The following is a 113,530-nucleotide window of genomic DNA, read 5'->3' on the forward strand; positions in this document are numbered from 1 at the left end:
CGTCGATCAAGGACTTGTGGTGCCCCGCAAAAGGTGTGTATGGCCAGTAGTTGCCCACCACAACTCCATGATCGACTTTGCGGAGGGGTGGCGGGGTGCGTCGCGGGGTGCCCCAGCCCTGCCTCGGCGGCGTCGATCAAGGACTTGTGGTGCCCCGCAAAAGGTGTGTATGGCCAGTAGTTGCCCACCACAACTCCATGATCGACTCTGCGGAGGGGTGGCGGGGGCGGCGGAGCGGCGGGGTGCGGCGTGGCGGGGTGCGGTGCGGCGTGGCCGGGTGCAGCGTGGCGTGGCCGGGTGTGGCGGGACGCCCGACGTCTCATATCCGCCCCCACCCCCACCGCCCAACCCTTCCCACTCCCACCGCGCCGCCCGCGCCCCCTCCCCGCGCCGATCTTGCACTTTCGGTCGGTGTAATGCGCCTTGAGCCCGTTTTGTCGGCACAGAAAGTGCAAGATCGGCGCGGGTGAGCGGGGTGAGCGGGGTGAGCCGGGTGAGCGGGGTGAGCGGGGTGAGGCCAGCTGAGGGCCTGTTCCGGCCCGGCCGGGCACGGCCTGTTCCGGCCCGGTGGGGTGGGCGGGGTGAGGGGGCGGGGCGGGTGGGTTAGCGGGGGGAGATTGAGCGGTAGTGGGTCTTGTCGGTGTTGGCGAGGCTGTAGGTCTGGGAGCGGGACGGGGTGGGGACGACCACCAGGCCGGGGCGCTCGACCAGCAGGGGAGTGCCCGGCGGAACGGACAGGGAGCTGTCCCGGGTGGCCCGCCAGCTCAGCACCACCAGCGGCTGACCGGGCACCGGCAGTTGGTACGCCTGCAACGGGGTGGCCCGGTCGGCGGGTGAGACGACGGGCGCGCTCCCGTCGGCCGGTCGATAGATCACCGCCGTCATCGCGCCGGCGTCGGTGTCCCAGCTGAGCTGCTGCAACTCGGCCGGCTCGCCGCCGCCGAGGGCCACTTCGCCGAGCGAGCGTACGGTGAGTTTCGCCATCGGCCAGGACGTCGGCACCGAGCGTGGGGCGTCCCGGTCCCCGATCCGGCGCGGGATGCTGCCGAAGGGGCCCCGGTCGCCGGACAGCACGCAGGTGTCCAGACCGGTGAGCGCACGCCGGCCCGTGCCGGACTCGTCGCGGACCAACGGGTAGCGCGGGTCGACGGTGCCGGTGCCCAGGTCGAGCAGCCGGTCGGCGGCCCGACCGCGGGGGAGCGACTCCGTGGTTCGCAGGGTCGCGGTCACGCCGACAGCCGTGCAGGACGGCACGTCGACCGGTGCGCTGAGACCGTCTGCGATGGTCAACGTCCGGTCCTTGGGCCCGAGGAGGCTCTGCACCCGGGCCGAGACCAGGTAACGCCGGCCGCTGGCCGTCTGCACCGGCAGCACGTCGGAGTAGACGAGGTAACCCGGATCGGTGTATTCGGTGGCGCGGGTCACCGTGTACCGGTCGCCCTCGCGAGTCAGTTGCAGAAGCCAGGACGCGCTTTCGCCGGGCACGTCGGCGGCCACCAGCGCCACCGGAGCGCCGTCGACCCGACCGGAGAAGAGGATGCCCGACGAGGGCAGGTGCGCGCGGTCGTCGGCCGGCGACCGCCAGCTCCGGACCGCCGCGGTGACCGCCGACGTCGCCGTGGCGTCGCTGGAGAGGTCGCCCCGGGGCGGCCACACGGCGAGGGTGCCGTCCAGGCTGTCGTACCCGACCCGGAGGTCCTGCGGCTTCCGCTCGGCTACCGGACCGCAGGCGGTGCCGGCCAGCAGCGCGCTCAGCAGGACGGGAAGCGCCCTGCCGTACCGACGGCCTGGAGTCACCTGGCCCGCCCCCGATCGCCTCGCCGTCGCTGTCGGAAAGCGCCATAGTACGAGATGTCCGATGCGGCGCCTCAGTTGGCCGGCACCCGAAGCACCACAATGGACACCACCGGGGGTTTAGGGCGTTTTGGTTGCTCCGGTAGACTCCGCCGACTGTGACGCCTGCCGAGTCCCGCGCCCTGCCCGCGCCGCACCCGGAGGCGGTAGCCGACTCCGCCGAGCTGGTGAGCTACCGCACACCGGCCGGCCTCTTCGCCGGCCCGCCCGCGCTGACCGCCCCCACCACAGCGCCGGCCGACCCCGAAGCGCCGGCCGACCCGGCCACAGCGCCAGCCGATCCCGGAGCGCCGGCCGCCCCAGGAGCGCCCGCCGAACCCGGAGCGCCGGCCGAGAGCGCGGTGCCGACGCGAGCGCGGTGGCGGCGGTGGACCCGGCGGCGGCAGCATCTGGCGGTGGGCGGGCTGTTCCTGCTCGCCGCACTCTGGGTGACCAGCCGGATCTGGTTGGACCCCTCCGGTCGGGTGGCCTCGCTCTACACCGGTGACCCGGCGCAGGTGCAGTTCTTCCTCGCACACTCGGTACGCGTGGTGCTGCACGGCGAGTACCCGTTCTACACCGAGCAGTTCAACTACCCCGACGGCGTCAACCTGATGGCCAACACTGCCGTGTTGGCGCTGGGCATTCCGATGGTCCCGGTGACGCTGCTCTTCGGGCCGGCGGTCTCCTTCGTGGTGCTGGTCACGCTCGGTCTCGCCGGCACCGCGATGGCCTGGTACCTGATGCTCTCCCGCCACCTGGTGCGTACCCCGCTCGCGGCGGCGGTCGGCGGCTGGTTCTGCGGGTTCTCGCCCGCGATGCTCTCGCACGCCAGTTGGCACCCGAACATCATCAGCCAGTTCCTGCTGCCGTTCATCGTGTGGCGGGTGCTGGTGCTCACCCGCTCCGTGAAGCCGGTTCGGGACGGGGCGCTGCTCGCCCTGCTGGTCACCGCGCAGGCGTTCATCAACGAGGAGATCCTGCTCTTCACGGCGCTGGCCTGCGGCGTCTTCCTGCTGGCGGTGCTGGCTCAGGAGCCGGCCCGGTGGCGAGCGGCCTGGCGGCCTCTGGGCGTCGGCGTGGTGACCTGCGCGCTGCTGGCGGGGGCGCTGCTGGCGTACCCGCTCTACGTGCAGTTCGCCGGGCCGATGGCCTACCACGGGCTCAGCGACGCGGTGAAGGACTACGGCAACGACATCGCCGCCTTCTTCGCCCCCGGCTCGCCCACCCTCGGCGGCAACCAGCGAGCCAACATCAACCTGGCGCCGAACTACTCCGAGGAGAACGCCTTCTTCGGCTGGAGCCTGTCGATGCTGGCCATCGGCATCGTGGTCTGGCTGCGCCGGGAGTTGATCGTTCGGGCGCTCGCGGCGACCGGCGTGTTCTTCGCCGTGCTGTCCCTTGGCGAGCGGGTGTCCTGGTGGGACCGCGAGCTGATCACCGGACCGTGGCAGTGGTTGGTCCACCTGCCGCTGCTGGACGCGGTGGTGCCGACCCGGTTCGGGCTCATCACCAGCGTGGTGATCGGCCTGCTGCTGGCGCTCGCCGTCGAGCGGGCCTGGGCGCTACGCCCGGCCGACCGCCGTACCGTCCGGGTGCTGACCGCCGCGGGCCTGGCCTTCGCGTTGCTGCCGATCGCACCGATGCCGCTGCGGATGGTCTCCCGGCCGCCGGTGCCGGACTTCATCACGGCGGACCGGTGGCGGGCGTACGTCGGGCCGGACCAGACGCTGGTGCCGATCCCGGTGCCTAGCATGGGCAACACGCACGGCATGCGCTGGGCGGCGGCCACCAACCTCGACTTCAAGATCCCAGGCGGTTACTTCCTCGCGCCCCGCAACGGCAACACCGGTGACGCGGGCCGGTTCGGCGGTCGTCCCAGCGGCGTGGGTCAGATGTTGGAGGAGGTGGCGACCACCGGGCGTACGCCCAAGCTTGACGACCGGCAGCGTCGGCGCTTCGCCGACGAGCTGCGGCACTGGCGGGCGGCGATCCTGGTGCTGCCGGTGCGGCAGCAGAACGTCGAGCCACTGCGTCGTACTGTCGAGGAGCTTGTCGGTCCGGGCCGCCAGGAGTTGGACGTCTGGGTCTGGGACGTCCGGACGCTCACCGACCGTTCGGTCTGATGACCACCGGGACGACGTCCCCGAACATCTCGCCCCCGGCGACGGTCGGCGCGTCCCGCTCGGCCTGGCTGCGGGACGCACTGGTGGTGGCCGGCTATCTGGGCCTCGCGGTGCTGGTGACCAGCGGGCAGTGGGGTCACCCGTGGCGGCTGTTCCACCAGGCGGGTGACCAGATCCTCTTCGAGTGGATGCTTGCTCACGCCGCCCATGCGGTGGTCGAGGGGGAGAACCCGCTCGTCAGCACCGCGTTGAACGCGCCCGACGGGGTCAACCTGATGGCGAACACGTCGGTGCTCGGTCTGGGTGTCCCGCTCACTCCGGTCACAGTGCTCTTCGGCTCGCAGGTGGCGTTCTGCGTGGCGGTCGTCTGCTGCCTCGCCGGGACCGCCGTCGCCTGGTACGTGCTGCTGCGCCGCCGGCTGGTCGGCACCCGGGCCCCTGCCGCGGTGGGTGGGCTGATCTGTGGCTTCGCCCCGGGCATGATCGCCCAGGCGGGGGCCCACCTGCACATCGCCGCCCAGTTCCTGGTGCCCGCGATCCTCGCCCTGGTGTTCCGGCCGGCCTCGAAGACGACACGAGACGGCGTGTGGCGGCCCGGCGTCGGCCTGGGGCTGCTGCTCGTCTGGCAGGTCTTCATCGGCGAGGAGGTGCTGGTCTTCCTGGTGCTCGCGGCCGGCGTCTTCGCGTTGGGTTACGCGCTCGCCGACCGGGTGGCCGCACGGCGGCTGGCGCCGGCCCTTTTCGGTCGGCTCGCGGTGGCCGGCGGCGTGGCGGGGGTGCCGCTGGCGTACCCGTTGTGGTTCCAGTTCTACGGCCCGCAGCACTACTCCGGGATGGCGTTCGCCACGCAGGGCTTCCAACTGGACGTCGCCTCGTTCACCGCGTCGGCCCGGCAGACAGTGCTGGGTGACGACTGGCTGCCAGGGCTGCTCTCGCCGAATCCGACCGAGGAGAACTCGTTCTTCGGCCCGGGCCTGCTGGTGCTCGCCGTGGTGATCGTGATCTGGCAGTGGCGACGACCGCTGGTCCGGGCACTGGCCGCCTGCGGCGTGGTCTTCGCCCTGCTCTCGCTCGGCGACGAGTTGCGGGTGGACGGTGCGGCCACCGGCATTCCGGGGCTGTACCGGCTGGTCGGCGGGCTGCCGTTGCTCGATCTCGCGGTGCCGGCCCGGTTCGCGCTGGTCTGCGTACCGGTGCTGGGGGTGCTGGTGGCGCTGTCAGTGGACCGGGTCCGGGCCGCGCGGGGGCCGAACGTGGCACCGGGCCTACCGGTGCGGCTGCTGTGGGCCGGCGCGGTCGCCGCCGCGTTGCTGCCACTGTTTCCGACGCCGATCCGCGTGGTGCCGGTCGCGCCGGTGCCGGAGTTCCTCGCCGCCGGTGGCTGGCGTCCGCTGGTGCCGCCCGGTCGGACGGTGGTCGCGGTGCCCCCGGTCACCGGTGCCGGGCGCAGCCCGGTGATGCTCTGGTCCGCCCGTACCGGTTTGGAGTTCGCCGCGCCGGGCGGTTACTTCATCGGCCCCAGCGCCCCGGACGACCCAGCGGCCCGCTGGGGCGCGCCGGACCGGCTCACGTCGGTGCTGCTACGGCAGGTGGCCGAGACCGGCGTGGTGCCGGCGCTCGACGACGCCGCCCGCCGCCAGGCGGTCGAGGACCTGCGGCACTGGCGTGCCGCCGTGGTCGTACTCGGGCACCTGGAGCACGGTGACCCGGTCCGCCGAACCGTCGACGATCTGCTCGGCCCGGGCCGACCGGTCGACGGCGGATGGTTGTGGGACGTCCGGGACCGGGTCGGCTGACTAACCCACCAGGGCGCGCACGTCCCAGACCCAGACGTCGTCCACCCGCTGCGGTGGCCCGATCAGGGCGGTGACCAGCTCACGGAGCACCGCCTCGCGGGGGTGCGCCCCGAGCACCACCACCGACGCCCGCCAGAACCGTAGGTCCTCGACGGCCTGTCGGCGGTTCTCGTCGGTCAGCGCCGGAACCGTGCCACTGTCCATTGTCGAGTAGATGAGGGTGCTGGTCGGTCGGTTCGGCGCGCCGAAGACCCCCTCACCCAGCTCGTTCGGGCCGATGAAGTAGCCGCCCGGAACGGGGAACTCCTGCCCGGTCAGCGCACTCCACCGCAGCGTCGGCAGACCGTGCACGTTGCTCGGGATCGGCACCGGCACCAGGGTGCGACCCGCCGGCACGTACGGCCGCCAGCCGCCCGCGGTGATGAAGTGCGGCGGCGGGTCGATCTGCTGAGCGGGCAGCGGGCGGGGGAAGAGCGGCAGCACGGCGAGGGCGACCGCCGCGTACCCCACCGGGCGCAGCCACCGGCGGCGGGAGGCGGCCGGCGCGGCCGGCGCGTCGTCGGTCGTCGCCGGAGTCGCGTCGTCGACGCGCTGGGCCGGCACCCGCGGCCGGTCGGCCACCGCGCGCCCCTGGCGGTGCGCGGCGTCCCAGGTCAACGCGAGCAGTACGCCCACCGCGGCCGCGACCACCAGCGTCAACCGGGTCGGCATCATCATCTCGACCAGCGGCAGGTCGTCCGACACGTACGACCACGGGCCGCGCACGCCGGTCTCCACACCGTTGAAGCGCACGAACGGCCCGATCGCGGCCACGCTGAACACCACGATGAGCACTGCGGCGATCCGGGCGGCCAGCGAGCGGCGTACGAGCAGCACCAGAGCCACCACCGAGAGCAGCACCAGCGGCCAACCGAACCAGGTGTTCTGCTCGGTCAGACCGATCGTCTTCTCCACTGCCGGGTCACCGGCCCAGGTGTCCCTGGCGAACGTGACGAAGGCGACCAGGTCCTCGCCCCAGTTGTGGAACACGCCACCCTGCAGGCCCCGGTAGGACTGCGGGCCGTTGAACTGGAACCAGATCGGGTACGCGGTGAGCACCAGCGCCAGCCCGCCGGCGACGCCGAGTCCGGCCAGGAAGGTGCCGGCGGCGGCCCGGGTGGCCCGTGGCCGCTGCACGGCGTACGCCAGCACGATGACCAGGCAGGCCAGCGCGGTGAGCAGCAGCATCTCCTCGTTGATGAAGATCTGGTACGCCACCAGCGCACCGAGCACGAGGCCGTTGCGTCGCCACCGGCCCGGCTCACCCAGGGTCAGCACCCGCACCACGATCAGCGGGAGCAGGAAGTTGGAGACGAAGTTCGGTTGGCCGTTGGCGTGGTGGATGATTCCCGGCGCGAAGCCGAGGAAGGCGCCGCCGACGAACGCCGCCGCCCGGGAGCGCACCAGGTGGCGGGAGAGCATCCAGTACCCGGTGCCGGCGGTGGCCGCCAGCGCCGCGCCCAGGTAGACGGCGTACATCACCTGGGGGCCGAGCAGCATGGTCAGCGGGGCCAGCGGCAGGGTCACCCCGAGCAGCGAGGTGTTGGCCATCATGTTCACCCCGTCCGGGGCGTTCTGACGGGCCGTGAACAGCGGGTTCTCCAGGTGCCGCACCGAGTACTCGCCGTGCGCGAACAGCCACTCGAACCAACTGTGGTCGGTGGGCAGGTGCGAGGAGACCCGGCCGTTGACGTCACCCCAGTAGTTGAGGCAGACGAAGACGCCGAGCAGCACATAGGCTCCGAGGGCCAACAGGTCGGCTCGGGCCGGACGGCGTCGAGGCCGCCGTGTCGACTCGGCCTCGACCGGGTCGGCGTCGGTCACGGGAATCAGCGAAGGGTCTACCACCGGCACAGCCACGACGCGCCATCGTACAGGCGGGGTTCCGTCACTTTTGCCGGGCCGGTGCGCTGACGGTCGGTTTGCCGGACGGTGACTCGTCGGCCAGCCTTACCTGGTGACGGAAGGACGGTCGTTGTCGATCATCGAGCTGGGCGAGATCAGCGACGAGCCCACGTCGGCACCTCCGGTTCGCCGCCCGCGCGCCGTCGGTCGCCCGCTGCGCAGCGCGACTGTATTGCTTCTCAGCCTGGTGATGCTGGCCGGTGCCGCGCCGCCGACGCAGCGCACGGTGAGCGTGGTGCCGGGGTCGCGGATGGCCACCGCGTATCTGGCCGGGGACGGGGTCTACGTGGTCGATCCGCCGGCACCCGACGGGGAGCGGTACCTGACCGCGTACGCCCAGCCGGCACCGACCGGCGTCGGGGTGCGGCGGCGGTGGCAGGCGCCGCTGGCCCGCACGGCCAACTACCTCGAGGTCCGGGTCGAACGGGGTCTGGTGCTGGCGCTGGCGGTCACCGCCCCGAACCGGCGGTTCCAGACCACCGCCTTCGACAGCGCGACGGGCCAGCAACGCTGGCAGCATCCCGGTGCTCCCCAGCCGACCCCTCGCGGTGGCCTGCTGGTGACCAATGGCCGAGAGGACGGGTCGGGCGCGATGAGCGGGGTCGAGCCCGACACCGGCCTGGTGCTCTGGTCGGTGCCGCTCCCGCCGGCCGCCAGCCCCACCTACCACCTCACGTCCGAGGGGCAGGTCGACCGGTTCGTGCTCCTGCAACCGACCGGCGAGGTGCAGGTGCACGACGCCGACACCGGCCAGCTGCTGCGCAGCATCGATACGCTGCCCGGTGACCGGTCGGCGTACCAGCGGGTGCAGATCGTCGACGACCTGCTGCTGCTCGTTCCGCCGGGCAGCACCCGGCTGGTGAGCTTCGGGCTGGCCGAGTTGGAGCCACGGTGGACGGCGGAGGTGACGTTGGTGTCGCATGCGCTCGAATGCGGCGGTCTGCTCTGCGCGGTGCCGCAGACCGGCGGCCTTCAGGTGCTCGACCCGGCCACCGGCTCGGTGCGGTGGTCGGAACCGGGCCAGGACGTCCTGGCCGACGTCCGCTACGGTCGGCTGCTGATGGCCAGGCCCGGCCAGGGGTACGCGGTGCGGGACGCGGCCACCGGGCAGGTACGAACCGAACTGGGCGTGTGGAGTCTGATGCCGGTGCTGGGACCGGACGATCCGTTGGTCGGTGTGCGGCGAAGTGACGACGGTCGGATGGTCGTCGCCGAACTGGACCTGGTGGCCGGTCGGACGCGGATCGTCGACGTGCTGCCGGGCATCGCCGGCAGCTGCCAGGCGTCCCTGCCGGTTCTGCTCTGCCAGCGCCTCGACGGCACCACCGCGCTGTGGCGGTTGACGCGATGACCGGGCCGGTGATCGACCTCGGTGAGCTGCGGCACGACCCGGACCCGGACCCGGTGCCCCGCCCGCCTCGCGCTCATGGTCGTCCGCTGCGCGTGGCGCTGGTCGTGGTGCTCGCGCTCGTCACGCTCGCCGGCTCTGTCGTCACACCATCCCGGCCGGCCCCGGTGACGCTGCCGGTCCGGTCCGGGTCCGACGTCATGGTCGACGGTGACCTCCTCCTGGTCCTGGAGCCGACCAACACCACGACCCGACGGGCGCGGGTGTCCGCCTACCGGTTACCCGGCGGCGAGCCGGTCTGGCAGGCGCCGCTGTCGGCGGAGGCCAGGTACTGGGGGATGACTCCACTGGCCGGGATGCTGCTGGCCACCGGCTACGAGATCGGCTCGGAGGGTCGGGACACGATCACCGTCGCGCTGGACCGGGCGACCGGGGCGTACCGGTGGCAGCAGCCAGGCACCGTCTCCAAGCTGACCGACGGCAACGTGCTGCTGCGTAGCGGCGGCGAGACCTCACCGTCCACTCTGCGCGCGGTCGACCCGTGCTGCGGCACCGTGCGTTGGCAGCTCTCCGGCGCCAGCGCCGAGACGACTGTGCGGGGCACCGAGCGCGGGGTGGACCGGGTGGTGCTCAGCGAGGCGGACGGGCCGGTCGAGGTACGCGACGCGATCACCGGCGCGGTGCTGGCCCGCGCCGACCTGCGCCCGCCCGACGGTGGTCGGATCGGCCTGGACCTGACGAAGGACCTGCTTCTGGCCATCGACAGAGGCTCGGGCACTGTCACCGCGTACGGGCTGGACCAGCTTGAGGCCCGCTGGACCCGCGCCCGGCTCCACATCGACTTCGCGCTGGACTGCGGCCCCGTCCTGTGTGTGCGTACCGGCAACAACGAGCTACAGGCGCTCGACCCGGCAACCGGCGAGGTGCGCTGGAGCAGCACCCAGTGGGGGTGGGCCTGGCCGACCGGCGGCCGGCTGATGGCCAACATCAGCGGAATCGGTCCGCTGGAGCAGTACATCGTGCTCGATGCGCTGACCGGCCAGCAGGTGGCCGACCTGGGCCGGTGGGAGCTGTACCAACTCGGCCCCGGCGGCCGGTTGGTCGGCATACGGCGGCACCCCGACGCAGGGGTGCTCGTCGGTGAGTTGGACGTCGGCGCCGGCGAGGTGCGCATCGTGGACGTGCTGCCCGACGCCACCGGGGAGTGTCAGGCGATCACCGGCTACCTGGTGTGCAGTGCGGCCGGCGGGTACCAGCTCTGGAAACTGACCGACTGATCACCAGTTGGCCTGGGCGGGTGGCGGGGGCAGCGGTACCGACGCGGGTCGCAACACGTACGCCACCCCACCGCTGCCCCGTTGCCAGACCGCCTCGAACGCCTGCCGGGGCACTGTGCGACGGACCGCGTCGTCGTCCGGGGCGTACGGATCGTTGAGCACCGGGTCGCCGTCGGCGCTGAACCCGACCAGGACCATCAGGTGCCCACCGGTGTCGTACCCGAGCCCCGGCACCTCATGGGCCCGGAACGCGGCGGAGACGATCAGGGGGATGCCGGCGGCGACGAACTCCTCCGCCTCGACCAGCGACCGCAGCCGGGTGACGAACGCGTCCACCCCGTGCAGACCGGCGTACGCGGTGTTGAACGGCCAGTTGCCGGCCCCGGCGTACGCGTGGTCGTAGCAGTGCCGGGCGGCGTGGACCACCACCGGACGCGGGCCGGACGGCTCCACCCAGGCGTAGCGGTCCGGCGTCGGCTCGGCGCCCCAGTAGGCGAGCACCATCGAGGTGCAGGTGGGGCTGCACCAGGAGTCCCCGCCACCACCCCACTGCGGGTACTGGCCGGCGTGCAGCCGCTGCGAGTAGCGGGGCACGTCCAGCACCCGGCCCCAGGCGGCGGACGAGACGGGTTCCTTCGCGTATCCCTGGTCGACCGTCGCGGGGCCGGTGGCGACAGCGCCGATGCTGCGCAGCACCGGCCCGGTCGGGTTGCCGGCGGGCCGGCACAAGGTCACCCGCGTCTGCCAACCGGTGACCGTCGCTCCGGTCACGATCAGGGTGTCGGTGTCGACCCGGGCGGCAGTGTCGCGCTGTCCGGGCAGCGAGGTGCGCCGTACGGTGTCGTCGCCGGCGGCCCAGCGGGCCAGCCGGTACCAGTCGGTGCTGGGCGCGTCGTCGTGCCAGCCGCGCAGGTCGACCTCGATCCAGCAGCCGTCGGGGGTGTCCGCCGTCCAGGACGGCACCACCTCGGCGACGGCGAAGCCGACCGGTACCGGCGGTGACGTCCAGGTGCCCCGTTCGGCGACGCCGTCGAGGACGAGCCCTCGACCGTCGGCGAGCAGGCCGTCGCCGCTGCCGCTGGTCAGGTCGGCCGGCAGGTGGAAACCCCGGTAGGCGATGTCCCGCCGGGTGGGTGGTGCCGCAGTGGTCATGCCAGTCCGTCCGTCGCTCGATACCGCCGGCCAGCATCGCGTACGCCGCGGTGGCCCGCAACGCCGGCCGGCGCGGACGGCGAGGGACGATGGTTGCCCGCCGGCACTAGGTTGTCGGTGGTCAGCAGCGAGGAGGCCGGGATGCGGGTACTGGTGGTCGAGGACGAGCGCAACCTCGCCGACGCGATCGCGCGGGGGTTGCGCAAGCGGGGCATGGCTGTCGACGTGGCGTACGACGGCGACGCCGGCCACGAGGCGGCGTTCGTCACCCGGTACGACGTGGTGGTGCTCGACCGCGACCTGCCGGGTGTGCACGGCGACCAGATCTGCGCCGACCTGGCGTCCTCCGGAGCGTTGACCCGGGTGCTGATGCTCACCGCCAGCGGCACGGTGGCCGACCGGGTGGAGGGCTTGCAGCTCGGCGCTGACGACTACCTGCCCAAACCGTTCGCCTTCGACGAGCTGGTCGCTCGGGTGCAGGCGCTGGGTCGGCGGGCCACCCCGGCCGCGCCTCCGGTGCTCGAACTGGCCGACCTGGTGCTCGACCCGGCCCGTCGGGTGGCCACGCGCGCCGGGGTGCCGGTGGACCTCACCAACAAGGAGTTCGGGGTGCTCAGCGAACTTCTCAGGGCGCGTGGCGCGGTGGTCTCCAGCGAGGAACTGCTGGAACGGGTCTGGGACGCGAACACCGACCCGTTCACCACCATCGTCCGGGTCACCGTGATGACGCTACGCAAGAAGCTCGGCGACCCGCCGTTGATCGAGACGGTGGTCGGTGCGGGCTACCGCACCGCCGAGGTGAGCGCGTGAGCCGCCGGCTGCGACCCACTCTGCGGTTGCGGCTGACCCTGCTCAACGGGGTGCTGCTGGTCGGGGCCGGAGCGATCCTGGTGTTGCTGGCCTGGCTGCTGGTCCGCGACGCGTTGCGACCCACCGACGAGTTGGTGCCCGGCACGATCGTGCTGCTCTCCGACGGCCGGCGGATGGACGCCGCCGAGTGGCAGCGGCAGTTGGTCGATGCCGCCTCCGGGGAGCTGCTGGCCAAGGGCCTGGTCGCGCTGCTGGCGATCAGCGTGGTCGGGGTGGCCGGCGCGTACGCGGTGGCCGGTCGGGCGCTGCGCCCACTGCACCAGGTCACGGCGACCGCCCAGCGGCTGGGTGAGGCGACCCTGGACCAGCGGATCGGCTACTCGGGCGCCGACGACGAGGTGGCCGAGCTGGCCAAGACGTTCGACGCCATGCTGGACCGGATCGCGTCCGCCTTCGAGGCCCAGAAGCGTTTCGTGGCGAACGCCTCGCACGAGCTACGTACCCCGCTCGCGGTGATGCGCACGGAGATCGACGTTACGCTCAGCGACGACGACGCGGATGCCGCCGAGTATCGACGGATGGCGACGGTGGTCCGCGACGCCTCCGAGCGGGCCAACGGCCTGGTGGACGCGCTGCTGGTGCTGGCCCGCAGCGAGGCGCAGGCCGGGCGGCAGCTCGGCCGGCGTACCGAGTGTGACCTCGCCGCGGGCACCGCCAACGCGCTGTCGGCGATGCGCCGCGAGGTGGAACGGATCGGCCTGCGGGTGCAGACGTCGCTGGAGTCCGCGCCGGTCGTCGGCGATCCGGGGCTGCTCGACCGGTTGGCCGGGAACCTGATCGAGAACGCGGTCCGCTACAACCACCTGCACGGTCGGCTCTGGGTGCGTACCGGCACCGACGGTGACCGGTCCTGGCTGGTGGTGGGGAACACCGGTTTCGAGGTGGACCAGGCCGACGTGCCGGGGCTGTTCGAGCCGTTCCGCCGTGGTGGTCGGGAACGCACCGGTGCCCGTGGCTCCGGCCTGGGGCTGTCCATCGTCCGGGCGGTCTGCACCGCGCACGGCGGCACCGTACGGGTGGTCGCGCAGCCCGGCGGTGGCCTGGAGGTCACTGTCACCCTGCCGTCGTCGGACGCCCCGACGGCGTCCGCGACGGTGTCCGCCGCCAGCTGACCGGGGTTGCGCACCTCGCTCGGCCGATGGCAAGATCACGTCGTCAGCTCGACAGGGAAGGGGGTGCGTCGATGTCCACCAGTCTCGGCTCCGCGCCCCGGGTCAGCGTCGGCTGACGTCCCGGAGGCGGAGCGCCCCCGCACGGGTCGGGCGCTGATCGCCCACTCGAAGGGGAACCAGTTCCTGCGTGCTGCGCCGGGTACACGGGGCCGCACCACGTCACCATCGTGGAGGACCACTGTGAGTTCGACGATCCACAACATCAGCATCGACTGTCACGACACGTACGCCCTCGCCGGCTTCTGGTCGCAGGTCTTCGACTGCCCCCGGCAGCCCGACGACTTCCCGGGCGACCCGGAGGCGATGCTTCTGCCCCCGGGTGGCCCGGAGGTGCTGTTCATCGCGGTGCCCGAGGGCAAGACGGTGAAGAACCGGCTGCACCTGGACCTGCAACCCGCCGACCGGACCCGGGCCGAGGAGGTCGAGCGACTGCTCGGCATCGGCGCGACGCTGGTCGCCGACCACGTCAGCCCGACCGGTGGAGGTTGGGTGGTGCTCGCCGACCCTGAGGGCAACGAGTTCTGCGTGCTCGGAAACGCCGACGAGCGGGCGGCAGCGGCGGCGGCGCGGGCAGCGGCGGCGGCGCTCGCCACGTCGGAGGTTGCCGAACCGGCCTGATGGTCGACGTACGGCACCGGGGCACCGGCCACCTTCGCGTGGCCGGTGCCCCGGTTTCCCGCTGTCGGGGCGGGGCCTGATCGCGAGATTCAGGCGGTGGCCGGGCCGTGTCTAGACGAAGGCCGTCGCGCCTTCGTACTGCGCCGTCGGGGCGGCGCCGACATGCTCGTACTCGAGCAGGAGCAAGCCCTTCGCCGTCGCTTCGTGGTGAACCAGTCGGAGGCCGACGGGTGCGTTCGGGTGGTCGAGCAGCCGTCGCCCGGAGCCGGCCACGGTGGGGGCCACGACGAGTCGGAGTGTGTCGACGAGGCCGGCTGACAACAGAGCCTTGCCAAGTCGTGCGCTTCCGTGAATCTGGAGCTCCCGTCCTGGCTGCGCCCTGAGCTCCCCGACGCTGTGGATCGGGTCGCCGTGGAGCACTGTCGTCGGGCGCCAACCACCCTCCGCCAGGGTGTTGGTCACGACGTACTTCGGTAGTGAGTTCATCATTTCGGTGAACGGATCGTTCGGGTCGGTGATCTGCGGCCAGTCGCGAGCGAACGCCTCGTAGGTCCGCCGTCCGAGCAGCAGACCGTCGGCGAGACCCAACCACTCCGAGGTACGGCGGACGAAGACCTCGTCCAGGTAGGGCACGAGCCAGCCGCCCAGGGTGAAGCCGCCGCTCGTGTCCTCGGTCGGCGAGCCGGGCCCCTGGCTGACGCCGTCGAGAGTGACGAACTCGGTAAGGACGATCTTCACAGCGCCTCCTGGCTCTCGGCGAGCCCGGCGAGTTGTTCGGTGACCGAGCCCCAGCCGTCCGCGAAGCCGATCTTCTCGTGAAGGTCACGAGCGGCGGGATCACCGTGGCGGACGATGATCCGGTAGTCGGTGCCGTCCGGATGGTCCTTCATGGTGATCTCCGCCGTCATCGGGACCGGGGTGGGGTTCGCGGGCCGCCAAGCGCTGTCGATCACGTTGGTGAAGACGATCCGTTCGAGGTCGTCGACGACGAGGAAGCACGCGTCGAGGTGCGGGACGAACTCCACCCCGTCCTCGCTCAGTCGGGTCACGAGTGCGCCACCGGGCCGGACCTCCAAGCGGTCGACGCGGCACAGGGCCGGCGCCGGTATCCACCACTTCTCGAAGCGGGACGGGTCGGTCCAGGCGGCCCACACTGTGGCGCGAGGGGCGCGGATGACCCGCGTCATGGTCAGGTCCAGGTCGGGATTCATTGTTGGTTCTCCTGCTGATCGGTGACGAGGCGTTCCAGGCGATCCGTGCGCTCCTCCCAGACCCTGCGCTGCTCCGCGAGCCAGTCGTCGACGACAGCGAGGCGCTCGCGGTTGAGCACGCAGGTGCGCACCCGGCCGGACTTGGTCGTGTGGATCAGCCCGTTCGACTCGAGCGTCCGCACGTGCTTCATGAACGAGGGAAGGGTCATCGGAAGCTCGCGGGCGAGGTCGCCGACGCTCGTCGGACCGTGGCCGAGGCGTCGGATGACCCAGCGCCGGGTCGGGTCAGCGAGGGCGACGAACACGCCGTCGAGCTGCGCCGAATACTGTGCCATGCGGCTAAGTATTTCGGGAGATGATACTTAGCGCAAGGGCAAAGTATTGGCGGCCGCAGGGAGTGCGCTGACGTGCCGCCGCCGGTCGGTTGGCGTGCCTCAGGAGAAGCAATCGGGGCCCCGGCCACCCGAAGGTGGCCGGGGCCCCGGTCGCGTACGGATCAGGACTGCTGCTCGACCTGGCCCCGGATCGCGGTGAACTCGGCCTTCGCCTGGTCGGCGGACTTGAAGTACATCACCACCATGCCCAGGCTGCCCCGGTCGGCCCAGACGCAGATGCCCAGCGGCACGGTCTCGGCCTTGCCGTCGCCGCAACGCGCCTCACCGCCGAGCGGGCCGGCGTCGACGGCCGTCATCGTGTCCACCGTCAGCTGCTTGGACAGGCCGTCCACATAGGCGTCCAGCTCCTTCTTCGGGTCCGACAGCAGCCCGGACACGCCCGCGATCATGACGAGGTCCTGCTTGGTCGGGTCGCCGTAGAAGGCGGCGACCGTGCTCGTCTCGTTCCCCGCCGCCGTCTTCATCCCGGCGACCGCCTGCTCGGCGGCCGTCAGGAGCTCCGGGTTGGTGAGCTTCGGCCGGCCGGCGAGGGTGGTCGGCGCGACGACCCGGGTCTTGCTGGCGTCCAGCGCTTCGTTCACCGGCCCCTTGGCGACGGCCCAGATGATCGCCGCGCCGCCGACGCACAGCACCAGCACCACTGCCAACACGATCAGCACGATCTTGCCGACGTTCGACTTCTTCGCCGGGGGAGGACCGCCGGCCAGGTTCGGGTCACCGTACGGCTGGCCAGGCTGGGCCTGTGGGAAGCCAGGCTGGGCCGGCGGGAAACCGGGCTGCGTGGGCGGGAAGCCCTGCTGCGCGTACGGCTGACCCGGCTGCGCGGGCGGGAAACCACCGGGCTGCTGCGGCTGTCCCTGCTGCGGCGGCGGCCACCCGCCAGGCTGCTGGCCCGGCTGCTGCGACGGGTCGGGGGAATCGTGCGGCGGGCCGTAGGGATTGGCCGGCGGCTGAGACATCAGTCAGCTCCAAGATGGGGTTGCAAAACGCGTGATCCTAACCCGGCGCGATGCCCGCCGCCGTCCCCGCGAAAACCCGCATCCCGCGGCCGTCTGATCACAAACGGTCGCGGTGGCCGGTCCGTCCGATAGGGACGGTCCGACCACCGCGACGGTGGTGCTGCGATCTGTCAGGCGGGCAGGCTCGCCGCGCCGGGCGGCAGGAACCGCTGGCCGGTGACCCGCTCGGAGGTGCCGGTCCGGTCCAGGTACGGCGTGACACCGCCCAGGTGGAACGGCCAGCCGGCGCCCAGGATCATGCACAGGTCGATGTCCTGCGCCTCGGCGACCACGCCCTCGTCCAGCATCAGCCGGATCTCCTGCGCGAGCGCGTCGAGGGCGTTCTGGCGCACCTGCTCGGCGGTCAACGGCTGATCACCCACCACGAGCAGCTTGGCGACCTCCTCGTTGACCTCGTCGTCGACCACGATCGGCTGACCGGAGTCGGCGATCCGCTTGAGGTTCTCGCTGACCCCGAACCGGTCCGGGTACGCGGCGTGCAGGGTGCCGCCCACGTGGTACGCGACGGCCGGCCCGACCAACTGGAGCAGAGCGAGCGGACGCATCGGCAGGCCCAGCGGGTCCAGTGCGCTGTTCGCCACGTCCAGCGGGGTGCCAGCGTCGACGGCGGCGAAGACGGTGCCCAGGAAGCGGGTGAGCAGCCGGTTCACCACGAACGCCGGAGCGTCCTTGACCAGCACGCTCGACTTCTTGAGTTGCTTACCCACGGCGAACGCGGTGGCCAGGGTGACGTCGTCGGTGCGCTCGCCCCGGACGATCTCCAGCAGCGGCAGCACCGCCACCGGGTTGAAGAAGTGGAAGCCGACCACCCGCTCCGGGTGCTCCAACTCGGCGGCCATCTCGGTGATCGACAGCGAGCTGGTGTTGGTGGCGAGCACCGCCTCCGGAGAGACGACCTTCTCCAACTCGGCCCAGACCTGCTTCTTGACGCCCAGGTCCTCGAAGACGGCCTCAATGACGAAGTCGGCGTCGGCGAACGCGCTCTTGTCGACAGTGCCGCTGACCAAGCCGTACAGCTTGGCGGCGGTGTTCTTGTCCATCCGGCCCTTGGTGACGGCCTTCTCGATCTGGGTGTGCACGTAACCGACGCCCTTGTCCACCCGGGACTGGTCGAGGTCGGTCATCACCACCGGCACCTGGAGGCGGCGCGCGAACAGCAGCGCCAGCTGGCTGGCCATCAGACCCGCGCCGACGATGCCGACCTTGGTGATCGTGCGAGCCAGGCCCTTGTCCGGTGCGCCGGCCGGGCGCTTGGCCCGCCGCTGCACCAGGTCGAACGCGTACAGGCCGCTGCGCAGCTCCTCGGAGAAGACCAGGTCCGCGAGGGCCTCGTCCTCGGCGGCGGTGCCGGCGGCGAAGTCGCCGTCCTTCGCCGTCTCCAGCAGGTCGAGCGCCTTGTACGCGGCCGGGACCGCGCCGTGCAGCCGCTGGTTCAGCGTCTCCCGGGCGAAGTAGAGCACGCCCGCCCACATGTCCTTGTCGACCTCGGGTCGGGTCACTGTGACCTGACCCCGGACCACGCCGGCAGCCCACTCCAGGGACCGCTCCAGGAAGTCCGCCGGCTCCAACAGGACGTCCGCGATGCCCAGCTCGGCGGCCTGCTTGGGCTTGAGCATCTTGTTCTGCATCAGCGGGTTCTGGATGATCACCTGGGTCGCGGCGGGGATGCCGATCAGGTTCGGCAGCAGCTGGGTGCCGCCCCAGCCCGGCACCAGACCGAGGGACACCTCGGGCAGCGCGAGGGCCGCCGCGCCTCCGGAGAGCGTCCGGTAGTGGCAGTGCAGCGCCAGCTCCAGGCCACCGCCCATCGCCGCGCCGTTGACGAACGCGAAGGTGGGAACGGTGCTGTCCTTGAGCCGGGCGAAGACCCGGTGGCCGAGCCGGCCGATCTCCAGCGCCTGCGCGCGGTCGGCGAGCTGCGGCAGGCCGACGATGTCCGCGCCCACGCAGAAGATGTACGGCTTGCCGGTGACCGCGATGAACGCCGGGTCGGCGACGATCGCGGCGGTGATCGCCTCGTCCAGGCTGGCCAACCCACCCGGGCCGAAGGTGTTCGGCTTGGTGTGGTCGAAGCCGTTGTCCAGCGTGATCAGGGCGGCGGGCCGGTCCAGCCCCGGCACGTTCACCTGGCGCAGCAGCGCCTTGGTGACGACCTCGTTCGGTGCGGCGAGCGCGCTCACTTGTTGCCCTCCGTCCAGTGCGGGTTCTCCCAGATGACCGTGCCGCCCATGCCGATGCCGATGCACATCGCCGTGAGGCCGTAGCGGACCTCCGGGTGCTCGGCGAACTGGCGGGCCAGCTGCGTCATCAGCCGTACGCCGGAGGACGCGAGGGGGTGACCGATGGCGATCGCACCGCCCCACGGGTTGACCCGCGCGTCGTCGTCGGCGATGCCGAAGTGGTCGAGGAAGGCGAGCACCTGCACGGCGAAGGCCTCGTTCAGCTCGAACAGGCCGATGTCGTCGATGCTGAGCCCGGCGAGGCGCAGCGCCTTCTCCGTCGACGGGATCGGGCCGACGCCCATCACCTCCGGCTCGACACCGACGAAGCCGAACGACACCAGCCGCATGGCGACCGGCAGACCCAGCTCGCGGGCGGTGGCCTCGTCGGCCAGCAGACTCGCGGTGGCGCCGTCGTTCAGGCCGGCCGCGTTGCCCGCGGTGACCTTGCCGTGCGGGCGGAACGGGGTCTTCAGGGTGGCCAACTTCTCCAGCGAGGTGTCCCGCGGGGCCTCGTCCACGGTGGCCAGGCCCCAGCCGCCCTCCGCGTCGCGGATCGACATCGGCACCAGGTCGTCCTGGAGCTTGCCGTTGGCGTACGCCTTGGCGGTCTTCTGCTGCGAGGCGAGCGCGAACGCGTCGGTGCGTGCCTTGGTGATGTGGGGGACCAGGTCGTGGAGGTTCTCCGCGGTGGAGCCCATCACCAGCGCGGACGGGTCGACCAGCTTCTCCGCGATGATGCGCGGGTTGGGGTCGACGCCCTCACCCATCGGGTGGCGGCCCATGTGCTCGACGCCACCGGCGATGGCGATGTCGTACGCGCCCATGGCGATGCCGCTGGCCACTGTGGTGACCGCTGTCATCGCCCCCGCGCACATCCGGTCGATGGCGAAGCCGGGAACGGTCTTGGGCAGCCCGGCCAGCAGGGCGGCGGTGCGGCCGATGGTGAGGCCCTGGTCGCCGATCTGGGTGGTGGCCGCGATGGCGACCTCCTCGACCCGCTCCGGGGGCAGCTGCGGGTTGCGACGCAGCAGTTCCCGGATGCAGCGGATCACCAGGTCGTCGGCGCGGGTGTTGGCGTACATGCCACCCGCCTTGCCGAACGGGGTACGGACGCCGTCGACGAAGACGACATCGCGAACTTCACGGGGCACTTGAGCCTCCTAGCCGAGGGGCACGTTGCCCCGAATGCTACTCGTCAGTAACCAACCCCGTCCCCCACCCCCCGCTGTGGCCCACCCCACACCGGCGCGCGCCAACGCCCCGTTGATCATGAAGTTGTTGCCATCGGCATCGGCGTGTCCTGGCAATAACTTCATGATCAACGGGCGGGCGGGGCCGGGCGGGCGGGCGGGGCCGGGCGGGCGGGGCCGGGCGGGCGGGCGGGCCGGGCGGGTGGGGTGGGTTAGGGGATTGGGGTTTTTGGGGCCAGGGCTTCGGTCAGGTCGGGGACGAGGAGGCCGATCTGCCACTCGCGGGCGTTGAGGCCGCGCAGGGTCTCCGCCACCGACTCCTCGGTGATCTCCTCCGGCGGGGTCCAGGCCAGCCGGCGGACCGAATCCGGAGTGATCAGGTTTTCCGGCGGAAGGTTGTGCTCGCCGGCGATGCGGATCACCACCTCCCGGCAGCGGGCCAGCCGACCGGCCGCCACCGGGTCCCGCTCGGCCCATCGGTGCGGCGGGGGTGGGCCCTCCACGGCCGGCGAGACCGGCAGGGAATCCTCCGGTAGCTGCCGGGCGTCGTCGAGCGCGGCGAGCCAGGTGCGGGCCAGTCGACGGACCGACCGACCGCCGAAGCCGGGCAGGGTCAGCAGGGTCTTCTCGTCCTTCGGGTCCAGCTCGGCCGCGGCGATGATCGCCGAGTCGGGCAGCACCCGACCGGGAGCGGCGTCGCGCCGGGACGCGATCTGGTCCCGGGCGTACCACATCGAGCGGACCCGGGCCTGCGCCCGCGCCCCCCGCAGCCGGTGGATGCCCGAGGTGCGCCGCCACGGCTCCGCCCGAACCCGGGGCGGGCGTGCCCCGGTGCGGACCAGCGCGGCGAACTCCTCCGCGGCCCAGGCCGACTTGCCCTGCCGGGTCAACTCGGCGTCCAGCGCGTCGCGCAGGTCGGTGAGCAGCTCCACGTCGAGGGCGGCGTACGTCAACCACGACTCGGGCAGCGGTCGGCTCGACCAGTCGGCTGCCGAGTGGTGCTTCTCCAGGGTGAACCCGAGCAGCTGTTCGGTGAGCGCGGCCAGCCCGACGCGTTCGAACCCGGCCAGCCGAGCCGCCAGCTCGGTGTCGAACAGTCGGCGTGGACGCAACCCCACCTCGGCCAGGCAGGGCAGATCCTGGCTGGCCGCGTGGAGGACCCACTCGGCCTCACCGATCACGGCGTCCAGTGCGCTGAGGTCGGGCAGTGGCAGCGGGTCGATCAGCGCCGTGCCCGCACCGGCCCGGCGAAGTTGCACGAGGTAGGCCCGTTGGCTGTAGCGGTAGCCGGAAGCCCGTTCGGCGTCCAGCGCGACCGGGCCGGTGCCCGCCGCGAAGCGGGCCACGACCTCGGCAAGCTCGGCCGGGGCGGCCACCGGATCGGGGGTGCCGTCACGCGGGGCGATCAGCGGAACGGGCCCACCGTCGGCCGGGTCAGCCCCCACGCCCGCCGGCTGCGGCTGGGCCGACGGCGGGTGCTGGGGTGCGTTTCCCGGAAGGTCTTCGGTGGGCCGACGGCGCAGGGGTGGTTCGTCGGTCACCTGCCAACCCTAGTGCGCGCGGAGATCCGGCGGGTGCAGCCGGTCCGGCGTGTGTCGATCAGGTGTCCGCAAGATGTCCTCCCGAGGGCCGAACGTCAGGCTGCGCCAGCCGGGCGGCGGTCGGCGAGGGCGGTGACGCCCGGTGGGGGGAGACCGGCGGTGGAGGCGAGCAGGGCGCACCAGCCGAGCAGGTGCGGTGTCAGGTCGTCGTCGACCGGCGTCCAGGACGCGCGGATCTCGATGTCGCCGATGGTCGGTGGCCCGGCGAGATCGCCGAACCGGGTCGACATGGTCTGCGTCACCGTTCCACCGATCGCCCGGTGGCCGGCGTCCTGGGCGTCCAACGCGTCGGTCAGCCACGTCCAGCCGACCCCGGGCAGCAGCGGGTCGGCGGCCAGATCGACCTCCAACTCGGCTGTCACGTAGGTGACCAGCCGCAGGGTGCCCTGCCACGCCTCGTGCCCGACCGGGTTGTGCAACAGGATCAGCCGACCGGTCGCCACCTCGTCGTCGTCGCGCAGCACTGTCGCGGCGAGCGCGAACGCGTACGGGGCCAGTCGCTGGGGGGCACCGACCTCCTCCAGGGTGATCTCCGGCCGGGGGGCGGCCGACCGCAGCCCGGCGACCGCGCGGGCGAACGTCTCCGGGAGCGCGATCGGGGGGGCCATGTCGGCAGCCTATGCCGCCGTCCGTCGCCCGCTTCGACGGCGCGCCGACGCTCGGAAGGGCGCCGGGCGTAAGGAACGGTGCCCTTCCTCTCACCCCCACCCGGTTTCCGGTGGTGGGCGTGGCACGATTGCGGCGATGACCACGGACACCACGGGCACTGTCGCCCGAGACGGAGAATCCCGCCCCGGCGGACCGGCCGACTCGCCCTTCATTCGGGCCTGCCGACGTCGGCCCGTCCCGCACACCCCGGTCTGGTTCATGCGCCAGGCCGGCCGCTCCCTCCCGGAGTACCGGGAGATCCGGGCGAGCGTGCCGATGCTGGAGTCCTGCCGGCGCCCGGAGCTGGTCACCGAGATCACCCTCCAGCCGGTGCGCCGCCACGGCGTGGACGCGGCGATCCTGTTCAGCGACATCGTGGTGCCCGTCGCCGCCGCCGGGATCGACCTGGACATCGTGCCGGGCACCGGCCCGGTGGTCGCCGAGCCGATCCGCACCGCCGCCGACGTGGAGCGCATCCGCCGGATCACCCGCGACGACGTCTCGTACGTCGACGAGGCCGTCCGGCAGTTGGTGGTCGAGCTCGGCGACACCCCGCTGATCGGTTTCGCCGGTGCGCCGTTCACGCTGGCCAGCTATCTGGTCGAGGGCGGGCCGTCGCGCACCCACGCGAAGACCAAAGCCCTGATGTACGGCGATGAGGAGCTGTGGCACGCGCTGTGCGCCCGGCTGGCCGACGTGACGCTTGCCTTCCTGCGGGTGCAGATCGAGGCCGGCGTCTCCGCCGTGCAGCTGTTCGACTCGTGGGCCGGCGCGCTCTCCGAGGCCGACTACCGCCGTTTCGTGCTGCCGCACTCGACCACCGTGCTGAGCGGGCTCGTTGACGCCGGGGTGCCCCGGATTCACTTCGGGGTGGGCACCGCCGAGCTGCTCGGCGCGATGGGCGAGGCCGGGGCCGACGTGGTCGGCGTCGACTGGCGTACACCGCTGGACGTGGCCACCGGCCGGATCGGCGCGGACAAGGCGGTGCAGGGCAACCTGGACCCGTGCGTGCTGCTCGCGCCGTGGCCGGTCGTGGAGGCCGAGGTGCGCCGCATCCTGGAGCAGGGCCGGGCGGCCCCCGGGCACGTGTTCAACCTCGGCCACGGGGTCATGCCGGAGACCGACCCGGAGGTGCTGACCCGGGTGGTCGCGCTGGTGCACGAGCTGTCCAGCCGCCGAGCCGACCAGGGCTGACCGGAATGCGGCGGCCCTGGCGGGTGGCGGTGGTCGGCGGCGGGATCGCCGGGCTGGCCGCCGCGGTCCGCCTGCGCGACCGCGCACCCGCCGGCACCGAGATCACTGTGTACGAGCAGTCCGGCGCGCTGGGCGGGAAGCTGCGCACCGGGGAGCTGGCCGGTCAGCCGGTGGAGTTCGGCGCGGAGTCTTTCCTGATGCGCGACCCGACCGGCGCCGATAGCGCGGCGGTGGCCCTCGCCCGCCGGCTCGGGCTGGCCGAGAAGATCGTGCACCCCACTGTGGGGCAGGCCGCGCTGGTCATCGACGGAGGGCTGCGCCCCATCCCGGGCGGCACCCTGGTGGGCGTACCCGGGGATCTGGATCGGGTGGCCACTGTCGCCCGCCCGGCCGCGGACGCCGACACCGACGGCGGTCGGCCGCTGGTCGGGCCGGACGCTGACGTCTCGGTGGGCGCGCTGGTCCGGTCCCGTTTCGGCGACGAGGTGGTCGAGCGGCTGGTCGACCCGATGCTGGGCGGCGTGTACGCGGGCCGCGCCGACGATCTTTCCCTGGTCACGACGATGCCGGCGCTGGCCCGCACGGCCCGGGTGGAGCACACCCTGGTCGGTGCGGTCCGGGCCGCGCAGGCCGCCGCGCCGCGTGCGCCCGGTGCCCCGGTCTTCGGCACCCTCGCCGGTGGGCTCAGCACCCTGGTCGAGGCCGCCGTGACGGCCAGCGGCGCGACGGTACGGCGGGACGCGGCCGTGCGCGAGCTGACAGCGACCGACACGGGTTGGCGGCTCACCGTCGGCCCGACCCGCGGCCCTGACGACGGCTCCAGGTCGCGGCGCGGCGGCAGACGCGCCGAGCTGGAGTCGTCGATGGTCGACGTGGACGCGGTGGTGCTGGCCGTGCCGGCGCGACCGGCGGCGCGGCTGCTCGCCGGCCCCGCGCCGGCGGTGGCGGCGGGCGTCGGCGCGCTGGACTACGCGAGCGTCGCGCTGGTCACCATGGCGCTGCCGCAGCCGCGCCTGCCCGAGCTGTCCGGCTTCCTGGTGCCGAGCACCGAGGGCCTGCTGATCAAGGCGGCGACCTTCTTCACCACCAAGTGGGGGCACCTGCGCCAGCCGGACGGGTTGGCACTGGTGCGCGCCTCGGTGGGCCGGTACGGCGAGGAGGCGCACCTGCAGCGCCCCGACGCGGACCTGGCGGCCACCGTGCACCGGGAGTTGTCGGCGGTGCTCGGCACCTCGCTGCCCGCCCCGGTCGACGGGCACGTGCAGCGGTGGGGCGGTGCGCTGCCGCAGTACGCGCCGGGGCACGCCGACCGGCTCGGGGCCGCGCGGGCGGCGCTGCGGGCCGCGCACCCCACACTGGTTCTCGCCGGCGCCGGCTACGACGGCGTCGGCATCCCGGTCTGCGTCCGCTCCGGCGAGACGGCGGCCGAAGAGATCATCACAGCACTGGGAGGATCGGCGAGATGACCGAGCAGACCAACGCGGCCCGGTTGCGGGAGCTGAACGACAGCATCCGCTACACCATGTGGTCGGTGTTCCGGGCCAGCTCCCCGCTGCCGTCGCTGCGGGACAACGTCACCGGCGAGGTGGTGTCCCTCTTCGACGAGCTGGCCGGTAAGGACGTGGTGGTCCGGGGCGTGTACGACGTCTCCGGGCTGCGCGCCGACGCGGACGTGATGATCTGGTGGCACTCCGCGTCCCCCGACGCGCTCCAGGACGCCTACCTGCGGTTCCGCCGCACCACGCTGGGCCGGGCGCTGACCCCGGTGTGGTCGCAGATGGCGCTGCACCGGCCGGCGGAGTTCAACAAGAGCCACATCCCGGCGTTCCTGGCCGGTGAGGAGGCTCGCCCCTACATCTGCGTGTACCCGTTCGTCCGCTCCTACGAGTGGTACCTGCTGCCCGACGCCGAGCGGCGCGAGATGCTGGCCGAGCACGGCAAGATGGCCCGCGGCTACCCGGACGTGCGGGCCAACACCGTCGCCTCGTTCGCGCTCGGCGACTACGAGTGGATGCTCGCCTTCGAGGCCGACGAACTGCACCGGATCGTCGACCTGATGCGGGACCTGCGCGCCTCCGGCGCCCGCCGGCACGTCCGCGAAGAGGTCCCGTTCTACACCGGCCGCCGCCGCTCAGTAGCCGAAATCGTCAACTGCCTGGTCTGACGGGCCCGCCCCCCGCGCCCCCGCCCCCGCCCCCGCCCTCGCCCCCGCCCCCGCCCTCGCGATCTTGCACTTTCTGTCCCAGCGAAAGGGGCGTAAGCCGCGATCTGGCAACCGAAAGTGCAAGATCGGCGCACCGGCTGCCCCGACCTGGCCGATCATGGAGTTGTGGTGCCTGGTTTGGGAACCCGCGGGTGCTTTGTCGACCACCACAACTCCTTGATCGACGAGGGGCACGGGGGTTGGGCGAGCCGGGACGGGGTTGGCTCGGCGGCATGGAGGGTGACGGGGCGTCTCGCTCAGCGTGACGGGGTGAGGTGTGCTGGTCGGAGGGGGCGGAGCATGATCTGTTCTGGGCGTACGCCGTCGGGCATGAGGTCGCCTGGCTCGTCGGTCAGGCGGAAGCCGGCGCGGTGGTAGAGGGCCTTCGCGTGCGCGTTGTCCGTCCTGACGGAGAGCCTTAGCCGTTCGGCGCCGCGCTCCTGGGCCCAGCGCGCCACCTCGTCCACCAGGCGGTCGCCGACACCGCTGCCGCGAGCGTCGGGGTGCACCCACATCGAGATCAGGTCCATCGTCAGCGGGTCCGGCGTGGGTACGCCGCTCGACATCGCGACCGGACGCCCGTCCAGGACGGCCACCAGGTTGTGTGAGCCGGGGATGCTCAGCCGGTCGCGCCAGCGCTGTTCGCGGTCGCCGTCGTCCTGCCAGTCGGCGAGCCGTGAGCCGAACGCTCCCGGTGCCTCGGTGAGGGCGGCCAGCCGCAGTTTGCGCCAGGTCTGCCAGTCGTCGGGGGTGAGCACCCTGATCTCGATCATGCGGGGATGGTGCCCGGACGGATCGCCGGGCACCACCGCATTTCCCGCCGGCCGGCGCCGCACCCCCGCCCGGGTGCGGCGCCGGACGGGGATCAACTGGTCGTCGTACAGGAGACCAGCGGAACCGGGTTGCTGCCGTTCCACGAGCCGAGGAATCCGAACGTGGTGCTCGCGCCGGCGGCGAGGGTGCCGTTGTGGTTGGCGTTACGTGCGGTGACCAGCGTGCCGCTGGTGCTGACCGTCGCGTTCCACGACGAGGTGACCTGCTGGCCGTTGCCGTAGTTCCAGCTCACCGACCAGCCCCGGGTCGGTGAACCGCCCGCGGTCACCTTCACGTCGGCCTGGAAGCCACCGGACCACTGGCCGGTGACCTGGTACGTCGCCGTGCAGGCACCGGCCGGCGGCGGGGTGCTCGGCGGGGGCGTGGTGGGCGGCGGGGTGGTGGGCGGCGGTGTCGTCGGCGGGGGCGTGGTGGGCGGCGGGGTGGTCGACCCGCCGCCGAAGTCGACGTCGCTGCACAGGTAGTACGACTGGTCCAGGTGGCTGGCCTGCCAGACGGTGTAGACGATGTGCCGTCCGGTGCGTCCCGGTGCGTTTACCGGGATCTGGATCGAGACCCCGCCGGTGTCCTTGTCCCACTGGGAGGCCGGGGTGTTACCGATCTGGCCGGCCAACTCCAGGTTGCCCCAGCCGAGCGGTTGGGTGGCGGAGTTGAAGCCCTGCTTGGTCACGTACACCCGGATGTAGTCGGCGCCGTGACTGGCCTGGTCGAAGAAGCGGAGCCGGAAGTTGTTCGACACCGACGTGGTCTTCCAGGCGCCGACGGTGTCCAGCGCGTTGTAGCGGGGGCTCTGGGTGCGTCCGCCGCTGCACAGTTGGCCGTCGGGTACGGCGGCCTGGTGGTTACCGCCCACGCCCTCGCGGAACAGGCCGTTCCAGTTCCACATGGCGGCCGGGTCGGACTGCCAGGCCTGCCAGCACATCGGGTCCTCGGTGGCCATCCGAGGGTTCTGGAAGTCGGCGCCCCAACGCTGCCAACAGCTGTAGTTGCGCGACGCCGGGTCGACCACCGAACCGTGCGCCGAGGCGGGCTTGGTCAGGATGGTGGTCAGTGCGGTCGTCAACAGGAGCGCGGTGGTCGCCACGATGGCGAACAGCCAGAGCACGCGTCGTGATCGGGTGAGTGTGGACATGGAGCCCCCGGGGGGATGAGGTGGGACGTCGACACCCGGATCGCCGGGAGTTGCCCACTCCCGTGCCTGTCGCTGGCTCCCGCGACGGCTCTACCCGGCACCATGCCAGCTCGATAGTCAGCCGTCAATGGCATCGCGCCGCATCGGGGTGTGCGGGATGCCGTCCTCGACGTACTCGGGGCCGCTGACCGTGAAGCCGTGCCGGCTGTAGAACGCGACCAGGTGCGACTGGGCTTCCAGCACGCAGGTCCGGTTGCCCACCACCTCCAGCGCCGCCGTCATCAGCCGGCCGGCGTGTCCGCCGCCGCGCGCCGCCGGGGCCACCACGACCCGACCGATCCGGGCGACACCGTCCGGGTCGGCCAGAATCCGCAGGTACGCCAGCGGCGCGCCGCCGTCGGTGAGCCAGACGTGCCGGGTGCCCGGCTCGACGTCCCGCCCGTCCAGCTCCGGGTACGGGCAGTTCTGCTCCACCACGAACACGTCGATGCGCAGTTTGAGCAGGTCGTGGAGGGTGCGGGCGTTCAGGTCGGCGAAGGAGGCCGTCCGTAGTTCGGTGGTCTGCTGGGGCATCCACCGATGGTAGGTCGGGCGGGTTCACCTGAGATCCGCCCGGTCGGGTGCGAGGTAGGTGGCGGCCACGGCGGTGAGCAGCAGGACACCGCCGACGATCACCGGCAGGGGGAGCGGTTCGCGCAGCAGCGCCACTGCCAGCGCCGCCGCGGTGAGCGGCTCGAGCAGGGTCAGCACGGCCGCGACGCTGCCCGTTGTGGTGCGCAGCCCGGGCGTAGAACAACGCGTACGCGACCGCCGTGGTGATCACGCCGAGGTGCAGCAGCAGCGCCAGGGTGTCGAGGCGTACCGGCACGCTGACCCCGGCGACCAGGGCGAACGGCGCCAGGGTCAGCGCGCCGACCGTGGTGGAGATGGTGGTCAGCGTCATGGGCGCGGTGCGCTGCGACACCCGACGGCTGACCAGGGTGGTCACCGCGTACCCGAGGCCGGAGCCGGCCGCCGCGAGCAGGCCGAGCAGCGGGGCGGGCGCCGCCGCGCCGGGGTGCTCGGTGGCGGCGGTGATCAGGACGAGGCCGGCCAGAGCCGCGACCAGCGTGCCGAGTCGCAGCGAGCCGGGGAGCCGGCGGGCGTGCGCCGACTCCCAGGCCGCGGCGAGCACCGGTGCGAGGCCCAGGCTGACGATGGTGGCCACGCTGACTCCGGCCCAGGCCACGGCGGCGAAGTAGAGCGCCTGGTAGAGGCCGAGGCCGACGCCGGTGAGCAGCAGCGGTACGGGTGCGGCGCGCACTGTGGTCACGATCGTGCGGAGCTGGCCGGCGGTGCACGCCAACAGCACGAGCGCGGCGATGGCGAGGCGGTGGAAGCCGATGCTCACCGGGCTGAGCCCGGTGCTCTCGCGCAGGAGTTGCACCGCCACACCGGTGGTGCCCCACAGCACCCCGGTGACGGTGATCTGGATCAGGCCGCTGCGGGCGGCGTGGCTGGCGGCCGAGGCGGCCGGCAGCGCGGTGCGGGTCGTGGACACGGGAGCGCTCCGAAGGGTGAGCCGTTGACGGGGACGACGTCGACGGAGCGCGTACGACAGGGTGGCCGAGCGGGGTCAGGTCACCCGGTCGGTGAGAGGCGCGGCGCTCCGCTCAGGAGCGCGGCGGGGGCAGGACGCCCAGGAACGGCCGCATGGCGACGACCGTACCCCAGCGTGGTGGTCCGGTTGGCCCGCGGCCGGGCGGGCGCGGTCAGGCCGGGCGGGCGCCGACGGCGTCGCGGATCTCCGCGCCCACCGCTCCCTCGACGGCGCGGGCGCAGTGTGCGCAGCAGAAGAAGCGGCCGTTGACCTCGACGCCGTGCCCGGAGATCTTGACCTGGCAGTGCTCGCAGATCGGTGCCATGCGGTGGATCGCGCACTCGAACGAGTCGAAGGTGTGCACGTCGCCGCTGACGGTGTGGACCTCGAACGCCATCCAGTAGTCGTTGCCGCAGACCTCGCAGGTTGCCACCGAAAACCTCCGTTAAATGGACAAGTGCCTACAGAATCCTCCAGGTGGCACCGACGTAGGGGCGGAACGTCAACGCCCGACCGCGACGGCGGCGTGTCGGCGTCGGCGTGTTGCCCGTTGTGCCTGGTGAACCGCCGCAACCCCCGGAGGATCACCGTGATCAAGCGCAACAGACTCTTCGGCAACCAGACCCGGGTCACCTTCTGCCTGCCCCGCGATGTCCCGCCCGGCCCGGTGAGCGTCGTCGGCTCGTTCAACGGCTGGCAGCCCGGTCGACACGAGTTGATGACCCGCCGCGACGGCACCCGGACGGTGACGGTGAAGCTGCCGCCGGGGGAGTACCGGTTCCGCTACCTCGGCACCGGCGGCGTCTGGTTGGACGACGAGTCGGCCGACGAGGTCGACGACGGGGGCAGCCTGCTCCGACTCTGAGAAGAAAACTGCCATCATCGATGGTTTTATCGATGAGAGTCTTTACTGTTAACAATGTTTAAATTACTTTGGGGGGCACCTCACCGGACCTGGAGAAGGAGCTGCCCCGATGCGTCGAAGAATCACCGTCCCGCTGGTGGCGGCGGGCGCTGTCGCCGCCACCCTCACCGTCGCCGCCCCCGCGCAGGCGCACGGCTACGTCTCCGCCCCACCGAGCCGGCAGGCGCTCTGCGCCCAGGGCCGGGTGCCCGACTGCGGGCAGATCAGGTACGAGCCGCAGAGCGTCGAAGGGCCCAAGGGCCTGCGCAGCTGCAATGCCGGAATCTCCCAGTTCGCCGTCCTCAACGACGACAGCCGGGGCTGGCCGGCCACCTCGGTGGGCAGCTCGCTGACCTTCACCTGGGTGAACACCGCCCGGCACGCCACCAGCAACTGGGAGTACTGGATCGGCAACACCCGTGTCGGTGTGGTCAACGGCAACAACCAGCAGCCGGGCGCCACGGTGTCGCACAACGTCAACCTCGGCGGCTTCTCGGGCCGGCAGAAGATCCTCGCGGTGTGGAACATCTCCGACACGGCGAACGCCTTCTACTCCTGCATCGACGTGCAGATCGGTGGCGGCGGGTCGAACCCGACCCCGACGCCGACCCCGACCCCGACCGCCACCCCACGGCCGACCCCGACCCCCACCCCGACCAATCCGCCCACCCAGGGCGGCACGTGGGCGACAGGCCGGGCGTACCAGGTCGGCGACCAGGTCACCTACGGCGGAGCGACGTACCGCTGCCGGCAGGCGCACACCGCGATCCCGGGCTGGGAGCCGCCGAACGTACCGGCGCTCTGGCTCCAGGTCTGACCGCACGGGTGCGGCCCCTGGTCGCACCCGTGTCGCCACTCTCGCCCGAACGGAGGCAACCGGCATGCCCCGCCGTACCCCGCTGGCCTTCCTCGTCGCGGCTCTGCTGCTCACCGGAGCCTGCGCCGGACCGCCCACGTCGAGCCCGTCGACAGTGCCGCAGCCGACACCCACGTCCCCGGCCGGCTCGGCGGCGGCCGGGTCCGCGGGTGCCGGGTCCCCGATCGGGGCGGACTCGATGAGCGGGATCGACGTGGTGTTCCTGAGCACCATGGTCGGGCACAGCGAACGCACCCTGCAGATCGTCCGGCTGGCCCGGGACCGGGTACGCGACGACGCGCTGCGCACCCTGGCCGCCGCCGTCGAGGCGACCGAGGCCGACGAGCTGGCCGCCATGCGCGGCTGGCTGCCCACGGCCGGGCCGGGCGCCGGCGCGGCCGCACACCACCACGACGGGCACGGCGACGACGCCGCGCTCGACCGGCTGCGGACCGCGCCGGACGCGGACGTCGACCGCGTGCTGCGCGAGGTGCTCGCCGACCACCAGCGATGGGCCGCCGACCTGGCCAGATCCCAGGTCGGTGTCGGCCGCAACGAGCAGGTCCGCGACCTGGCCCGCCGGATCGAGCAGTCCCGGACCGCCGAGGTCGAACTGCTCAGCGGTACGCCCTGAGCGGCTCCTCGGTCAGCGGGGTTCCAGCTTGATGGAGACCGAGTTGACGCAGTGCCGGGTGTCCTTCGGGGTGAAGCCCTCGCCGTGGAAGACGTGCCCGAGGTGACTGTCGCAGCGGGCGCAGCGGATCTCCGTACGGGCCATGCCGAGGCTGCGGTCCTCGATCTCCTTGACCCGGCCCGGGATGGCGTCGTCGAAGCTCGGCCAGCCGCAGTGCGAGTCGAACTTCGTGTCGCTGGAGAACAGCTCCAGCCCGCAGGCGCGGCAGTGGTAGACCCCCTGGGTCTTCGTGTCCACGTACTCGCCCGTCCACGGGCGTTCGGTGCCGGCCTCCCGGAGAACGTGGAACTCCTCGGGGGTCAGTCGGACCCGCCACTCTTCGTCGGTACGGGGCAGCTCGTTGTCGTCAAGACTCACCCGTCAACGGTACGTCGAACGTCGGGGGCGTGGCATAAGGTCGCGGGATGGGTGGCACCAAGGCTGCGGCCGCCGAGGTCGAAGTAGCCGGGCACACCGTCCGGTTGAGCAGTCCGGATCGGGTGATCTTCCCGCAGCGCGGGTTCACCAAGGCGGACGTCTTCCACTACTACCTCGCGGTCGGCGACGGGATCATGCGCGCCCTGCGGGACCGCCCGACCACCCTGCAACGCTTCCCCGAGGGCGTCGAGGGCGAGGCCTTCTTTCAGAAGCGGGTGCCCACCCGGGGGGTGCCGCCCTGGGTGACGACCGCCCAGATCACCTTCCCGAGCGGTCGGAGCGCCGCGGAGCTCTGCCCGGCCGACCTGGCGCACGTGGCCTGGGCGGCGCAGATGGGCACCATCGTCTTCCACCCGTGGCCCGTGCGATCCGCCGACGTCGACCGCCCCGACGAGCTGCGCATCGACCTGGACCCGCAGCCCGGCACCGACTTCGCCGACGCCGCGCGGGCCGCCGGCGAGGTCCGCGCGCTCCTCGACGAGCTGGGCGCGACCGGCTGGCCGAAGACCTCCGGCGGTCGGGGCGTGCACGTCTACCTGCGCATCCAACCCCGCTGGACGTTCACCGAGGTGCGCCGGGCCACCATCGCGCTGGCCCGGGAGGTGGAACGCCGCAACCCCGACCTGGTCACCACCGCCTGGTGGAAGGAGGAGCGCGGCACCCGGGTCTTCGTCGATTTCAACCAGATGGCGCGCGACCGCACGATCGCCTGCGCGTACTCGCTGCGGGCCAACGCGCGGGCCACCGTCTCCACCCCGGTCACCTGGGACGAGCTACCCGACGTCGACCCGGACGACTTCGACCTGCGCACCGTGCCGGCCCGGTTGGCCGAGCGAGGTGACCCGCACGCCGGGATCGACGACGCACCGTGGGACATCACCCCGCTGCTCGAGTGGGCCGAGCGCGACGCCGCCGCCGGCCAGGGCGACCTGCCGTACCCGCCGGACCACCCGAAGATGCCCGGCGAACCCAAGCGGGTCCAGCCCAGCCGCGCCAAGCGCACCCCCGACGCTCCGTGACCGCCCCGCCGCCTCACGGCGGTGGCGGGGCAGTCCACGCCAGGAACCTGGTGAACAACTCCCGGGGGTCGGGTCCCGGCTCGGGGTTGAGCGTGAACAGGTCGGCTGTCGCGTCGAAGAGTTGGCTCGCCATGTAGATCGACAGTGCCACACGGTCGGTGCCGTACTCCACCCGTAGCAACATCCGGGCAAGTGCACACGGCCAGGCGGCGGCGCACACCCGACAGAGCCACGACGGCCGGCGTGGTAGGTGCTGGTGGTGTGGCGGAGGTCGGACGTGGTGGCCTGGATCCGGGAGCACCGGCCGGAGTTGGCCGAGGGCTGACCCGGGCCTGATTGGGTCGCCCAGGGCGCTTCGCGCCGCCGGTTTCGTCGTACACCTGTTCTAGAATTTGCTCGTGATCGATGAGTTGGCACGGGCGGATAATGCGGTGGCTGCCTGCGCCGACGCTCCGGCCTGGGCCCTCTCCGAGCACGACCTGATCGCGGTGCTCGACGCCACCCACCGGCTGCAACAGCGGCTGGCGGCGGTGCAGTTGGCGGCGGTCCGCGAGGTGGACGGTCGGGGCACCGCGGTCGCGCAGGGCGCGTCCTCGACGACCGCGTGGCTACGGCATCGCCTGCGACTCGACGTCTCGGCCGCGCGCCGGCTGGTCGGCCTCGCGGCCTCGGTCGACGTTGCCCCGCCCGGTGTGCGGGAGGCGCTGGCGAGCGCGGCGGTCAGCGTGGAGCAGGCCCGGGTCATCGCCGACACGGCCGCCACGGTGACGGCGTCGGCGGGTCCCGAGGTGGCCGACAAGGCTGTCGGAGTGCTCGTCGAGTGGGCCAGGCAGTTCGACCCCACCCTGCTGCGTCGGCTGGGCGCCCGCATCCTCGACCACGTCGCCCCCGACCTCGCCGACGCCGCCGCTGCGGCGGCGCTGGCCGCCGAGGCCGCCCGAGCGGCCCGCGACCGGCACGTCACCATCTCCACCCAGACCGACGGCCGCCTGCGACTCAGCGGCACCCTCGACGCCGAGTCCGCCGCCCTGCTGCGCGCCGTCATCGACCCGTTGAGCGCACCCACCGGCCCGGAAGACACCCGCTGCGCCGGGCAGCGTCGCCACGACGCCCTCGCCGACGTCTGCCGGCTCGCCCTGCGCACCGGTGAGTTGCCCGAGAACGGCGGTGACCCGGCCCAGATTGTCGTCACCACCAACTATGACGGGTTGACCCGTCAGTTGGGCGCCGGCGCCCTCGACGTCGGTCTGCGGCTCACTCCCGACACGGTGCGCAGGCTCGCCTGTGACGCCGCCGTCCTACCCGCCGTGCTCGGCGGCGCCGGCCAGGTCCTCGACGTGGGCCGGCAACGCCGCCTGATCACGGGGCCGCTGCGGCGGGTACTGGTGTTGCGCGACGGCGGCTGCGCCTTCCCCGGCTGCGACCGGCCGGCGCGCTGGTGCGCCGCGCACCACATCCGGCACTGGGCCGACGGTGGCCCGACCAGCCTCGACAACGCCGTGCTGCTCTGCGGCCACCATCACCGGCACGTCCACCAGAGCGACTGGGTAATCCGGCTCGGCGACGACGGGCACCCGGAATTCCTACCACCGGCCTGGCTCGACCCCGACCAACTCCCGCGCCGCAACCACTACCACCGACGGACGTAGGCGGAAAGCGGCTGCGGGTGTGGGCGGGCCCTCGGCGGCCGGCCGCTCGGCGAGGATCTGGCGCCGGCCAATGTGGATCTTGTCGTACTAGTCTGTGCCGCATGGCCTTACCACCGGACGAGTTCTACGACCGCGCGGTCGCTGCCGCGGACGACGATCGCCGTCTTCCCCTGGCGCGGATGACCGGGTGGGAGATCAGTCCGTTCGAGCCGGACGGGCTTCGAGTGTCGCCGCTGCGGCCTCCGGTGCTGCCGGAGCCGGCGCGGCACGGCGAGGACCCGGCGGACTGCGATACCTGCCGCGATCGGGACGAGGGGATCTGGTTCAACGAGCGTTGGCGGTTGATCCGAGTCCCGGGGGTGGGCGTCCCGCTGGTGCTCATGCTGTTGCCGCTCGATCACCACGACATGGCGGATCTCCCTGACGAACTGGCTGCCGAACTTGGGCTGTTGAGCACCCGGATCGTTCGCCACATGCAGGCGCTGCCGCACGTCTCGCGAGCGCACGTCCACCGCTTCGGGGATGGCGGCGCTCACCTGCACGTCTGGTTCTTCGCTCGGCCCGAGGGGCAGGCTCAGTTGTTCGGGTCGTGGCTGATCGCCTGGGACGACCTGCTGCCGGAGTACCCATCGGCCGTGGCAGACGCTGACGCCGCGGCCGTCGTGGACGCGTTGGTCGAGTCCCACGGAGGCCACCGACTGTCGGACCCGGGGTTTAGCCTGCCGGCATGACGAGCGCCGAGCTGGACGAGCTGATCGTCGCGGACGCCGACGCCCTGCGCGTGTGGTTGTCGGCCCACCACGCCACGTCGCCCGGCGTCTGGCTCGCGTTGACCAGGAAGGGTGGCACGGTCACGACGCTGACCTGGCAGCAGGCGGTCGACGAGGCCCTGTGCGTCGGCTGGATCGACGGTCAGGCGCGCAAGCGGGATGAGGAGTCCTCCTGGATCCGGTTCACCCCGCGCCGGCCCCGCAGTGTCTGGTCCCAACGCAACGTCGCCAACGTGGCCCGGCTGGAGGAGCAGGGGCGGATGCAACCGTCGGGCCGCGCGGCGGTGGACGCCGCGAAGGCGGATGGGCGGTGGGCCGCCGCCTACGCCCCGCCGTCCGAGGCCGAGGTGCCGGCCGACCTGCTCGCTGCCATCGCCGCCGAGCCCGCCGCCCAGGCGATGCTCGACGTCCTCACCAAGGCCAACCGGTTCGCTCTCATTCATCGGCTCAACGCCGTCAAGCGCATCGAGACCCGCGAACGCAAGATCGGCGAGTTCGTCGCCATGCTGGCCCGGCACGAGACCTTCTACCCCCAGAAGGCCAGGCCGTCCGCCGGGCCGACGCTGCCGTCAGTCGGCGCGGGCCTCGAGGGAACCGATTGACTTTCGATAGTTAGCAAGCGAAACTCGATGCATGGTTACTGAGCATCGAGCGGTTGCCGCTCTCCGAGTCTTTCTCGTGGTGCTGTTCGGGGTCCTGGTGGTGTTCCAGACCCTCTCGCTGCCCGGGCAGTTCAGGTATATGGCCGAGCAGTCGCCGCAGGACGCCCACCTCAGGTGGCCGGCGACCGCCGTGACGGTCTTCTGGGTGCTCTGCGTCCAGGTGGTCATCGTCGCGACCTGGCAGCTACTCAGCCTGGTCAAGAACGACCGCATCTTCACCGAGGCGTCCCTCAAGTGGGTGGACGCGATCGTCTGGGCCATCGCCGCCGCCTGGGTGGTGCTGGTGGCGGTCTTCCTCTGGGTCGGGTTCAACGCGGACGACCCCGGTGTGCCACTGCTGCTGTTCCTGCTGACGGTGGGCGTCACCGTGCTGGGGCTCCTCATGGTGGTCATGCGGGCGCTGTTGCGGCAGGCCACCACCCTGCGGACCGACCTGGAAGCGGTGATCTGATGCCCATCGTCGTCCGCATCGACGTGGAGTTGGCCAAGCGCAAGATGAGCGTCGGAGAGTTCGCCGAGCGCGTCGGGCTCACCCCCGCCAACGTGGCGGTGCTGAAGAACGGCCGCGCCAAGGCGGTCCGCTTCAGCACCCTCGAAGCGATGTGCCGAGTGCTCGACTGCCAACCGGGTGATCTGCTGGAGTGGGTCGAGGAAGAAACCCCATGAGGTACGTCCTGATCGTCGGCGTCGTCCTCTCGGTAGCGCTCGGCATCACCGTCGTGGTGCTCGGCGGGGCCGACGACTCCCCGGGACTGCAGCTCATCGGCGTCGTGCTGGTGCTCTGCGCGGTGGTCTTCGGCATCCGCAACCGTCGAGGCCGCAACTAGCCATCCCGCCCCGACCAACTCTCTCCGTAGTAACGATCATGTAACGGGCGCGAACCTTTCCCGGTAGGTGGCCTGTCTTGATGGTCGTCGGCCCGCCAGGGCCAGGGGAGGCGTCGGATGAAGCTGGTGTGGAGGCGGGCCCGCGAGGCGCGAGGGTTGCTGGTCGCGGCGGTGATCGCTGCCCTCGTCGCCGTCGCGTTGGTCACTGGGCTGTCCGACTACAACCGTCGGGCGGTGGACGCCGGGCAGCGGGCACTGGTCGCCGCCTCACCCGCCGAGGAGCGCGGCCTTCTGGTCAGCGGCTCGGGTGGGCGGGACGCGGCCGAGTTCGCCACCCGGGACAAGGCGGTCCGAGCGGAGTTCGCCACCGGGCTCGGCGGCGTCCCGGTCAGTGTCACCGCCGCCCGTTACGGCACCGGCCGGGAACTGACCGGCGATCTCGGGCAGATCCCGCGTACGGCCGACGAACCGGTCTTCGCGAACCTGGCCACGTTCGCCGACCTCGCCAGCCACGCTGAGCTGACCAGCGGAGCCTGGCCCAGCCCCGGAGCGAACCCCGTCCAGGTGAGCCTGCCCGAGCGGGTCGCCGGCGCCCTCGGCCTGACCGTCGGCGAACGCGTCCCGGTGCGCGACCGGGCCACCGAACGACGCGGCGAGTTGGTGCTCGCCGGCACCTGGCGGCCCCGCGACCCGGCGGACGCGTACTGGCTGCTGGCCCCCGGCGTGGGGGCGGGCAGCGCCGGTTCCGGCACCTCGTACGGGCCGTTCACGCTCGACCCGGCCGACTTCGCGGCCACCTTCCCGGGCTCGGTGTCGGCGTCCTGGCTGGCCCAACCGGACCTCGGTGCCGTCGACACCGCCGACCTGCCCGCCGTTCGGAAAGCCCTCACCGAGGCGGTCACCGCAGTGCCCGAGGCCGCCCAACTGGGCAGCTCCGGGCAGACGGCGACCAAGATGGCGCAGCTGCTGGACCGGATCGGCCGCGCCGACCTGGTGGGTCGGTCGTCGCTGGCCACCCCGCTGCTGCTCATCCTGGTGCTCGCCGGGTACGCGCTGGTGCTGGTCGCCGCGCTGCTGCACGAGGACCGCCGCCCACAGACCGCGCTGCTGCGCGCCCGCGGCGCCGCCCGTCGGCAGTTGGCCGGCCTGGCCGCCCGCGAGGCGACCCTGGTGGTCGCCCCGGCCGCCGTGCTCGGTCCGCTGATCGCCGGTGAGGCGTTGCGGTACATCCGACCCGGCGGGTCGGGCGACCTCTACACCGCCGGCGGCAACACCACACTGGTCTGGGCGGCGGCAGCGGCCACCGCGGCCGGCTGCCTCGTCGCCATGGTCCTTCCGACGCTGCGCGGCGCCGGGACGTACGTCGCCGACATGGCGGCCCGATCCCGGCCGAACCGGGCCGCGAGCGTCCAACGCGCCAGCGTCGACCTGGTGCTCGTGGCGCTCGCCGTGCTCGCCTGGGTGCAGCTACGCCGGTACGCCTCCCCGCTGGCCGGCTCGGGTGGACAGCTCGGGCTCGACCCGCTGCTGGTCGCCGCCCCGACGCTCGGCGTGCTGGCCGGTGCCGTGCTGGCGTTGCGGGTGCTCCCGCCGCTCACCCGATTCGCGGAGCGGTTCGTCGACAGACGTCCCTGGACCGCCACCATGTTCGGCATGTGGCAGGCCGGCCGGCGTCCGCACGCCGGCCCGGTGCTGCTGCTCGCCCTCGCCGTCGGCGGCAGCACTCTGGCCTGGTCGCTGATCAGCACCGGCGAGCGGTCCCAGGTCGAACAGGCCGGCCACACGGTCGGCGCCGACCTCCGGGTGACCGAACGGACCGGGGGCGCCCCACCGACCCGGGCCGGTGAACTCGCCGCGCTGCCGAGCGTGGACCGGGTACTGCCGGCGTGGCGCGACGAGATCCGGGTCGGGCGGGAGAACCTGCCGGCGACAGTGATCGGTGTCGACCCGGCCAGCGCCCCGGGCGTCGTCCGGCTCGCCGACCGCCTCGGCGACGGATCGGCGGCGGAGCAGTACCGGAAGATGGTCGACGCGCGGGGAGAGCGCGCCGGCGTCGAACTGCCCGCCGGCGCGCGTGAGATCGCCGGCACGATCCGTACCCCGGTGAGCGACGCCGCCCGGTCGGTGAAGGTCGCGGTGACGCTGCTGTTCACCACCCCCGACGGGCTCGCTTTGCGGCTGCCGGTGGCCAACGCCGACGGCGACGGCCGGGCCACCCCGTTCACCGCGCGACTGCCCGACATGGGCGGGGCGCGGCTGCGGCTGGCCGGCTTCGAGGCCGACGGTGGGTTGGCCGCCGGCAACTCCTACGAGCTCCAGGTGGACGGGCTGACGGTGGTCAAGGCCGACGGCACGAAGCAACCGGCCGAACTGGGCGGCGACTGGGTCGTGACCGCCCTCGGGCTGCAGCCCATGCCGGTACGGACCACCGCCGCCGGGTTCGCCGCAGCCCGCTCGGTCGACGTGATCCCCGGCGGGCAGTTCAGGTTCCAGCCACCCACCCGGTTCACTGTCGTGCCGGGCGGAGACAACAAGCCCATACCGGTGTTGATGACCCCTGGGGCCATCAACGCGCTGAGCCTGCGCATCGGCGACACTGTCGACCTGACCCTCTCCGGCGCGACGCTGCCGGTGCGCCTGGTCGGCGAGCTGGAGTCCGTGCCAGCCACCACCGGCGAAGGCGTCCTGTTGGACCTGCCGGCCGCGGTCGACGCGATGATCCGGAGCAGCGGCACGGTGCGACCCGTACCGGAGTGGTGGGTCGGCGCCAGCGACGCGAACGCCGCTGCCCAGGCGGCCAGAGCGCTACCCGGCGTCACGGTGCTCAACCGGGAGGCGGCCATCGAGGCGGCCGCCGACGACCCGTACTGGCGCGGCTCGCGTACCGGAATGCTCGCCGCCGCGCTCGGCGCGGTGCTCCTCGCTCTCGTCGGCCTGATGGTGGACGTGTGGGCCACCGCCCGGCGTCGGCTCGGCGAGTTCGCGGTCCTGCACACCCTCGGCGCCACGCCCCGGCTGATGGCCCGGGCGCTGCTCGCCGAACAGACGTTCCTCGCCGGCATCGGTGTGGGCGTCGGGTTGTTACTCGGCACCGCGGTCAGCGCGACGATGGCCCCACTGGTCATCCTCACCCCGGCCGCCGGCCGGCCGACACCCCCGGCGGCGTTCGTGCTGCCCTGGGTGCCGATCGGCCTTACCGCTGTCGGTCTGCTGCTGGCGGCGCTCGCCTTCAGCGCGTTCATCGCCGCAGGCATCCGTCAGCGGGTGGCGGCGGTTCAGCTGCGAATCGGGGGAGAACGATGAGCGTCGGGGCAGCCGTCCGGCGGGTCCGGGCGTACGGGGGGCAGTTCCTGCTGCTGGCGGTGCTGACCCTGGTGGTCACCCTGCTGATCAGTGGAGTGCCCCGGCTGGTCAACCGGCTCGCCGAACAGGGGCTGCGAGCACAGCTCAACAGCGAGCCGGCCGCACGCCGGGACATCTCGTACACCACCAGCCTGGAGCCCGCGACGTCGCGGCGGACGGCGATGGGCGACGCCGCCGAACGGTTCGACGCCCTGGCCGCGGAGATGCCGCCGCCGGTGCGTTCGGCGGTGACCGAGCGGTGGTACAGCGTCGAGACCGCAGCGGCCCGCGTGGTCGGACCGGACCTGGCGGCCCGCAACCTGCTGGTCGACATGGGCCTGCGGGCCATGCCCGACATTCAGGGCGCGAGCACCCTCGTCGAGGGGGCGTGGCCGAGCGAGACCTACGTTCCCGACCGGCCGATCGAGGTGGCGCTCGACGTCGACGTGGCCGGCAAGCTCAACCTGCGCGCCGGCAGCCAACTGCGCATCGGCAACACCGACGAGAAGGGCAGACTCGTCGAGGGTGTCCCGTTGACGGTGTCCGGGTTGTTCCGCCCCGTCGACCGCGCGAACGGCATCTGGGACGGGCTCCCACAGCTACTGCGGATCATCGAACCGCAGGGTGATGGCCAGCCGTTCGTCATCGTCGGCGTCGTCGCGCAGTCGCCCCTCAACAAGCGGGCCGCCGAGGGCTGGCCGATCCAGTCCACCTGGCGGTACCGACTGGGCGTCGACCGGATCGACGCACGTGAGCTGGACCAGCTCATCGACGGCCTTCAGGTGATGCAGCGCAACAAGCCGCCGGGGCTCAGCCTGACCCAGGGCGCCGACGTCCCGTTGCGCGCGTTCGCCGCCCAGATCGACGCCGTCCGGACGCTGCTCGCGGTGATCGCGGCCGGCGTCCTGGCCACTCTGGCGGGACTCATCGTGCTCGCGGCCAGTCTCGCCACCAGACGGCGTCGCTCGGAGTTCGCGTTGCTGCGTGCCCGTGGCGGCGGGGCCACCGCCGGCGCCCGGCGTAGCCTCGCCGAATCGGTGCTGGTGGTCCCGATCGCCGCCGTGCTGGGCTGGTGGCTGGGCACACTGTTCCCCGGTGCCCCCGACCCGACCACGCCGTACCTCGTCGCGACGACCGTGCTGGTGACACTCGCGCTGCCGGTGGCGACGCTGGCCGTACCGGCCGGCGCAGCGGCTCGTCGGGACCTGATCCGGGTGCGCCCGTCGGCCCGTCGACTCACCGCCGAGGTCTCCCTGCTGCTCCTGGCCGGGCTCGCGGCGGTGCTGCTGCGTCGGCGTGGCCTGACCCTCGGAGAGGTGGACCCGCTCCTGGTGTCGGTGCCGGTGCTCCTGGCGATCGCGGCGGCGGTGCTGGCGCTGCGCGCGTACCCCTGGCCGTTGTTGCTGGTCAGCCGGCTTGCCGCGCGGACCCGGGGCAGCGTGGCCTTCCTCGGCATGGCCCGCGCCGGACGCTCGGCGGTCGCCGCCCCGCTGGTCGTGGTGGTGTTGGCCATCGGCACCGCGGCGTTCTGCGCGGTCGTGGCCGCCGGCGTCGACGCCAGCCGGGAACGGGCCGCCGCGCAGATCGTGCCCGCCGACGCGGTGATCCGCGGGGAGCGCTTCGCACCCGACACCATCGACGAGCTGGGCCGCCTGCCGGGGGTCCGGGCCGTGACCCGGGTGCTGCACGAGGACGATGAGCGGTTCGCGTCCGACGAGGCCGGCACCGACGCCTTCATCGAGCAGACGGACGTGCTGCTGGTCGACGGCTCGGGGTTGGACATGGTGGCCCGCGAATCGCAGGTGGACGTGTCGGTTCCGGCCGCGCTGCGCACCGCCGCGCCCGGCCCGGGGCCGCTGCCGGCGATCGTCTCACCGGCGGTCGCCGCCGACCTGGCCAAGGCCGGGCTGGCCGACTCGGCCTTCATCTCGGTGCAGGGCCAGAGGTACGGGTTCCGGGTGGCCGGCACCGCCGACGGTTTCCCGATGCTGGCGGCGAACGCCAGCCGGTTCGTGATCCTGCCCTGGCAGGCCCTGCCGACGCGGAACACCACACCCGTGCCGACCAGCCTGCTGATCGCCGGGAACTCGCTGGACGCCGAGGCGCTACGCGTCGCCGGCGACCAGGGGCAGGAGCGCTACCAGCGGGACGGCACGGTCACCGGTCGGGAACGGCTGATCGGGGTCACCGTCGACACCCGGGCTGACGTACGCCGGGACCTTGGCGAGGGCGGCGCGAACGGGGTGCTGGCCTTCGGCTTCGTGGCCGGGGCCGTCGGCGGCACCGTGCTCGGGCTGTTGGCCATCGCGTTCACAGTGCTGGCCGGAGCGCGCGCCCGGGGTCAGGTGCTGTCCCGACTTCGTACCCTCGGCCTGTCCCGCCGGCAGTGGCGAGGGCTGCTGCTTGTCGAGTTGACCCCGCTGGTAGCGGTGTCGGTGCTGACCGGCGCGCTGGTCGGTGCGGTACTGCCCCTGCTGCTCAACCCGGTGCTCGGCCTGTCCGCGTTCACCAGTGGTGTGCCGGTCCAGGTGGCTTTCGAGCCCAGCCTGGTCGCCGCGGTGCTCGCGCTCGGGGCGGTCGCCCTCGGCTTCGCGGTCGCCGTCGAGGCCCTGAACAACCGCCGGTTGCGCCTCGGAGAGGTGCTTCGGCTCGGAGAGGAGAGCTGAGATGACCGCTACCGCCCAAACTCCACTGGTGCCTGACCTGGCCGCCCTGCAACAGCGGGCAGCGCAACGCGCCGCCGAGCGGGCCGGCGGGCAGGACCGCCTTCGCGGGCACATCGTCTGCGACGGCCTGGTGCGCATCTTCAAGACCGAGGGGGTGGAGGTGGTCGCCCTACAGGGGCTCGACCTGGTCATCGACCGGGGCGAGCTGGTGGCGATCGTCGGTGCCTCCGGTTCGGGCAAGTCGACCCTGCTCAACATCCTCTCCGGCCTGGACACCCCGACCGCCGGCATCGCCCGGGTGGCCGACTACGACCTGCTCTCGCTCTCGGCGAAGCGACGGCTGAGCTACCGCCGGCAACTGGTCGGGTTCGTCTGGCAGCAGACCGGCCGCAATCTGCTGCCGTACCTCAACGCGCTGGAAAACGTCGAGCTGCCGATGCAGTTGGCCGGCAGGCGCAGCAGCAAGGCCCGCCGGGCGCGGGCCCGGGAACTGCTCGACCTGGTCGGTGTGGGCTACTGCGCCGACCGGCGCCCCGGGCAGCTCAGCGGTGGCGAGCAGCAGCGGGTCGCGGTGGCGGTGGCGGTGGCCAACGACCCGGAGGTGCTCTTCGCCGACGAGCCGACCGGTGAGCTGGACGAGGCGACCGGCGCTGAGGTCTTCGCGGCGCTGCGCACCATCAACGCGGAACTGGGCGTGACCATCGTGGTCGTCACCCACGACCACGCCGTGGCCACGCAGGTCCGTCGGACCGTCGCGATCCGCGACGGCCGGACCGCCTCCGAGGTACGCCGGACCGCGCGGATCGACGCGGACGGCAACACCGAGCTGGTCAGCGAGGAGTACGCGGTGCTGGACCGCAACGGTCGGATGCAGTTGCCGGCGGCGTTCGTCGACGCGCTCTCGCTGAAGGAGCGGGTCCGGCTCGACCTGGAGCCGGACCATGTGCAGGTACGGCCCGGCGACCGGGCCTCGGACGAGCGGGGGGCACGGGCATGAGCCGGCAGAACATGGTGGTGACCGGCGCGGCCGGGTTCGGCGGTGCGCCCGGGGCGCACCCCGACGAGGTGGTCCGGGTCAGTGGGGTGAGCCGGACCTTCGGTCGGGGCGAGCACGCCGTGCACGCCGTGCGGGACGTGTCGTTCAGCGCCAACCGGGGCGAGTTGGTCGCCATCCGAGGTCGGTCCGGGGCCGGCAAGACCACGTTGCTGAACCTGATCGGCGGGCTGGACCGACCGGACAGCGGCCAGGTCGTGGTGGCCGGGCACGAGGTGACCTCCGCCGGGGAGGCGGAGCTGCTGCGGCTGCGCCGGGGAACCGTCGGTTTCGTGTTCCAGACCTTCGGACTGGTGCCGATCCTCTCCGCCGCCGAGAACGTGGGAGTGCCGTTGCGGCTGGCCCAGGTGCCGGCCGCGGAGCGGGAGGAGCGCGTCGCGGTGCTGCTGGAGCTGGTCGGCCTGGGCGGGCACGCCGCGCAGCGCCCGTACGAACTCTCCGGCGGGCAGCAGCAGCGGGTCGCGGTGGCCCGCGCGTTGGCCAACGAGCCGGACCTGCTCATCGCCGACGAGCCCACCGGTCAGCTCGACTCGGAGACCGGCCGGTCCATCATGGACCTGCTGCGCGCGGTGGTGCACGCCCGCGGCATGACGGCCCTGGTGGCCACGCACGACCCGGCCCTGATCGACCTCGCCGACCGGGTGCTGGTCCTGCGCGACGGCCGCCTGGTGGACGGCTGAGCGATACCGCTCGGCCTTGCCACGGTGGCCCCTACCGGGGGTCGTCGCGACAGGCCTGGCTGGCATTGGCTGACGCAGCCGCCTGACGGGCTGCGCGAGGCGTGCTGCACGCCGGGCTTGCCTCGGCGGGGCGCGGCAGGGCGGGGCGCGGCGGGGCCCGGCACGGCGTTGGCCCGCACTCGCTTTGGAGCTGATGTCGTAAACGAATCGGCTGGGGTGATCCATCCACGACATCAGCTCCATAGCGCCGGTGGAGTGGTGGGCGAGGGCGGTTGGGCGCTAGGCCGTCGGATGCGCGCGCGGGCCGTGTCGTGGGCGCAGGGGCGGCCGGTGCACGAGGGCTGCCGGGTCCGCGCCGCGCGCGGTCGCCCATCGTCGGTCGTTGCCGACGCGCCCGTGGCAGCGGCAGCGGTGCTGGCGCCGACCCCGGTCAGAGCGCGAGCTTCATGCCCTCGTGGCTGGGCACGAAGCCGAGGCCCAGGTAGAAGCGGTGCGCATCCTCCCGGGACTTGTCGGTGGTGAGCTGCACCAGCGCGCACCCCCGCTGCCGGGCCTGGTCGACCGCCCAGGTCATCAGGTCCCGGCCCAGACCCTGGCCGCGCCGGTCGGAGCGAACCCGGACCGACTCGATCAGCGAGCGCTCGCTGCCGTGCCGACCCAGCCCCGGGATGTAGGTGATCTGCAGGCAGCCGACCAGGTCGCCGGCCTGCTCGGCCACGATCAGCTGGTTGCGCGGGTCCGCGTCGATGGCCGCGAACGCCCTCTCGTACGCCTCGTCGACCTCGGTGAAGTCGCGGGCCTTGCCCAGGACGTCGTCGGCGAGCAGGGCGATGACGGCGGGCAGGTCGGCCCGCACCGCCTCCCGGTAGATCACGTCGGTCATGCCGGTGAGCCTGACACAACGGTCAGCGGGGCGGGCAGCGCAGGCCCTCGCGGGGGACCGTGAGGTCGATCAGGTACGCGTCGACAGCGTTGGTGATGCAGGAGGTCTGCGGGTAGGCGGTGTGCCCCTCGCCCTCCCAGGTGAGCACCCGACCGACGCCCAGCATCGAGGCGAGCCGTGGGGTCTGCTCGTACGGCGTCGCCGGGTCGCCGGTGGTGCCGACCACCACGATCGGCGGTGCGCCGTTCGCCTTCCCGGTCGGGTAGGGGTCACGCCCGCCCGGCCATTCGACGCAGCTCAGCATGCCGACCGCCAACGCCGGCCCGAACAGCGGGTATTTTCCGCGCCACTCGGACTGCAACTGCCGGATCTGCTGCCGGCTTGGCTTCTCCGTCTCGTCGGCGCAGTTGATGGCCAGGTTGGCGTCGAACAGGTTCGAGTAGTGCCCGTTGTCCTCCCGGCCGGCGTACGCGTCGGCGAGTCGGAACACGTCCTTCGGGTCGCCCTCGGCGAGCTTGTCGATCGCCTGGGCCAGCTCCTGCCAGCCGGATTCGGTGTAGAGCGAGGAGATGACGGCGTAGAACACCCAGCCGGCGGTGGCCTCCCGCCCGTCGTCGCCGCGTACCGGGGAGACTTTGGCCTTGTCGATGGCCGAGGTGACGGCGGCGCGGGCGTCCGGTGCGATCGGGCAGCGGCCGGCGTTCGCCGCGCACCAGCGGGTGAAGTTGGTGAAGGCCCGTTCGAAGCCGCGGGCCTGGCTCTCCGAGCCCTCGACCAGCCGCTGCTGCGGGTCGACAGCGCCGTCGAGCACCAGCGCCCGCACCCGCTGCGGGTAGAGCTGGGCGTACGTGGCACCGAGCAGGGTGCCGTACGAGTAGCCCAGGTAGGTGAGCTTGTCGTCGCCAACGGCGGCGCGCACCGCGTCCATGTCGCGGGCGGCCTGTTCGGTGCCGTACAGCGGCAACTGGTCGCCGTAGCGATCGCCACAGCCACGCCCGATCCGCTGGCTCAGACCGACGAAGCCGTCGAATGCCGACTGGCTCGCCGGGTCCGGGTCGAAGCCGAAGCTGGCGTCCAGGTCGGCGTCGGAGATGCACTTCACCGGGCTGGAGCGGGAGACCCCGCGCGGGTCGAAGCCGACGATGTCGAAGCGCTCGGTGATCGAGGCGGGCAGCCCGCCGAACTGGGAGCCGAAGGAGAGGTAGACGGCAGTGTCGACACCGGAACCGCCCGGGCCGCCCGGGTTGATGACCAAGGAGCCCAACCGGTCGCGCTGCTTGGTGGACCGGGCGCGCAGCAGGGCGATCTCGAAGGTCTGCCCGGCGCCCGGGCCGGCGCTGGCCCCGTTGCCGGTGCCCCAGTCACGGGGCACCTGAATCCGCGTGCACTCGTAGCGCATGTTCGGTGCGCTCCGCCCGACCAACTCGTCGGGCACCTCCGGGCAGGGCCGCCAGTTCGGCGAGCTGCCGGTCGGGGCGGCCGCGCCCTCCACCTCGGTGCGCGGCGCGAAGGCCGGCAGCGTGCAACCGGCGGTGAGCAGCGCGGCGACGACGAAGGCGGCCAGAGTGCGACGGCCCCGGCGGCTGGACGCCCTCCGAGGCTGGTCGGCGGTGCGGATCACGTGGTCCTCCGGAATCGGGTCGACGGCCAGGCTACGCCGAGCCGGTGGCGGCTCGGTCCACGGTGGCCGTCGGGTCGCCGCGCAGCACCTGGTCCACGTCGAAGCGGATCGGCCGGTCCAACTGGTCGTAGCGGCAGGATCGGGGGTCGCGGTCCGGGCGCCACCGAACGAACTGCGCGGTGTGCCGGAACCGTTCGCCCTCCATGGCGTCGTAGCCCACCTCGACCACCAGCTCGGGGCGCACCGGCTCCCACTCCAGGTTCTTCGTGCCGGTCCACCGGCTGACCCCACCGGGGATGCGCTGGCCACGCTCGTGGTCGCCGTGCACCCACGGGTGCTCGCCGGCGACGTCCCGATAGGGCGCCAGCTCGTCGAGCAACTCGGCGCGGCGGGCCATGCTGAACGACGCGCTCACGCCCACGTGGTGCAGGACCCCGGCGTCGTCGTACAGGCCGAGCAGCAGCGAGCCCACCACGGGGCCGGACTTGTGCCAGCGGAAGCCGGCCACCACCGCGTCCGCGGTGCGGGCGTGCTTGACCTTGAACATCAGTCGCTTGCCCGGCTCGTACGGCAGGTCGGCCGGCTTGACGATCAAACCGTCCAGCCCGGCGCCCTCGAAGACGTCGAACCAGCGCCGCGCGGTGTCCGGGTCGGTGGTGACCTGGGTGACGTGCACCGGCGGGCGCACCCCGGCCAGCGCCTCGACCAGCCGCTCCCGACGGCGCGGGTAGGGCTGGTCGAGCAGGGCCTCGTCACCGATCGCCAGCAGGTCGAACGCGACGAAGTCGGCAGGGGTGGTCTCGGCCAGCATCTTCACCCGGGACGCAGCAGGGTGGACGCGCTGGGCCAGCAGCTCGAAATCCAGCCGGGGCTGGCCGCTCGGCCCGTCGCGCCGAATCACGATCAACTCCCCGTCGACAGCGCACCGCGGCGGCAGCTGCCGGCGGGCCTGCTCGACCACCTCGGGGAAGTAGCGGGTCATCGACTTGCCGCCCCGGCTGGCCAACTCGACCTCGTCACCGTCCCGGAACACGATGCACCGGAACCCGTCCCACTTGGGCTCGTAGGTCACCCCCGGCGTGGTGGGCAGCTTGGGAACGCTCTTGGCCAGCATCGGCTCGACCGGCGGGTTGATCGGCAGGTCCACGCCGACCAGTCAATCAGACGGTGCCGACAGTCGTGAGGCAGATCACCGTGCACGGCGGGGCGGCGTGTCCCCCCGCGCGCCGCTCGTCCCGACCGGGCGAATCGAATAGCCCCAGGTCAGAGCTACTTTCGCGAGGTGTCCGAGTGGGTCTGTGACTGCTGCGGGCGGTGGCGGGTGAGCGTCGAGCTGATTCGGGGCCGCTACCGCTTCCGGCTGACCCGCCGCTACCCGGAGCGGTTCGGCGGCGGCCGGAACGTGCTCGGCGAGGTGGGTTCGGTGCCGGAGCTGGAGGAGCTGCTGCGGCGGCGTACCCCGCTCACCCTGGCCGACCTGCGCGAGGCCGCCTGATCCGCGCGGCGGCGGCGCGCGGCCAGGAACCGCCCGGCCCGGGGTGCCTCCTCCACTGAGGAGGGACGGACGGCGGTGAATCTCGCTGTCACAATGCTCTCGGCGGCCTCGTCTGCACCCGTGGCGGTGCCGAGCGGCGTCGCCGGGGAGGGGACACCATGCGGTTCGAGGCCGATACCGAGATCGCCGCGGACGCCGAGCAGGTCTGGGCGGTGCTTGTCGACGTGCCCCGCTGGCCCGAGTGGACGGACTCGGTGACCCGGGCCGAGCGGGGCGAGCCGGGGCCGCTGACCGTCGGCGCTACCGCACGACTGACCCAGCCGAAGCTGCGGCCGGCCCTCTGGCGGGTCACCGAGCTGACCGACCGGCGGGAGTTCGTCTGGGTCTCCGACGCTCCGGGCGTGCGGACCACGGCAGAACACCGGCTGCTGCCGCTGCCCGACGGGCGTACCCGCGTCGAGTTGGCCTTCAGCCAGTCCGGCCCGCTGGCCGGCCTGATCGGCCGGCTGTACGGCGGGCTGTTCCGTCGTTACGTGCGGATGGAGGCCGACGGGCTCAGACGTCGCTGCGAGCGGGGCTGACGGCCTGCTTCTCCAGCACCGCCAACGGGATGCCGCCGTTGCGATCGACGGGCGGCCTGACCGCACCGGCCCGTACCCTGACCGGTGTCCGGTCGAGGTCGAGGGGGCAACGGTGGCCGAGCTGACGTACCCGGAGGTGGGGTCGACCCGGCACGGGCCGCTGCCCGGCGGGTACCACCACCTGCGCCACCGGTATCCGTTGCCCGGCGGCTGCTTCGAGACCGCCGCCGACGCGGTGTTGAGCTGGCGGCTGCACCGCGCCGCCGGTGTCCGGATCCGCACCGACGCGCCGCGGGCCACCACCGCTGTGCTGGTGGCCTCCGGCCTCGGCGTCGGCCCGGCCCGCCTCTGGGGGCCGTGCCAGGTGGTCTGGAGCGTGGACTCACCAACGCTCGCCGGTTTCGGTTACGGCACCCTGCCCGGGCACCCGGAGCGGGGTGAGGAGGCGTTCGAGGTCGTCCGCGACGACGCCGGCGCGGTCTGGTTCGAGGTCCGCGCGTTCAGCCTTCCGGACCGCTGGTTCACCCGCGCCGGCGGCCCGGCGGTGAGGGCCGTGCAGCACACGTACGCCTGGTGGCTCGGCCGTACCCTGCGTCGGCTGTGCGAGGGTCGCTGAACACCCTCGCGCCGCAGCGACTCAGAACCGGGCGAACGAGCGGATCGGGGCGCGCGGGCCGTACTTCGGTGCCCGGATGCCGGCCGCCTCCAGCAGCAGACACACCCGGCCCCGGTGACCTCGGAACGGCTCCAGCAGGGCCATCATCCGGGCGTCGTCGCCCCTCGGTTCGCCGGCGAGCGCCCAGGCCACCGTGTTCGGGATGTGGTAGTCGCCGACGCTGACCGCGTCCGGGTCGCCGTACGCGATCCGGACCACCTCCGCGGCCGTCCACGGCCCGATGCCGGGGATCGCGGTCAGCCGGCGGGTGGCGTCGGCTGCGTCGGTGCTGCGCTCCAGGCGGTCGGCGAGCGCGGCGGCGCGACGGAGTGTGTCGGCTCGGCGCTGCTCCACCCCGAACGGGTGGAACACCCAGTACGGGGCCGCGGCGACGGTGGCTGCCGCGGGCGGCAGGAGCAGCGGCTGCAACGGGCCGGGAGCCGGCTCCCGGAAGTGCCGCACCATCGCCGCGTACGCCCGGTAGGCCTCCTTGCCGGTGACCTTCTGCTCGAAGACCGCGCGCAGCAGTCGGGGGAAGACCTCCCCGGTGGCGGGCATCCGCAGCCCTCGGTGCTCCCGGGCCAGCCGGGCGACCAGCGGGTGCGCCGCGGCCAGTTCGGTGAAGCCGGTCAGGTCGTCGCGCAGCCCGGCGATCGCGTCGGCGCGGGCGAGGACGTGCTCGGCGCCGGGCCCGTACCCCTCCGCGAGCAACTCGCCGCCGGCCGGTCGCAGCGCGAGCGTGGCCGGACCGTCCGGGGTGCGGGTGGCCCACCAGAAGGTGCCGGCCGCCACCCGGGCGCACGGGTCGTACGGGCTGAAGGTGAGGGCGCGGACCGAGGCGATCAGCCGGTAGCCGACCGGTGGGTGCAGCACCCTGGTCGCGGCGGGTCCGGTCTCGGTCACCCCGCTACTGTGCCAGGTCACGGTGCGGGCTGACGAGCGGCCGTATCGGTTCCGCCCGGGGTTGAGGAGCTTCGCGGGGGTGCGTTCGTCCGACCTTCCCGGTGTGGCTGATCATCCGAACGGCCAGGATTATTTTGGCGAACCCTCGCATACCGCCCTTATGCCATTTTCGGCGGTGGGTCAGGTATCGATCATGTGGTTGTTTGATGGCCTGCAGGTAAACGAGTGCCTCGGGCACCTGCGCAGTGTCAACGGGGGATCTGCGGAAGGGCATGCAGTGATGGCTGCGCGAGTCTGTGTCGAATCATCGCGAGTGGGATTTCACCCCGCTACCCGTCCGCAGGGCTGACGGGTGCCCGCTGACGAGGCGGCCGTCCCGAGCGGACGGCGGCCCAGCGCATGATCGCCCTGAAGGTCTATCGACTCCTACCGTCGTCGGCGCGGCGACGGCTGCTGGGTCTGCTGCCCGCACACCGGCGGATCGGCCTGGTGCAGACGCTCTCCCGACCGCGCGGCAGCGACACAGTGCATCACCTCGGTGCCCGGGTGGCAGTGACCGACGGCGGCGTTCGGACCCGGGCCGAGGTCGTCGCCACGGCGACCCCGTTGCAGCAGTGGCACCGCAACCTCACCGCCGTCACCACGGCGCTGCACGCCGCAGGCATCGAGTACCACTGCATTCGTAACGACGACCACCTGCGCAGCACCGTCGCGGTCCTCGACGACCAGCGGACGGCGGTACGACGCCTGATCCGCTCCGCGCCGGAGCTGTCGGGCGCGGACGTCCGGGTGGTGCAGGTCCAGCCCCGTCGCGATCAACCGGACGGCGCCCCGACCGAGGTGATCCAGGTCTGCTTCCCGGTCACCGACACCCGCGCCGGTGTCGTCCTCGGCGCCCAGTTCGCGTGCGAGATCGAGTTCTGGAGCCGGCACGGAGACATGGTCCGCGCTCCCCGGCGCAACGGGGTCGTCGACGAGGCCCCCGCCCAGGCACAGCCGGTCCGGGTGGCGGCGGCGCTGCTGAGCCACTTCGTGCCCGAAGCCGACGACCACACCTACGGCACCCGCCGGGATCTGGCCGTCCGGGCGCCGGACCGGGTCGGCTTTCCGATCGACGCCGTCTACACCTGGGTGGACGGTTCCGACCCGCAGTGGCTCAAGCGCAAGTCGATGGCGCTCGGCACCCCCGGCGGCCCGTTGCACGCGGTCGCGGCCAACTCCTCGCGCTACCACAACCGCGACGAGCTGCGGTATTCGATGCGGTCGCTGCACAGCTTCGCGCCCTGGCTGCGCCGGATCTTCCTGATCACCGACAGCCAACTGCCGAGCTGGCTCGACCCGAGCGATCCGATGATCACGGTCATCTCGCACGCCGAACTCTTCGCCGACCTCGGTGGCCGGTCGTCGTACAACTCGCACGCCATCGAGTCCCGACTGCACCGCATCGACGGACTGGCCGAACACTTCCTCTACCTCAACGACGACGTGTTCCTCGGTCGTCCGCTGCTGCCGAACCACTTCTTCCACGCCAACGGGATCGCGAAGTTCTTCCCCTCGCCGGCCCAGTTCGGCCTGGGGGAGGCGAAGCCGGAGGACCCGCCGGTGAAGGCCGCCGGAAAGAACAACCGTCGGCACATCCAACGGCAGTTCGGCGTGACCATCACGCAGAAGATGAAGCACACCCCGTTCGCGCTGCGCCGCAGCATCATGCAGCAGATCGAGGGCACGCTTCCGGACGAGGTGGCCGCCACCGCGCGGCACCGGTTCCGGCACCACGGCGACCTGTCCATCCCGTCGTCGCTGCACCAGTACTGGGCGTTCCTGACCGCGCAGGCCGTCCCCGGCGACATCGAGTACGAGTACGCCGACCTGGGTCACCCCTCGACCCCCGCCCGGCTGGCCGAGCTGCTGGCTCGTCGCAACCGCGACGTGTTCTGCCTCAACGACACCGACTCCGACCCGCTGTCGTTCGCCGAGCAGGAGCGGATGCTGGCCGACTTCCTGCCGCGCTACCTGCCCTTCCCCGCCCCGTTCGAGCTGCCGGACGACGTGGTGGCGGAGCGGCGGAACGTGGGCGCGGGGGAGCTGTGGCGGCGTTCGTACCGTCCGGTGCTGGATGCCCGTCGACGCGCCCCGGTCGACGCGCCCACCATGCCCAACAACATGCTCAACACGGTCAGCGACTTCAAGGCCGTCCTGCTCGGGCGCGACGAGTGAGCCCGCACCCGGCCGACGCGCCGATGTTCCCCCCGCGTTTCCCGCATCCTCTCCAGTGGAGCCCAGAGTGGTAGACCCCGCCCCGCAGGTCACGATCATCGTTCCGGTCTACAACGTGGTGGACTACCTGCCCGAGACACTCGGGTCGATCGCGGCGCAGACCGTCTTCGGCCAGTGCCACGTCATCCTGGTCGACGACGGCAGCACCGACGGCTCCGACCTGCTGGCCAAGCAGTTCGCCGCGGAGCACCCGAACGTGACCGCCCTGCAACAGCCCAACAGCGGGCCCGGGGCGGCCCGCAACCTGGCGCTCGACCTGGCCGACACGCCGTACGTGGCGTTCGTCGACTCCGACGACCTGCTGCCACCGCGCGCCATCGAGGTGCTGCTCAAGGCGATCGTGACCCACCGGGCGAGCATCGCCGTCGGCGACATGGACACGTTCCCGAAGCCGACCGCGTTCCTGTGGAAAAAGCCGTTCGGCAAGGGTGACCGGCTGCTGGAGTCCGTCGTCGACGCGCCAGATCTGATCTTCGACGCCGGCCCGTGCCACAAGCTGTACGACCTCGCCCAACTGCGTCAGCACGGTTTCCGGTTCCGCGAGGGGGTCCACTTCGAGGACGCGTTCCTGGCCATCCCGATGCTGCTCAAGGCCGAGCGCATCGCCCTGGTCGACACTGTGGTCTACCAGTACCGCAAGCGCGCGGTCAGCAGCTCCATCATGGACAACCTCTTCGTCCGGGAGCAGAACTTCTGGGATCACCTGGAGCTGTGCGAGACCCTGGCCGACCTGCGGCCCGACCTGGACGTGTTCCGCCGCGAGGTGCTCGAACGGTGGCTCGTCCGCAGCTACCAGGGCTTCGCCATGCGGGCGCACACCCTCTTCGAGGACGCCGACCTGTGGAAGATCTTCGAGAAGTGCACCCGGATCTACCAGGACATCGATCCCGCCTTCATCGCCCACTGGACGATCGACACCCGGCACCGCGTTCCGTACCTGGCGTTCAAGTTGTACGACTTCGAGTTGTTCGCGCGTCCCTGGCAGCGGCTGCGGGGGGTCGTCGCCTGCGGCGGTGACCTGCACCTCGACTACCCGGTGACGCCGGCGCTGCTCCCGCTGACCAAGGTGACAGCGGTCGGGGTGCGGCTGGAGCAGACACGGCTCACGTCCTCGGGGGAGACGCTCAAGGTCTCCGGACACCTGGTGGTCAACGGTCTGCCGATGCGTGCGCCGCTGAGCACCCCGATGGGGCTGCGGGTGCGGGGCAGCAGCCTCACGGTGCCGGTCACCGCTGAACGACGGGCGGACCTCAAGGCCGGAGACGACGACCGGGAGTGGTCGGGCTTCTCGGCGGAGCTGCCGATCAGCAAACTGCGTGGCGGCCAGCACGCGCTGCGGCTGGTGTTCCTGACCGCGACCGGGCAGGCCTCCCGGCACTGCCTGATCTCGGCGGCCTACCTGCGTGACGCGACCCTGAAGCTGGCCGGCAACACCCGGGTCCTGCCCACGTTCAGTGGGCGGGAGAACGCGGAGCTGCTGGTCCAGCGCAAGGCCGGGGTGGCTGGGCAGCGCCGGTGGCGACGCCTGATGCTCCGCAAGGACCTGCGGCACGCGGCCTCCCGGGGCCCGTTCTGGAAAGAGCGGCTGCTGCGTACGCTCACCGCGCCGTTGATGAGCCGACGCGACGTGTGGCTGGTCGGCGAGCGCACCGACACCGCGCAGGACAACTCCTCGCACCTGTTCCGGCACCTGCGGCAGGTGGAGCGTCGGCGCAACGTCTACTACCTGTTGGCCAAGGAGAGCCCGGACCGGCACCGGTTGCAGGGATTGGGCAACGTGGTCACGCACGGGTCGTTGCGGCACAAGTTCCTGATGTTGCACGCCACCAAGCTGATCAACTCGTACGACATCGACTCCTACATGCTGCCGTCCAGTTGGGAGCGGTCGCCCTTCCTCAAGCACCTGAACTGGCGGATCGCCCCCACCCGGGTGTTCCTCGACCACGGGGTGATCGAGAAGGACGTCAGCGCCGGTGTGCACCGTGGCCGGGCCTCCTTCGACCTCTTCGTGACCTCGGCCGACCGCGAGGCCGAGTACGTGGCGAAGGACCTCGACTACGGCGACATGGTGGCGAACACGGGCCTACCCCGCTTCGACGCGTTGATCCCGGACCGGGGCCACCGTCGCATCCTGTTCATGCCGACCTGGCGCACCTACCTCGTCACCCCGTCGTACAACAAGGCGGCCCGGCCTCGCGTCGCCTTCGAAGGCTCCGCATACCAAATGTTCCTCGCCGCGTTGTTCGGTGACGAGCGGCTGCGCCAGGCGCTGCGACAGTACGGGTACACCCTCGAACTCCTGCCGCACTACGAGATGCGTTCGCTGCTGGCCGGGCTCGTGCCGACCGACGACTGCTTCGCCATGGCGGACCAGACCAGCCGGACGGTGCAGGACGCGCTGCGCCAGTGCGACCTGTTCATCACCGACTACTCCTCCACGGCCTGCGACGTCGCCTACCTCGGCACCCCGCTGATCTACGCGCAGTTCGACGCCGAGGAGTTCTGGACCATCGGCGGCTACAAAAAGGGGTATTTCGAGCATCGGGAGGACGGGTTCGGCCCGGTCTGCGAGACCGCGTCGGAGACGGTGGACGCGATCATCCGGTACCTGGAGAACGGGTGCGTCCGTGAGGAGGAGTACACCCGCCGGGCGACGGACTTCTTCGTCACCCAGGACCGCAACAACTCCCAGCGGGTGGCCACGGCCATCGCGGCGCTGCCGGGCCCGCAGCGGTGAGCGCCCCGACGCCCCCATCGGGGGAGCCAGCCCGGGCGCTGGCCGAACCCACCGGGTTCGTGGAGGTGTACCGCCGGGTGCTGAGCCCGCAGACCCGGCGGGCCATCGCGACGAAGGTGAGCCCCCGGGCCCGGCACCAGCTGAAGCAGTGGGTCGCCCGGGCCGCGCGGGACGGGCACCTCTCCGAGCGCCGGGGCGAACGGCTGGCCCGCCGCCAGCCGGAGTTGCTGGCCGGCGCGGACCGGGTTGTCGTCACCGCCGACCGGGGACCCAGGGTGGCCCGGATCGGGGCGGTCACCCCCCTGATGGCACGACTGGACAACCTCACCGCCGTGACGGCGGCGCTCGACGAGGCCGGCGTACCCCACTTCCGGGTACGCGGCGAAACCCACCGCTCGTCGGTCGTCGCCGTCGACGCCGCGCACCGCACGCGGGCGTACGCCGCACTCGCCGCCGCCTGCGGTCGGGTCCCTGGCTACGTCGGCGTGCCGAACGACACCGGGCAGCCGGCGGCCGGCTTCGAGCCGAAGACCTGGGACCGGCTGGCCGACGCTGCGGTGTTGCGGCTGACCTGGTACTGGACCGACCCCCAGCGGCGGCTGGTGCTGGGGCAGGCGTACGGGTGCGACGTCGAGTTCTGGACCCGGGACGGTGACACCCTCGTCGCCCCGCGGCCCAACGCCGTCGCCGAACAGGTGACCGTGGCGGCGCCGCTGGTCCTCGTACCGGAGTCGCGGTTCACCGGCCTGGCACCCGCCGCCGCACCCGCGACCGCCTGGACGCGTCCGGAGTTCGCCGCACCGCGCCCCGACGACGTGCCGTTCCCGGTCGACGTGGTCTACACCTGGGTCGACGGCACCGACCCGGCCTGGCTGCGCCGACGGGCAGAGGTGGCCGGGGTGCCGTACCACGCGGAGGCGGCGAGCGCGGCCCGCTTCCTCAGCCGCGACGAGTTGCGCTACTCGCTCCGATCACTGCACCTGTTCGCGCCCTGGGTGCGCCATGTCTACGTGGTGACCGACGACCAGGTGCCGGCCTGGTTGGACCCGTCCGCCAGCGGGCTGCGGGTGGTCAGCCATCGGGAGATCTTCACCGATCCGACGGTGCTGCCGACGTACAACTCGCACGCCATCGAGAGTCAACTGCACCACATCGACGGGCTCTCCGAGCACTTCCTGTACTTCAACGACGACGTCTTCCTCGGCACCGAGGTGCTGCCCCAGGACTTCTTCCTGGCCAACGGCATCTCCCGGTTCTTTCCGTCGCCGGCGCTGGTGCCGCCGGGCCCACCCGCCGCCGGGGACATTCCGTCGTCGGCGGCCGGGAAGAACAACCGGGCGTTGATCGCGGAGCGGTTCGGCACCGTGCTGACCCAGAAGATGAAGCACATGCCGCACGCGCTGCGGCGAAGCGTGCTCCAGGAGATCGAGCAGACGTTCCCGCAGCAGTACCGGCGGACCGCGGCGAGTCAGTTCCGCAGCATGGACGACCTGTCGGTCGCCTCGTCGCTGCACCACTACTACGCGTTCCACACCGGTCGCGCGGCACCGGGGAACCTGCGGTACACCATCGCCGAGCTGTCCCACCCGGACACGCCCGCCCGGTTGGCGCACCTGCTCGCCCGTCGGGATCGGCAGGTGTTCTGCCTGAACGACGCGTTCTCCGTCGAGGAGGACCTCGAGGCGCAGATGGCGCTGCTCATCCCGTTCCTGGAGACGTACTTCCCGGTGCCGAGCCCGTGGGAACGGGCCTGACCCACCCCGGACACGGCGGTGGCCGGTCGCGCCCTCCCCGGCGACGACCGACCACCGTGCCCTCGTGGGCGACCAGGCTCAGTACGAGTAGCCCGAGCCGCCTGCGTCGTTCGAGCCACTGTCCGCCGGCGGTGCGACGGCCTTCGGCGTGCCCTTGGGCAGGCAGCTCAGGTTCTTCTTGCCGTCCGGCTGGACCACGAACCAGGTGCCACCGACAGCCTGGCCCTTCCACTGGCCGGGCTTCTTGTCACCGATGTAGCGGTAGACCGGCCAGCCGCCGACGGTGAGCTGACGGGTGCCGTCCTGCCGGGTCACGCTGCTGACCTTGTCGTCCGAGACGCCGGTGAGCTCCGGGTTGCCGTCGGTCAGTGCCGGGGGCCACACCTCGGCGCACTTGTCGACGCAGTTCGACGACGGCGGGTCGGCGGTGTCCTTGTCGAAGCGGTACAGGATCCAGCCGTCCTGGTCGGTGACCACCTTGCCCATCCGGGCGACGCTCTTACCGACCAACTTCTCGGTCAGGTCGACGTCCGCGGGCGGGGCGTCGGCGGCGGGCGCCTCCGCGGAAGCCGAGGCCTCAGGTTCAACCGTCGCGGTGGGCTCGGCCGCGGCGACGGCGACCGGCTCAGCCGCGCTCGAGTTCGCCCCGTCGTAACCCGCGGGAGCGCAGGCCGTTAGTGCGACCATCGCGCTCGCGACGATGACGGTCCGCTTCATCTGTGCCACGTGCCCTCCTCATTCTTGACAGTTCACCCATAGGTACGGCGGTTGGGCTGTCAAGGTTGAAGTAGTAACAGTGGTCAATTTCACTTAAATCGATTGAACCGTTTCCGGCTGCCATGCGTACGCACCCGCGAGGGGATCTTTGCGTAACGACAGATCGGCGCCGGCCATTGTGACAATGACCGGCGCCGATGCGGTAGGCGCGCTTACATGGGTACGGTGACCAGCGGACTCGCCACGCCGTTGGCATCCACCGACTGCACCTGGAGCTGCTTGATGTCCTTCGGCAGAGCAGACGTCGAGGCGCTCAGTTCGAGACCCTGCGGCCGGGTGTTGGTGCCATAGCCGCCCTCCGGCACCGACCAGGTCGAGATGACCTCGGTGGTGGCGTTCTTGCGTACGACCACCAGTCGGCAGACGCGTGGGCCGGGCAGCTTCCGCAGGCTGAAATTGATCCGGGTGCCGTAGTCCTTGGTGACCAGGAACATGGTGGTCTGCACACCGGTGGTCGGGTCGGTCGCCTCGACCTGGTCGCCCTCCACCTCGGTGCCGCCCACACCCGGGCCGCTCGGCGCGGCCGTCGGCACGCTCGTCGGAGGGTCGTTGGGCGCGCTCGGCGTCGACTCGGCGAGCACCCCCGGCGGTTGATCATTGGCGGTCACGCTGACGAAGCCGTACCCGGTCAGACCGCCGAAGACCACCACCGCGGCGGCCGTCGCGAGCATGTGACGAAACCGGCTACGTCGCCGGTCGGCCCGGACCGCGCCGAGCGTCCGGTCCAGCAGGGCCGGGTCGGTCGCCGTCTGTTCCAGCGCCATCATCGTCTCGCCGTCGATGTCGGAGAGCAGCCCGACGACCGGCACCATCGTCTCCAACTCGGCCGCGCACGCCCAGCAGGTGGCGAGATGTTCCTCGAACCGCTCAGTGTCCTGCTCGTCGAGCACACCGAGCGCGTACGCCGCGACGTCCATGTGGTCCGGCCGGCTCATTCTGTCACCCCCCGCTCCTGCAGAGCCGTGCGCAGCGCGCGCAGCGCGTAGTAGACCCTCGACTTGGCGGTGCCGAGCGGCAGGCCCAACTCCTCGGCTGCCTCCGGCACCGTCCGCCCCCGAAAGTACGTCGAGATCAGAATCTCCCGGTGCGACTGACTGAGCGTACGCAGCGCGTCCGCCACCGTCATGGTGCGCAGCACCCGGTCGGTGCTGTCCGCCTCGGCGAACGCGGTGAGGTCCCGGTCGTACGTCTCCGGCGGCCGGGCCTCCTGGCTGCGGTGCTCGTCGATGGCGATGCGGCGGGCCACAGTGACCAGCCACGGCCGCAACGAGCCCTGCCCCTGCGTGCCCAGCCGGTGCGCGTTGCGCCAGGCACGCAGCAGCGTCTCCTGGACGATGTCCTCCGCGCGCTGCCGGTCCCCCCCGGTGAGGCGCATGACGAACATCAGCAACGGGCCGGCGTGTTCGGCGTAGAGCTGACGGATCAACTGGTCGGAGTGGCTGGCCTCGGTTGTCGTCGCCTGATGGCGTCCGGGCGCCGGTCGCGGCGTCACCGGACCATTCTGGCGAGTCGACGCCCGTGCGTCGACCCCTCGGGCAGACGAGGTCGACCGTGACGAGGGTCGCGCCGACAACCAGTCAGCGCGTACCGCGTCGCCATGCCAACCGGCCGCCACCGCGTGCATGCAGACCTCCGGGATGTCCGTGACCAACGCCAGCCCACGAGGTGGGCCGCCCGGTGGTACGCAGCGCCTGCCCCAGCGGATCAACAAACGACGAAAAAACTTCCCCGCCGCTGTCGGGTGGACGGTCAGCGGCGTACCGAGAACAGCCCCGGCGGTGGCGGATCGGAGCCGGTGGCGTCCGCGTCCCGAACCACCTGCGCGCCACCGACGAAGCGGTCCAGGTCGTCGCCGGCGACCACCCGGCCGGGGAACCAGTCGCCGGCGGCGCGTCTGGTCAGCTCCGGCACCGGCGGTGTGGACCGCCCGGCGACCAGCACCAGATTGCCGTACCGGCGCCCACGCAGCACCGCCGCGTCCCCGACCAGACAGGCCTGCGGCAGCACCGAACGGACCGTGGCGACCTGCCCACGGGCGTGCCGCAACGGCGGGCCGTCGGCCAGGTTCGCCAGGTACCAACCGGCGGGGCGGAGCACCCGGGCCACCTCGGCGGCGTACTCCATCGACGTGAGGTGGGCCGGCGTACGCGCACCGGCGAACACGTCGGCGACCACCACGTCGTAGCTGGCCTCCCGGGTGGACGCGAGCACCGCCCTGGCGTCCTCCACCCGGACCCGCAACCGGGCGTCCGACGGCCACGGCAACGCCCGACGGACCAGCTCAACCAGCGCGCCGTCCACCTCGGACACCCGCTGGGTCGACCCGGGTCTGGTGGCGGAGACGTACCGGGGCAGGGTCAGCGCGCCGCCACCAAGATGCAGCACCCGCAACGGCTCACCGGCCGGCGCGAGCAGATCCACAGCGGCAGCCAACCGTCGCACGTACTCGAACTCGAGGTGGGTGGGATCGGTCAGGTCGACGTGCGACTGCGGCGCGCCGTCCAGCAGCAGCGTCCACGAGCCGGCCCGGTCCGGATCCGGCACCAACTCCGCCAGCCCGGTGTCCACCTGCTCGACCACACGGTCACCCGCCCGTTTACGCCCCATCGGAACCAGTGTCCGCGCTCATCGGGCGGCGCGGGCCGCGGCGGTCAACGCACGGTGCAGCAGCCGGGAATCGCCGAGCAGGGCCCGCAGTCGGCGCTCCAGGCCGGCGATCGGGATCAGGTTCTGCGGGGCCCGCGGATCCTTGTACGGGGTGGAGGCGAAGCGCGGCAGGGTCACCAGCGACAGGTCGGCCAGCTCGATCGCCGCCTCGACGGGCAGGTCGGCGGAGCACTCCACCCGAACGATGCCCGCCCACGGCGCGCCGGTCGCCACCGGCAGCCGCAAATACCACGACCAACCGCCCCAGGCGGTGCCGAGCCGGAACACCGGGGAACGCTCACCCGATGCCATACCCGTCACCACAGCGGTCAGCCGGGCGTCCAGGTACTGACTGTGCTGCGTCTTGATGTAGCCCAGGGTGCGCGGCAACTGCCGACGACTGCGCAGCGGGCCGTCCACCACCAACAGGTCACCGTCGACCCGGGCGGCGTCGGATACCGCCACCTCCAACGCGGTCAGCGGGCCCTGCACGGCGGCCGGCAACTTCGCCAGCTCACCGGTGCCACCCACCCGGTGCACCGGGTAACGGATCGCGCCCGCCACCACGTCCTGCGCCGACGGGCTCGCTGTGAACAGGCCCCGACCAACCCGGGTACCCGCCAACTGCGCCGCACCCCGCCCCAGGTCACACCGGACCACCCCGGCCGCGTACGAGGCGGCCAACCCGGGGAACGACAGACCGTCGGTCTCCGCCGTCCAGATGCTGGCGTCGATGCGCCGAACCCCGTCGACGAGCAACACCACGTCCGGCGCCCGCACCCCGGGGCGTACCCCGATCGCCCGCCAGTCCACGGCGGGCAACTCCACGTCCGCGTCGACCTGGGCGCTGCTCGGCGCTGCCGGCCCGGCGGTCGACGCCTCGAACGACGCCCCGTACGCCGGATCCCACGAATCCACGAAGAACGCGGCGTCGCTCACCGGGCCGGCCCCTCGTCAGCGACTGCGCTGCTCCCGTGCGCCGCACTCCTCGCGCTCACCGGCCGGTCCGTTCGATGCGTGACGAGCGCGCGTCCTTGCGCACCTCGAACCGGACCGGGATCCGCTCGGCCAGCGCCGGCACGTGGGTGACCACACCGACCATCCGATCGCCCCGGGCCGCCAGATTTTCCAGGGTCGCCGCCACCGTGTCCAAGGTGGCGGCGTCGAGCGTGCCGAAACCCTCGTCCAGGACGATCGACTCCAGGCTCGCGGCCGTTGTCGACATGCCGGCCAACTGCTCGGAGAGCGCCAACGCCAACGCCAGCGACGCCTGGAACGTCTCACCGCCGGAGAGGGTGCGCACGCCCCGGCGCAACCCCGCGTCGTGGTGGTCGACCACCACGAACTCGCCCTTGTCGTGCACCAGCTCGTACTGACCGGAGGAAAGCTCCCGCAGGATCCCCGACGCGCCGTCGACGAGCAGGTCCAACGCCTCGGCCAGCAACCACCGCTCGAAGTTGTTGGCCCGCAGGTGCCCGGCGAGCGCGCGCGCCACCTGCGCCTCCCGCTCGTGGCTCGCCCGCTGCTCGCGCAACGTACCGGCCTGCTCGCGACGCTCGTGCAGCCGCCGCCGGTCGGCGTCGGCCCGCTCCACCGCCACCGTCGCCGCGTGCACCGGGTCGTCCCCGACCGGCACGTCGGCGGCGGCGAAGATGCCAGCGATGCCCCGCTGCACCCCGTCGGCCACCGACTCGGCCTCCGCGACGGCGTCGGCCCGACCGGCCCGCTCGGCGCGCCGGAGGTCCGCCTCGGTGGTCGCCCACCCGGTCAGCGCCGCCCACGCGGCGGCCACGTCGTCCCGGTCGGTCGCCGGAGGGCCGAACCGGGCCAAACCGTCACGGGCGGTGTCGAAGGCCCGCCACGCCGCCCGCAGCCGCTCCTCGGCGGCGTCCACCCCGGCCCGGGCCTGCCGAGCGGCCTCACGGCCAGCCCGGACCGCTGTCGCCGCCTCCTCCAGCGCGCGCCGCAACCGGGCGTGCTCGGCCAACTCCCGGCGCAGCACGGCCGGCTCGGCCGCGCCGGAGAGCTGCCCGTCCAGCTCGGCCAGCCGGGCCTCCATCTGCTCCTGGCGCGCTCGCGCCTGCACCAGCAGCCGCTCCAGCTCCCGCGCCGCCGTGTCCCGCTCCTGCACCGTCGCCTGCGCGGCCTTGGAAGCGGCCCGCGCCGCCTTGCCCGCCGCCGTCGCCGCGGCCACCGCCGAATCGGCCGGCACCGCCGGCACCTCGGCCACCGGCTGCTCGCACACCGGGCACGCCGCACCGGCATGCAGGTGCACCCGCAGGCTCACCGCCAGATCGGTGGCCTTCGCCTCCTCGTGCGCCCGGAAGGCCGCCTCCAGCTCGGCGTCGGCCCGCTCGGCGACCACCCGTGCGGCGGCCAGCGCCGCCACCGCGGCGGCGTGCTCGTCATTCGCCGCGCGCACCGTCGCCCGGACCGTCTCGGCCTCACCGGACAGCCGATCCCGATCGTCGTACGCCCGCAGTTGAAGTCGCAGCGCGCTCTCGTCACCGGCGGCGGCCAGCTCGCCGCGCAGCTTGTCCTCCCGCTCCTCGGCCAGCGACACCCCGGCCGCCGCCGCCTCGGCGTCGGCCCGCGCCGCGGCGACCGCGCGAGCGACAGCGGCCATCCCACCCGGCGCGCGCACCCCGGTCAGCACTGTCAGCTCGTCGTCCAGCGCGGTCAACGCCGCCGCGGCCTCCCGTGCGGTGACCCGGGCCGCCGCCAGCTCCGGCACCGCCTCGGCCACCGCCGCCGCCAGCTCGGCCATCCGGTCGACCCGGGCGTCGGCCTCGGCCAACGCCTCGTCGTCCACGCCGGTCAACCCGGCGAGCACCTGGTCGACCGCCTCCAGCCGGGCCTCCGCCTGCGCGGCGCGCGCCGTCGCCTTCTTCTGGACGTCCTCGTAGACGCCGAGGCCCAGCAGGTTGACCAGGATCTGCTGCCGGGTCGCCGGCTTGGCGTGCAGGAAGTCGGCGAACTGCCCCTGTGGCAGCACCACACAGCTGGTGAACTGCTCGTACGGCAGCCCGACCGCCTCCAGCACCGCCTGCTCCATCTCGGCGGGGGTGCCGGCCACCACCTCGCCGAGGTCGTCCGGGCTCAGACCGGTGTCCAGTTTGGTCACGTCAAAACCGGCCGGCATCAGCTGCAACCCGGCGTTCGCGGTCTTCACGTTGCCCCGGCCGTCCCGGCGGACCACCCGGGTCGCCACGTAACGGGCGCCGCCGGACTCGAAGACCAACCGCACCCGCGCCTCGGTCGCCGACGGCGCGAGCGCGTTCGCCAACCCCCGGGCACCACCCCAGCGGGGCACCATGCCGTAGAGGACGAAGCAGATCGCGTCCAGCACCGTCGACTTGCCCGAACCGGTGGGGCCGATCAGCGCGAAGAAATCGGCGTCGGTGAAGTCGACAGTGGTCTCGTCCCGGAAGACCGTGAAGCCGGCCATGTCCAACCGCATCGGACGCATCAGTGCTCGACCTCCTCGAAAAGCTCGTCGAAGAGCTCCTGGACACCCTCGTCGGCGTGACCCCGGCTGTCCAGGTAGTCGGCGAACAACTCCCGGGGCGAACGCCCCGACCGCTGCGCGATGCGCGCGCCGCTGCCCGGCGCGGCCAACAGCTCCGGGTCGATCCGGATCTCCAGGGCCCGGGGGAGCAGCTCCTGGATCTCCTCGCGCAGGCCGGCGCGGGGTTGCTCCCGCACGTACACCCGCAGCCACGCGTCCGGTGCCTCGATCTCGGCGAGCTGCTCCAGGGTGCCGCGCACCGTTCGCAGCGCGCTCGCCGCCGTCACCGGCACCTCCCGCACCCGGGCGGCCGTGCTGGCCGTCACCTCGACAATCGTCACCGAGGGGATGTTCTCCTGCTCACCGAAGTCGACAGCGAGCGGGCTGCCGCTGTACCGCACCGGGCAGGGGCCGATGACCCGCTGCGCGCGGTGCAGGTGGCCCAGCGCCACGTAGTGCGCGGTGGCCGGGAACACCGTGGCCGGAACCGCGTAGCCCAACACGGTATGCGCGTCGCGCTCGCCACCACCGGTGGCCGCACCGGTCACCGTCAGATGCGCGGTGACCAGGTGCACCCGGTCCGGCTCGGTGAAACCCTCGGTGAGTCGCCCCAGCACCCGGCCCAGGTGGTCGGCGTACGTCTGGTTGGTCTCCGCGGCGGTCAGCTCGTACATCTCCAACGCGCGCACCGCGTACCGCTGGGACAGGAACGGCAACGCGGCCAGCCGCCACCGCTCGCCACCGGCGGTGGTGCCGTCGATGACGTGCTCGTCCGGGTTTTCCCGCACCCCGCCGCGCAACGTGATGCCGGCGGCGTCGGCCCACGGACGCAACGCGTCCAGCGCCGGGCCGTTGTCGTGGTTGCCGCCGATCGCCACCACGTCCGCGCCGGTACGCCGCAACGCCGTCAACGCCCTGGTGACCAGGCGGGTCGCCTCCGAGCTGGGCGCGGCGGTGTCATAGAGGTCACCGGCGACGATCACCAGATCCGGCTGTTCCGCACGGGCGATCTCGATCACCCCGGCCAGCACGGCCTTGTGCTCGTCGGCCCGGGACTGCCCCTTGAGCACCTTTCCCACGTGCCAGTCGGAGGTGTGCAGGATCTTCATGGCTGTGCTTGCCTTCCGTGCGCGGCTGCGGGGCTCGCAAGCTCACTCCTCGCGCTCACCTGTGCCGGCCCTAGCTAGAACGGGATGTCGTCGTCGGTGCCGCCGCCGGAGCCCACCACGGCGAACGGGTCGGCGGACTGGGTGATCGAGCGCAGCGTCTCCGATGGTGCCCGGCCCGCCTCGGAGACCCGGGTGGCCCAGGCCGGGAACGGGAACTCCAGGCAGAGCGGCACCGGGATGTCCGGCTGGTTGACGAACATGGTGCCCGGCTTGGCCAGCAACGCCCGCTGGCGCTGCGCGGGCGGCAGGAAGCCGTACTCCGGGCGGGACGCCTCGGCCGGGTCGAGCCGGCCGACCACCCGGATCGCCGAGTTGGTGACGATCCGCCGCTCCACCTCGCTCGCCGTCTGCTGCGCGCCGATCAGGATCACCCCGAGCGAGCGGCCCCGCTCGGCGATGTCCAGCAGGACCTCCTTGATCGGCGAGGAGCCCTCCCGGGGGGCGTACTTGTTGAGCTCGTCGAGGACGACGAAGAGCAGCGGCTTGGCGGTGCCCGACTTCTCCTTGCGCTCGAACTCGCTCTTGAGCGTCACACCGACCACGAACCGCTGCGCGCGGTCGGGAAGGTTGTGCAGGTCGACCACTGTCACCTGGGCCGACTCGCTCGTGTTGATGGAGTGGGGGCGGCGGGTGGCGAGGTCGCCACGGATCAGCCGGGCCAGGTCCTTCTTACTGCCGATCAACCGCCGGGCGAACGCGTTGACGGTGCCCAGCCCCACAGCGCTGCCCGCCCAGTCGGAGCGGGTCTCGTCGTCGTTGAGCTGATCGACGATGTGGTCGACCAGATCGCCGTAGGAGCCGAGCCGGACCCCGTCGATGCTCACTCCGCCGTCGGCGGGCTGGGCGTAGCGGGCCAGGTGCGCGGCCACCGAGTGGACCACCATCGTGTACTGCTGGCGCTCGTCGTCGGCGTCGGCGAAGACGTACGGCAGCAGGCGGTCGGTGCAGAACTCGCTCAACGTCCAGTAGAACGCGTCGACCCCGGTGAGCCGGCTGCTCACATCCGGTGTGCCGGCCGAGTCACCGACCCGGGGCGGGGCGTACACCCGCACGTCGGGGAAGGCGCCAGCGCTCAACCCGAGCTTCGCGTACGCGGCGCGGGTGGGCTCGTCGAGGCGGGTGTTCGGGTGGTCGAGGAAGAGCAGATCCTCGCCCTTGACGTTGAAGATCAGCGCCTTGGCGTTGACCGCGTCGCCGCCCAGCACGCCGGAGCGGAACACCGAGTAGAGCAGGAAGGTGGCGAAGCTGGTCTTGGTGGCCACCCCGGAGATGCCGGAGATCGAGACGTGCGCGCCCCGGCTGCCGTCGAGGAAGTCGGCGTTGAGATAGACCGGAACCCCGTCCCGACCCATCCCCATCGGGATGCGCCGCTCCATCCGGTCGAAGTGCAGCGCGCGGGCCCGGGCGTCACCCTCGGCCCGGTGCACCACAGCGCCCGGGGTCGGCGGCACGTACAGCTCCGGATCGACCCGGGTGGTGGTCACCTCGGCCGCCTCCTGCACCTGCGCGGGCAGCGTGCCGTCGGCGATGGCGAACACGTCGGACTCGAACTGGGCGCCCTCGTGCCGAGCGCGGACCTGGGTGACCACCCCGGCGATCGTCACCGGCTCCCGGTCCGGCAGCTCGCGCCGGGTGACCACCACGTCGTCGAGCTGGAGGTAACTGCCCGGGGCGACGGCCGTCCAGAATTGCAACGGGGTGGCGTCGGCGGTGCCCAGCACGCGGCCGACCACGCCGCCCGGGCTGTCGAGCTCGGCGTCGGTCATCGGGCGGCTCGGGTCGGTCGGGCATCACGGTCGGCGCGCATGCAGTGCATCCTGCCCGAGGAGTACGACAGGTCGCCACGCGACGCGGCGGACGACACCATGCGCCGTCACACTCATGACGCTGGGTGTTCGACCGAGCGCATGAGGTGGGCGGGAGTCGTGTCGGCGTGCACCGCGCGAGGTCCGGACTCAACTCCCGGGGCACCGGCCGCGTTACCTAGGCATGGAGCACGTATGAATGACGACTTCGGCGCCTTCGTCGCGACGAGCGGCCCGCGACTGCTCTGCTTCGCCGTACTGATCACCGGGCAGCGGGCGGACGCCGAGGACCTGTTGCAGGAGGTGCTGGAGCAGGCGTACCCGCGCTGGCACGTGGTCCGGCAACGGCAGCCGGAGGCCTACCTGCGTCGCGCCATGACCAACCGGTTGGTCAGCCGGTGGCGCTCCCCGTGGAACCGACGTCGGGTCGCTGGTCTTCCGGAGGCGGTGCCGCAGCAGGATGAGATGACCCGGGTCGACGACCGGGAGTTGCTGCTGACGGCGCTGCGGGAGCTTCCACCGCGGATGCGGGCGGTGGTGGTGGTCCGGTACTGGCTCGGTTTCTCCGAGGCGGAGGCTGCCGCCGAACTGGATTGTTCGGTGGGCTCGGTGAAGAGCCAGGCTTCGCGTGGTCTGCGCCGCCTGCGGGCCCGACTGGAGGCGGCCGGTGTTCCCCCACTCGACCTCGACCTCGCGGAGGAGAACCATGCGTGACAACGAGGTGGCGGCCCTGCTCGACCACGCCGTCGCGACAGTGGAGCTGCCACCCGGTCTCGCCCAACGGGTCGTCACGAGAAGCCGGGCGCGTCGCCGTCGGCGTCTGCTGCTCTCGGGCGGCACGGTGGCCGTGGTGGTCGCCGCCGGGGCACTGCTGCTCCCGCAACTGGGACCGGCCGGTCGCGGTGGCGGCAGCGAGGGCGGGGGCACCGCGTCGAGCGCGGCTGCCGACGTCCCGACCGGGATCGTCGGTTCCGACGGTCGACCGGTGACGCAGGCGCAGGTCGTCGCCGTCGGCCGGATCGGGACGGAGACGCTGGTGCTGCTGCGACGGGAGCCGCGCGTCGAGGAGCGGTCCGCCGGGGGACAGGCGGCCGAGGTGCTGATCACCCCGGACGGGGGCGGTCCGCGCCGGTTGCTCGACTACCTCTCGTACGACCTGGCCTGCGTCGATGGTGACGCGGTCTGCGCAGCCGTCCGATCCACCGGCAGCGGGCTGGGCGTGGCCGTGGCCCGGCGCTCCGGCGGTCGGCTCTACGTCCTGGTCCAGGCTCCGCAGGGGCGTACCGTCGAGGTCGTCGCCGACGGCGTGTCGCATCCCCTCGGCGCGGCACCGCGCGGCGCGGTGGCCGAGGTGGTCGCCGCCGAGCCGTACGACGAGGTGCAGGTCTGGGCGAGCACCGCCGACGGCCAGCGCTACCGGATCCCGTGGGCTCCCGGGGCGGTGCTCACCGACTGAGGTCTTACGGGCGGGCGTGGCGGAGCATCAGGACGCCGTCGTCGGAGGCGAGCACGTGGCGCAGTGGCAGGTGCCGGGGCGGTGCGGTGTCGCCGGCGGTGATCCGGCCGGGGCCGGGCCCGGCCAGCAGCGGCGAGACGGTGAGGCACAGCTCGTCCACCAGGTCGGCGGCGGTGAGCGCGCCGAACAGGTGCGGACCGCCCTCGCAGAGCAGTTGGGTGAGCCCGCGGCGGTGCAGCTCGGCGAGACCGGCGGCCAGGTCGACCCGCTCGGCGCCGCAGCGAAGCACGTCGGCGACGTCGGTGAGACCGGACGGGGGATCGGCGTCGGCGTGGGTGAGCACCACCGGGCGGGTCGGCGCGTCGGCGAAGGCGGCCTGCGCCGGGTCCAGGTCGAGGGAGTTCGAGACGACCACCAGCGTCGGGTACTCCGCCAGCCCGTTGGCCAGACGCCAGGCTCGGCGGCGCTCGTCGAGCCGGACCGCCCGGTACTTCTCGTGGCGCAGTGTGCCGGCGGCCACCACCAGCGCGTCGCAGACCATCCGCAGCAGGCCGAACACCCGCTTGTCCGGCTCGCCGGAGAGCCCGGCCGAGTAACCGTCCACGGTCACCGCGCCGTCCAGGCTGGCCACGAAGTTCACCCGCAGTCGGGGCTCGTCGGCGCGGCCGTAGAGGGCGGTCAGCGTGTCGTCGTCGAGCGGCTGCGTCGACGGCTCGGGCCAGAGCCGTCGGATCGGAATTCCGACGGTCATTCGTCGGCCGGACCGGTGACCGGAGGGGTGGGTTCGGCGGTACGGTGCTGGCAGTCGCACCAGTTCCGGCCCGGGCAGTCGTCGTGTCGCCGGGCCCGGCACGCTCGGCAGATCATGCTCGCAGCCTAAGCCGCGGGAGGACAGGACAGCATGGCGCGTCAGATCTTCCAGCTGAAGATGTCCCTCGCCGGCACCCGCCCGCCGGTCTGGCGCCGGGTTCTCGTGCCGGCCGGCTACACGCTGGATCGGCTGCACCGGGTGGTGCAGCACGCGATGGGTTGGCGGGACTGCCACCTGCACTCGTTCGAGATCGACGCGGTGCAGTACGGCGAGCCGGACGCGGACGGGGAGTTGGGGTTGCACGACGAGCTGGACGTGCGGCTCGACGCGGTGCTCGGCAAGGGCAGCCGGTTCTCCTACACGTACGACTTCGGCGACTGGTGGGAGCACGACCTGGTCGTGGAGGACGCGTTGACGGCCGACCCCGACGAGCGGTACCCGGTCTGCGTGGCCGGGGAGCGGGCCTGCCCGCCGGAGGGTGTCGGCGGGTCGTTGGGCTACCAGGCGCTCCTGGAAGCCGTGGACGACGAGAGCGACACGGCCGACCTCGTCAGCTCCCGCCACGCGATGCTGCGGGACTGGGCGGGTCCGACCTTCGACCCGTCCCGCTTCGACCCCACCCGCGCGACCACGCTCCTGCGCCACTTCTGCTGATCACACCGCCCACCCCACCCACCCCACCCCTGCCGCGCCCCGACCGAGCGTTGTCGATCAAGAGGTTTGCGTCAGCTGGGCTCCGCTTTCTGACCGAAACTTCTTGATCACCCCGGTGGGGCGGGGGGTGTGGTTGGGGTTGGTGCGGGGGGAGTGGTCAGGGGTAACGATCTGGGAACGCTCCCAACGTCCTATTGACACTCCCGTTACCCGCCGGCAATCTCATGGGAGCGCTCCCGGAGGTGGCATGGGTCACTCACGCATCCCCGGCCTGGCGCGATGAGACACCCCCACCACAACCACCCAGCCTCACCACCGGAAAGAGGGGTCAGCGCATGAGTGTCACCACGCGGCGTACCCGCCTGGCGGCCGCTGCCCTGGCCGCGATCACCGCAATCGGCGGACTCGCGGCCTGCGGCAACGACGACGACAAGCCAGCGGCCGGCGAGAAGCCCGCCAAGTTGGTCGTCGACACCTTCGGCGAGATGGGCTACGACGATCTCGTCAAGCAGTACGAGAAGGACACCGGCATCAAGGTCGAGCTGCGCAAGACCGCGCAGCTCGGTGAGTACCGGCCGAAGCTGGTCCGCTACCTGGCCACCGGCAAGGGCGCGGCGGACGTCACCGCCCTGGAAGAGGGCATCCTCAACGAGTTCAAGCCCAACGCGCGTAACTGGGCCGACCTCACTCCGCTGGTCGCCGACCACTCGAAGGAATACCTGCCCTGGAAGTGGGAGCTGGGCAAGGCGCCGGACGGTCGACTGATCGGCCTGCCGACCGACGTCGGCAGCCTCGCCGTCTGCTACCGCAAGGACCTGTTCCAGGCGGCCGGCCTGCCCACCGAGCGTGACCAGGTGTCGGCGCTCTGGCCGGACTGGAAGGGCTTCCACGACGCCGGTCTGAAGTACAAGCAGGGCAGCGGCGGCAAGGCGTTCATCGACTCGATCACCGCCGTCTCCAACGGTGTGCTCTTCCAGGGCAACGGTGACCTGTTCTACGACAAGGAAGACAACATCATCGCGGACACCAGCCCCGCGGTGAAGAACGCCTGGGACACCGCCACCTCGATGGCGGACATCTCCGCCAAGGCGTCCACCTGGTCGCCGGAGTGGTCGGGTGGCTTCAAGCAGGGCACCTTCGCTGCCACCTTCTGCCCGTCGTGGATGCTCGGCATCGTGTCGGACAACTCCGGTCCGGCCAACAAGGGCAAGTGGGATGTCGCGTCCGTGCCGGGCGGCGGCGGTAACTGGGGCGGCTCGTGGCTCGCGGTTCCGGCGCAGAGCAAGTACCCGAACGAGGCGGCGAAGCTCGCCGAGTACCTGACCAACGCGAAGAGCCAGGTCGAGGCGTTCAAGCTCAAGGGCCCGCTGCCCACGAACCTGGAGGCGCTGAAGAACGAGGCGTTCATCAGCTACACCAACGAGTACTTCAGCAACGCGCCGACCGGCAAGATCTTCGGCGAGAGCGTCGCCAAGATCCAGCCGACCCACCTGGGCCCGAAGCACCAGGCGGTGAAGGAGAACGCGCTCGAGCCGGCTCTGCGGGCGTTCGAGAACGGGCAGGCCGACAAGGCGAAGGCCTGGGAGCAGTTCACGAAGGACGCAAAGACTCAGGGTGCCTTCTGAGTGATTCCCTGCCGGTGGCGTTCGGGGCTTCCCGGACGCCACCGGCCGGTCCCCTCCGCGTAGCGCCCTGCGCGAGGGCCCCCGGGCCTCGCCGGAAAAGGAAATTCGCATGAGCCTGTCGGCCACGACGGCACGGCCGTCGCCAGCAGCACCGCCTTCTCCCGACGTCGATCGCCAACGTCGACGGGGAAGGTTACTCAACCGCCTCGATGTGAAGTACTCGCCGTACCTCTACATCGCTCCGTTCTTCCTGATCTTCGGTGTGTTCGGGCTGTACCCGATGGTGCGTACCGCCTGGATGTCGCTGCACGACTGGGACATGATCGGCGACCACTCGTTCATCGGCTTCGACAACTACACCCGGCTGGTGTCCGACGAGTACTTCTGGAACGCGCTGGTCAACACGTTCGGCATCTTCGCCCTGTCGACCATCCCGCAGTTGTTGCTCGCCCTCTTCCTGGCGAACCTGCTCAACCGGACCCTCCTGCGCGCCAAGACCTTCTTCCGGATGGCCATCTTCATGCCGAACGTGGTGTCGGTGGCCGCGGTCGCGATCGTCTTCGGGATGCTGTTCCAACGGGAGTTCGGTCTGTTCAACTGGCTGCTCAGCTTCGTCGGTGTCGACCCGGTCGACTGGGACGGGCACCGGTGGAGTTCCTGGACGGCCATCTCCTCCATGGTCAACTGGCGGTGGACCGGGTACAACACCCTGATCCTGCTCGCTGGCATGCAGGCGATCCCGAAGGACCTCTACGAGGCCGCGGAGATCGACGGCGCCGGCCCGTGGCGACAGTTCTGGCAGATCACCCTGCCGATGCTCAAGCCCACCTTCATCTTCGTGGTCATCCTGTCCACGATCGGCGGCATGCAGCTCTTCACCGAGCCCCTGCTCTTCGGTAACGGCAACATCATCGGCGGCAACCAGCGGGAGTTCCAGACGCTGGCCATGTACATGTACGAGATGGGCATCGTGAACCTGAACACCGCCGGCTACGGAGCCGCGATCGCGTGGGCGATCTTCATGATCATCATCGTGGTGTCGCTGTTCAACTTCCTACTCGTCCGCCGCTCGGCGAAGTGAGGAGAGATCGATGATCTCGGCTTCCCAGCGCCTGTGGCGCACCAGCCCGCTGACCTACCTGGCGCTCGTCCTGGCGGCACTGCTGTCGATCTACCCGTTCTACTACATGCTGGTGATCGGCAGCCGCAGCCTGGACAACATCAACGACGTGCCGCCGCCGCTGACCCCCGGTGGCGCGTTCGGTGACAACTTCCAGCGGGTGCTCGACAACGACGCGGCCAACTTCCTCACCGGCATGATGAACTCGATCATCGTCTCCTCGGTGGTCACCCTGTCGGTGGTGCTCACCGGTTCGCTGGCCGGGTTCGCCTTCGCCAAGCTGAAGTTCCGCGGCAGCAACGCCCTCCTGCTGGCGATCATCGTCACCATGATGATCCCGACCCAGATGGGGCTCATCCCGCTCTGGGGCATGATGCAGGACCTGGGGTGGTACGACACCCTCTACGCGGTCACCGTGCCGTTCCTGGTCACCGCCTTCGGCGTGTTCATGATGCGGCAGTACGCCAGCCAGGCGATCTCCGACGAGCTGATCGAGGCCGGTCGCGTCGACGGAGCCAGCACGTTCCGGATCTACTGGAGCATCGTGCTGCCCGCGCTGCGTCCCGCCGCCGGCGTGCTCGGTCTGCTGACCTTCATGGAGACCTGGAACTCGTTCCTCTGGCCGTACGCCATCCTCACCCCGGAGAACCCGACCCTCCAGGTCTCGCTCTCCTTCCTCTCGTACGCCTACTACACCGACTATTCCCAGGTGTTCGCCGCGACGGCGATCGGCACCATCCCCCTGGTAATCGTCTTTCTCGTGTTCGGCCGCCAGATCATCGGCGGGATCATGGAAGGTGCCGTCAAGTCGTGAGCAACCCCGCCAGCCCACCCGCCGTCGACGTCCTCGACGAGCGTCCCGGGCTGACCTTTCCACCCGGATTCCTCTGGGGGGCCGCGACGGCGGCATACCAGATCGAGGGGGCGGCAGCCGTGGACGGCCGCACCCCGTCGATCTGGGACACCTTCAGCCACACCGACGGCCGCGTCCTCTCCGGGCACACCGGCGATGTGGCGTGCGACCACTACCACCGCCTCGGCGAGGACGTCGCGCTGATGGCCGAGCTGGGCCTCAAGTCGTACCGTTTCTCGGTCTCCTGGTCCCGGGTGCAGCCCGGCGGCGTCGGCGCGGCCAACCCGCAGGGCCTGGACTTCTACCGGCGACTCGTGGACGAGCTGCTGGCCAACGGCATCGAGCCGTGGCTCACCCTCTACCACTGGGATCTGCCGCAGCCGCTCGAAGACGCCGGCGGTTGGCCGGCCCGGGACACCGCGGCCCGCTTCGCCGACTACACCACCCTGATGGCCGACGCGCTCGGTGACCGGGTGCGCTACTGGACCACGCTGAACGAGCCGTGGTGCTCGGCGTTCCTCGGCTACGGCTCCGGCGTGCACGCCCCCGGCCGCACCGACGGAGCGGACGCGGTGCGCGCCGGCCACCACCTGATGCTCGGTCACGGCCTGGCCGTGCAGGCACTGCGGGCCTCCCGGCCGGGCGCCGAGGTGGGCGTGACAGTCAACCTCTACCCGGTCGACCCGGCCAGCGACAGCCCCGCCGACGTGGACGCGGCGCGGCGTATCGACGGTTTGGCCAACCGGTTCTTCCTGGACCCGCTGCTGCGGGGGTCGTACCCGGAGGACCTGGTGGCCGACCTCAGCACGGTGACCGACTTCGAGCACGTGCACGACGGCGACCTGGCGACCATCTCCACGCCGCTGGACCTGGTCGGGGTCAACTACTACAGCCGGCACGTGGTCGCCGCGCCGGTCGAGGGCGTGGAGGCCGACCCGGCCCCCTCGTGCTGGCCGGGCAGCGAGGACGTCCGGTTCGTCACCCGTGGCGTTCCGGTCACGGACATGGGCTGGGAGATCGACGCCCCGGGTCTGACCGAGACGCTGCGCCGGGTGCACGACTACACCGAGCTGCCCCTGTACGTCACCGAAAACGGCTCCGCGTTCGTCGACTCGATGGTCGACGGGCAGGTCGACGACGTCGATCGGCTGGCCTACTTCGATGCCCACCTGCGCGCCGCCCACGAGGCGATCGACGCCGGAGTGCCTCTGCGGGGATACTTTGCCTGGTCGCTGATGGATAATTTCGAATGGGCCTGGGGTTACACCAAGCGGTTCGGCATGATCCACGTCGACTACGACAGTCAGGTCCGCACCCCCAAGTCCAGCGCCAAGTGGTACGCCTCGGTGATCCGGCGCAACGGTCTGGCCGCACAATAGGCTCGGGCCAGCCATCAGGACGGCCCCGGCGTCCACCTCCCGCAGGTGGCGCCGGGTCCGCCCGCCGTCGGAGGAGCACACGATGACAACGCAGCGCACCCGGTCGCTCGGGCGCCCGACCCTCGACGCGGTCGCGGCGCGTGCCGGCGTCGGTCGGGGCACAGTCTCCCGCGTGGTCAACGGCTCGCCCCAGGTCAGCCCGGAGGCCCGGGCCGCGGTCCAGCAGGCCATCGCAGAGCTGGGGTACGTGCCGAACCGGGCCGCCCGTGCGCTCGTCACCCAGCGGACCGACTCCGTCGCGTTGGTGGTGTCCGAATCCGGCGAGCGGGTCTTCACCGAGCCGTTCTTCGCCTCCATCGTGCGGGGGATCAGCTCCGGGCTGCTGGAGACGCCGATGCAGCTCTGGCTGGCCATGGCCCAGTCGCCGGTGGAACGGGAGCGCGTCGAGCACCACCTCACCAACCAGCACGTCGACGGCGTACTGCTGCTGTCGTTGCACGACTCCGACCCGCTGCCGACGCTGCTGGAGGAGCGCGGCCTGCCCGCCGTGCTCGGCGGTCGGCCCGCCCGGATGCTGCAACCCGGCGCCCAACCGGCCTGGTTTGTCGACGTGGACAACGTTGGCGGGGCCCGGCAGGCGGTGGAGTACCTGGCGAGACAGGGCCGGCGGCGCGTCGCCACCATCGCCGGTCCGCAGGACATGGGTGCCGGGCTGGCCCGTCTGGCTGGCTACACCGATGCGGTCAAGGCCACCGGCGCCAGCGTCAATCCCGACCTGATCGCGTACGGCGACTTCAGCGAGGGCAGCGGCGCTGCCGGAATGCGCCGACTGCTGGATGTCTGCCCGGACCTGGACGCGGTCTTCGTCGCGTCCGACCTCATGGCGTTCGGCGCGCTGCGTACCCTGCGGGAGGCCGGCCGGCGTGTGCCCGAGGACGTCGCGGTGATCGGCTTCGACGACGCGACCATCGCCCGACAGGCTGAGCCGCCGCTGACCACTGTCTTCCAGCCGGTGGAGGAGATGGGCCGGCAGATGGCCCGCCTGCTGGTGGCCCGGATCCGTGGCGAGGAGCTACCCGCCTCCCACATCCTCCTGGACACCCAACTGATCCACCGAGCCTCCGCCTAACCCCACCCCCCACTCCCCTCAGCGCCCCGCGCCCACCGTGTGTCGATCATGGGGTTGGCCTGGACATTTCCGGCATTCCAGCCCGTCAACCTCATGATCACGAAGGCTGGCGGGGAAGATCGCGCTCGATCCTGGATGTAGTGGCCTTCGGGCGAGCGCACACCACTACATCCAGGATCGGGCGCGATCTTGGGGTGTGGTGGCGTGCGGGCGCGGGACGTGCGGGTGTCGTGGGCGCAGTGCAGGGGCGGCGCGAGCGCGGGGCGGGGCGGGGTGTGGGCGGGGTTACGGGGCCCAGCGGCGTAGTTCGCGCTTGGCCAGGGAGTTGCGGTGCACCTCGTCGGGCCCGTCGGCAAGGCGCAGGGTGCGGGTCTGCGCCCAGAGGGCGGCCAGTGGCGTGTCCTGGCTGACGCCGGCGCCGCCGTACCCCTGAATAGCCTTGTCGATCACCCACTCCGCCATCGCCGGCGTGCCGATCTTGATGGCCTGGATCTCGGTGTGTGCGCCCTTGTTGCCGACGGTGTCCATCAGCCAGGCAGTCTTGAGCACCAGCAGCCGGGCCTGCTCGATGCGGACCCGGGACTCGGCGATCCACTCCCGGACCACGCCCTGCTCGGCCAGCGGTCGGCCGAACGCGATCCGTTCGTTGGCGCGGCGGCAGAGCAACTCAAGGGCGCGTTCGGCCATTCCGATCAATCGCATGCAGTGGTGGATCCGGCCCGGCCCGAGCCGGGCCTGGGCGATGGCGAAGCCGGTGCCCTCGGCACCGATCAGGTTCTCCGCTGAAACCCGGACGTCGGTGAAGTCGATCTCGGCGTGCCCGCCGTGCGAACCGTCGGTGTAGCCGAAGACGGTCATGCCCCGGCGCACTGTCACCCCGGGGGTGTCCCGGGGGACCAGCACCATGCTCTGCTGGCGGTGCCGGTCAGCGGTGGGGTCGGTCTTGCCCATGACGATGAAGATCTCGCAGCGCGGGTCCATGGCCCCGGACGACCACCACTTTCGTCCGTTGATCACGTACTCGTCGCCGTCGCGGGTGATCCGGGTGGCGATGTTGGTGGCGTCGGAGGAGGCGACATCCGGCTCGGTCATGCAGAAGGCCGAGCGGATCTCGCCCTCCAGCAGCGGCATCAGCCAGCGCTGTTGCTGCGCCTCCGAACCGAACTCGGCCAGCAACTCCATGTTGCCGGTGTCCGGTGCCGCGCAGTTGACCGCCTCCGGCGCGAGGTGCGGGCTGCGCCCGGTCAGCTCGGCCAGGGGGGCGTACTGGAGGTTGGTCAGGCCGGCGCCGTAACGCGGGTCGGGCAGGAAGAGGTTCCACAGGCCGCGCTTGCGGGCCTCCGTCTTCAGTTCGGCCAACACCGGGGTACGCGTCCACGGGTCCCCGGCGGCCACCTGTTCGGCGTGCACGGCCTCGGCCGGGTAGACGTGCTCGGTCAGGAACCGGGTCAGCTCGGCGCGCAGCTCTTCGGTCCGGCTGTCGTATGAGAAGTCCATCACCGCTCCCTGGCGGCGGTCAGTCCGTGCGCGACCAGCGGTGCCACCATTTCGCCGATCCGGTCGAAGCCCTCGCCGAGCGTCTGCCCGAGCGTGTGGCGGTAGTGGATGCCCTCGCAGATGACCGCGAGCTTGAAACAGCCCAGCGCCACGTGCCAGTGCAGCGGCCCGACGTCGACATCGCTGCGGCCGGCGTACCTGTCGATCAGCTCGCTGCCGGTGGGGAAGCCGGCGCGCGGGCCGAGCCCGTCGGCGACGGGGTTGCCCGCGGCGGTGTCGCTGCCACCGAGCACGTCCCAGTAGGTCAGCAGCAGTCCCAGGTCGGCGAGGGGGTCGCCGAGGGTGGCCATCTCCCAGTCGAGCACCGCGTGCACGGCCACCGGGTCGGCCGAGGCGAGAAGGTTGTCCAGCCGGTAGTCGCCGTGCACGATCCGGCCGGCGTTCGCGCCCTCCGGTGCGGTCGCCGCGAGCAGGTCACGCAACTCGTCGATGCCGGGCAGCGGCCGGCTGCGGGAGCGGTCGAACTGCCCGGACCAGCGGCGGACCTGCCGGGCGAGGTAGCCATCGGGGCGGCCGAAGTCAGCCAACCCCACGCTCGACGGGTCGACGCTGTGCAGTGCCGCGAGGGTGTCCATCATTGCCATGGCGAGTGCGCGGCGGCGCTCGTCGCCCAGCGGGTCGGTCTGCGCGCGGGTGCGGAACACCTCGCCGGGCATCCGCTCCATGAGGTAGAACGGCGCGCCGATCACCTCGGGGTCGGTGCAGAGCAGCAGCGCGCCCGGCACCGGCACCTCGGTCGGCGCCAGCGCCGAGATGACCCGGAACTCGCGCGCCATGTCGTGCGCGGTCGCCAGCACGTGGCCCAGCGGGGGGCGGCGCAGCACCACCTCGCGGTCGCCGAGGCGCAGCAGGTAGGTGAGGTTGGACTTGCCGCCCGCGATCAACTGGGCCCGCAGCGGCCCGACGGCCAGCTCGGGTCGGTGCTGTGCCAGATGGTCGGCGAGACGGTCAAGGGCCAGCCCCGCTGGGGAGACGGCCGTGGCCTCCGGCCGTGACTCGTCGACGGCCGGATCGCTCATCGGACTAGTTGATGGCAGCCCGCTCACGTTGTCAAGGTCAGAATTTCCGCTTGGGACATGCCCTTGCAACAGGGACGAAATGGTCAACTACCAGGCTGTGGTCAGCCTGCCGGTCGCTTCTCTGCCGGCCCGCCGAGCGGAGGGACAGACATGTTGCTGCGAGTTCGGGTCACCCTGCCGGACCGTCCGGGCACCCTCGGTCAGGTCGCCCGCACCTTGGGCGTCTCCGGGGCGGACATCGTCCAGGTGGTGGTCCTCGAACGGCTCGGCGGGCGCGCGGTGGACGACTTCACTGTCGTCTGGCCGGGTGCGGCGCGGGTGGAGCGGCTGCTGGCTGGCCTCGCGGCGATACCGGGGGTGCGGGTGGACGGTGTGTGGCGGGCGATCGGCGCGCCCACCACCACCGGCCAGGACGCGGAGCTGTTGGCCCAGGTCGCGGCAAACCCGGCCGACGGGTTGGCCACCCTGGTCGACGCGGTGCCGGGGCTGCTGGCCGCCGACTGGGCAGTGGCCGCCGTGGTGCCGGTCGACTGGGCCTCGCGCAGCGGGGGCGGCGGGGCGACGGTGGGGCAGGCGAGCTGGCGTACCCCCGTGCCCCTGCGGTTGCCGGAGGTGACCCCGCTGCGCGGCCGGTCGATGACCACGCCCGACGGCACTCACCACGCGATCGCGCCGTTCGGCCGGGCGGGTCTGGTGCTGGTCGTGGCCCGGAACCACACCGAGACCCTCTGCGCCGCCGCGTTCCACAGCACCGAGGTGGACCGGCTCAGCCAGCTCGTCCGGGCCAGCACGGTGATCCTCGGTGACCGGCTGGACCTGGTGGGCGCGCCCCCGGTCAGCGCCAATCCCTGAGCCGCCACCGGTCGGGTCTCGGCGGCTCGCGGGCCCCGAGCCTGTTGATCTAGTCTCTCCGGAATGGACTCTGCTTTCGACGGATATCGTTGGGAGGCGGCCCGCGGTGGCTCGATCCCGGCGGGCGCGGTACCGCACGGGTACGAGGAGGACCAGCCCTTGTGGGTGTGCCGCGTCCGGATGCACGGCGGCGTGCACCCGGGCCAGGTCCGTCCGGCCTTGGGCGCGGCCCGGACCACCTGGGCCGGCGAGGTGGTCCGTGTCGACGAGTACGAGGTGCTGATGGACCGCGGCGTCTGGGGCATCGCGTCCGGTGGCTCGGTGCCCGCGGACGCGGTGCCGGCGGGCCGCGAGAGTGACGGCGAACCGCTCTACGTCGCCCGGGCGGCGGTCGCGCCGGGCGCCCTGCGCATCGGCAAGGTGCGGCGGGCCTTTCGCGCCGCCAACATCGGTTACGACGACGCCGAGCGTACCGCCCGGTCCTACGAGGTGCTGCTGCGGCCGCCGGCTGCGGCGCCGGCGAGCGGGCAGAGGACCGGGATCCAGATGAACCCCACCTACGCCGACTTCGGCACCGAGCCGCCCCGCGTCGGGAACGTCACCATCACCGGCGTCGACCGTTCCTCGGCCGCCGGCGACCACCTGGCCATCGATGCCGGCGGGTCGGTCGAGCTGGAGTTCGACGTGCCCGACCCGGCCGTCGTCGGCGAGGCCTGCGTCGCCATCCGGGCGCTCGCGTCGATGCTCTCCCGGGCGCCCGGGTACGCCCCGCTCACCGTTTTCCTCAACGGCAGGCCGCTGGCCAACCGGCTGCGGATCCCCAACGGCGGTGGGCTCCCGCAACGGTTGGTCTTCGCGGTGCTGGCCGAGGAGTTGACGGCCGGCCGGAACACGCTGCGCATTGAGAGCGGTGTCGACGCCCGCAGCTCGCTGTGGCTGTACCGGGTGACGATCGACCCGATGCACGCACACGACCAGGCGGGACTGGCCCTCGAACGGCAGGCGATCGCCGAGCCGGTGCTGCGGTACGCCAGCGACGCCGGCGACATCACCATCTTCGTCGACCGCAGCGAGCAGGCCGTCCTCGAACAGGTGGCCTGGGCCGACGAGTCCGGCGCCGAGTACGCGATCACGTTCGAGAAGCAACAGCGGGCCTTCTACGGCTGGCGGCGGCAGCCGGGTGCAGAGCCGACGGAGTTCCGCGGCCGGCTGACCGAGCGCGGCACCGTCGCCAAGGAGGCGTGGCGCTTCGAGACCGAGGCGGGCTGGGCCGGTGGCTGGCACCGCTCGGGTGACCTGCTCCTCGCGGTGGAGGTGCGCGGCTGCCCGGTCACCCGGTTGGCCTGGCGGGACCTGCGTGGCAACAACGGCACTGTCGCCTTCGACGGCGGGGGGTTCCTGGGCACCTACCAGCGGGTCGGGGAGGGCCCCATCGGCTACCGCGGCCGTTTCGCGTAGCGGCGGACCCGGTGACCCGCCGCGCGGGGTCGACCTCCTGAGCGCAACCCGTCACCGCCGGGCAATCGGGCGGCAACAGCGGGGGACGAGGGTGGTACCCGGGGAAGGGAGCCAACCATGACGTTGTGGCGGATCCGAGCGACGGTGGACGACCGGCCGGGTTACCTGTCGGTGCTCACGGCCAGTCTTGCGCTGCGCGGGGTCAACATCCTCACCGTGCAGGTGCAACCCACCGAGCAGGGCGCGGTGGACGACTTCCTGGTCGACGCGCCGGACGCGCTCGACGAGGCTGGGCTGATCGCCGCTGTCGAGCGGGGTCGGGGCCGGGACTGCTGGGTGGCGCGCAGCGAGGCGCGTGGTCTGGCCGACCAGCCCACCCGGGTGCTCGGGCTGGCCAACCGGTTGGTGCGTGACCCGGACGCGACGGGCGAGGCGTTGCGGACGCTGCTCGCCGCCGACGTCGTCAGCTGGCGACCGGCGTCGGTCGGCGGCGAACGGGGGATCACCGGGGCGAGCATGCTGTTGGCGGACCCGGCGGGCGGTTCGTTCGCGCTGCGCCGGGCCGCGCCCGACTTCACCCCGGCGGAGTACGCGCGGGCGCAGGCCCTCGTCGAGCTGGCCGCCACTGTGGCGCGCCGGGCCGCCGAACAGGTGACAGTGGTGCTGCCCGACGGCGCGGAGGTGGCCGTCCGGCCGGCGAGCGCCCACGATCTGCCCGGCGTGGTGGAGCTGCACGAGGCGTGCTCGCCGCGTAGCCGGCAGCGGCGTTACCTGGGCGGGGCGGCGCTGCCGCAGCCGGCCCGCCTGCGTCGACTGCTGGAGCCGAGCCGAGGGCTGACGCTGATCGCCAGCACCACCGGCTCCGACGGCGCGGCCGAGTCGGTGGTCGCGATGGCGAACCTGCTTGGCGAGGGCGACGAGGCGGAGGTGGCGCTGCTGGTGCGCGACGACTGGCAGCGGCGTGGGCTCGGCTCGGCGTTGCTGCGCCGGGTGGTTCAGCACGCCGACCGGTCCGGGTACGCGGCGCTGGTGCTGCACGTGCAGGCCACCAACGACCCGATGCTGCGGACGCTGCACCGGCTGGGCCGGCCCACCGTTGTGGAACGCGACGGCGGGCTGCTCACCCTCACCGTCGCGCTCTCTGTCCCCACCGGGGCGGACCGGACGGGCGCGTTCGCCTAGGGCCCGGCTCAGGGCCCGGGCGGCTCGCGGCGGCCCGAGACGCAGAACCGGTTGCCCTCCGGGTCGGCGAGCACCACGTACGGCGGCTCCGTCGGGTGTGGGTCGGTGGGGTAGTGCCGCCAGTCGACGATCCGCGCGCCGAGGGCGAGCAGCCGGTCGAGTTCCTCGTCGAGGGGTCGGTCTCCGGCGTCCAGGTCCAGGTGGAGCCGGGGGAACTCCCGCACGGGGCTCTCGCTGAGGTCCATCGCGAGGGCTGAGCCCGACACCCCGGGCGGCGGCTCCAGCACGATCCACTCGTCGCCGGTGAATCGGGGCTCGCGGCGACGGTAGCCGAGGGCCGCGGCCCAGAACGTTCCGGCCCGTTCGGCGTCGGACACGCCCAGGGAGAGCTGTGCGATCAATGCCATCTCCCGACGGTACGTGGTGACGAGAGCCCCTTGTGCGCGGCGAGCCTCCACAAGGGGCCCGGTCGTCAGGTGCTGGGGTAGCTGCTGTAGTCGGGGAAGTTGCCGTAGAGCCGGCTGTCTCCGCCGACGGTGACGGCCTGCACCAGCAGGTCGCCGCCGACGAACGCGCCCTTCCAGGAGGCACCCCGGCCGCCGAACGGTTCGTCGCGGTCACCGCGTGAGCGCGGCTTGTTGATGCCCACCTTGAACGCCTGAAGGTCCACGGCGAGCTTGCCGGCCTCGTCGGTGTCGTCGCAGGCGAGTGAGGCCACCAGCGCGCCGTTGGAGGCGTTCATCGCGGCCAGCAGCTCGTCGGTGGTGTCCACCACGACGATCGTGTCGACCGGACCGAACGGCTCGGCGTGCATCAGTCGGGACCGTCCGGGCGGGGCGAGCAGCACCGACGGCGCCACGTACGCCGAGGTGTCCTGCCCGGGCAGGAACGGCGCGCCGGCGAGTTTGCCCCGGTGCAGGGGGATCGCGCCGCCACGGACGGCCTCGTCGACGGTACGGCGGAGCTCGTCGGCCTTGGTGGCGCTGATCAGCGGACCGAAGTCCAGCTCGGGCAGCGGGTCACCGGCGGCCCAGTCGTCACCGACGGCGAGCGGGTGACCGAAGCGGACGGAGCGGACGACCGGCAGGTACATGTCGAGGAACTCGTCGACGAGGTCGCGCTGCACCACGAACCGGGGGTACGCGGTGCAGCGCTGCTTGCCGTACTCGAAGCCCTTCCTGAGGTGCGTGGCGAGCAGGTCCCACTGGGAGAAGTTCCAGATGCCCCAGGCGTTGAGGCCCTCCTGCTCGATGAAGTGCCGCTTGTCGCTGTCGAGCAGAGCGGCGGCCACCTTGCCGCCGTTGGAACGGCCGCCGACGAATGCCACAGCGCCGATCTCGGGTGCCCGGACCAGCACCTCGGACAGTTCCGCGCCGCTGCCGGAGACGAGCGTGGCGGGCAGTCCGGCCCGGCGCATCAACGCGTGCGCGACGGTCAGGCACACCGCGCCGCCCTGGGACGGGGTCTTGGCGATGACCGCGTTGCCGGCCAGGAGCTGCACCAGTTCGGCGTGCACCAGCACGCTCATCGGATAGTTCCACGACGCGATGTTGCTGACCGGGCCGGGCAACGGCTCGCGGCCGTCGGCGAGCATCCGGTCGATCTCGCCCGCGTACCAGCGGACGCCGTCGAGCGCCCGGTCCACGTCGGCGCAGGCCAGCCGCCACGGCTTGCCGATCTCCCACACCAGCAGCAGGGCGAGCAGGTCGCGGTGGGCGGTGAGCGAGTCCAGGGCCTCGGCGACCCGGGCCCTGCGGTCGGCCAGCGGGGTCCGGGCCCAGGCCCGGTGCGCGGCGGCGGCGTGGGCGACCGCGGCGCGCGCGGTGGTCGCGTCGACCCGGGGCAGGTTGATGAGGACGGTGTTGTCCACCGGGGTGCGGACCGGGGCGGGCTGGCCGACCGCCCGCCATTCGCCCTCGACCAGGTTGTGCAGGGTGGTGACGCCGTCGACCTCGGGGCCGAACGCCTCCGGGGCGACGGTCACCGCGCGGGCCAGGATGTCGGCCCAGGCGGTGTCGTCGGCGAGTCGTTGTGCCATCGCTTCTCCTCAGGGTTGACCAGGGAGCGGCGGCGTCGACGGCACCGCTGGTGAGCGGTACTGTCTCGCGCTTCGTAGTGGGTCAGCAACAGTACGTTTGTCTGGCTGGTCGCCGGAGCGCTCGATCGGTGCCAAATCTATCGTGGACGCTCCCACCGTGAGCTGCGCAAACGTCTTTCATAAATCGAGATCTATCGATGGTGTGAAATGGTCCGCAGTGGTTACTCGCGAGTACGGAAGTGGTGCCGCGCGCGTCGGCCCCGATCGGCAGGCTTCCCAACCAGCGACCCGCCCATTACATTGTCGTTTATCCATGGGAGCGCTTCCATGACCCATGGTCACACCGCCACCCCCGCTGTCGCCGGTGGCCGTGCCGCCCGTACGCCGTCCCGCGTCGGTGCGACCGCCGGCGGCGCCTCCGACAGGAGTCCGCCATGCGCCACCTGACCCGGCCGTTCAGCGGCCAGCCCGGCCGGTCGCCGGCCGCCGACCAGCCCTGGCCGCGGCGGCTGCTGGCCCTCGGCGTCGCGCTGCTCACCGGCGCGTCCCTCGCGGTGACCGCGCCACCGTCCGGGCCCGCCTCCGCCGCGCCGGCGGCAACCTACAACTACGCCGAGGCGTTGCAGAAGTCACTGCTCTTCTACGAGGCGCAGCAGTCCGGTCCACTGCCCGACTGGAACCGGGTCTCCTGGCGCGGAGACAGCGCGCTCACCGACGGCGCCAGCGCGGGCGTGGACCTCACCGGCGGCTGGTACGACGCCGGCGACCACGTCAAGTTCGGTTTCCCGATGGCGTTCAGCGCCACGATGCTCGCCTGGGGCGCTGTCGAGTACCGCAGCGGTTACACCTCGTCCGGGCAACTGCCGCACCTGCTCAACAACCTGCGCTTCGTCAACGACTACTTCATCAAGGCGCACCCGTCGGCCAACGTCCTCTACGGACAGGTCGGCAAGGGCGACGACGACCACAAGTGGTGGGGTCCGGCCGAGGTGATGCAGATGGCGCGGCCCGCGTACAAGATCGATGCGAGCTGTGGCGGCGCGGACCTGGCGGGGGAGACGGCGGCCGCGATGGCCGCCTCCTCGATGGTGTTCCGCCCCACCGACGCGGCCTACGCCGACAAGCTGCTCGGCCACGCCCGGCAGCTCTACACCTTCGCCGACACGGTGCGGAAGGCCTACCACGAGTGCATCACCGATGCCACGAGCTTCTACCGCTCGTGGAGTGGCTGGCAGGACGAGCTGGTCTGGGCCGCGATCTGGCTGCACCGGGCCACCGGCGAGGCCAGCTACCTGGCCAAGGCCGAGAGTGAGTACGACAAGCTCGGCACCGAGAACCAGACCACCACCCGCTCCTACAAGTGGACAATCGCCTGGGACAACAAGCAGTTCGGCGCGTACGTGCTGCTGGCCAACCTGACCGGCAAACAGAAGTACGTCGACGACGCCAACCGGTGGCTTGACTACTGGACCGTCGGGGTGAACGGGCAGCGGGTGCCGTACTCGCCGGGCGGGATGGCGGTGCTCGACTCCTGGGGCGCGCTGCGCTACTCCGCGAACACGTCCTTCGCCGCGCTGGTCTACAGCGACAAGACCACCGACACCACCCGCAAGGCGCGCTACCACGACTTCGCCGTCCGGCAGATCAACTACGCGCTCGGCGACAACCCGCGCAACTCCAGTTACGTCATCGGGTTCGGCGCCAACGCACCCAAGAACCCGCACCACCGCACCGCGCACGGCTCCTGGTGGGACAGCCAGACCGTGCCGGTGGAGACCCGGCACACCCTCTACGGTGCGCTGGTCGGCGGCCCGTCCTCGGCCAACGACGCGTACAGCGACAGCCGGTCGGACTACGTGATGAACGAGGTGGCCACCGACTACAACGCCGGCTTCACGTCCGCGCTGGTCCGGCTGACCTCCGAGTACGGCGGCACGCCGCTGGCGAACTTCCCGGTCGCCGAGACGCCGGACATCGACGAGCTGACAGTGGAGACCACAGTGACGCAGGCCGAACCTCGGGCCACCGGGCTCAAGGTGATGGTCTACAACAAGTCCGCGTTCCCGGCCCGCGCGCTGACCGACGGCCGGTTCCGGTACTACTTCCGGCCCGACGGCACCGGCCCGGTGCAGGTCACCGCCGGCTACACCCAGGGCTGCCCGTCCCCGACCACCGCCAAGCAGTTCAGCGGCGACATCTGGTACGTCGAGGTGGACTGCGCCGGGTACACCATCGCTCCGGCGGGTCAGTCGCAGCACCGGATGGAGGTCCAGTTCAAGATCGGCGTGCCGGAGGGCGGCACCTGGGACCCGACCAACGACCCGTCGTACCAGGCCACCGCCGGGCCCAACCGGAAGGTGCCGCTCTACTCCGGAGCCACCCGTGTCTGGGGCGAGGAGCCGGGCCCGGTCGTCCCGGACACCACCAAGCCGACCGTCCCGGGTACCCCGGTGGCGTCCAACCTCGGCCCCCGCACTGTCACCCTGACCTGGGCGCCGTCCACCGACAGCGGCGGCAGCGGCCTGGCCGGCTACGACGTCCGCGAGGTCCAGGTCAACAGCGACACGGTCCTGGTCCGGCCGGTCACCGGCACGACGTTGACCATCACGACGCTGCTGCCAGCGACGTCGTACGAGTTCACCGTCGTGGCGCGCGACGGCGCCGGCAACACGTCCACCGCTTCACCGAAGCTCACGGTAACCACGCCGCCGGCCGGCACCGCCGACACCACAGCGCCGAGCACCCCCGGCACGCCCGTCGCCTCGGCCGTCACCGCCACCGGTCTCACCCTGGCCTGGACCCCGTCGACCGACAACGTGGGCGTCACCGGTTACCGGGTCTACCGCGAGGCCGGCGCCACCGACGTGCTTGTCGGCTCGCCGGCCGGCAGCACCCAGGCGGTGTCCGGGTTGACCGCCTCCACGGCGTACCAGTTCTACGTGGTAGCGGTGGACGCGGCGGGCAACACCTCCGCGGCGTCCACGCCGGTCGCGGTGACCACCGCGGCCCCGCCGGTCGGTGGCACCTGCACTGTGGGGTACGCCACCACCGACTGGGGCGGCGGCTTCACCGCCAACGTGTCGATCACCAACACCGGCACCACCGCGATCAACGGCTGGACCCTGCGGTTCAGCTTCCCCGGCGGGCAGAGCGTCAGCCAGGGCTGGTCGGCGGCGATCAGCCAGAGCGGCGCGGCGGTCACCGCCACGAACCTGTCCTACAACGGCACGATCGCGGCCGGCGCGTCGGTGAGCTTCGGCTTCAACGGCACGTACAGCGGCGCCAACCCGAAGCCGACCGCCTTCACCGTCAACAACACCACCTGCACCGTGTCCTGAGCCCATCCCGGGCAGTCGCGGCCGGTCACCGTCCCCCGGTGGCCGGCCGCGAACGACCACCGGGAACGCTTGTCAGCCGGCCCGGTAGGAAAGGTAGTAGCCCTCGTGCGGCCAGCTGTGGAAGTTGTTGAGCTCGGACGCAGCGCCGGTGCAGTCGGAGGTCCGGTAGCCAGAGACGGAACCGAAGCCGTTCCAGCCGATCGCCCAGATCGCCTCGGCCGGGACCGGGCGGCAGATGCCGTCGCGCGTGGCCTGCCTGCCTACGATGATCTGCGTGTAGGCCTGGTAGAAGACGAGGCCGGTGTCGGGAACCTTGAGCGTCTCGACAGCGGCTGCGGGCGACGCCGGTATCGTCACGGTCAGTGTGGTGATCAAAGCGGCGGCGAGACCCGCAGCGATTCGGCTGGTGAATCTGCGCATGAGCTTCCCTTCCTAACGGTGTTCAGGGACGGGGCCGGAACTCTTTCAGCCCAGAGGCAGATTGATTTGCGTCGATTATATTCCTCATGTCAACCAACCCGCTGCTGATCGCTGTCGCTGAGCGGCCCGAAAGCAGAGGTGGCTGGAAGTTGGTCGCCTGGGGGCACCGCGACGAGATCTTGGACAGTTACCGTTCCGCGCGGACGGAAACTGGATGGCCGACCCTCGCGGGCGAACTCGGGTGGATAGGTCGGGGGGATTCCGGGCAAGCTGCGGTCGTGCGGGAGTTGCTGACCGTCGGGCACGGCGCGGCCGATCGGGGCCGGCTGGGAGAGTTGCTGACCGGGGCGGGGATCGCCCAGGTGGTGGACGTGCGGCGATACCCAGCCAGCCGCACCAACCCGGACGTCCGCCGGGAGGAACTCGAACGGTGGCTGCCCGAGTGCGGCATCGACTACCGCTGGGAGCCGCGGCTCGGCGGACGACGGCACGTCCCGGCCGGGGAGCCGGAGCCGGACACCTGGTGGACGGTCGCGGCGTTCCGGGCGTACGCCGCCCACACCCGGACGGCCGAGTTCGACGACGCGCTCGCCGAGGTGCTCGCCGGGGCGGATCGTCGGACCACCGCGATCATGTGCAGTGAGAGCGTGTGGTGGCGCTGCCACCGGCGGTTGATCGCCGACGTCGCGACGCTGAGCAGCGGAGTCTCCGTGGCGCACCTGATGCCGGACGGCCGCCTCAGCCCGCACCGGCCGGCCGAGGGCGCCCGCCGACTGCCCGACGGCCACCTGCTGTGGGACGACTGAGTCACTCCACGAGGTCGTCGGCGAGCAGGTCCATCAACAGGCCGTCGTGCCAGCGGCCGTCCGCGCCGCGCTCGTAGCGGCGCAGCACCCCCACCGGGCGGAAACCCACCTTCGCGTACGCCCGGATGGCGGCGCTGTTCGCCGCGGCCGGGTCGATGGTGAAACGGTGGTGGCCGTACTCGTCGATCAGGTGTCGGGCCAGGGTGCGGATCGCGTCACCACCGAGGCCGGCGCCGCGCTCCGCCGGGTCGAGGAAGACGTCCAGGCTGGCGTGCCGGTAGTCCGGGTCCGCCTCGGCGTACCACTGGATCGCACCGACCACCCGGCCGTCGTGTTCGATCGCGTACACGTGCAGGTCGTCGTCGGCGAGGTCGGCACGCACGGAGTCGGCCAGATCGTCGCCGCCCCGCCACCACCGGCGTACCTCCGGGTCGGCCCGGATCGCGGCGAGGGTCGGCACGTCATCGACCGTCGCCGGTCGTAGTGTCACCGCCCGCCCTCGCAGCATCCGGCTCAGCCCCGCATCTCGCCGTGCTCGACGCAGATCGCCGACCAGCCCACCGGCAGCACCTGAACCTTCATCCGGCGACGGCAGCGGGGGCAGAACCGGGGCGGCTCCAACTGGCGGGCCGACGCGCAGGCCGGGTGGACGATGGCCGTCGCCGGCTCACCGCACCTGTCGCACCACAGCTCCGTCGTCGTCATTGTCGTCACAGCGTGTCGGAGAGGGCCTTGACCGGCATCTTCAGCTCCTGCAGCAGGTCCAGGTCGGCGGTCGCCGGCCGACCCAGCGTGGTCAGGTAGTTGCCGACGATCACCGCGTTGATGCCACCGAGCAGGCCGTCGCGGGTGCCCAGGTCGCCGAGGGTGATCTCTCGGCCGCCCGCGTACCGGAGGATGGTCCGTGGCATGGCCAGCCGGAACGCGGCGATGGCCCGCAGCGCGTCCTTGCCCTCCACCACCGGACGGTCACCGAGCGGCGTACCGGGACGCGGGTTGAGGAAGTTGAGCGGCACCTCGTGCGGGTTCAGCTCGGCGAGCTGCGCGGCGAACTCGGCCCGCTGCTCGACGGTCTCACCGAGGCCGAGGATGCCACCGCAGCACACCTCCATGCCGGAGTCGCGAACCATCCGCAGCGTCTCCCAGCGCTCCTCCCACGAGTGCGTGGTGACCACGTTGGGGAAGTACGACTTGCAGGTCTCCAGGTTGTGGTTGTAGCGGTGCACGCCCATGTCGACCAGGTCGTCGACCTGCTCCTTGGTGAGCATGCCCAGCGACGCGGCGACCTGGATGTCGACAGCCGCCTTGATGGCGGCGACGCCCTCGCGCATCTGCTTCATCAGCCGGGCGTCCGGACCGCGGACCGCGGCGACGATGCAGAACTCGGTCGCCCCGGTCGCGGCGGTCTGCTTCGCCGCCTCGACCAGCGACGGGATGTCCAGCCAGACCGAGCGCACCGGCGAGGTGAACAGGCCCGACTGCGAGCAGAAGTGGCAGTCTTCCGGGCAGCCGCCGGTCTTGAGCGAGACGATGCCCTCGACCTCGACCTCCGGGCCGCACCAGCGCATCCGCACGTCGTGAGCGAGCTGGAGGGCGGCGGGCAGGTGCTCGTCGGGCAGATTCAGCACGGCGAGGATGCCGGCCTGATCGAGGCCGACACCGTCACCCAGGACCTGGGTCCGGGCCTGGTCGAGGATCTCTGGCATGGCTCGTACCCTACAAGGCTCTCCGATCAGCCTGAATGACCTGGCGGCCCGTCGGTGCCTCGCACCGAGTGGAATCGTCGGGCCGATGGCGGCGGGTGGTAATTTCGCCCGGCGGGTGTCGGGCTGACCGGCACACACAGCGGGGGAGGGTGACGGTGGCGGACTGGCTGGCGGCGCTCGACCGCCGCGCGGAGCTGCGGGCGAAGGCCGGGCTCACCAGGCGACTGCATCCGCGTCCGGCCGACGATCAGATGACCGATCTGGCCGGCAACGACTACCTCGGCCTGGCCACCCACCCGGACGTCGTCGCCGCGGCCACGGCGGCCCTCTCGGCGTACGGGCTGGGGGCTACCGGGTCGCGCCTGGTCCGGGGCTCCACCGACGCGCACCGGGCGCTGGAGGAGGACCTGGCCCGCTGGTTGGGCACCGACGGCGCCCTGGTCTTCTCCTCCGGCTACCTCGCCAACCTCGGCGCGCTGCGGGCGCTCGTCCAACCTCGGACGCTGCTCGTCTCCGACGCGCACAACCACGCGTCGCTGATCGACGGCTGCCGCATCTCCGGTGCGGAGACGGTGGTCACCCCGCACGCCGACGTCGACGCGGTGGCCGCCGCGCTCGCGGCCGCTCCCGGCCGCCCGGCGGTGGTGGTGACGGAGTCGGTGTTCTCGGTCGACGGTGATCTCGCCCCGCTGGCTCGGCTGCACGCGGTGGCCCGCCGTCACGGCGCGCTGCTGCTGGTCGACGACGCGCACGCGCTGGGCCTGACCGGTCCGGCCGGCGCGGGCGCGGTGGCGGCCACCGGGCTGGCCGGCGAGCCGGACGTGGTGATCACCGCCACCCTGTCCAAGGCGCTCGGTGGCGCGGGCGGCGTTGTCGCCGGCCCGGCCGAGTTCGTCCGGCATCTGGTCGAGACCGGGCGCACGTTCATCTTCGACACGGCACTGCCGCCAGCGGTCGCCGCCGGCGTGCACGCGGCGCTGCGGCTCGCCCAGGCCGGCGACGACCTGCGCGCCGAACTCTCCGACCGGGTGGGACTGGCGGTCGGTCGACTGAGAGCGGCCGGGCTGACCGTCTCCGCCCCGGACGCGGCGGTGATCTCGGTGACCGCCCCGGGTCCGGAGGCGGCGACCGCGTGGGCCGCGGACTGTCGGGACCGGGGTGTCGCGGTGGGCTGTTTCCGGCCACCATCCACCCCGGACAGCCGCTCCCGCCTGCGCCTCACGGTGAGCGCGGGGGTGCCCCGGACGGCGTTCGAGCGGGCGCTGGACGTCATCGTGGAGACGGCGCCGTGAGCGCGAGGAGTGAGCCGGGTTTGCGAGCCCCGCAGTCGCGAACCGAGGTGGCGCCGTGACGGGCTGGGCGGGGTCGGTGCTGGTCACTGGAACGGACACCGAGGTCGGCAAGACTGTGGTGACGGCGGCGATCGCGGCCGCTGCGCAGGCCGCCGGGCTGCGGGTGGCGGTGGTCAAGCCGGGCCAGACCGGTACGGGCGGCGGTGAGCCCGGCGATGTGGACGCGGTGAACCGGTTGGCTGCGCCGCTGACCGGTCGGACCTTGGCCAGCTACCCGGATCCCCTCGCCCCGTTGGCTGCGGCGCGGGTCGCCGACCTGCCGCCGTTGGAGTTGTACGCGGCGGTGGACGCCGTCCGCGCGGAGGCCGACAAGCACGACCTCGTGTTGATCGAGGGCGCGGGTGGGTTGCTGGTTCCGATGGGGCTGCGGCCGTCGGGGGAGCCGTGGACGATGGCCGACCTGGCGGTGTCGCTCGGCGCGCCGGCGGTGGTGGTCGCCCGCGCCGGGTTGGGCACGCTCAACCACACCGCGTTGACCCTGGAGGCGCTGGACCGTAGGGCGGTGCCGGCCGGTGTGGTGATCGGCGCCTGGCCGGCCCGGCCGGAGCTGGTGCACTGGACGAACCTCACCGACCTGGTGCCGAACCTGCTCGGCGCGCTGCCCGACGGCGCGGGCGCGATGGACCCGGGTGTGTTCCGGCGGTCCGCGCCGGGTTGGCTCACCCCGGCTCTGCACGGGGTGCTGGACGACTGGCGGGTCTGGGCCGAGGAGAGCGGCTGAACACCTGACTTTCGTCGGTGTCCGCGCAGGTCGGGCGTGGGTAGCCTGACCGCCGTGCGGATCCTCGACTACCCGCCGCCGGGTTGGCTGCACCGGCGGCGTCGCCTGCTGCTGGACGTGCTGCTCTGGGCGGTGGTGGCCGCTCCGGTCGGCTACGCCGAGGTCAGCCCGCCCTATTCGCGGTACACGGTGCCGCTGTTGGTCGGCAAGCTCCTGTTGCTCGGTGTGGCGGTGGTGGCGACTCGACGTCAGCCGTTGGTCGCCCTGGTGCTGGCGGTGCTCGGGTCGCTGGTCGATGGCAACTTCGTGTTCGCCATTCCGGTCTTCAGCTATCTCGCCGGGCGGCGCAGCGCCACAGTGGGTCCGGCGGTCATGGTCTTCGTGCTGATCACGGCGGGTGGTACGGCGCTCAACCTGGGGTTCCTCGGCGCCGGGGCGGCCACCTGGTTCCTGCTCGCGTCGGTGCTGCTCTTCGCCGCCGTATTCCCCTGGTTGGTCGGCCGGTACCGTCGCCAGCAGCAGGAGTTGACCGACGCCGGTCGCCGGCACGTCGACGCGCTGACCCGGGAACAGCGGGGTGCCGCCGAGCGGATCCGGCTGCGTGAGCGGGCCCGGATCGCGGGGGAGATGCACGACTCCCTCGGTCACGACCTCAGCCTGATCGCGTTGCGCGCCGCCGCCCTGGAGGTCGCCGCCGACCTTGACGACCGGCACCGTGCCGCGGCCGGGGAGTTGCGGGCCAGCGTCTCCGCCGCCACCGAGCGACTGCACGAGATCATCGGTGTGCTCCGCGAGGAGGCTGGCGCGTCGCTGCGCCCGAGCGGGGAGACGGTGGCCGACCTGGTCGACGGTGCCCGCGAGGCCGGCATGGTGGTACGGCTGGACGCCGCCCCGGCGGTCGCTGACCTACCGGCGATGACCTGTCACGCGGCGCACCGGATCGTCCGGGAGGCGCTCACCAACGCGGCCCGGTACGCGCCGGGCGCTCCGGTCGACGTGCGCCTCACCCACGACGGTGACCGGGTCGAGGTGACAGTCGTCAACGACGCTCCGCCGGCCGGGCCGCTGCCCGCCCCGCCCTCGCAGGGCAGTGGGCTGCTCGCCCTCGCCGAGCGGGTCCGCCTCGCCGGTGGGACGCTCGACGCCGGCCGTCGGGCCGACGGCGGGTTCACGGTACGGGCGGTGTTGCCCGCCACCGCGGCGCCGCCCGAAGCGATCGGGTCGGTGGCCGAGGTGGCGCCGACGCCATGGTCCGACGAGCGACCCGGCCCAGCCGAGCGGCCGGTGGACGCCGAGCGGCGGCTGCACGACGCCCGTCGGCGGGTTCGGCGCAGCCTGCTGGTGGCGCTCGTCGCCCCGGTCTGTTTCGCCCTGGTGCTCTCGTTCGTCTACTACCCGGTGGCGACCGCCGGGACGGTGCTGGACCGGGCCACATTCGACCAGATGCGTGTCGGCGCGGCCCGCTCGGAGCTGGTCGGGCTGCCCCGGCGGCAGTTGGAACGGTCGGCGGCTGTCGACCGGGCCGGTTGCGAGTACTACACCGACGGTAACTTTCCCCTGGCCGCGCCGACCTGGCGGCTCTGTTTCACCGATGGCCGGCTGGTCAGCAAGGAGTGGATCGCCTAGTGGACACCCACACGACGGGGACACCGCCGATCCGGGTGGTGCTGGCCGACGACGAGGCGATGATCCGGGCCGGCGTCCGGGCCATCCTCGCCAGCGACCCGGGCATCGAGGTGGTCGCCGAGGCCGGCGACGGGCACGCGGCGGTGGAACTGGTCCGTGCCCACCGTCCCCGGGTGGCGCTGCTGGACATCCGGATGCCGCGGTTGGACGGGTTGGCCGCCGCCGCCGAGATCCGCCGGGTCGTGCCGGACACCGCGACGATCATGCTGACCACGTTCGGCGAGGACGACCACGTGGCCCGGGCGCTCGGGCACGGTGCCAGCGGGTTCCTGCTCAAGGCCGGCGACCCGCGTGAGCTGATCGCCGGTGTGCACGCGGTCGCCGACGGTGGGGCGTACCTGTCGCCGAGAGTGGCCCGCCGGGTGATCGAGCTGGGGGCCGACCGGTTGGCCCGTCGACCCGCCGCCCGGGACCGTGCGGCCGGGCTGACCGAGCGGGAACGGGAGGTGCTGGCCCTGGTCGGGGCGGGCCTTTCCAATGCCGAGATCGCCCGCCGGCTGCACCTCGTGGAGGGCACCGTGAAGAGCTACCTGACCAGCATCTTCACCCGGCTGGACGTCCGCAACCGGGTGCAGGCGGCGATCCTGGCGTACGAGGCGGGGTTGGTCGACGGCTGAGCGGGGGCCGATCGGCCCCCGCTCAGCGCGGCCTGCCTTACGCGTCGCGGCGGCGCAACGCCGCCCGGCCCAGCAGCAGTGCGGCGGCGGCCCACCCGGCGAGCAGGAGCAGCCCCACCACTGGCGGGTACGGCTCGGTGTCGCCGGCCAGGAAGTGCCCGCCGGCCACGCCGGGGAACACGTCGGCGATCCGGTTCAGCACGTCGATGTCCGGCTCCTGGAGCGACAGCGGCACGATCATCAGGATGGCGAGGAGGACGGTGAGCGTGAGCACCGCACTGCGGAGCGCGGCGCCGAGGCCCAGGGCGAGCACACCGACCAGCGCCAGGTAGGTCGCCACCGCCACGATGTCGCCGACCGTGTCGGCGGCGGGGGCGCTGCCCCACTCGCCGAGCACCGGCCGGGCGACCAGGGCGCCGACGCCGCCGAGGAGCAGCCCGAGCGCGAAGGTGACCGCCCCGGCGACGGCGGCCTTGGCCAGCAGTACGCGACCGCGGGACGGGGTGCACTGCAGCGTCGTACGGATGGTGCCGCTGGTGAACTCGGCGGTGATAGCGAGCAGGCCCAGCGCCAGCACCACGTACTGGGTCAACTCGACCGAGCTGATGAGCACGCTGCCGACGGTGACGATTCCCCGGTCGTCGGTCGGGTCGTCGTTGGTGTTGTCGTTGGCGGCGTAGATGGCCAGTTGACCGGCGCTGGCGGCCATCACCAGCAGCCCGGCCAGCGCCGTCCACCAGGTGCTCCGGACCGAGGAGAGCTTGGTCCACTCGGCGGCCACCGCGCCGTGGCGGGTGCTGGTGCTGGTGCTCATCGCGCCCCACCTCCGGTCGGGCCACCGGCGTACTCGACGCTGTCGGCGGTCAGTTCCATGAACGCCTGCTCCAGCGACGCGGCGTGTGCGCTGAGCTCGTGCAGTCGTACCCCCAGTTCGTGGGCCAGATCGCCGACCTGGTCGGCGGTGGCGCCGGTGACGGTCAGCTCGTTCCGGTCGGCCGCCTCGACGCTCGCCCCGGCGGCCGTGAGGCGCGTGGCGAGCGCGGCCAGCCCATCCGGGTGTGGGCTGCGGACCCGGACCGCGACAGTGCTGCGGGCGATCACGTCGCCGATCGGCTCGTCGGCGAGCAGTCGCCCCCGGCCGATCACCACGAGTTGGTCGGCGGTGAGCTGCATCTCGCTCATCAGGTGGCTGGACACGAAGATCGTCCGCCCCTCGTCGGCCAGTGAGCGCATCAGCTGCCGCACCCAGCGCACCCCGTCCGGGTCGAGTCCGTTCACCGGCTCGTCGAACATCAGCACCGGCGGGTCGCCGAGCAGCGCGCCGGCGATGCCGAGCCGTTGGCCCATGCCGAGCGAGAGCGTCCGCCCCGGCTTGGCGGCGGCCCGCCCGTCCAGCCCGACGGTGTCCAACACCTCGTCGACCCGGCGGGTCGGGATGCCGTTGCTGTGCGCCATGGCCCGCAGGTGCGCCCGGCCGGACCGGGCCGGGTGGATGGCCCGGGCGTCGAGCAGCGCGCCCACCTCGTGCAGCGGCCGGCGCAACTCCCGGTACGCGCGCCCGCCCACCAGGGCCTGCCCGGCGGTGGGACGGTCCAGCCCGAGGATCATCCGCATGGTGGTGGACTTGCCGGCGCCGTTGGGGCCGAGGAAGCCGGTGACCCGGCCGGGCGCGATGTCGACTGTCAACGCGTCGACGGCGACGGTCGACCCGAACCGTTTCGTCAACCCACGTAATGTGATCATGCGCTGACGCTAGGCGAGCGGGCTGCCGCCCCGCCGCGCCCGAACGGCACCACCCGTCCCTGACTTTCGTCAGGTCGGTGGCGGGCTGATCACCGTACGTACTGCTCCAGCAGCGCCGGGGTGAGCCCGGCCCGGTGGATCGCCTTCAACGCCGCGAGCAGGTCGTCCATCAACGCCGGTCGGAAGTGCATCAGCAGCACGTCGCCGGGTTGGACCACCTTCTCCGGGGTCTGGTAGCGCACCTTCCCCTCGTGGACGGTCTCGGTCCAGTGGAAGACCGCCTTCGCGCCGCAGTCGTGCGCGGCCTTCAGCGTGCTGCTGTCATGCTCACCGAACGGTGGCCGGAACAGGGTGGGCCGCTTGCCGAACAGCTCCTCCAGCCTGTCGGCGGCACCGCAGATCTCCTGCTTCTGGTAGTCGTACGACCGGCCGGCCAGCGAGTTGTGGTGGATGGTGTGGTTCTCCACGACCCCGCCCACCGCCTCGATCTGCCGGAAGTAGTCGGTGTGCTCCGCCGCCGCCGGCGAGTTGAGGAACATCGTCACCGGGATACGCGCCTCCCAGATGAAGTCGATGACTTCCGGCGGACGGGCCAGCCCACCGTCGTCGATGGTGATGAAGGCGACCTTCTGGTCGGTCGGCAGGCGATGCCAGAACGCGGCCGAACCGGTGGTGGGCAGCGGTACCGGTTGCGGCAGTGGCGCCTCGGGAAACGTCGGCACCTGGGACACGTACCAGGCCAGGCTCTTGAACGGGGGCTTCGCGGTCGGGGACGGCGAGGCCGAGGGGGCCGCCGCCGGGACGGACGGAGTCGGCTCAGCCGCGGCGACCTGCCGAGCGTGCGCCGGGTAGTTCGGACCGACTGTGCAGGCAGTCAACGCCAGCAGGGCCAGAAGCGTTACGGCGGCAGGGATTCGACGGGTGGGGGTGGCTGACACGCCCGGAAACATACCGAGCGGATGTCAGGATCCGGTCAGCCCGGTGTCCGCGGTGCGGCGGCGGACCACGAACGCGTCCGGCATCCGGAAGGTGAGATTGTCCGGGCACCAGGGCGGACGGAGCACTGTCACCCCGTCCAGCAGCGGCGCGGCCTCGGCCACCACCACGGCTGCCTCCATCCGGGCCAGCACGTCCCCGACGCAGCGGTGCGCGCCCGCCCCGAACGCCAGGTGCCTGCGTGATCCACGCTGGCCCGGACGGAACTCGTCGGGCGACTCCACGACCGCCGGGTCCCGACCGGCGCGGCCCAGCCACAGCACGAGGCTGGTGCCCGCCGGCACCCGTGTGCCGCCCAGCGTGCTCTCCGTCGTCGCCACCCGTCGCCAGGTGACGATCGGTGGTTCCAGCCGCAATCCCTCCTCCACCACGTCGGCCACCGCGACCTCGCCGCTGCGCAGGCCGGCCCGGACGGCCGGCTCGTCGGCCAGCCGGTGCAGGAGCAGGGTGAGGAACTGCGAGGTGGTCTCCTGCCCGGCGACCAACAGGAAGAAGAGCGCGCCGACCACCACGTCCGGCGGGTGCCCGGCCGACCGCAGCTCGGCGGCCAGACCGCCACCGACGGCCGCGAAGTCACGCAGCACGCTGTGGAACCGGCCCACCTCGGTGGCGAGCGCCAGCTGCCGGTCGGGGTCCAGTGGCGCCCAGAACAACTCCAGCGCGGCGCGGGCGAACTCCTTGACCGCGCCGACCGACGCGTCCGGCAACTCGACCAGCCGGGCCAGCACCAGCAGCGGCAGGTCGGCGGCGAGGTCCGCGTACAGGTCGACAGGCGAGCCGGCGTCGAGCGCGGCGCCGATCCGGGCGACCCGGTCCCGGACCAGCGCGGTGAGCCACTGCCGTTGCGCGGCCACCCGGGCCGGGTGCAACGCCTCCGCGACGATGGCCCGGATCTGCGGATGGCTGGCGCCCGAGTTGTTCGCCAGGGTCGGCGGCAGCCGGAACCGGTGCCCGGCGAGCACCCGCAGCGCGGTCACCGGCATCGGAGTCACCGCGTCCAGCGCGTTGTCAGGTCGGTAGGTGACCGGGTCGGCGAGGACCTCGCGGACCAGCGCGTGCCGGGTCACGACCAGGTGGGTACCGCCGACGTGGTCCGGCACCCGGGCCACGTCCGGCCATGCGGGGTCGGCCACCTGCGCCCAGCTGCGGAACAGCACCCGGACACGCTAGCCGGAGGCCCCCGGCAGCCCGGCGCGCAGCCGCCAGACGGTGGTGCGCTTCACCCGCACACTCTCCAACGCCTCCGGCACCGGCACGTCGTACCCGGCCACCTCGTCGAAGCGGTCCCGGGGCAGGAACGCCCGGCCGGGGTCACCGACGAGCGCCGGCGCGCCGGCCCGGGCGGCACGCAGCAGGAACCGCAGGACCCGGCGGGCCATCGCCTCGCTGTAGAAGACGTCTCCGGCGAGCACCACCTCGGCGTCCCCGGCGTCGCCGTCGAGGATGTCGCCGAACTCGGCGTCGACGCGTACCCCGTTGGCCTCCGCATTGAGGGCGACCGCCGCCACCGCCAACTCGTCCACCTCGACGGCCCGCACTGACGCCGCGCCGGCGCGGGCCGCGGCGATGGCCACCAGGCCGGAGCCGGAGGCGAGGTCGAGCACCCGCCGGCCGGCGACCAGCTCCGGGTGGTCGGTGACGTGACGGGCGAGGGCCTGCCCGCCGGCCCACGCGAACGCCCAGAACGGCGGTGGCCGGTCGCTGGAGAACTCGCCCTCGGTCAGCTCCCACAGGCCGATCGGCTCGTCCGCCTGGTGCAGCCGCACCTCAGGTACGAAGGGGACCGGGGCCAGCCGGGCGTGCAGCCGGACGAACGTGCTGGAGAGCTCGGACACTGCGTGATTGTCCCAGCGGCCCGACTCCCGGCGTGTCGCGGGGGAGTGGTGACCGGTTCACCACGGTCGGTGAAAACCCACCCCGTCCTTGCCGTCCGGTGCGAACACACCCGTCTGGTCGGTGCCGTCCCCCGCTTCTAGCGTTGCGGGGTGGAGGCGACCGAACGGAGGACGGCGGTGGTGACGGTGTGGCGGTATGCGCTGAGGGCAGGGGTGGTGCTGGCCTGTCTGAGCGGGGTGGAGCTGGCGGCGGCTGCCCCGGCACAGGCGGCCTTCACCACCGAGATGAGCGGCCTGCCGGGACGGTTCACCGCCGGTGAGCAGGTGCGGACGATCTCCGCGGTGGTCTCCCAGACGGACCGGCGCGCCAGGTGTGCGAAGGTGCGCTGGTCGATGGTGCTCAGCGTGCAGGGCGGCCTGCGGCTCGATCAGGTGAAGATGGACCGGGTGGAGGAGACCGGCGACTTTCCGCTCCAGATCCGCACCGAGGGTGACACCGCCCGGCTGACCGACCGGCAACTCGACCCGGGCACGCTCTGCCCGGGCCGCACTGTCACGGCCCGCTACCGGGTGGCCTTCGCCGAGGACGTCACCCAGGGGCGGGTCACCCTCGCCGCCGAGGCGTACGACGCCAACCTGCGCCTGCTGGCCCGGCAGACCGCCACCCGTGCCGTGGTGGGGGTGGGCGGCGTACCGACCAGCACCCCGAAGCCGACGAAGACCCCGCCGGAGCCCACCGAATCCGCCAGCGCGCCGACCGAGGACGAGAGCACGGCGACGGAGGAGGCGGTCGGGGAGTACCCGGCCGACGCCGCGCCACCGGCAGCCAACCGCCCGGTCTCGCAGTCCGGCGCGTTCGGCGTGGTGCAGGCCGCGTTTCTCCTCGGCGGGCTGCTGCTCTTCCTCGGGGTGGGGCTGCTGCTGCGGCTGCGGCACCTGACCCGGGCCGCGCCCGGGGACGCCGACGGGGGCGACGATCCCCCGGTGGACCGGCGCTGGGAGCGCCCGGCCGTCGCCGACCCGTGGAGTCGAGCGCACCGCTGATCGAGGGTCCGCGACGGGAGCCGTGCGGCGGTAGCGCTGCCCCGCGCCGAACGGGGGTGTGGGGCCGGCGGACATCCGCCGGCCCCACCGTGTCACTTCGAGAACGCCTGGAACTCGGCGATCCGGACCTGGCTCCGGGCCGGGCTGGCGGTCGCGCAGTCCGTCGTCGTGGCCGGGTCGTCGTCCTGCTCGCCCGCGTAGTTCGGGCCGCCGGTGCACTGGCTCGCCAGCACCTCAAGACGCAGGTGGGTGGCGAGGGTGGTGGGTACCGCGAACGTCCGGAGGTTGATGTCGCGGCTGTACGCCCGGTACGCCCCGCCGGGGAACGCGTCCCCCGGGCTGGTGTAAATGCGCTGCCAACGCGCCGGATCCGCGCAGTCGGTGGTCGTCGCGTTGCAGGCGGACACCGCGAACGAGCGCAGGGCACTGAGTGCGTTCTGCGCGCCGGTGTCGGCGTCGCCGGTGATCGCCGGGCGCAGCATCGCGCTGACGTTCACCCGCTTGACCGTCTGCGGGGCGTCGCCCGCCAGCGCCACTGTGAGCTGCCGGCCGGCGACCCCATCCAGGGACGCCCAGTTCGTCGCCTCGGTGTCGTCGACGACCCGGTCCAGGTTGACCCCGTCGCCGGTGACGGTGGCGCCGGACGCGGTGGAGGCGAGGTTGGGGCTCATCCGCAGGTCGACGTACCCGTTCTGCCCTGCCTTGGCGGTGACGCTGAGCCGCTGGTGCCCGAACCCGGGGGCCACGGCGAGCAGGTCGTACGTGCCGGCCACCATCTCCACGGTGTTCGGGATCGGCGTCGCCGGGTCGGTGTCGGCCACCGGCACGGCCCGCGCCTCGTACGCCCCCACGTACACCCGGATCGGCGCTTCGGCGCTGTCTCCGCGCGGCCGCAGGGTGAGCGTCGCGTTGCCACCGTGCGGCGAGGCGAAACTCGGCGTCGGGTCGGTGTCGCCGGCACCGTTCGTGGCGGCGTCCCGGCCCATGCCGGAGCGGGCGAACTCGGCCCAGATGAGGTCCTGGTTCGCGCCGCCGAAGCGGAGCAGGTCGGCGGTGAGCATGTTGTCGCGCATGTCGAGCATGCTGACCTGGCTGGCGGCCTGGAGCAGGAACGAGTCGAAGACCAGCTGTGACCAGCGCCTGTTGCCCGGGCACTGATCTGCCGCGACCTTGCCCAACGCGCAGTCGAGCTGCCGTTGCGGGGTGCCGAGGCCGTACCGCTTCACCAGGGCGGAGCGGACCCGGAAGTTGGTGGCGCCCCAGATCTCCCCGTCGGCATGCACCGCCGGGCCGGCGGTGTTGTAGCCGATGTCGGAGTAGTTGAGCGGGCTGCGGCTCAGGTCGTAGTTGCGGATGCCGCTGACCAGGTTGCCGGTGACGTAGCCGCCCGTGATGAAGGGCGTCTCGCCGGGCGCGCGCAGCCCGTGCTGGAAGAGGTACTCGGCGGCCAGCAGGTCGCCCCAGGACTCACCCATCGACCCGCCCTGGTGGCCGCTGATCCCGCTGTCCGGGCCGGCGATCATCCGGTTGGTGATCGCGTGGGTGTACTCGTGGCCGATCACCGTCATGTCGTAGTCGCCGTCCACGCACGGCGGGTACGGCCCGCCGGCCTGCGGCTGCCAGAGGTACATGTTGGTGGTCGGCGGCAACCCGTCGCGCGGGGTGCCCTGGTTGGCGTTGTTCCGGTTGCCGGTCAGCGCGCCCTGCTGGGCGCGGCCCTGCTCGGCGTCACCGCCCAGACCGGACGGGGTGAGGTTGACCGCCTGGAGGTTCCACGCCGACTCGGTGAAGCCCAACTGGTACGACCAGTCGTGCATCCGGTTGTGCATGGCGAAGAGGTTGGCGATCGACGCGTCGGCGTCGTTGCGCTGGGCGGAGGTGAACACCCCCGGGTTGCACTTCGCCTGGTGCCACTGGTCGGTGAAGGGGTACTCGTAGCGGCGTTCCGGGCTGGTGGGGGCCGGCACGACCGGGGTGCTCGCACCCCAGGACAGCACCGTGTTGGCCGAGTTGCCGCGCGAGGTGAAGGTCGGCGTACCGGTGGCCGCGTCGACGTCCCACGGTTGGCCGGTGGCCGGGTCGCGGAAGGCGGCCTGGCAGCCGGGGGCCGGGTCCCCGCACCAGCGCACCCGGGGGTCCTGCCCGGGGCCGAGGTCGCGAGGCGGCGTGGCCGGGAAGACCGCCCAGCTCGGGTTGTCGGAGTCGAAGTCGACGAGGTCCTCGCGGACCAGGACCTGCCCGGTGCTGCCGTCCACGTAGCTGGTGAACGCGGCCGGGTGCTCGGTGTCCGCGCCGATCATGGTCACCTCGTAGGCGGCCCGTGGCCCGTCCAGCGGGGTGGGTACGGCCACCGACCGGATGGTGTGGCTGGCCACCGCGTCGGCGGTCAGCTTCGCGTCGGCGAGCGCGGCGGCGTACGCCTGCTCCGCGGTGCGGGTGGCCGGCGCCGGCGTGCCGGTGTCGCGGGCCAGCGAGGAGCTGACCGAGAGCACCGCGCCGTCGGCGACCGCGAGGGTGACGAGGCCGTCCGGCCCCGCGGGCAGGTCGCCGAAGCGTTGCCGGAGGGTGACGACGGTGCCGCTGCCGATCGGTCGGACCAGCACCCGTTCCATGCTGGCCACCGTGGCGGCGTCCATGCCGAACAGGTCCTGGTTGGCGGCCAGGTAGGCGCGGGCGGCGGCCTCCGGGTCGGCGGGCAGCCCGCTGGCCAGCGGGGTGCGGCCGGGGCCGAGCGCCTGTGGGGTGCCGAGCCGGTTCCACCGGACGTCGGGGTCGACGGCGCGGGCCAGGCCGCGTTGGCGGGCGTCGGGTGCCGCCGTACCGGCGCGGTTGTCGGCGTCGGCGGGGGTGTGCCCCTCGGCGAACGGACCGGACCGGCGCTCGGCGGATGTCGCGCCGCCGGTGGGGGCTGCGGTGCTCACGCCGGTGGGGAGCAGCGCGGCGACCGTCGCCGTCGTCGCCAGGATGGCGATGAGCCGGCGTCGACGCCGGCTCATCGGGGGTGACCACTCCGGTTGTGGCACGGGACCTCCTCGTGGGAGCGGGATGGCCGGCGAGTCGCCGACCACAGATGCGCGGTGACGCATGCGCATCTGTGGATATCAGTCTCCCGAGGTCACGGCAAGGTCCGGAGCCGCTGTCGCACCAACAGATCGAGATTCGCTCAGGCGCTCGGCGCCCAGTCGGGGTCGCGGCCGAACGCGGCCAGCAGGTGGTCCTGCTCGTCGGCGTCGTCGGGCACCTGTACGCCGGTGTGGACCAGGTCGTTGCGCCGGTAGGCGTCGATCTGGCCGGCGAACCACTGGGCGGCGGCGTGCACCGCGTCCGGGTCGAGCCGTGGCTGCGCGCCGATCGCCACCGCCACGTCCCAGCCGTGCACGAGGTGCTCGGCGAGGAGTTGCCGGAGGTACTCGGTGGCCGGGGTGTCGCCGCCGGAGAGGTGCACGGTGCGGTCGATCGCGCCGGGGTGGGTGGCGGCGATCTCGGCCTGCGCGGCGGCCTCCCGAGCCGTCGCGATCGGGTCGGCGCCGAGTTGGTCACCGTCGAGCCGGTCGCCGACCTCGTCGATGGTCCGGCCGGCGAGCAGCGGAACGCTCCACCGGTCCTCGGTCACCACGTGGTTGACAAGCGTGCGGAGGTCCCAGTCCGAGCAGGGTGTCGGGTCGGACCACTGGCCGGGCTCGATCTGATCCACCCGGTCGATGAATTCGGCCAGGCTCCGGCGGTACGCCTCCAAGAGGTCCATGCCGCCGATTGTTCCGGTCGACGGGGCGGACTGAGTCCGTTTTGCCCGGCTCGGTGCGGGGATCGGTGCTGGCCACCCCAGCTCAGTCGAGGTCGGCCGGGTCCAAGCCGAGCTCTCGGGCGGTGACCAGCCGGACCCACTCGCCGAACTGGCGGCGGGAGATCACCCGGTCGTGCACGGCGAGTTGGACGGCGAGGCCGTCCATCACCGCGCTGATCCGCCACGCGGCCCCGTCGGCGTCGGCGCACTGGAAGGTGCCGTCGGCCACCCCGGCGGTGATCACCGCGGCCAGGTCCTGTCGCCAGCGCAGGTCCAGCCGCCGGGAGACCTTCTCCAACTCCGGGGTACGCAGCGACTCGGACCAGCCGTCGATCCACATGGACCAGGAGGTCGCCCGCCCGGCCGGGGTGTAGAGCTTGAGGATCCGGCGGAGCTTGGTCAGCGGCGCGGCCGAGGAACGGGTCACCGCGTCGAGCCGGGCCAGATCCTGCTCGACCGCGTACGCGAAGGCCTGCGCGAGCAGCCGTTCCTTGGTGGCGAAGTGGTAGAAGACCAACGCCTGACTCACGCCCGCGGCATTCGCCACGTCCGCTGTCCGGGTGTTGGCCAGCCCGCGCTCCACGATCACGTCGCAGGCGGTGCGCAGCAGGGCATCCAGGCGGATCTCGGCCGCACGTCTCGTCACGACCGTTACCGTAGCCCATCCGACTGAACACGAACAGTTACCACCACGCGCCGATTCACGCCGTGGCAGTCGGAAGCCGGACACTTCTTTCGCGTGTCGTCCGTCGTTCCACGGAGAGTGTTCACCGAGGTCCGCTGCCCGGTGCCGGGTCGTCGAGACGTCGATGGTCAGGTATGCGACGCGATGATGACGATCATTGCCGAGGAGTGTCGGAGCGTGACGGTCGGTGCCGGATTCAGACACCAGGCCAGCCGCCTAGGATGCCCGCCGGGGGTGACTCCGCTCCAGCCCCGGCCACCCGGGACGCGCCGAGGCGACCCCGAGTTGGCAGTCAAACACCTACTCGGCTAAAGTTCTCATCCGTCACCCGGGAACGTCCGGGGGCGTGCGGACGTAGCGCAGCTGGTAGCGCATCACCTTGCCAAGGTGAGGGTCGCGGGTTCGAATCCCGTCGTCCGCTCGGAGCTGCCGCCACGTATGACGGGGGCAACCTCGGTGGGGTGGCCGAGAGGCGAGGCAACGGCCTGCAAAGCCGTGTACGCGGGTTCAAATCCCGTCCCCACCTCGGCAACAAGCACGGGCGATTGGCGCAGTGGGAGCGCGCTTCCTTGACACGGAAGAGGTCACTGGTTCAAACCCAGTATCGCCCACCAGAGGAGAACGGCTCGTCACCGGAAGACCCGGTGACGAGCCGTTTCGCTTGTGGTGCCACGTCATCAGTCGACGCTGAGCCGGTAGCCGACGCCTCGTACGGTGTGCACGCGCAGGGCGTCGTCGACGGCGTGCAGTTTGCGACGTAACCGCTTCACGGCCGAGTGCAGACTCGACGTGTCGCCGAGGAACGCGCAGCCCCAGACCGATTCGAAGAGTCGTTGGTACGTCCAGACTCCGACCGGTGCGGTGGCGAGTTGGGTGAGCAGGTTGCGCTCGAGTCGGGTCAGGCTCAGCCGTTCTCCGCGCCACGTCACCACGTGGTCGAGCGGGTAGATCTCAAGATCACGCAGGCTGATCCGTTCCGGGGTCACAGCAGGCGCGGCCGCGGCCCTCGGTGCGGCGGTGGCCTTCACTGCGAGGGCGGGTTCGGCGGCGGCTTCGGGGGCGGCGGCTGACGCGCCAACGGTGCCGGGCGCGGAGGGGCTGAGGAGTGCGGCCGGCCCGTTGACCATGGGCGGGCCGATCATCGCCTGCAACTCGGCGAGGTCGGTGCAGATGACGAGAGTGCCGAGCCCGTCGAGTCGCCGCACCATTCGCTCGCGTACCGACACGTCAGCGCTCACGCAGAATACGAGGGACAAATCGTCGACCATCGTTCCCCTTCCCCAGGTGCCACAGGAAAGACAACGCTGTCTGACCGCCGTAGTCAATGGTTTCGCCGGCAACCATCGCCTTCCGGCCCGCACCATCCGAAGATCGCGCTGGATCCTGGATGTAGTGGTATCGGACCGTCGATGAGGCCACTACATCCAGGATCCAGCACGATCATGGCGGCGGGCGGCGGGCGGCGGGCGGCCGGGCGGCGGGCGGCCGGGCGGTGCGGGCTGGTTCAGAAGGTCAACAGGCGGAACTCGCCCACCGGCTGGAAGCCGAGGCCGCGGTAGACCGACTCACCGACGGCCGACGAGGTGAGTGCGGCGGTGCGGGCGCCTCGCTCGGCAGCCAGTTCGAGGGCGGCCCTGGTCATGGCCGCGCCGATGCCTCTGCGGCGCTGTTCCGGCTGGGTGCCGACGAAGTAGAGGGTGACCAGACCGTGGCTGATCCAGGCGACGGCCGTCGCGACGATCCGGCCGTCATCGAGGCGGCCGGTCAGCCGCAGCACTGTGCCCTCTCCGGTGAATGCCTTCTCCCGTTCGATCGTCGCCGCCACGCCGTCCGCTGAGATTCCGGACACCCGGGCATAGGCCGGGACGAACGTGGCGAGGTCGGTGGTCTCGGCGATCCGGACACCGGCCGGAGTCGGCACCTCCGCCACCGCCCCGATCCCCACGGTCATGATCGGCATCCGGGCGACCTGCGCGGCGCCGAGGGAGACCAGGCCGTCCGCGGTGCCGGCGTCGCTGTCCGGGCCGACCCACCAGATCCGGGGTACGCCGTGCAGGCGCTTCCGGGCCTCGCTGAGCGCGTCCTGCGGTGTGCGCCCGACCACCCGCAGCACGCCGTTGAGGGGTGCGTGCGGCACCTCACTGCGGTAGGTCGGGAGGTCCGGCCCGCCGGCGACGCCGATGTTCCAACCGAGCAGGTACGCCCGGTGCGCGGCCAGCACCGTGTCGAGAGGCTCCATGATCTGGATCGTAACGCGGGGGCGGCAACCCCCTCGGCCAGCGGAAACAGGCACTGTGGACGACATCACCGGCGGCGGCCGGCACCTCGTCTGCCTCGTGTCTCTCCTGCCCCGCCAGCGATCGCGTCCTGCGGACGGGCCGGCCGCCGTCGGTGCGGCTGCCGGCCCGTATGCGCTGTGTCTGGCGGCTCCGCCAGCGGTGGTCTGGCGGCTCCGCCAGCGGTGGACCTGTCCGGGTCACAGCGGCGGGGCGATGTCCCGCCGCTCCTCGACCTGGCGGTACTCCACCGGCTGCTCGGTGGTGGTGACGACCTGGCGGCGGCGACCCCAGATCAGCGTGGTCATGATCAGGCCGAGCACGCCGGCGCCCATCAGGATCCAGCCGACCACGTCGAGGTTGATGCCGCCGACGCTCGCGTCCAGTGCGAAGGTGAGGATCGCGCCGAGCGCGATCAGGAAGATGCTGGTGCCGATACCCACGACAGCCTCCTTAGGGGGTGTGGTGCGCTGTCGGATCGTTCAGTACCCCAGCCGGCACCAGCGCAACCGCGACCGGCCAGGGTGCCGTTCCAAGCGATCTTGGCATCGGGTAGAGTTCACCTGTCGCCGGCGCTTGCCGGGGACGTGCGGACGTAGCGCAGCTGGTAGCGCATCACCTTGCCAAGGTGAGGGTCGCGGGTTCGAATCCCGTCGTCCGCTCGCGATGTGCCCCCTGGGGCCGCCACGGGCGATTGGCGCAGTGGGAGCGCGCTTCCCTGACACGGAAGAGGTCACTGGTTCAAACCCAGTATCGCCCACCATCCACACAGAGCGATCAGATGGCCCGTTGCCGGATATCCGGTGACGGGCCTCTTTCTCCATGGGTGACCATCGGTCATTCGCCGGCGCGAAGTACCTCGCTCAGCCGGTCACGTCGCCGCAGCGCCGACTCGACGGGTACGACGGTGGCCGCCGCCGCCAGCAGCGCCACGCTCACCAGGCCCAGCAGCCACCACGGCAGGACCGCCGCCGGGTCGGCGGCCTGGCCGGTGAGCAGCCGCAGGTCGAGCGGGCCGAGCGCCAGGCGGGCGAGCACGGCCCCGAGTAGCGGACCGCACACCGCGGTGACCACGACCGGCGGAAGCAACTCGCCGGCGGCGACCCAGCGGACGTCGCGTGGCCGCAGGCCGAGGGTCCGCAGACGGGTCAGGGTCTGCCACCGCTGCGACGCACCGGCGGCGGCGGCGAGCGTGAGGCCGAGCAACCCCAGCGCCAGCAGCACCGCGGCAGCTGTCCACGCCAGCCGTGTCAGCCCTGCCGTCAAAGGAGCCACCCGCTGCGCCCGCAGGACGTCAGTACGCAGCACGACGTTGGAGGCGACTCCGGTGTTCGACACGGCCCGCCCCGCGCCGGGACCGGTCACCCAGACGGTGTTCGCAACGGCGGGCAGCCCGGCGTCGGCAAGGGCCGTGGCGTCCACGATGACGACGTCGTCGACGCCGCCGACGGAGGGAGCGGTACCGACGGCGGCGAGGCGGATCGCCGGCGCGCCTTTGCGGGGGAGTTGCAGCCGCGAGCCGGTACGCAGATCGCCGGCTTTCGAGCGGACCAGCGCCGGGACCTCCCCGGGGCCCGGACCGGGAGCCGTGAGCCGTGCCAGCGCCGGCGCGTCGGGCAGCGGTGTGGTGGCCAGCAGGTGCTGGAACGCGGCGGCGTCCACGATGACCAGGCGTGGGGTGAGCAGCGTCGATTCGGCGAATACGCGTGCCGAGTCGGTCACCTGCGCGACGACGACCTGCCCTACCCCGGGTGCGGCGGCGATGCGCTCGGCGAGTGCGGGCGTGGCGGTTTCGGCGTCCGCGCCGACGTCGAGGCGGGCGTCGGCGCCGACGGTGCTCCACGCGCCGTCGGTCTGGCCCCGGGTGACGGTGGCGCCGAGGATGAGCGCGAACGACGCGAGCGCCGTGGTGCTGACCAGCACTAGCAGGGGCAGCGCGCGTCCGGCCGTTGTGGTCGCCTGGGCGGCACTGAACACGGCCAGGGGGCGGCGTGAGCGCAGGGCCTGTCGGAGCGCGAACCGCGCCCCGAGGGGCAGTAGCCGGAGCAGGACGAGCGCGCCGACGAGCGCGCCCAGGGAGAGTGCGCTGATCGGCAGGATCAGGTCGCCGGTCAGTTCACCGGTGTCGCCGTCGGAGGCGGCGGGCACGAGCCCACGCTGGTGCAGTGTGACGAATGCGGCGATCGCGGCGATCAGGACAGCGGCCTCCACGGCGGCGCGGCGCAGCTGGCCGGTGGCCCGGATCCAGCGCCGAGCGGCCGGGTTGGCGGGTTGGCGTCGGTCACGGCTGGCGCGGGCGGCGGCGAGGGTGCCGAACGCCGGCCCGGCGACGGCGCCGGCCAGGACCACGGGAACGGCCCAGGTCCAGGCGACGCCCGGAGCGGCCGCGCGTGCGAGTGCGAGCCCGACGGCGGCGGCCGACAGGGACACCACTGCGGACTCGATGACCAGTTCCGCGCCGAGGTCGGGGAGCGCCGCCCCACGTTGCCGGGCGATGCTCAGCACCGGGGTGCGGCGGCGGACCAGCAGGTCGGCGGCGAGCAGCAGGACCAGCACCGCCGCGGTGAGTACCCCGGCGAGCAGGATGGCGGCCTGTGCCGCAGCGGCGTTGTTGCGGGTACGGGCGTCGCGCAGGACGGTGTCGAGCTGCGATTCCCACTTCAGGGACTGGTCGCGGTCGCTCGACGAGCCGGAGGTCGCCTTGAGCTTGACCACCTGGCTGGCGAGCGACGTAGTGGAGTCCGAGGTGAGCGCGTCGGGAACGGGTGCGAAGTGGACGGTGCGTCGTAGTTGGTCCTCGTCGACGGCGAGCCGTGCGTCCGGTAACGAGTCGCGCGACAGCAGGCCGTTGAACCGGGTGGTCCCGACGCCGTCGGCGCCGGGTACGGGGCGCAGCAGTGCCGGGGCGAGTCGCCAGGCCGGGTCGGCGCTGTCCGCGGGTCGGTAGATCCCGCTGACCCGGACGTCCTTGTCGCCACCCTGGCTGTCCTTGACCGGGATCCGGTCGCCGGGGTCGAGGTCGAGTGCGGCGGCGTCCGCCTCGGAGAGGCCGATCTGCACCGGCCAGGGGGGTCCGTCGTAGGGGACCTCGACGTACTCGTCGGAGACGGCGGGACCGGGCGGGCTGCCGGCGATCCAGGTGACGTCCGGGCCGCCGAGGTCACTGGCCAGGTAGGTGAACTGGAAGGTACGCGGCACGTTGCCGTCGGTGATCTTGAGGATCGGGCCGTTGACGACGGCGACGGGCGGAAGCAGCGCGGCGTCCAGGTCGGGCCCGAGCGCGGACGTCGTTCGGGCGAGGAAGGCGTCGACCGCCTCGGCGAGGTTGGGCATCCGGACCCGACCACCGGTCGGTCCGTCGTCGCGTTCCCAGTCGGCGTGTGCCAGGACGTTCGAGTCGGTGCCGGCGTCGCGGACCGTGCCCTGCACGGCGTTGTCGGCGGCGGCGCGCAGCAGCGGCGGTACGGCCCCGGCGAGCAGCGTGACGGTCGCGATGACGGCGGCGGTGAGCAGCAGCGGCCCGACGTCGGTGCGGCCACGGCTGCGGACGCTGGGCCAGTGCGGCGTCGGCCACCGGCGGGTCAGCCACTGGTTCACGGTGCCACCCGCAGGTGCGCGGCATCGGCCCGGCGGACCTGGACGGTGACCACGACGGCGACCGCCAGCACGCAACCGGCCAGCAGGGCGGCGAGCAGTGCGGTCTCGGCCGGCCACGGCCAGTGTGGTTGGGCGACCGGGACGGGCGCCGCGCCGGTGTCGGAGCGCACCAGCAGGGGAGCGACGACGCGGGTGGCGAGCGCGCCGACGGCCGTGCCCGCCGCGAGCAGGGGCAGCAGTACGCCGGCGTGCTGGCCGAGCAGCACGGCCCGGATGTCGCGCCGGGACATCCCCAGGCCGCGCAGCCGCGCCACCTCGACGGCGCGGACCTGCAGATCACAGGTGACGTGCAGGACGACGCCGGCGAGCAGCAGCAGTGCGGCGGCCGGGACGATGAGCCGGAGAGCTGCCGGCAGCCCGGCGCTCAGCGGGCCGTCGGTGAGACGGGCGGTCTCCGCCTCGCGGGTCGCGACGGTGCCCAGGTGCAGGGCGGTGGCCCGCTCGGCGGCACCGGGCTCGGTCGGGCGGCCGACCCACCAGGCGTCGACCGGGAACGTCAGGTCGCCGGTGACGACGCGTGCGCGGGACAGCGTGTCCAGGTCGGCCAGCACGGCGGCGGCGCCGGGGGCGGACGGTACGGTCGGGATGACCTCGGTGACGACGACCGGGACGGGCGTGATGCCGACCGTGACGCTGAGTTCGCTGCCGCGTTCGGCGCCGACCTCGCTGGCGAAGTGGTCGGAGACGGCGACGGGCACCGGGCCGGGGTCCGGGAAGGCGGTGGCGACGAGGGTCAGGGCGGCGTCGTCGGCGCCGGCGAGGTCGACTGTCGTGGCCATCCGCAGCGCGGTTCCCGTCGGCGTGGCGGACATCATGACCGTCGGGTCGACCAACCTGCCCGGGACCGGCGGCGCGGACGTGGCGGTCCAGTCCGACCCGTCGGTGGACCTCTCCTGCGACCCGGCGGGTGGCACGGTGAGCGTGACGGCGACGGCGACGCGTCCGCCGACCGGGTCGGCGGCGATCGGCAGGGCGACCGCGACGAGGCGCAGTCCGTCGGCCGACGCGCAGTCGGGCAGCCGAACCTCCCGACCGTCGAGCGGTACGGGGGGACCGGTGCAGGACGTGCGCAGGCCGGTGGCGTCCTGCAGCAGCAGTTGGGGCGTCACGGTGAGCGGGGTGCCGCCGGAGGCGGTTCCGCTCAGGACGAGCGGGGCGCCGGCCGGGACGGGGAGGCCGGTGACCCGGGTGCGTGGTGCCAGCGCGGTGCCGACGTCCGCCCATCCGCGCTCGTTGTCGAGCCGCCCGCGTAGCAGCGCGTCGGCGCGGGTGGTGTCGACGGCGACCAGACGCGGCGCGTCGCCGGCGGTGCCGAGCCACTGACCGACCGTGGTGCCACGGTCGAGGGCCGGGCTCACCGCCCCCGTGGTGGCCGCGCTGACGACAGCGCCGTCTCCGGCCACCGGCGCCGTGCTGAGGGTGAGTGCCAGGTCGGTGCCGACGGCGAGCGCGGCCTGGTCGCGTTGCGACTGGTGCCACGTGCTGTCGAAGGCGAGGCCGAAGGTGCCGGCCGCGCAGGCCAGCCCGACGAGCAGACCGGCGGCGACCGCTTGCGGCCGGCGGGCAGCCTCGGAGACCGCCAGCGGAAGCGCCAGCCCGCGGGCGCGGTAGGCCAGCCGGTCGGCACCGCGCAGGGCGGGGAGTACCACCCGGAGAGCCAGGGCGGCACCCGCGGTGAGCAGCAGTGCCGGCGCGAGCACCCGGACCGCGTCGGCGCGTGGGCTGGCGGTGGTGGGCTGCCCGTACAGCTGCCACCACCCGACGGCGGCGAATACCGCGAGCAGCAGGTCGGCACCGGATCGGGCCAGCAGTTCGCGGCGGGTGCGCCGTTCGCCGGCCGCCGGGACCGGTCGGATCGCCAGGACGGTGAGTACGGCGGCGAGCACCAGCGCGCCACCGACGACCGCGAGGACCTGGACGCCGGAGACGGCTGGCCGGACGGTCAGGCCGGCGTCGTCCAGCGGTGGCAGGTGGGTCAGACCGGCGTGCAGGGCCGACGAGGCAGGTATCGCGAGC

General features: G+C 72.2%; 100 protein-coding genes, 5 tRNA genes and 1 pseudogene (1 of these 106 cut by a window edge). 53 read left to right on the forward strand and 53 right to left on the reverse strand.

Annotated features, from left to right (window positions below):
- Positions 1-603: 603 nt before the first annotated feature.
- Complete coding sequence (locus ACLQ3F_RS02065) at positions 604-1,797, reverse strand: hypothetical protein (protein ID WP_425845448.1); 1,194 nt, start codon at positions 1,795-1,797, stop codon at positions 604-606.
- 398 nt (positions 1,798-2,195) lie between these two features.
- Between ACLQ3F_RS02065 and ACLQ3F_RS02070 the strand changes: the two genes are divergently transcribed.
- Both ACLQ3F_RS02070 and ACLQ3F_RS02075 read left to right on the forward strand, forming a co-directional pair.
- Positions 2,196-3,959: a hypothetical protein gene (locus tag ACLQ3F_RS02070; RefSeq protein ID WP_425846163.1), complete on the forward strand. Its 1,764-nt coding sequence runs from the start codon at positions 2,196-2,198 to the stop codon at positions 3,957-3,959.
- Positions 3,959-5,755, forward strand: a complete 1,797-nt coding sequence (locus tag ACLQ3F_RS02075; protein ID WP_425845450.1) for a hypothetical protein — start codon at positions 3,959-3,961, stop codon at positions 5,753-5,755. The genes ACLQ3F_RS02070 and ACLQ3F_RS02075 overlap by 1 nt, the downstream gene beginning before the upstream one ends.
- Here the strand turns inward: ACLQ3F_RS02075 and ACLQ3F_RS02080 are convergent, their stop codons facing one another.
- Complete coding sequence (locus ACLQ3F_RS02080) at positions 5,756-7,654, reverse strand: hypothetical protein (protein WP_425845452.1); 1,899 nt, start codon at positions 7,652-7,654, stop codon at positions 5,756-5,758.
- A 97-nt stretch (positions 7,655-7,751) separates the two neighbouring features.
- Between ACLQ3F_RS02080 and ACLQ3F_RS02085 the strand changes: the two genes are divergently transcribed.
- Both ACLQ3F_RS02085 and ACLQ3F_RS02090 read left to right on the forward strand, forming a co-directional pair.
- Entirely contained in the window at positions 7,752-9,050 is a 1,299-nt protein-coding gene (locus tag ACLQ3F_RS02085; RefSeq protein WP_425845455.1) for a PQQ-binding-like beta-propeller repeat protein, read from the forward strand.
- Positions 9,047-10,324, forward strand: a complete 1,278-nt coding sequence (locus ACLQ3F_RS02090; protein WP_425845457.1) for a PQQ-binding-like beta-propeller repeat protein — start codon at positions 9,047-9,049, stop codon at positions 10,322-10,324. The genes ACLQ3F_RS02085 and ACLQ3F_RS02090 overlap by 4 nt, the downstream gene beginning before the upstream one ends.
- Here the strand turns inward: ACLQ3F_RS02090 and ACLQ3F_RS02095 are convergent, their stop codons facing one another.
- Entirely contained in the window at positions 10,325-11,476 is a 1,152-nt protein-coding gene (locus tag ACLQ3F_RS02095) for a peptidase C39 family protein (protein WP_425845459.1), read from the reverse strand. It abuts the gene before it with no gap.
- Positions 11,477-11,617: 141 nt separating this feature from the next.
- On the opposite strand from ACLQ3F_RS02095, the gene ACLQ3F_RS02100 reads away from it, so the two are divergent.
- The 3 genes from ACLQ3F_RS02100 (at position 11,618) to ACLQ3F_RS02110 (ending at position 14,136) form a co-directional block, all read left to right on the forward strand.
- The gene (locus ACLQ3F_RS02100) at positions 11,618-12,286 is read left to right on the forward strand and encodes a response regulator transcription factor (RefSeq protein ID WP_357206235.1); all 669 of its coding nucleotides are present in this window, start codon (positions 11,618-11,620) and stop codon (positions 12,284-12,286) included.
- Positions 12,283-13,458, forward strand: coding sequence for a sensor histidine kinase (locus ACLQ3F_RS02105; RefSeq protein WP_425845462.1), 1,176 nt, complete (start codon positions 12,283-12,285; stop codon positions 13,456-13,458). The genes ACLQ3F_RS02100 and ACLQ3F_RS02105 overlap by 4 nt, the downstream gene beginning before the upstream one ends.
- A 240-nt stretch (positions 13,459-13,698) precedes the next feature.
- On the forward strand, positions 13,699-14,136 hold the full coding sequence (locus tag ACLQ3F_RS02110) for a VOC family protein (protein ID WP_425845464.1): 438 nt from the start codon (positions 13,699-13,701) through the stop codon (positions 14,134-14,136).
- Positions 14,137-14,247: 111 nt separating this feature from the next.
- On the opposite strand, the gene ACLQ3F_RS02115 is transcribed toward ACLQ3F_RS02110, so the two are convergent.
- The 8 genes from ACLQ3F_RS02115 to ACLQ3F_RS02150 all read right to left on the reverse strand — a co-directional run bounded on the left by ACLQ3F_RS02115 (position 14,248) and on the right by ACLQ3F_RS02150 (position 22,382).
- A complete protein-coding gene (locus ACLQ3F_RS02115) occupies positions 14,248-14,874 on the reverse strand; it encodes a dihydrofolate reductase family protein (protein ID WP_425845466.1) in 627 nt (208 codons plus the stop codon).
- On the reverse strand, positions 14,871-15,347 hold the full coding sequence (locus ACLQ3F_RS02120; protein ID WP_357208556.1) for an SRPBCC domain-containing protein: 477 nt from the start codon (positions 15,345-15,347) through the stop codon (positions 14,871-14,873). Before ACLQ3F_RS02120 ends, ACLQ3F_RS02115 begins: the two co-directional genes overlap by 4 nt.
- Positions 15,344-15,682: an ArsR/SmtB family transcription factor gene (locus ACLQ3F_RS02125; protein ID WP_357220954.1), complete on the reverse strand. Its 339-nt coding sequence runs from the start codon at positions 15,680-15,682 to the stop codon at positions 15,344-15,346. Before ACLQ3F_RS02125 ends, ACLQ3F_RS02120 begins: the two co-directional genes overlap by 4 nt.
- A gap of 161 nt (positions 15,683-15,843) precedes the next feature.
- Positions 15,844-16,701 carry a hypothetical protein gene (locus tag ACLQ3F_RS02130; protein WP_425845470.1) on the reverse strand — a complete coding sequence of 286 codons (858 nt, stop codon included), beginning with the start codon at positions 16,699-16,701 and terminating at the stop codon, positions 15,844-15,846.
- A gap of 170 nt (positions 16,702-16,871) precedes the next feature.
- Positions 16,872-18,941, reverse strand: coding sequence for a 3-hydroxyacyl-CoA dehydrogenase NAD-binding domain-containing protein (locus ACLQ3F_RS02135; RefSeq protein ID WP_425845473.1), 2,070 nt, complete (start codon positions 18,939-18,941; stop codon positions 16,872-16,874).
- Entirely contained in the window at positions 18,938-20,134 is a 1,197-nt protein-coding gene (locus ACLQ3F_RS02140; RefSeq protein ID WP_357261901.1) for a thiolase family protein, read from the reverse strand. The genes ACLQ3F_RS02135 and ACLQ3F_RS02140 overlap by 4 nt, the downstream gene beginning before the upstream one ends.
- Positions 20,135-20,385: 251 nt before the next feature.
- Positions 20,386-21,714: a ribonuclease D gene (locus tag ACLQ3F_RS02145; protein ID WP_425845476.1), complete on the reverse strand. Its 1,329-nt coding sequence runs from the start codon at positions 21,712-21,714 to the stop codon at positions 20,386-20,388.
- Positions 21,715-21,809: 95 nt separating this feature from the next.
- Complete coding sequence (locus tag ACLQ3F_RS02150) at positions 21,810-22,382, reverse strand: DUF3000 domain-containing protein (protein WP_357207090.1); 573 nt, start codon at positions 22,380-22,382, stop codon at positions 21,810-21,812.
- A 136-nt stretch (positions 22,383-22,518) separates the two neighbouring features.
- Between ACLQ3F_RS02150 and hemE the strand changes: the two genes are divergently transcribed.
- From hemE to hemQ, 3 genes are read left to right on the forward strand one after another with little or no spacing between them, the layout of a single operon-like run.
- Positions 22,519-23,616, forward strand: coding sequence for a uroporphyrinogen decarboxylase (gene hemE, locus ACLQ3F_RS02155; RefSeq protein ID WP_355009363.1), 1,098 nt, complete (start codon positions 22,519-22,521; stop codon positions 23,614-23,616).
- Positions 23,617-23,621: 5 nt separating this feature from the next.
- The gene (gene hemG, locus ACLQ3F_RS02160) at positions 23,622-25,082 is read left to right on the forward strand and encodes a protoporphyrinogen oxidase (protein WP_425845480.1); all 1,461 of its coding nucleotides are present in this window, start codon (positions 23,622-23,624) and stop codon (positions 25,080-25,082) included.
- A complete protein-coding gene (gene hemQ, locus ACLQ3F_RS02165) occupies positions 25,079-25,780 on the forward strand; it encodes a hydrogen peroxide-dependent heme synthase (protein ID WP_196921722.1) in 702 nt (233 codons plus the stop codon). Before hemG ends, hemQ begins: the two co-directional genes overlap by 4 nt.
- A 296-nt stretch (positions 25,781-26,076) precedes the next feature.
- Here the strand turns inward: hemQ and ACLQ3F_RS02170 are convergent, their stop codons facing one another.
- The 6 genes and pseudogenes from ACLQ3F_RS02170 to ACLQ3F_RS02195 all read right to left on the reverse strand — a co-directional run bounded on the left by ACLQ3F_RS02170 (position 26,077) and on the right by ACLQ3F_RS02195 (position 29,797).
- Positions 26,077-26,592: a GNAT family N-acetyltransferase gene (locus tag ACLQ3F_RS02170; RefSeq protein ID WP_425845482.1), complete on the reverse strand. Its 516-nt coding sequence runs from the start codon at positions 26,590-26,592 to the stop codon at positions 26,077-26,079.
- A gap of 92 nt (positions 26,593-26,684) precedes the next feature.
- A complete protein-coding gene (locus tag ACLQ3F_RS02175) occupies positions 26,685-27,785 on the reverse strand; it encodes a lytic polysaccharide monooxygenase auxiliary activity family 9 protein (protein WP_425845484.1) in 1,101 nt (366 codons plus the stop codon).
- A 117-nt stretch (positions 27,786-27,902) separates the two neighbouring features.
- Positions 27,903-28,358 carry a GNAT family N-acetyltransferase gene (locus ACLQ3F_RS02180; protein WP_355009368.1) on the reverse strand — a complete coding sequence of 152 codons (456 nt, stop codon included), beginning with the start codon at positions 28,356-28,358 and terminating at the stop codon, positions 27,903-27,905.
- Positions 28,359-28,382: 24 nt separating this feature from the next.
- Positions 28,383-28,535 (reverse strand): hypothetical protein, encoded by a 153-nt coding sequence (locus ACLQ3F_RS02185; RefSeq protein WP_425845488.1) that lies wholly within the window; start codon positions 28,533-28,535, stop codon positions 28,383-28,385.
- A 94-nt stretch (positions 28,536-28,629) separates the two neighbouring features.
- Positions 28,630-29,325: pseudogene (locus ACLQ3F_RS02190) on the reverse strand (EamA family transporter); the annotation flags it as partial.
- Between the two features lie 211 nt (positions 29,326-29,536).
- Positions 29,537-29,797, reverse strand: a complete 261-nt coding sequence (locus tag ACLQ3F_RS02195; RefSeq protein ID WP_355009369.1) for a Prokaryotic metallothionein — start codon at positions 29,795-29,797, stop codon at positions 29,537-29,539.
- A 156-nt stretch (positions 29,798-29,953) separates the two neighbouring features.
- Here ACLQ3F_RS02195 and ACLQ3F_RS02200 point away from each other — a divergent pair, with 156 nt between their 5' ends.
- The 3 genes from ACLQ3F_RS02200 to ACLQ3F_RS02210 all read left to right on the forward strand — a co-directional run bounded on the left by ACLQ3F_RS02200 (position 29,954) and on the right by ACLQ3F_RS02210 (position 31,758).
- Entirely contained in the window at positions 29,954-30,229 is a 276-nt protein-coding gene (locus ACLQ3F_RS02200; RefSeq protein ID WP_355009370.1) for an isoamylase early set domain-containing protein, read from the forward strand.
- 109 nt (positions 30,230-30,338) lie between these two features.
- Positions 30,339-31,085: a lytic polysaccharide monooxygenase gene (locus ACLQ3F_RS02205; RefSeq protein ID WP_355009371.1), complete on the forward strand. Its 747-nt coding sequence runs from the start codon at positions 30,339-30,341 to the stop codon at positions 31,083-31,085.
- 64 nt (positions 31,086-31,149) lie between these two features.
- A complete protein-coding gene (locus ACLQ3F_RS02210; RefSeq protein ID WP_425845493.1) occupies positions 31,150-31,758 on the forward strand; it encodes a DUF305 domain-containing protein in 609 nt (202 codons plus the stop codon).
- 12 nt (positions 31,759-31,770) lie between these two features.
- Here the strand turns inward: ACLQ3F_RS02210 and msrB are convergent, their stop codons facing one another.
- The gene (msrB, locus tag ACLQ3F_RS02215) at positions 31,771-32,175 is read right to left on the reverse strand and encodes a peptide-methionine (R)-S-oxide reductase MsrB (protein ID WP_030336225.1); all 405 of its coding nucleotides are present in this window, start codon (positions 32,173-32,175) and stop codon (positions 31,771-31,773) included.
- Between the two features lie 47 nt (positions 32,176-32,222).
- Between msrB and ligD the strand changes: the two genes are divergently transcribed.
- On the forward strand, positions 32,223-33,254 hold the full coding sequence (gene ligD / locus ACLQ3F_RS02220; RefSeq protein WP_425845497.1) for a non-homologous end-joining DNA ligase: 1,032 nt from the start codon (positions 32,223-32,225) through the stop codon (positions 33,252-33,254).
- Positions 33,255-33,267: 13 nt separating this feature from the next.
- On the opposite strand, the gene ACLQ3F_RS02225 is transcribed toward ligD, so the two are convergent.
- The gene (locus tag ACLQ3F_RS02225; protein WP_425845499.1) at positions 33,268-33,438 is read right to left on the reverse strand and encodes a hypothetical protein; all 171 of its coding nucleotides are present in this window, start codon (positions 33,436-33,438) and stop codon (positions 33,268-33,270) included.
- 214 nt (positions 33,439-33,652) lie between these two features.
- Between ACLQ3F_RS02225 and ACLQ3F_RS02230 the strand changes: the two genes are divergently transcribed.
- The 10 genes from ACLQ3F_RS02230 to ACLQ3F_RS02275 all read left to right on the forward strand — a co-directional run bounded on the left by ACLQ3F_RS02230 (position 33,653) and on the right by ACLQ3F_RS02275 (position 44,904).
- Positions 33,653-34,903 carry a DUF222 domain-containing protein gene (locus ACLQ3F_RS02230; RefSeq protein ID WP_425845501.1) on the forward strand — a complete coding sequence of 417 codons (1,251 nt, stop codon included), beginning with the start codon at positions 33,653-33,655 and terminating at the stop codon, positions 34,901-34,903.
- Positions 34,904-35,004: 101 nt separating this feature from the next.
- A complete protein-coding gene (locus ACLQ3F_RS02235; protein ID WP_425845503.1) occupies positions 35,005-35,634 on the forward strand; it encodes a hypothetical protein in 630 nt (209 codons plus the stop codon).
- The gene (locus ACLQ3F_RS02240) at positions 35,631-36,275 is read left to right on the forward strand and encodes a YdeI/OmpD-associated family protein (protein WP_425845505.1); all 645 of its coding nucleotides are present in this window, start codon (positions 35,631-35,633) and stop codon (positions 36,273-36,275) included. Before ACLQ3F_RS02235 ends, ACLQ3F_RS02240 begins: the two co-directional genes overlap by 4 nt.
- A 31-nt stretch (positions 36,276-36,306) precedes the next feature.
- A complete protein-coding gene (locus tag ACLQ3F_RS02245) occupies positions 36,307-36,786 on the forward strand; it encodes a DUF2975 domain-containing protein (RefSeq protein WP_357203244.1) in 480 nt (159 codons plus the stop codon).
- The gene (locus ACLQ3F_RS02250; protein WP_030336216.1) at positions 36,786-37,001 is read left to right on the forward strand and encodes a helix-turn-helix domain-containing protein; all 216 of its coding nucleotides are present in this window, start codon (positions 36,786-36,788) and stop codon (positions 36,999-37,001) included. Before ACLQ3F_RS02245 ends, ACLQ3F_RS02250 begins: the two co-directional genes overlap by 1 nt.
- Entirely contained in the window at positions 36,998-37,162 is a 165-nt protein-coding gene (locus ACLQ3F_RS02255; RefSeq protein ID WP_355009379.1) for a hypothetical protein, read from the forward strand. Before ACLQ3F_RS02250 ends, ACLQ3F_RS02255 begins: the two co-directional genes overlap by 4 nt.
- A gap of 117 nt (positions 37,163-37,279) precedes the next feature.
- A complete protein-coding gene (locus tag ACLQ3F_RS02260; protein ID WP_425845507.1) occupies positions 37,280-40,465 on the forward strand; it encodes an FtsX-like permease family protein in 3,186 nt (1,061 codons plus the stop codon).
- A complete protein-coding gene (locus tag ACLQ3F_RS02265; RefSeq protein ID WP_425845509.1) occupies positions 40,462-43,170 on the forward strand; it encodes an FtsX-like permease family protein in 2,709 nt (902 codons plus the stop codon). The genes ACLQ3F_RS02260 and ACLQ3F_RS02265 overlap by 4 nt, the downstream gene beginning before the upstream one ends.
- 1 nt (position 43,171) lies before the next feature.
- Complete coding sequence (locus ACLQ3F_RS02270; RefSeq protein ID WP_357203232.1) at positions 43,172-44,167, forward strand: ABC transporter ATP-binding protein; 996 nt, start codon at positions 43,172-43,174, stop codon at positions 44,165-44,167.
- An 11-nt stretch (positions 44,168-44,178) separates the two neighbouring features.
- Positions 44,179-44,904, forward strand: coding sequence for an ABC transporter ATP-binding protein (locus ACLQ3F_RS02275; protein ID WP_355009424.1), 726 nt, complete (start codon positions 44,179-44,181; stop codon positions 44,902-44,904).
- Between the two features lie 430 nt (positions 44,905-45,334).
- Here ACLQ3F_RS02275 and ACLQ3F_RS02280 read toward each other — a convergent pair whose 3' ends face one another.
- From ACLQ3F_RS02280 to ACLQ3F_RS02290, 3 genes are all read right to left on the reverse strand, one after another.
- Positions 45,335-45,787, reverse strand: a complete 453-nt coding sequence (locus ACLQ3F_RS02280) for a GNAT family N-acetyltransferase (RefSeq protein WP_425845511.1) — start codon at positions 45,785-45,787, stop codon at positions 45,335-45,337.
- Between the two features lie 22 nt (positions 45,788-45,809).
- Positions 45,810-47,351, reverse strand: coding sequence for an alpha/beta hydrolase (locus ACLQ3F_RS02285; protein WP_425846165.1), 1,542 nt, complete (start codon positions 47,349-47,351; stop codon positions 45,810-45,812).
- An 88-nt stretch (positions 47,352-47,439) separates the two neighbouring features.
- Positions 47,440-48,555, reverse strand: coding sequence for an ATP-dependent DNA ligase (locus tag ACLQ3F_RS02290; RefSeq protein WP_425845513.1), 1,116 nt, complete (start codon positions 48,553-48,555; stop codon positions 47,440-47,442).
- Positions 48,556-48,690: 135 nt separating this feature from the next.
- Between ACLQ3F_RS02290 and ACLQ3F_RS02295 the strand changes: the two genes are divergently transcribed.
- The 3 genes from ACLQ3F_RS02295 to ACLQ3F_RS02305 all read left to right on the forward strand — a co-directional run bounded on the left by ACLQ3F_RS02295 (position 48,691) and on the right by ACLQ3F_RS02305 (position 50,100).
- Positions 48,691-48,903, forward strand: a complete 213-nt coding sequence (locus ACLQ3F_RS02295; protein WP_124858806.1) for a hypothetical protein — start codon at positions 48,691-48,693, stop codon at positions 48,901-48,903.
- A 158-nt stretch (positions 48,904-49,061) separates the two neighbouring features.
- Complete coding sequence (locus tag ACLQ3F_RS02300; protein ID WP_357201443.1) at positions 49,062-49,484, forward strand: SRPBCC family protein; 423 nt, start codon at positions 49,062-49,064, stop codon at positions 49,482-49,484.
- 112 nt (positions 49,485-49,596) lie between these two features.
- Complete coding sequence (locus ACLQ3F_RS02305) at positions 49,597-50,100, forward strand: DUF1990 family protein (RefSeq protein ID WP_425845515.1); 504 nt, start codon at positions 49,597-49,599, stop codon at positions 50,098-50,100.
- A gap of 21 nt (positions 50,101-50,121) precedes the next feature.
- Here the strand turns inward: ACLQ3F_RS02305 and ACLQ3F_RS02310 are convergent, their stop codons facing one another.
- Entirely contained in the window at positions 50,122-51,042 is a 921-nt protein-coding gene (locus ACLQ3F_RS02310; protein WP_425845517.1) for a DNA-3-methyladenine glycosylase family protein, read from the reverse strand.
- A 399-nt stretch (positions 51,043-51,441) separates the two neighbouring features.
- Here ACLQ3F_RS02310 and ACLQ3F_RS02315 point away from each other — a divergent pair, with 399 nt between their 5' ends.
- The 3 genes from ACLQ3F_RS02315 to ACLQ3F_RS02325 all read left to right on the forward strand — a co-directional run bounded on the left by ACLQ3F_RS02315 (position 51,442) and on the right by ACLQ3F_RS02325 (position 57,810).
- The gene (locus ACLQ3F_RS02315) at positions 51,442-53,259 is read left to right on the forward strand and encodes a stealth family protein (RefSeq protein WP_425845519.1); all 1,818 of its coding nucleotides are present in this window, start codon (positions 51,442-51,444) and stop codon (positions 53,257-53,259) included.
- Between the two features lie 67 nt (positions 53,260-53,326).
- Positions 53,327-56,056 carry a bifunctional glycosyltransferase/CDP-glycerol:glycerophosphate glycerophosphotransferase gene (locus ACLQ3F_RS02320; protein ID WP_425845521.1) on the forward strand — a complete coding sequence of 910 codons (2,730 nt, stop codon included), beginning with the start codon at positions 53,327-53,329 and terminating at the stop codon, positions 56,054-56,056.
- Positions 56,053-57,810 (forward strand): stealth family protein, encoded by a 1,758-nt coding sequence (locus ACLQ3F_RS02325; protein ID WP_425845523.1) that lies wholly within the window; start codon positions 56,053-56,055, stop codon positions 57,808-57,810. The genes ACLQ3F_RS02320 and ACLQ3F_RS02325 overlap by 4 nt, the downstream gene beginning before the upstream one ends.
- A gap of 78 nt (positions 57,811-57,888) precedes the next feature.
- Here ACLQ3F_RS02325 and ACLQ3F_RS02330 read toward each other — a convergent pair whose 3' ends face one another.
- The 8 genes from ACLQ3F_RS02330 to ACLQ3F_RS02365 all read right to left on the reverse strand — a co-directional run bounded on the left by ACLQ3F_RS02330 (position 57,889) and on the right by ACLQ3F_RS02365 (position 67,676).
- Positions 57,889-58,536, reverse strand: coding sequence for a hypothetical protein (locus ACLQ3F_RS02330; RefSeq protein ID WP_355009394.1), 648 nt, complete (start codon positions 58,534-58,536; stop codon positions 57,889-57,891).
- A 203-nt stretch (positions 58,537-58,739) separates the two neighbouring features.
- Positions 58,740-59,522 (reverse strand): anti-sigma factor family protein, encoded by a 783-nt coding sequence (locus ACLQ3F_RS02335; RefSeq protein ID WP_357201463.1) that lies wholly within the window; start codon positions 59,520-59,522, stop codon positions 58,740-58,742.
- Entirely contained in the window at positions 59,519-60,211 is a 693-nt protein-coding gene (locus ACLQ3F_RS02340; protein WP_030488630.1) for a sigma-70 family RNA polymerase sigma factor, read from the reverse strand. The genes ACLQ3F_RS02335 and ACLQ3F_RS02340 overlap by 4 nt, the downstream gene beginning before the upstream one ends.
- Before the next feature lie 125 nt (positions 60,212-60,336).
- A complete protein-coding gene (locus tag ACLQ3F_RS02345; RefSeq protein ID WP_425845527.1) occupies positions 60,337-61,194 on the reverse strand; it encodes a spermidine synthase in 858 nt (285 codons plus the stop codon).
- 18 nt (positions 61,195-61,212) lie between these two features.
- Entirely contained in the window at positions 61,213-62,172 is a 960-nt protein-coding gene (locus ACLQ3F_RS02350; protein ID WP_355009397.1) for a hypothetical protein, read from the reverse strand.
- 55 nt (positions 62,173-62,227) lie between these two features.
- Entirely contained in the window at positions 62,228-64,702 is a 2,475-nt protein-coding gene (locus ACLQ3F_RS02355) for an AAA family ATPase (RefSeq protein WP_425845530.1), read from the reverse strand.
- Entirely contained in the window at positions 64,702-65,850 is a 1,149-nt protein-coding gene (locus ACLQ3F_RS02360) for an exonuclease SbcCD subunit D (protein WP_425845533.1), read from the reverse strand. Before ACLQ3F_RS02360 ends, ACLQ3F_RS02355 begins: the two co-directional genes overlap by 1 nt.
- A 74-nt stretch (positions 65,851-65,924) precedes the next feature.
- Positions 65,925-67,676 carry an ATP-binding protein gene (locus ACLQ3F_RS02365; protein ID WP_355009400.1) on the reverse strand — a complete coding sequence of 584 codons (1,752 nt, stop codon included), beginning with the start codon at positions 67,674-67,676 and terminating at the stop codon, positions 65,925-65,927.
- A gap of 234 nt (positions 67,677-67,910) precedes the next feature.
- On the opposite strand from ACLQ3F_RS02365, the gene ACLQ3F_RS02370 reads away from it, so the two are divergent.
- Together ACLQ3F_RS02370 and ACLQ3F_RS02375 are read left to right on the forward strand one after the other, a co-directional pair.
- Positions 67,911-68,429 (forward strand): SigE family RNA polymerase sigma factor, encoded by a 519-nt coding sequence (locus ACLQ3F_RS02370; protein WP_425845536.1) that lies wholly within the window; start codon positions 67,911-67,913, stop codon positions 68,427-68,429.
- Positions 68,422-69,171 (forward strand): hypothetical protein, encoded by a 750-nt coding sequence (locus ACLQ3F_RS02375; RefSeq protein ID WP_425845538.1) that lies wholly within the window; start codon positions 68,422-68,424, stop codon positions 69,169-69,171. The genes ACLQ3F_RS02370 and ACLQ3F_RS02375 overlap by 8 nt, the downstream gene beginning before the upstream one ends.
- Positions 69,172-69,175: 4 nt before the next feature.
- On the opposite strand, the gene ACLQ3F_RS02380 is transcribed toward ACLQ3F_RS02375, so the two are convergent.
- Positions 69,176-69,922: a pyrimidine reductase family protein gene (locus ACLQ3F_RS02380; protein ID WP_425845541.1), complete on the reverse strand. Its 747-nt coding sequence runs from the start codon at positions 69,920-69,922 to the stop codon at positions 69,176-69,178.
- Between the two features lie 150 nt (positions 69,923-70,072).
- On the opposite strand from ACLQ3F_RS02380, the gene ACLQ3F_RS02385 reads away from it, so the two are divergent.
- From ACLQ3F_RS02385 to ACLQ3F_RS02410, 6 genes are all read left to right on the forward strand, one after another.
- Complete coding sequence (locus ACLQ3F_RS02385) at positions 70,073-70,636, forward strand: plasmid pRiA4b ORF-3 family protein (protein ID WP_357206984.1); 564 nt, start codon at positions 70,073-70,075, stop codon at positions 70,634-70,636.
- A 335-nt stretch (positions 70,637-70,971) separates the two neighbouring features.
- The gene (locus ACLQ3F_RS02390) at positions 70,972-72,261 is read left to right on the forward strand and encodes an ABC transporter substrate-binding protein (RefSeq protein WP_357206986.1); all 1,290 of its coding nucleotides are present in this window, start codon (positions 70,972-70,974) and stop codon (positions 72,259-72,261) included.
- A gap of 109 nt (positions 72,262-72,370) precedes the next feature.
- On the forward strand, positions 72,371-73,342 hold the full coding sequence (locus ACLQ3F_RS02395) for a carbohydrate ABC transporter permease (protein ID WP_387354863.1): 972 nt from the start codon (positions 72,371-72,373) through the stop codon (positions 73,340-73,342).
- Positions 73,343-73,352: 10 nt separating this feature from the next.
- Complete coding sequence (locus tag ACLQ3F_RS02400) at positions 73,353-74,195, forward strand: carbohydrate ABC transporter permease (RefSeq protein ID WP_357206990.1); 843 nt, start codon at positions 73,353-73,355, stop codon at positions 74,193-74,195.
- Positions 74,192-75,613 carry a GH1 family beta-glucosidase gene (locus ACLQ3F_RS02405; RefSeq protein ID WP_425845546.1) on the forward strand — a complete coding sequence of 474 codons (1,422 nt, stop codon included), beginning with the start codon at positions 74,192-74,194 and terminating at the stop codon, positions 75,611-75,613. Before ACLQ3F_RS02400 ends, ACLQ3F_RS02405 begins: the two co-directional genes overlap by 4 nt.
- Before the next feature lie 82 nt (positions 75,614-75,695).
- Positions 75,696-76,742 carry a LacI family DNA-binding transcriptional regulator gene (locus ACLQ3F_RS02410; protein WP_355009408.1) on the forward strand — a complete coding sequence of 349 codons (1,047 nt, stop codon included), beginning with the start codon at positions 75,696-75,698 and terminating at the stop codon, positions 76,740-76,742.
- Positions 76,743-77,027: 285 nt separating this feature from the next.
- Here ACLQ3F_RS02410 and ACLQ3F_RS02415 read toward each other — a convergent pair whose 3' ends face one another.
- Positions 77,028-78,239: an acyl-CoA dehydrogenase family protein gene (locus tag ACLQ3F_RS02415; RefSeq protein WP_425845548.1), complete on the reverse strand. Its 1,212-nt coding sequence runs from the start codon at positions 78,237-78,239 to the stop codon at positions 77,028-77,030.
- Positions 78,239-79,318, reverse strand: a complete 1,080-nt coding sequence (locus tag ACLQ3F_RS02420; protein WP_425845550.1) for a phosphotransferase family protein — start codon at positions 79,316-79,318, stop codon at positions 78,239-78,241. Before ACLQ3F_RS02420 ends, ACLQ3F_RS02415 begins: the two co-directional genes overlap by 1 nt.
- A 150-nt stretch (positions 79,319-79,468) precedes the next feature.
- Between ACLQ3F_RS02420 and ACLQ3F_RS02425 the strand changes: the two genes are divergently transcribed.
- The 3 genes from ACLQ3F_RS02425 (at position 79,469) to ACLQ3F_RS02435 (ending at position 82,810) form a co-directional block, all read left to right on the forward strand.
- A complete protein-coding gene (locus tag ACLQ3F_RS02425) occupies positions 79,469-80,170 on the forward strand; it encodes an amino acid-binding protein (RefSeq protein WP_425845553.1) in 702 nt (233 codons plus the stop codon).
- Positions 80,171-80,233: 63 nt separating this feature from the next.
- Positions 80,234-81,628: a DM9 repeat-containing protein gene (locus ACLQ3F_RS02430; protein ID WP_425845556.1), complete on the forward strand. Its 1,395-nt coding sequence runs from the start codon at positions 80,234-80,236 to the stop codon at positions 81,626-81,628.
- Positions 81,629-81,745: 117 nt separating this feature from the next.
- Positions 81,746-82,810, forward strand: a complete 1,065-nt coding sequence (locus tag ACLQ3F_RS02435; protein WP_357205267.1) for a GNAT family N-acetyltransferase — start codon at positions 81,746-81,748, stop codon at positions 82,808-82,810.
- 8 nt (positions 82,811-82,818) lie between these two features.
- On the opposite strand, the gene ACLQ3F_RS02440 is transcribed toward ACLQ3F_RS02435, so the two are convergent.
- Complete coding sequence (locus ACLQ3F_RS02440; protein WP_425845559.1) at positions 82,819-83,217, reverse strand: VOC family protein; 399 nt, start codon at positions 83,215-83,217, stop codon at positions 82,819-82,821.
- Positions 83,218-83,282: 65 nt separating this feature from the next.
- On the reverse strand, positions 83,283-84,848 hold the full coding sequence (locus tag ACLQ3F_RS02445; RefSeq protein ID WP_425845562.1) for an aldehyde dehydrogenase family protein: 1,566 nt from the start codon (positions 84,846-84,848) through the stop codon (positions 83,283-83,285).
- A gap of 434 nt (positions 84,849-85,282) precedes the next feature.
- Between ACLQ3F_RS02445 and ACLQ3F_RS02450 the strand changes: the two genes are divergently transcribed.
- Positions 85,283-88,186, forward strand: a complete 2,904-nt coding sequence (locus ACLQ3F_RS02450) for a glycoside hydrolase family 9 protein (RefSeq protein ID WP_425845564.1) — start codon at positions 85,283-85,285, stop codon at positions 88,184-88,186.
- A 72-nt stretch (positions 88,187-88,258) separates the two neighbouring features.
- On the opposite strand, the gene ACLQ3F_RS02455 is transcribed toward ACLQ3F_RS02450, so the two are convergent.
- The gene (locus ACLQ3F_RS02455) at positions 88,259-88,606 is read right to left on the reverse strand and encodes a hypothetical protein (RefSeq protein WP_357205279.1); all 348 of its coding nucleotides are present in this window, start codon (positions 88,604-88,606) and stop codon (positions 88,259-88,261) included.
- Positions 88,607-88,884: 278 nt separating this feature from the next.
- Between ACLQ3F_RS02455 and ACLQ3F_RS02460 the strand changes: the two genes are divergently transcribed.
- Positions 88,885-89,412 carry a DUF488 family protein gene (locus tag ACLQ3F_RS02460; RefSeq protein WP_357205281.1) on the forward strand — a complete coding sequence of 176 codons (528 nt, stop codon included), beginning with the start codon at positions 88,885-88,887 and terminating at the stop codon, positions 89,410-89,412.
- A gap of 1 nt (position 89,413) precedes the next feature.
- Here ACLQ3F_RS02460 and ACLQ3F_RS02465 read toward each other — a convergent pair whose 3' ends face one another.
- Genes ACLQ3F_RS02465 through bioB form a run of 3 tightly spaced genes read right to left on the reverse strand, consistent with a single transcriptional unit; the run spans position 89,414 to position 91,118 of the window.
- The gene (locus tag ACLQ3F_RS02465; protein WP_425845568.1) at positions 89,414-89,920 is read right to left on the reverse strand and encodes a GNAT family N-acetyltransferase; all 507 of its coding nucleotides are present in this window, start codon (positions 89,918-89,920) and stop codon (positions 89,414-89,416) included.
- A 5-nt stretch (positions 89,921-89,925) separates the two neighbouring features.
- Positions 89,926-90,117, reverse strand: coding sequence for a hypothetical protein (locus ACLQ3F_RS02470; RefSeq protein ID WP_425845571.1), 192 nt, complete (start codon positions 90,115-90,117; stop codon positions 89,926-89,928).
- Between the two features lie 5 nt (positions 90,118-90,122).
- On the reverse strand, positions 90,123-91,118 hold the full coding sequence (gene bioB / locus ACLQ3F_RS02475; RefSeq protein WP_425845573.1) for a biotin synthase BioB: 996 nt from the start codon (positions 91,116-91,118) through the stop codon (positions 90,123-90,125).
- A gap of 155 nt (positions 91,119-91,273) precedes the next feature.
- Here bioB and ACLQ3F_RS02480 point away from each other — a divergent pair, with 155 nt between their 5' ends.
- The 4 genes from ACLQ3F_RS02480 (at position 91,274) to ACLQ3F_RS02495 (ending at position 95,494) form a co-directional block, all read left to right on the forward strand.
- Positions 91,274-92,410 carry an 8-amino-7-oxononanoate synthase gene (locus ACLQ3F_RS02480; protein ID WP_357261825.1) on the forward strand — a complete coding sequence of 379 codons (1,137 nt, stop codon included), beginning with the start codon at positions 91,274-91,276 and terminating at the stop codon, positions 92,408-92,410.
- A gap of 76 nt (positions 92,411-92,486) precedes the next feature.
- A complete protein-coding gene (gene bioD, locus ACLQ3F_RS02485) occupies positions 92,487-93,191 on the forward strand; it encodes a dethiobiotin synthase (protein ID WP_425846168.1) in 705 nt (234 codons plus the stop codon).
- 54 nt (positions 93,192-93,245) lie between these two features.
- Positions 93,246-94,817 carry a sensor histidine kinase gene (locus ACLQ3F_RS02490; RefSeq protein ID WP_425845576.1) on the forward strand — a complete coding sequence of 524 codons (1,572 nt, stop codon included), beginning with the start codon at positions 93,246-93,248 and terminating at the stop codon, positions 94,815-94,817.
- Positions 94,818-94,876: 59 nt separating this feature from the next.
- Positions 94,877-95,494, forward strand: a complete 618-nt coding sequence (locus ACLQ3F_RS02495) for a response regulator (RefSeq protein WP_393225773.1) — start codon at positions 94,877-94,879, stop codon at positions 95,492-95,494.
- 37 nt (positions 95,495-95,531) lie between these two features.
- Here ACLQ3F_RS02495 and ACLQ3F_RS02500 read toward each other — a convergent pair whose 3' ends face one another.
- From ACLQ3F_RS02500 to ACLQ3F_RS02520, 5 genes are all read right to left on the reverse strand, one after another.
- Positions 95,532-96,308 carry an ABC transporter permease subunit gene (locus ACLQ3F_RS02500; protein ID WP_425845578.1) on the reverse strand — a complete coding sequence of 259 codons (777 nt, stop codon included), beginning with the start codon at positions 96,306-96,308 and terminating at the stop codon, positions 95,532-95,534.
- A complete protein-coding gene (locus ACLQ3F_RS02505) occupies positions 96,305-97,237 on the reverse strand; it encodes an ABC transporter ATP-binding protein (protein WP_425845581.1) in 933 nt (310 codons plus the stop codon). The genes ACLQ3F_RS02500 and ACLQ3F_RS02505 overlap by 4 nt, the downstream gene beginning before the upstream one ends.
- 89 nt (positions 97,238-97,326) lie before the next feature.
- Positions 97,327-98,175: a polysaccharide deacetylase family protein gene (locus ACLQ3F_RS02510; RefSeq protein WP_425845583.1), complete on the reverse strand. Its 849-nt coding sequence runs from the start codon at positions 98,173-98,175 to the stop codon at positions 97,327-97,329.
- Positions 98,176-98,199: 24 nt separating this feature from the next.
- Complete coding sequence (locus ACLQ3F_RS02515; protein ID WP_425845585.1) at positions 98,200-99,390, reverse strand: cytochrome P450; 1,191 nt, start codon at positions 99,388-99,390, stop codon at positions 98,200-98,202.
- Positions 99,391-99,399: 9 nt separating this feature from the next.
- Positions 99,400-100,068 (reverse strand): class I SAM-dependent methyltransferase, encoded by a 669-nt coding sequence (locus tag ACLQ3F_RS02520; protein WP_091400752.1) that lies wholly within the window; start codon positions 100,066-100,068, stop codon positions 99,400-99,402.
- Between the two features lie 150 nt (positions 100,069-100,218).
- Between ACLQ3F_RS02520 and ACLQ3F_RS02525 the strand changes: the two genes are divergently transcribed.
- Positions 100,219-101,112, forward strand: a complete 894-nt coding sequence (locus tag ACLQ3F_RS02525) for a hypothetical protein (protein WP_425845588.1) — start codon at positions 100,219-100,221, stop codon at positions 101,110-101,112.
- A gap of 92 nt (positions 101,113-101,204) precedes the next feature.
- Here ACLQ3F_RS02525 and ACLQ3F_RS02530 read toward each other — a convergent pair whose 3' ends face one another.
- The 3 genes from ACLQ3F_RS02530 to ACLQ3F_RS02540 all read right to left on the reverse strand — a co-directional run bounded on the left by ACLQ3F_RS02530 (position 101,205) and on the right by ACLQ3F_RS02540 (position 105,542).
- Positions 101,205-104,135 (reverse strand): M36 family metallopeptidase, encoded by a 2,931-nt coding sequence (locus ACLQ3F_RS02530; protein ID WP_425845591.1) that lies wholly within the window; start codon positions 104,133-104,135, stop codon positions 101,205-101,207.
- A 140-nt stretch (positions 104,136-104,275) separates the two neighbouring features.
- Positions 104,276-104,857 (reverse strand): TIGR03086 family metal-binding protein, encoded by a 582-nt coding sequence (locus ACLQ3F_RS02535; RefSeq protein WP_425845593.1) that lies wholly within the window; start codon positions 104,855-104,857, stop codon positions 104,276-104,278.
- A gap of 82 nt (positions 104,858-104,939) precedes the next feature.
- A complete protein-coding gene (locus tag ACLQ3F_RS02540; protein ID WP_355007060.1) occupies positions 104,940-105,542 on the reverse strand; it encodes a TetR/AcrR family transcriptional regulator in 603 nt (200 codons plus the stop codon).
- A 387-nt stretch (positions 105,543-105,929) separates the two neighbouring features.
- Here ACLQ3F_RS02540 and ACLQ3F_RS02545 point away from each other — a divergent pair.
- From ACLQ3F_RS02545 to ACLQ3F_RS02555, 3 genes are all read left to right on the forward strand, one after another.
- A tRNA-Gly gene (locus ACLQ3F_RS02545) sits at positions 105,930-106,002 on the forward strand.
- Between the two features lie 34 nt (positions 106,003-106,036).
- A tRNA-Cys gene (locus tag ACLQ3F_RS02550) sits at positions 106,037-106,107 on the forward strand.
- Between the two features lie 13 nt (positions 106,108-106,120).
- Positions 106,121-106,195, forward strand: a tRNA-Val gene (locus tag ACLQ3F_RS02555).
- A 63-nt stretch (positions 106,196-106,258) separates the two neighbouring features.
- On the opposite strand, the gene ACLQ3F_RS02560 is transcribed toward ACLQ3F_RS02555, so the two are convergent.
- The 3 genes from ACLQ3F_RS02560 to ACLQ3F_RS02570 all read right to left on the reverse strand — a co-directional run bounded on the left by ACLQ3F_RS02560 (position 106,259) and on the right by ACLQ3F_RS02570 (position 108,300).
- Positions 106,259-106,807: a winged helix-turn-helix domain-containing protein gene (locus ACLQ3F_RS02560; protein ID WP_425846171.1), complete on the reverse strand. Its 549-nt coding sequence runs from the start codon at positions 106,805-106,807 to the stop codon at positions 106,259-106,261.
- A gap of 278 nt (positions 106,808-107,085) precedes the next feature.
- Positions 107,086-107,820: a GNAT family N-acetyltransferase gene (locus tag ACLQ3F_RS02565; protein WP_425845596.1), complete on the reverse strand. Its 735-nt coding sequence runs from the start codon at positions 107,818-107,820 to the stop codon at positions 107,086-107,088.
- A gap of 237 nt (positions 107,821-108,057) precedes the next feature.
- The gene (locus tag ACLQ3F_RS02570; protein WP_091400768.1) at positions 108,058-108,300 is read right to left on the reverse strand and encodes a DUF6458 family protein; all 243 of its coding nucleotides are present in this window, start codon (positions 108,298-108,300) and stop codon (positions 108,058-108,060) included.
- Between the two features lie 146 nt (positions 108,301-108,446).
- Here ACLQ3F_RS02570 and ACLQ3F_RS02575 point away from each other — a divergent pair.
- Both ACLQ3F_RS02575 and ACLQ3F_RS02580 read left to right on the forward strand, forming a co-directional pair.
- A tRNA-Gly gene (locus ACLQ3F_RS02575) sits at positions 108,447-108,519 on the forward strand.
- 26 nt (positions 108,520-108,545) lie between these two features.
- Positions 108,546-108,620 (forward strand) — tRNA-Val (locus tag ACLQ3F_RS02580).
- Between the two features lie 74 nt (positions 108,621-108,694).
- Here the strand turns inward: ACLQ3F_RS02580 and ACLQ3F_RS02585 are convergent.
- Together ACLQ3F_RS02585 and ACLQ3F_RS02590 are read right to left on the reverse strand one after the other, a co-directional pair.
- A complete protein-coding gene (locus ACLQ3F_RS02585; protein WP_425845598.1) occupies positions 108,695-111,454 on the reverse strand; it encodes an FtsX-like permease family protein in 2,760 nt (919 codons plus the stop codon).
- Positions 111,451-113,530, reverse strand: the 3' portion of a protein-coding gene (locus ACLQ3F_RS02590) for an FtsX-like permease family protein (protein ID WP_425845601.1). It continues 1,085 nt past the right edge of the window; only the last 2,080 of its 3,165 coding nucleotides appear in the window; the start codon falls outside the window, past its right edge — the gene reads right to left on this strand; the stop codon is at positions 111,451-111,453. The genes ACLQ3F_RS02585 and ACLQ3F_RS02590 overlap by 4 nt, the downstream gene beginning before the upstream one ends.

The sequence above is a fragment of the Micromonospora sp. DT15 genome, from assembly GCF_049841475.1.
Taxonomy (GTDB): domain Bacteria; phylum Actinomycetota; class Actinomycetes; order Mycobacteriales; family Micromonosporaceae; genus Micromonospora.

Bases quoted from the DNA above. Each gene is read 5' to 3' on its own strand.
- ACLQ3F_RS02075 (WP_425845450.1), top strand. From the start codon at position 3,959: ATGACCACCGGGACGACGTCCCCGAACATCTCGCCCCCGGCGACGGTC.
- ACLQ3F_RS02090 (WP_425845457.1), top strand. From the start codon at position 9,047: ATGACCGGGCCGGTGATCGACCTCGGTGAGCTGCGGCACGACCCGGAC.
- ACLQ3F_RS02095 (WP_425845459.1), bottom strand. From the start codon at position 11,476: ATGACCACTGCGGCACCACCCACCCGGCGGGACATCGCCTACCGGGGT.
- ACLQ3F_RS02100 (WP_357206235.1), top strand. From the start codon at position 11,618: ATGCGGGTACTGGTGGTCGAGGACGAGCGCAACCTCGCCGACGCGATC.
- ACLQ3F_RS02120 (WP_357208556.1), bottom strand. From the start codon at position 15,347: ATGAATCCCGACCTGGACCTGACCATGACGCGGGTCATCCGCGCCCCT.
- ACLQ3F_RS02125 (WP_357220954.1), bottom strand. From the start codon at position 15,682: ATGGCACAGTATTCGGCGCAGCTCGACGGCGTGTTCGTCGCCCTCGCT.
- ACLQ3F_RS02130 (WP_425845470.1), bottom strand. From the start codon at position 16,701: ATGTCTCAGCCGCCGGCCAATCCCTACGGCCCGCCGCACGATTCCCCC.
- ACLQ3F_RS02150 (WP_357207090.1), bottom strand. From the start codon at position 22,382: ATGGCCCCCCCGATCGCGCTCCCGGAGACGTTCGCCCGCGCGGTCGCC.
- hemE (WP_355009363.1), top strand. From the start codon at position 22,519: ATGACCACGGACACCACGGGCACTGTCGCCCGAGACGGAGAATCCCGC.
- hemG (WP_425845480.1), top strand. From the start codon at position 23,622: ATGCGGCGGCCCTGGCGGGTGGCGGTGGTCGGCGGCGGGATCGCCGGG.
- hemQ (WP_196921722.1), top strand. From the start codon at position 25,079: ATGACCGAGCAGACCAACGCGGCCCGGTTGCGGGAGCTGAACGACAGC.
- ACLQ3F_RS02170 (WP_425845482.1), bottom strand. From the start codon at position 26,592: ATGATCGAGATCAGGGTGCTCACCCCCGACGACTGGCAGACCTGGCGC.
- ACLQ3F_RS02175 (WP_425845484.1), bottom strand. From the start codon at position 27,785: ATGTCCACACTCACCCGATCACGACGCGTGCTCTGGCTGTTCGCCATC.
- ACLQ3F_RS02180 (WP_355009368.1), bottom strand. From the start codon at position 28,358: ATGCCCCAGCAGACCACCGAACTACGGACGGCCTCCTTCGCCGACCTG.
- ACLQ3F_RS02205 (WP_355009371.1), top strand. From the start codon at position 30,339: ATGCGTCGAAGAATCACCGTCCCGCTGGTGGCGGCGGGCGCTGTCGCC.
- ACLQ3F_RS02210 (WP_425845493.1), top strand. From the start codon at position 31,150: ATGCCCCGCCGTACCCCGCTGGCCTTCCTCGTCGCGGCTCTGCTGCTC.
- ligD (WP_425845497.1), top strand. From the start codon at position 32,223: ATGGGTGGCACCAAGGCTGCGGCCGCCGAGGTCGAAGTAGCCGGGCAC.
- ACLQ3F_RS02225 (WP_425845499.1), bottom strand. From the start codon at position 33,438: ATGTTGCTACGGGTGGAGTACGGCACCGACCGTGTGGCACTGTCGATC.
- ACLQ3F_RS02235 (WP_425845503.1), top strand. From the start codon at position 35,005: ATGGCCTTACCACCGGACGAGTTCTACGACCGCGCGGTCGCTGCCGCG.
- ACLQ3F_RS02240 (WP_425845505.1), top strand. From the start codon at position 35,631: ATGACGAGCGCCGAGCTGGACGAGCTGATCGTCGCGGACGCCGACGCC.
- ACLQ3F_RS02245 (WP_357203244.1), top strand. From the start codon at position 36,307: ATGGTTACTGAGCATCGAGCGGTTGCCGCTCTCCGAGTCTTTCTCGTG.
- ACLQ3F_RS02250 (WP_030336216.1), top strand. From the start codon at position 36,786: ATGCCCATCGTCGTCCGCATCGACGTGGAGTTGGCCAAGCGCAAGATG.
- ACLQ3F_RS02255 (WP_355009379.1), top strand. From the start codon at position 36,998: ATGAGGTACGTCCTGATCGTCGGCGTCGTCCTCTCGGTAGCGCTCGGC.
- ACLQ3F_RS02260 (WP_425845507.1), top strand. From the start codon at position 37,280: ATGAAGCTGGTGTGGAGGCGGGCCCGCGAGGCGCGAGGGTTGCTGGTC.
- ACLQ3F_RS02265 (WP_425845509.1), top strand. From the start codon at position 40,462: ATGAGCGTCGGGGCAGCCGTCCGGCGGGTCCGGGCGTACGGGGGGCAG.
- ACLQ3F_RS02270 (WP_357203232.1), top strand. From the start codon at position 43,172: ATGACCGCTACCGCCCAAACTCCACTGGTGCCTGACCTGGCCGCCCTG.
- ACLQ3F_RS02275 (WP_355009424.1), top strand. From the start codon at position 44,179: ATGGTGGTGACCGGCGCGGCCGGGTTCGGCGGTGCGCCCGGGGCGCAC.
- ACLQ3F_RS02280 (WP_425845511.1), bottom strand. From the start codon at position 45,787: ATGACCGACGTGATCTACCGGGAGGCGGTGCGGGCCGACCTGCCCGCC.
- ACLQ3F_RS02300 (WP_357201443.1), top strand. From the start codon at position 49,062: ATGCGGTTCGAGGCCGATACCGAGATCGCCGCGGACGCCGAGCAGGTC.
- ACLQ3F_RS02315 (WP_425845519.1), top strand. From the start codon at position 51,442: ATGATCGCCCTGAAGGTCTATCGACTCCTACCGTCGTCGGCGCGGCGA.
- ACLQ3F_RS02335 (WP_357201463.1), bottom strand. From the start codon at position 59,522: ATGAGCCGGCCGGACCACATGGACGTCGCGGCGTACGCGCTCGGTGTG.
- ACLQ3F_RS02340 (WP_030488630.1), bottom strand. From the start codon at position 60,211: ATGCACGCGGTGGCGGCCGGTTGGCATGGCGACGCGGTACGCGCTGAC.
- ACLQ3F_RS02345 (WP_425845527.1), bottom strand. From the start codon at position 61,194: ATGGGGCGTAAACGGGCGGGTGACCGTGTGGTCGAGCAGGTGGACACC.
- ACLQ3F_RS02355 (WP_425845530.1), bottom strand. From the start codon at position 64,702: ATGCGTCCGATGCGGTTGGACATGGCCGGCTTCACGGTCTTCCGGGAC.
- ACLQ3F_RS02360 (WP_425845533.1), bottom strand. From the start codon at position 65,850: ATGAAGATCCTGCACACCTCCGACTGGCACGTGGGAAAGGTGCTCAAG.
- ACLQ3F_RS02365 (WP_355009400.1), bottom strand. From the start codon at position 67,676: ATGACCGACGCCGAGCTCGACAGCCCGGGCGGCGTGGTCGGCCGCGTG.
- ACLQ3F_RS02370 (WP_425845536.1), top strand. From the start codon at position 67,911: ATGAATGACGACTTCGGCGCCTTCGTCGCGACGAGCGGCCCGCGACTG.
- ACLQ3F_RS02375 (WP_425845538.1), top strand. From the start codon at position 68,422: ATGCGTGACAACGAGGTGGCGGCCCTGCTCGACCACGCCGTCGCGACA.
- ACLQ3F_RS02380 (WP_425845541.1), bottom strand. From the start codon at position 69,922: ATGACCGTCGGAATTCCGATCCGACGGCTCTGGCCCGAGCCGTCGACG.
- ACLQ3F_RS02385 (WP_357206984.1), top strand. From the start codon at position 70,073: ATGGCGCGTCAGATCTTCCAGCTGAAGATGTCCCTCGCCGGCACCCGC.
- ACLQ3F_RS02390 (WP_357206986.1), top strand. From the start codon at position 70,972: ATGAGTGTCACCACGCGGCGTACCCGCCTGGCGGCCGCTGCCCTGGCC.
- ACLQ3F_RS02395 (WP_387354863.1), top strand. From the start codon at position 72,371: ATGAGCCTGTCGGCCACGACGGCACGGCCGTCGCCAGCAGCACCGCCT.
- ACLQ3F_RS02400 (WP_357206990.1), top strand. From the start codon at position 73,353: ATGATCTCGGCTTCCCAGCGCCTGTGGCGCACCAGCCCGCTGACCTAC.
- ACLQ3F_RS02410 (WP_355009408.1), top strand. From the start codon at position 75,696: ATGACAACGCAGCGCACCCGGTCGCTCGGGCGCCCGACCCTCGACGCG.
- ACLQ3F_RS02415 (WP_425845548.1), bottom strand. From the start codon at position 78,239: ATGGACTTCTCATACGACAGCCGGACCGAAGAGCTGCGCGCCGAGCTG.
- ACLQ3F_RS02420 (WP_425845550.1), bottom strand. From the start codon at position 79,318: ATGAGCGATCCGGCCGTCGACGAGTCACGGCCGGAGGCCACGGCCGTC.
- ACLQ3F_RS02425 (WP_425845553.1), top strand. From the start codon at position 79,469: ATGTTGCTGCGAGTTCGGGTCACCCTGCCGGACCGTCCGGGCACCCTC.
- ACLQ3F_RS02430 (WP_425845556.1), top strand. From the start codon at position 80,234: ATGGACTCTGCTTTCGACGGATATCGTTGGGAGGCGGCCCGCGGTGGC.
- ACLQ3F_RS02435 (WP_357205267.1), top strand. From the start codon at position 81,746: ATGACGTTGTGGCGGATCCGAGCGACGGTGGACGACCGGCCGGGTTAC.
- ACLQ3F_RS02440 (WP_425845559.1), bottom strand. From the start codon at position 83,217: ATGGCATTGATCGCACAGCTCTCCCTGGGCGTGTCCGACGCCGAACGG.
- ACLQ3F_RS02445 (WP_425845562.1), bottom strand. From the start codon at position 84,848: ATGGCACAACGACTCGCCGACGACACCGCCTGGGCCGACATCCTGGCC.
- ACLQ3F_RS02450 (WP_425845564.1), top strand. From the start codon at position 85,283: ATGCGCCACCTGACCCGGCCGTTCAGCGGCCAGCCCGGCCGGTCGCCG.
- ACLQ3F_RS02455 (WP_357205279.1), bottom strand. From the start codon at position 88,606: ATGCGCAGATTCACCAGCCGAATCGCTGCGGGTCTCGCCGCCGCTTTG.
- ACLQ3F_RS02465 (WP_425845568.1), bottom strand. From the start codon at position 89,920: ATGCTGCGAGGGCGGGCGGTGACACTACGACCGGCGACGGTCGATGAC.
- ACLQ3F_RS02470 (WP_425845571.1), bottom strand. From the start codon at position 90,117: ATGACGACGACGGAGCTGTGGTGCGACAGGTGCGGTGAGCCGGCGACG.
- bioB (WP_425845573.1), bottom strand. From the start codon at position 91,118: ATGCCAGAGATCCTCGACCAGGCCCGGACCCAGGTCCTGGGTGACGGT.
- ACLQ3F_RS02495 (WP_393225773.1), top strand. From the start codon at position 94,877: ATGATCCGGGCCGGCGTCCGGGCCATCCTCGCCAGCGACCCGGGCATC.
- ACLQ3F_RS02500 (WP_425845578.1), bottom strand. From the start codon at position 96,308: ATGAGCACCAGCACCAGCACCCGCCACGGCGCGGTGGCCGCCGAGTGG.
- ACLQ3F_RS02505 (WP_425845581.1), bottom strand. From the start codon at position 97,237: ATGATCACATTACGTGGGTTGACGAAACGGTTCGGGTCGACCGTCGCC.
- ACLQ3F_RS02535 (WP_425845593.1), bottom strand. From the start codon at position 104,857: ATGGACCTCTTGGAGGCGTACCGCCGGAGCCTGGCCGAATTCATCGAC.
- ACLQ3F_RS02565 (WP_425845596.1), bottom strand. From the start codon at position 107,820: ATGGAGCCTCTCGACACGGTGCTGGCCGCGCACCGGGCGTACCTGCTC.